A 115,343-nucleotide genomic window follows, 5' to 3' on the forward strand; every position below is an offset into this window, starting at 1 on the left:
CCCCCCCCCGACGCAGTCTCACTCGCCTGAGCTGTTGCAGACAACAGCGTCGCTAATACAGCGATTGCCACGGTTGCAGAAGCACGTTTTTTGTGTGATTTAGTCAGTTCAGATACAGCTACCCATGCACCCAGCGCATGATTAAATACTACTTTATAAACTCGGTTCATAATTATCCTACTTAACTATAAATTTTGAATTTCGTAACTGTAACACATTAGTAAGAAACAAGAAATTATGTCCATTACATTAATTTAATTTACCTATCATACCATTTACCCAAGCCGTGAATAAAAGCCTTACAAAAAATGCCCTCTGAAACGGAGTCCGTTTCAGACGGCATTTTTTGCAAGGTGCGACAATCCGTCGTTCCGCTAGCATTTCCTTTTTCCCCTCATATCACGGTTTAATATAAATCTTTATAACTAGATAACTATATATATTTTAACAACAGTCAAACTAATCCTAAATAATATTTACACTAACTAGTATAATTACAACATTTTGCTAAAATCCCGCCGCTAAACCACTAAAAGGAAAAATCATGCGTACCCCACACCCTTCACGCACTGCGCTTGCCGTATCATCCGCACTCATGCTGTTATGCGCCACGCACGCCTCCGCCGCAGACCTTGCCTCCCTTCCGGAAATACACGTCAAAGAACTGGGCAAACAAACGGCTTCCAACTACACCATCCCCGCCTCATCTGCAGCCACAGGCATCAAGCTGACCCAGCGTGAAACACCGCAATCCCTGTCTGTCATAACGGCGAAACAAATCGAAGACCAAGGCTTGGACAGCCTGCAGGACGTATTGAAACAAACACCGGGCGTGTTCCACAGCAAAATGGGCAACAACGTCTCCGGCCACAGCCAATTTATTTCGCGCAGTCAGGCGATTGACAGCATTTCCGTGGACGGCGCGCCCAAATTCCTTTACGAGGGTAAAGCCATCCGCCGCAGTACCAACAATCTGGACAGCACGTTGTATGACCAAGTCGTCGTCGTGCGCGGCGCAAGCGGTTTGTCCAACGGCGGTATGGGCGAACCGGGCGGTACGGTTGCTTTGGAACGCAAAAAACCGACTGCCAAACCTGCCGTCAGCGTCGAAGCCGGTGTCGGTTCGTGGAAGCACTACCGCTTCGTCCTTGATGCCAATCAGCCTTTGAATGCAGACAATACCTTGCGCGGCCGCACTATTTTGGTCAGCGACCACGGCGGCGATTACCTGCCGAACACTTCGCGCCACAACCACACGTTCTACGGCATTCTCTCCTACGACATTGCCCCTCAGACTCAGTGGAATATCGGTACGGAAATACACCGTTTCCGCAATAAGGGCAGCTCGCCTTTCAGCTATCTGACCGTAGCAGGAGACCCCGACAACAATCAACCTTTCGAACCGTTTGCAGCCTCACCGCGCAGCAATGCCTCGGCAAAATGGGCTTACGGTAAAGAAAACAGTGCGGAAATCTTCACCTCTGTCAATCATGAGTTTGAAAACGGTTGGGCTCTGAACGGCAACTACAGCCATACTTATGGAAAAAGTGATGCAGTTTCCGGCATGGCTGGTCCTTTTACCATTTATCCGAACTATTCCGCTGTATTTGTTGCCGAACGCGACCAAGCCAAGTACACCGACCAAGATTTTTCTCTGAGTTTGGACGGCGATTACCCGCTTTTGGGACGCAAACATGAATTCAATGTCGGCATCAGCTATCAGTACAATAAGGAAACTCCTTCATATTACAAAGAAAATGAAGATGAGATTGTCCCTGATTTGCGCCTTTTTGACGGAAATTTCACAAAACCGGCCATACCCTACCTTCGCGACGGCTTTGCCCATATGAAAAACCTCTCTGTTTACGGTTCGACCCGTTTCAAACTGACCGACAGGCTGGCATTGATAGGCGGCGGACGGTTTGTCGATTGGCAATACCGCTACAGCTCCGATCGCAACAATTTTGCCGACAGCAGGCATAAAAACAAGGTGTTTATCCCCTATTTGGGCGCAAGTTATGATTTAAACGACAATCTGACAGCCTACACCTCCTATACCACTATATTCCGCCCGCAAGTGCGCTATTTGGATCGAAACGGCAAACCGCTCGAACCGCAACGCGGCAAAACATATGAACTCGGCTTAAAAGCCTCGTGGTTTGAAGGCCGTCTGAATGCTTCTGCGTCTGTGTTTATGAACAAACGCGACCATTTGGGCGTGGTTGCAGGCAAATTCGCGAATGGTAAGAAATACTACCGTGCAGCCGACAACACTACAACAAAAGGCGTGGAACTCTCCGTCGGCGGACGCTTGAGCGACAAATGGCTGCTCAATGCTTCTTATGCGTACTCCAAACTCAAAAACGATTCGGGCAATGTGGTCAACCCTTCTTATCCTACCCACCTTTTCAAACTCTTTACTGCGTATGACGTTACCGATCGCCTAAACTTGGGTGCAAACGTCAACTGGCAAAGCGGCACAAACGCCTATGATGAATATCAGCCCTTTACCGCTGCCGGTAAAGAAGCACTGACCCAACGCCCCTACGCCACGCTGGACTTGACTGCGCATTACAAAATCGGCAAATCCACCCGCATCGGTTTGGACTTTGAAAACGTGTTCAACAAACGCTACCGCCCCATGCCGGACATCCATGTTTACGGCACGCCGCGCAGCCTGACCGCAACCGTCAAACATACCTTCTAAACGGATACGGCCTGCCGTCTTGAAAGGCAGGCAGGTACCGGAAACCGTTTTAAAGAAAGAAATGCCGTCTGAAACCTTATCGTTTCAGACGGCATTTGATTGCCCTGCCGGTTATTTGTCGGTTTGGGTATCCCGTTTCAATCCGCCGCCGAGCGCCTTGTACAAATCGGCAAGGTTTTCAGCGCGGGTCAGTTGTGCCGACAAAGCCGCACCCTCCGCCGAATAGCTGCTGCGTTCCGCATCGAGCAAGTCGAGCGCGCCGGATACGCCGTGTTTGTAACGCAGGCCGACCAAGCGCAACGCTTCTTTAGAGGCACGGCTTTGTTTGCTTAAAGCGGCATAGGCTTTATCCAACTGCTCGCGCGCCGCCAATGCGTTTGCCACATCTTGAAATGCGGATTGGACGGCGGCTTCATAGGCAACGATTTGTGCCTGTTGGCGCAGCTTGGCTGCATCAAGGTTGGCTTTGTTCGTACCCCAGGTAAAAATCGGCAGGGCAATAGACGGCGCAAACGACCAAACGCCCGTGCCGCTTTTGAACAGCCCGCCCAATTCGGCAGAACCCGTACCGACGCTTCCGGTCAGGCGGATGGATGGGAAAAAGGCGGCGCGTGCCGCACCGATATTGGCGTTTGCCTGTTTGAGCGCGTGTTCGGCGGCACGGATGTCGGGACGGTCGAGCAATACTTCGGAACTCAAACCGGCCGGCAGTTTTTCAACAAGAAACTGCTTGTCCAGCGGCAAACCGGCGGGCAGGTCTTCGGGTATCGGTTGGTTAATCAGGGTTGCCAAGGCATTGCGCGCCTGTTCGCGGCTGCGCGCGGCATGGGCATAATCGGCTTTGGCGGATTCGATTAGGGCTTCCTGCTGACGTAGGGCGACGGCGGAAATCACACCTGCCTTGTAACGCAATTCGGACAGCTTGTAGGTTGCTTCACGCGTTTTCAAAACGCGCTGCGCCAAAGACATCGCTTCTTCGGCATAACGCTCGTTAAAATAGGCTTTGGCAACGGTGGCAATCAGGCTCAAATGTGCCGCATCGCGGTTGGCGACACTTGCAAAATAGCCTTGCAGTGCCGCCTCGCTGCTGCTGCGAACGCGTCCGAACAGGTCGAGTTCGTAAGATGCCGCACCCAGTCCGACATTGTAGCTGCTGCTGACATTGCCGCCGCTCAAGCTGCCTTGGCGCGAGCCGTTCGCATTGGCGGCAAGCGTGGGCAAAAGGTTGTTGCGTTCAATCATGTATTGTTTGCGGTAGATTTCGCTGTTCAATACGGCGGTACGCAGACTGGTATTGCGCTCGAGTGCGATGTCGATCAACTTTTGCAGGCGCGGGTCGGCAAAATAGTCGTGCCAACCCAAATCGACCGCACGGATGCCGCTGTCGGCGGTATCGTTTTTGAACGTTTCGGCAACTTCGACTTTGGGCTGCTCGTATTGGGGAATCATCGTGCAGGCAGACAATGCGAAGGCTGCCGCAACAGAAGTTAAGGTGGTTTTCAATGTAGTATCCATAAAAAAGTCCCGATGCCGTCTGAAGCCCCGGGGCGTTCAGACGGCATTTTGCTTAATATTGTTTATCGTCCGAACCGGTGATGCCCGCTTCAACGGCGTGTTTTACCGCCATTTCGTGTTCGTGTGCAGTTTCTTTGAAGAATTTGCGCACCACCACATAGAAAAGCGGAACAAGGAACACGGACAAGAGCGTGCCGATGAGCATCCCCCAGAATACGGTCGTACCGATGGCGCGCTGGCTGGCAGAACTCGCACCACCGGCAATATACAGGGGAACCACACCCAAAATAAAGGCGAACGAGGTCATGATAATCGGACGGAAACGCAGGCGGGCCGCTTCCAAAGCAGCTTCGACCGCGCTTTTCCCTTGCGCTTGAAGGTCTTTGGCAAATTCGATAATCAAAATCGCGTTTTTCGCACTCAACCCCATCACGGTAACGAAACCGACTTGGAAGTAGATGTCGTTGGCAAACGAGGGAACGCTGCCCAACAGTCCTTCAAACAAATTGCGCCCGGTTACGCCCGCAGCCGCACCGATCAAACCCAACGGAATCACAAGGATGACCGCCAGCGGAATCGACCAGCTTTCATAAAGCGCGGCAAGTACCAAAAATACGGCTGCAACCGCCAAACCGTACAAAATCAGGGTTTGCGAACCGCCTTTTGCCTCTTCGCGCGACTGTCCGCCCCACTCCAGGCTGTAACCGCCGCCCAATTCGTCAACCATTTTTTGAACCGCCGCCATGGCCTGACCGGTGGAAACGCCGGTTGCGGGCGAAGCGGACAGCTCCATCGAGGGATAACCGTTGAAACGGACGCTCTGTTCCGTACCGTTTTCCCAAGAAACAGTGGCAATGGTGGAAAGCGGCACAGACATACCGGATTTGTTCGGCACGGTCAGGTTCAAAATATCGGCAGGCTGCATACGGGCATCCCCGTCTGCCTGCACCATCACGCGCTGCAGACGGCCTTGGTTCGGGAAGTCGCTGACATAAGACGAACTCAGCGCGCTTGCCAATGCGGTGCGGATGTCGGCAAACGAAACGCCTTGCGCCGCCGCTGCGGCACGGTTGATGTCGATTTTCAACTGCGGCGCATCTTCCAAACCGCCGGCACGGACGGTGCTCGGGTTAAACAAACCGCTGGTACGCATTTTTTGAATCAGCTCGTTGCGTTTCGCCAGCAATGCGGTATGACCGGTATTGTTGCGGTCTTGCAGGTTGATGGTCAGACCCGAACCGTTGCCCAACTCCATAATCGGAGGCGGAACGATGGCGATGCCGAAACCGTCTTTAAGCGTCCCCATCATCATACCCGTCAGCTTGCCGGCAACCGCAACGGCATCGCTGCCGGGGGTTTTACGTTCGTCCCAATCCTTAAGCATCGCAAAACCCATCGCCATATTCTGGCCGCTGCCCGAAAAGCTGAAGCCGGAAACGGTAATGATGTTTTCAATTTCGGGAATGCTTTTTGCCAACTGTGTTACTTGCGCCAAAGTCGCATCGGTGCGCTCTTTGGTCGCACCCGCAGGCAGTTGCACGCTGACCATGACGAAGCCTTGGTCTTCGGTCGGCAAGAAAGAAGTCGGCAGGCGCGTAAACAGGAATACGCCGACAACCGCCAAACCAACGTAAACAACCATCATGCGCAAAGTCTTGCGCAATACTTTGGCAACCCAGCCTTCGTAGCCGTGTGTCCAGTTGTCGAATTTTTTGTTAAACCAACCGAAGAAACCTTTTTTCTCTTCGTGATGCCCTTTCGGGATGGTCTTCAACATCGTGGCACACAAAGCAGGTGTGAGTGTCAGCGCAAGGAAGGCGGAGAAGGCTATCGATGCCGCCATCGTCAGGGCGAACTGTTTATAAATATTGCCCGTCGCCCCGCTGAACATAGCCAGAGGAACGAATACAGACATCAAAACAGCAGTAATACCGATTACCGCACCGGAAATCTGACCCATTGCTTTTTTGGTTGCAGCCTTAGGCGGCAGGCCTTCACCCGCCATAATGCGCTCGACGTTTTCAACCACCACAATCGCATCATCGACCACGATGCCGATGACCAAAACCATCGCAAACATGGTCAGTACGTTAATCGACATCCCCATATAAGAGATGAAGGCGAAACCGCCCAACAGGGAAATCGGTACGACGATGGTCGGAATCAGCGTATAACGGATGTTTTGCAGGAAGAGGTACATTACGACAAACACCAGCACCATCGCTTCGATTAAAGTGTGAATCACTTTTTCAATCGAAATTTCGACGAATTTGGAAGTATCGTAAGGGGTTTTCCAGCTCATACCTTGAGGAAAGTATTTTTCCAACGTCGCCATGCGTTCTTTAACCGCCTTTGCCGTCGCCATCGCATTACCGCTGTTGGACAGCATCACCGCCATACCGGTGGTATTTACACCGTTCAGACGGGTTGAGGAAGAATAGTCTTCCATACCCAATCCGACTTTCGCCACATCCTTCAGGTAAACATTAGAACCATCAGTATTGGCGCGGAGGATGACGTTGCCGAATTCTTCGGCCGTACTCAACTGCCCTTGCGCCGTTACGGTAGCCGTAACCGTCTGTCCGCGAACGGCGGGAAGCGAACCGATGGAACCTGCGGAAATCTGGATATTCTGCGCCGACAGCGCGCTGCCGATATCGGCAAACGACAAATTGTAGTTCTGCAGTTTCTTAGGATCGACCCAAATCCGCATCGCGCGTTGCGCGCCGAACAGGCGTACCTGCCCCACGCCTTCGATACGTTGCAGTTCGGGAACGATATTACGCTGTGCGTAGTCGTTCATCTCCTCGGTTGACTGTACGTCTGACGACAGCATCACAATCATCAAGAAATTGGAACGCGCTTTGGATACGGTAACGCCGTACTGTTGAACGGTTGCTGGCAACATGCTCAATACTTCGGAAAGCTTGTTTTGCACCTCCACCTGAGCCAAATCTTCGTCGGTTTCAGGCGTAAAGGTCAGGCTCACGCTGCCGCTGCCGCTCGAATCGGCGGAAGTAGTCATATAGTCCAAACCTTCCACGCCGTTCATATTCCGCTCGATCACGGAAAGTACGCTGTCTTCCATCACTTGTGCGGACGCGCCCGGATAAGTGGCGCGCAAAGTAATGGTCGGTGCGGCAACAGACGGATATTGCGAAACAGGCAGGCTTTTAATGCCGAAAATACCCGCCGCAATAATGAAAATCGAAATAACCCACGCAAAAATGGGGCGATCGATAAAGAATTTAGCCATCGATGCCTTCCTTATTTCGCTTCAGAAGCAGGTTTGGCTTCAGATGCCGTCTGAACGCCGGCTTGAGGCGCGGCGGCTTGGTTTTCAGACGGCATCCATTCTTTGGGCGTTACTTTTTTTGCCCCCGTCATACCGGCGATACTGATGCCTTCCACAACCACCTTGTCCCCGTCCTTCAGACCCGACGTAACAATCCAATTCGTACCCTGCTGTTGCGCGACCGTTACCTCGCGGGGTTCCATACCGCCTTGGGCGTTCACAATCATCACGGTATCTTTCGCACCGCGCGTTACCGCCTGCTGCGGCACAACAAATGCGTTATCCGCCGCCACTTGATCCATCAGCACGCGCACATACAGGCCTGCCATCAGGATGTTCTGATCGTTCGGTACGGCGGCACGCAGGGTAATCTGACCGGTCGATTCGTTGACGGTCGGATCAGCAAACAGCAGGCGGCCTTTTTCAGGATAAACCGTGCCGTCGTCAAATTTGATGCCGACCGCAATCGCACCGTCTGCCGCCAGCAGCTTGCCTTCGGCTATCTGACGGCGCAGTTTCATCACTTCGGATGCAGACTGGGTAACGTTCACATACATTGGATTGGTTTGGCGGATGGTCGCCAGTACGGTCGTATCACCCGCATTCAACAGCGTACCTTCGGAAACTTTGGACTGGCCGATAAAGCCCGAAATCGGCGCGGTAATGCGCGAACGGTTCAGGCTGATGCCGGCGGATTTGATTGCCGCCTGCGCCGCTTTAACGCCTGCTTCAGCAGAACGTTTCGCCGTTACCGCCGCATCGTATTCCTGCCGGCTGACGGCTTCGGCGGCAACCAAAGGCTTGTATCGCGCCAAATCCGCATCCGCTTTGGCAAGCGTTGCCTGTGCCGTTGCCAGTTGCGCGCGCGCGCTTTCCAGACCTGCTTCATAAGTGGAACTGTCAATCTGATACAGCGGCTGTCCGGCACGGACATAGCTGCCTTCTTGGAACAGGCGTTTTTGGATGATGCCGCCGACTTGGGCGCGGACATCGGCGGTACGCAGCGATTCCAAACGCCCCGGCAACTCGACGGTCAATGCGACGGTTTGCGGATGGACGGTTACGACACCGACGACAGGGGCAGGGGCTTCCCGACCCGCAGGCTGCCCGCCCTGTGCCGCTTCATCTGCTTTGCCGCAAGATGACAGTGCCAACGCGACAGAGGCAGCCAACGCAGCCGCACGCATCGCCTTAGAAGCATAAAAAGCCATTATTTATCCTATCTGTATGATTTTATTAAAGGATTTTAGATTTAACAGAAATTCCCGTTTCAAAATACAAAACCGCCTGCTTCGGCATCCCTGTATTCAAACGGGTTGCAAAGCAGGTGGGTTCGGCACTTCGGCACTGGGAAACTGTCTCAATTTCAGGGGTGTTATTATACATACACGATTGCACGGATACAAAGTCTTTTTTATAATCCCAACCGTCAAACCGAGCCGGAACGAAACCGCCATTATGAGAAAAACCAAAACCGAAGCCTTAAAAACCAAAGAACACCTGATGCTTGCCGCCTTGGAAACCTTTTACCGCAAAGGGATTGCCCGCACCTCGCTCAACGAAATCGCCCAAGCCGCCGGCGTAACGCGCGGCGCGCTCTATTGGCATTTCAAAAATAAAGAAGACTTGTTCGACGCGCTGTTCCAACGTATCTGCGACGACATCGAAAACTGCATCGCGCAAGATGCCGCAAATGCCGAAGGAGAATCTTGGACGGTATTCCGCCACACGCTGCTGCACTTTTTCGAGCGGCTGCAAAGCAACGACATCCACTACAAATTCCACAACATCCTGTTTTTAAAATGCGAACACACGGAGCAAAACGCCGCCGTTATCGCCATTGCCCGCAAGCATCAGGCAATCTGGCGCGAAAAAATTACCGCCGTTTTGACCGAAGCGGTGGAAAATCAGGATTTGACAGACGATTTGGACAAAGAAACGGCGGTCATCTTCATCAAGTCGACCTTGGACGGGCTGATTTGGCGTTGGTTCTCTTCCGGTGAAAATTTCGATTTGGGCAAAACCGCCCCACGCATCATCGGGATAATGATGGACAACTTGGAAAACCATCCCTGCCTGCGCCGGAAATAATCAAGCCTTGGTAAAAATGCCGTCTGAAAACCTTTTTGCTGTTTTCAGACGGCATTTGTCTTTCTATCCTGTTATGCTTTTTCTATGCTGCTCCGGCCTCTTCCTTTTTTTCCGCTGCGGCAAGCGTGTCGGCAAGCAGGCGGACGAGGTTTTCAAACAGGGGCTGTTCGAGCGGGTTTTGGCTTGCGTTGCCGAACACGAGGGCGACTTCGGTATAGTCTTTCTGCCCTTTGCTGACTTTGCTACCGTAATAGGCGGTTTGGGCTTTTTTCAGGGCAGCTTCCCAATCTTGTTTTTGGGTAAACGCTTCGGCGGCGGCAAGCGAGGTTTTGGCAAAAAACGGCAGCGGGCGGTTTTGCCCGATATTGAAAAATGCCATCCATTCCGACAACAGCCGCAATGCCCTGTCTTGCGCGATTTCCGCCAATACTTCGGTTTCTCCGGATCTGACGATAAAGGTTTGCCGCGTTTCGGCTTCAGACGGCATAACGGCGCAAAATATCAGGTGTTCCAACAAAAAAGCCACACGTTGCGGCGCGTTGGGTTTGCCGTAGGCGTAAAACACTTGTCCGCATTGGTATAAATTGCTCAAACTGCCTTTCAGGATTTGCCCGTCCGACGGTACGGCGTATGAAAGCGGTGGCAGTTTGGGGCTGTTTAAAACCGCCGTGTCGATTTGTTTGGCAGCGGTTTGGAAGTCCTGCTGCCAAAGTCTGCCCAACTCTCCCGACGGCAGCAGGCTTTCTGCCCCGATACGGGCGGCGGTTTGGGCAAAATCCCGTCCTTCGCGTCGTGCTTCGATGTAGGTTTCGGCGATTTGCTCCGCGTGTTGCGGCTCGAAGGGTTCGGCAGGCTCCCAGGCTTCGCCGATATGGGGTTCGCTCCACGCAAGCTGCTGCTGAAGCCATACTTTGACGGGGTTGCGCCAGAAGCGGATAAATTCGTCCTGTCCGATTTCGGCAACAGGTTCGGCGTTTTCTACGGATTGGTCGAAAAAGGGTTGTGGCGGTTCGGGCGTTTGTCCGAGCGCGGCGGCGTAGTCGGTACGCGTGCCGAATATGCCGTCTGAACGGGAACCGGTCTGGAAATAGCGATGTGAGAAGGGTTGCAACGGATGCTGTTCTATCCAGTTTTCTGCAAGTTGCCGGCTGCCGATTCCGGTCATGGCGGCAACGGTATCGATGAGTTCGCCCAACAGGGAAGACGGAGCCAGTTCTTCGTCTTTGCGGATGTCGCGCCCGATGTAAGACAGGTACAGGATTTCACGCGCGCTGATGAGGGCTTCGAGGAACAGGTAGCGGTCGTCATCGCGTCGGGCGCGGTCGCCTTTGGCGGGATGTTTGGCAATCAGATCGAATACGGCGGCTTTGGTATTACGGGGAAAATCTCCGTCGTTCAAACCCAACAGACAGATGACTTTAAAGGGCAGGCTGCGCATCGGCACCATACTGCAAAAAGTGATGCCGCTGCGTAAAAAGCCCGCCTCGCTTTCACTGTCAAGGAAACGGCGGATATGGCGGATGACGGTTTGTTGTGGCAACTGTCCGACGAACCCAGCCAAAGTGCTCTCTTCCTGCCATTTGACCCATTCGTTTTCGAGATTTTGGACTGCCTTTTGGTCATCGGCTTCGGCTTGGAACAATGTTTTAAGCAAACCTCGGCAACGTCCCACCCATTCATCAACCGTCGCAGCTTGCCGCCATATCCGTACAATATCCGACAGGGACTCGATAAAGGCGGCAAAACGTCCGAACATGGCGGTTTGATTCACGTCGGCATACCACGCGCTGACATCCTGCCACATCGGATTGCCGCCTTCGGGCAGCATCCAGCCCAATATCATGCGTTCTACCGCCTGCTTCCAGGTGAACAGCTGATCCGTGCCGCCACGCATTTCTCCGTCCAAACCCCAGCGGACGTTCAAATCGGCAACCATGTCGTGCAAAAGCGGCAAATCGTCCTCAGTCAGTCCGAAACGGCGCAACACGGGCGCGGTTTCTAAAAGCACAAGCACTTTATCGACTTCAAATCGGCTTTCCAACAAGTCGAACAGGCATGACAAAGCATGAAACAGCGGTTGTCGGCGGCTGATTTTCACATCCGAAACGGAATACGGCAATGCCTGCGCACCGGGCTGCGCCTGTCCGAACACGGCTTCGATAAAAGGCGTATAGGATTCGATATTCGGGGTTAATACGACTATATCATGCGGCTGCCAATCGGGATGTTCATGCAGAATTTTCAACAGTTTGTCTTTGAGTATCTGCAATTCGCGCAAAGGGCTGTGCGCGGAGACGATGCGTATCGATCCGTCGTCCGTATTAATATTTCCCGCTTTTTCAGACGGCATATCCAAGTTTTGGATATCGGTTTGCAGGGCGTGCAAAAGCGTATCGCGGCTGCCTTCTTCGAACACCGGCGTTTCTTCTTCTATTTCCATTTCGTTCAAAAAGTCGAAAAAGTCCCGCCCCTGCTTGCCCAATGAGGCGAGCAGCGGATGCCCTGCCTGAGTTAAATCGGGATCGCCGCCGCCTTTGAGGATTTGCACCGCTTCAATGACATTGCCCCAATGCATCCCGCTCGGATTGAGTGCGAACACGAACACATCACAATGTTCGGACAGCTTGTGCAAAAGCTGCAGATACATCGGCGCCATAGTAGAAATGCCGAACACGAAATAACGCTCGGGCAGCTTATCACTGCTCAAAGATTCCAACAGCTTTTCCCACAAAGCAACACGGTGCGGCGCGCTTTGCCTGCCGTCGTCGAGGTAACGCCACAGTTTGGACTGCCAGATTTCATCGTCGCCCAAACTGAGCAGCCTGCCCTGCTGCCAAGCGTCTATCCACTGGGGACGATATACGAGGTATTGGTCGAATATGTCTGCAAGCTGGCCAGCAAGCTGATAATCTGCCGATTCGCCGCTGCCCAGATAGTCTTGCAGCACATTCCTCACATCTTCAAATTCTGCCGTATTCCGGAATGCTTCACTGCGGAACAAATCCAGCAGCCGCCAGCGCATGACTTCGGGGGCAAACGGGCTGAGTTCCGGAATACCGGGAATCAGTTTTTTCATCAACTTCCACGTCAGGCCGGCGGGCAGGCTGAACGCCAAATTCGCCGCCACGCCCAAATCGCGGGCGAGGCAGGTATTGAGGTAGCGGCGCATCCCCTGACTCTGCACAATAATCTGTTCGGGCTGTAAAGCCGATTTCAGCGGTTTGAATTTTTGAATGTGGGCAAACAGTGCCGCCAGCGTTTCAAGACGATTGGATTGATACAAATAAAACATGATTTCAAACAGAAGCTGTGGTCAAGTATTCGGGATTATATAGCCTTTCCCCCGTCCGCCTTCAAACAAAATGCCGTCTGAACCTTTCAGACGGCATTTTGTCATTTAAACCATTTCCTCAAAACAGGAATCCGCGACAGAAGCAACGTATCCAACAGCCAAATAACGGCAATGGCAACCAGTGCGGTCGGGAAGAGCAATGCGATTGCCAATAGCGGCAATGCCATCATCCACCAAACCGGCAGCTTGACTTTCTGTGCCGGCGGAACCATACCCACCGCTCCGGTCGGACGGCGTTTCCACCACATCACGCAGCCGCTGATACTGATAAAAATGACGGCAAGGCAAAACAAGACGTTTGCCAATACGCTCCACCAGCCCAGCGTACCCATATGCAGCGCAATGCTTGCCGCCATGAATTTACCGAACGGGTTGTAATCGGCAAAACGGATATCGGCAAGAATCTTGCCGCTGTATTGGTCGATATGTACCGTACGGTCGGCAAACGGACTAATCATATCGTAACTCATGGAATCCTGAGACAAAGTCCATACTCCCTCCTCGCCTTTGGGCAAATTCAGCTGATAACGCCCTTTGAAACCGATTTCCCGCGCAAAACGGTCGACGGTTTCCAATGTCATCGGCTCGCTGGGGTTAATGCCGTTTTCACCCACAGTCGTCCCTGAGACAGGCATAGGCGTAAGCTCCAAAATCCACGGTACTTCTTTAACCTTGCCGTCATTCAATACCTCACCGTGGGTCGGTACAACTGAAACAGGATTCGGTTCGACTCCCCATTTGCCAGCCGGGAACTGACTCCAAGCCTGTACGAACTTGCCGCCCCAAATACCCGACCACGCAATTCCGGACAGGCAGAACAACAGCAAAATCAACGACACCCAAGTTCCAAACGCGCCGTGCAGATTCCGCCACCAAGAACGCGCCCTGCCTTTTGGCGGCAGCAGCATCGCTTTAATGCCGCGCTGTTTCGCCCACCAAAGGTACAAGCCGCTGACAACCATAATAATAGTCAGTGAAGCCGCCGTTTCCAAAAGATAATCGCCTGCCGCACCGAGCATCATATCGCCGTGGATTTCATCCATAGTGTGATACCAACCCTGATTGCGCGGCATGGTGTTGACCACTTTTGCCGTATAAGGATCGACCGCAACCATGGTTGCCTTACCTTCATTGTTGACACGGAACACAGCAACCATATCATCAGCACGCGGTGCAATATATTGGACGACGGACGAAGTCTCCGGATTAACGGCACTGCGTGCCGCTTCCGCCTGAACAGACAGAGGTTGTACCGTTGCCTGCGACACAACATGAATCCGCTCACCCTCCTTGCCGGTAATATTGGCAAACAACAGCATACCCAAACCCGTAACGGCAAGCAGGGTAAGAAAGGGCATAACCAGCAAACCGGCATAAAAATGCCACCTCCAAACGGTCAGATAACGCCGGTTATTCTGCTGACCGGCTTCAGTTTTGATTTGTGTATCCATTAATCGTCCTTTTGAAATTAGGGCTATCGTGATGATGCGCGATTATAAACAATAAAGACTAATTCTTTATGACTAAAATCAATATTTTTTGCAACATATGAAAAAAGATTCAATTTTGAAGAAACAAATCCATATACCGTCTGAAAGCATCAAAATCCCCACTTTCAGACGGCATAAATCAAAAACAGGATTTCCATTCAAAATAAAAAATCCGGATTCGATATGAATCCGGATTTCTAGATCTGACAAAGTCGGGAAACAGAGATTAGAACTTACCGCCAGACTGGTTGACCATATAGTCAACCGCAGCTTTGACCTCATCATCGCTCAAATCGCCGCGACCGCCTTTTGCGGGCATCGTATTGAAACCTTCGATCGCGTGTTTGTGCAATGTGTCTTTACCTTTTTTGATGCGGTCGGCCCAATCGGCTTTCGTGCCGACGTGGGGAATCCCCGGAATCGCATTGCCATGGCAGGCGGCACAAACGGTTTCATAAACCTGTTTGCCGTCCACTTTGGCAGCAGGTGCGGCTTTTTCCTCGGCTTTAGGTTCTGCTGCGGCAGGTTTGGCTTCAGAAGCGGCTTGTACTGCTTCTGCAGGAGCAGATGCTGCGGGTTCTGCCGCCGGTGCAGGAGTCGGTGCAGGCTCGGCTTTTTTCACCGGAGCTTTACCGTCTTTATTGGAAAGACCCCATACATAAGCAGTCATGATATGCAGTTTGTCTTTATCCAAGAAATGTCCCCACGCAGGCATTTGGCTGCTGCGGCCGTTGGTAATGGTTTCAATAATGGATTTTTGCGTACCGCCCCACAACCACACGTCATCAGTCAGGTTCGGACCCAAACCTTGGATACCTTGTCCCTTATCGCCGTGGCAAGTGAAACAGTTGGCAGGCGGACCGCTGAACAAGGCTTGTCCGCGTGCGGCACGTTCCTCATCATACTGGCCTTTGGGTTTTGAAAGAGACATCACATAATGCGCAACGTCTTTTACGCCTTCCTCACCCAAAGCAGGACCCCATGCAGGCATGGTAGCAACACGGCCTTTTTCAATGGTCTCGTGGATTTTATCGGGATCGCCGCCCCACAACCAATCGCTGTCGGTCAGATTCGGAAAACCTTTAGAACCTTTGGCATCAGAGCCGTGACACTGGATACAGTAGGTATTGAACAGGTTTTGGGCGATTTGCTTGGCCTGTGGATCTTTTGCCACTTTTTCAATCGGCATATCCGCAAACTTGGCATACAGTTTACCGTATTGCTCATCGGCTTTTTTGACCTCTTTTTCATATTGGTTGTGGCTAGTCCATTTCAGCAGGCCTTTGTAGTCGCCGACACCCGGATACATAACCAGATAACCGATACCAAACAGCCATGTCAAAACATACAGCCAAAACCACCAGCGCGGCAGCGGGTTGTCGTATTCGGCAATGCCGTCCCACTCGTGACCCGTAGTTTGTACTTCTTCGCCCTTCTTCGGACGTTTGACAACATTTTGAGACAGCAGCAGCCAAGCCAAAGCGATAAAGCTCAGTAAGACAATAACTGCAATATATATATTCCAGAAGTTACTGGTAAATTGGGATGTTGTGTTCATTGTTTTGCTCCGTTATCACAATATTAACGGTTTTCGCTTTTCTTATCTTGCGCATCTTGGTTTTCATCAAAAATGCTGTTTGCGGCATCATCGTAATTTTTCTTATTCCGCCTGTTGAAGACGATATAGAGTACCAACAGGAAACAGATAAAGATCCATACCGTGAAAAGAGCGCGAATACCGTTAATATCCATGATGTTACCTTACGTTTTTCAAAGCCAGACCCAATCCTTGCAGATAGGCGACTACAGCATCCAGCTCGGATTTGTTTGCCAAAGCCTCAGGTGCTTTCGCAATTTCCTCATCACTGTAAGGAGTACCTACTTTACGCAAAGCCTTCATGTTGGCAACGGTTGCATCGACATCGACTTTATTGCGTGCAAGCCATGGGAATGCCGGCATATTGGACTCAGGCACGACATCACGGGGATTCAGCAGGTGGATACGGTGCCATTCGTCGGAATAGCGACCACCCACACGTGCCAAATCAGGACCGGTACGTTTGGAACCCCATTGGAAAGGATGGTCGTAAACCGACTCTCCGGCAACAGAGTAATGACCGTAACGCTCGGTTTCCGCACGGAACGGACGAATCATTTGCGAGTGGCAGTTGTAACAGCCCTCACGGATGTAAATATCGCGTCCGGCAACCTGCAAGGCATTGTAAGGCTTCACGCCCGGCGCCGGCTGTGTTGCCACCTTAGTAAAGGCTAAGGGCACAACTTCAATCAACAGACCGACACTGACTACAAGCAGGATAAACACAATCAGGATGCCGATTTTTTCTTCGGCCAATTGTTGTAATTTCATTTTGGTAGCCTATCTTCCTTAGTATTTTAGTGGTGCTGTGTTTGGGGAACCGCAGGGATTTCAGCATCGACTGCTTTACCACCGATGGCTGTGCGGTACACGTTGTACGCCATAATGCACATACCACTCAGATACAATAAACCACCTGCAAAACGGATCATATAGTAAGGCATAGTGCGTTTTACGGATTCGACAAACGAGTAGGTCAGCGTACCGTCATCGTTCAAAGAACCCCACATCAAACCCTGCATCACACCGGCAATCCACATCGCGGCGATATACAGTACCACGCCGATGGTCGCAATCCAAAAATGCGCTTCTACCAGCTTGGTGCTGTGCATCTGTTCTTTGCCGAAGAGGCGGGGAATCATGTAATAGACAGAACCGATGGTTACGAAGCCTACCCAGCCCAACGCACCCGCATGAACGTGCGCAACGGTCCAGTCTGTATAGTGGCTCAATGCGTTGACCGTTTTAATTGACATCATCGGACCTTCAAAGGTAGACATACCGTAGAAGGACAGGGAAACAATCAGGAATTTCAGAATCGGGTCAGTACGCAGTTTGTCCCACGCGCCGGACAAGGTCATAATGCCGTTAATCATACCGCCCCAAGAGGGTGCGAACAGAATCAAGGACAGAACCATACCCAAAGATTGCGTCCAGTCAGGCAGCGCAGTGTAGTGAAGATGGTGAGGACCCGCCCACATATAGGTGAAAATCAACGCCCAGAAGTGAACGACAGACAAGCGGTAGGAATAAACAGGGCGGCCTGCTTGTTTGGGTACGAAATAGTACATCATACCCAAGAAGCCGGCAGTCAGGAAGAAGCCCACGGCGTTATGCCCGTACCACCATTGAACCATAGCATCAATCGCACCGGAATAGACGGGATACGACTTCATCAAACCTGCCGGGATGCTGATGTTATTGACGATATGCAAAAGTGCGACCGCCAAAATAAAGCCGCCATAGAACCAGTTGGCAACATAGATATGTTTGATTTTACGTTTGGCAATCGTACCGAAGAATACGATGGCGTATGCCACCCAAACCAAAGTAATCAGGATATCGATCGGCCATTCGAGCTCGGCATATTCTTTACCTTGAGTCCAACCCATAGGGAAGCTGACAGCGGCGGCAACGATTACCGCCTGCCAGCCCCAAAAGGTAAATGCAGGCAGCCAGCCGCCAAACAGGCGGGTATTACAAGTACGTTGGACAACGTAGTATGATGTGCCGATCAGGCCGCAGCCTCCGAATGCGAAAATAACCGCATTGGTGTGCAGCGGACGCAGACGACCGAAGTGAAACCAAGGACCGATGTCCGATAAATCAAGGGCGGGAGCAAACAGTTGGGCAGCTACGATAACGCCGACCAACATACCCACGATACCCCAAACTACAGTCATGATGGCGAACTGGCGCACCACTTTGTAGTTGTAAGTTTGTGTGTCCATGAGAGTCTCCATGAATTATGGGAATAAAAATTTTTTATCCTACCCACCTTTGCGACCTCTTAAGGTACAACTTGGGCAAGCGTAATTTTTTCTAAATTTAACATATCTGCCTTATTACGCCAAGCGGAATTACATTCCCACCGCCGGAGTGCCTATTTCTTAATTTGTTTTTTATTATATATAAATCATATTGTTATAATAAATTGCAACCAGTTTGACATTGCTTTGTTTTTCAAGCCTCCTTTTTTGTAACACTTTATTGATGTAGATTAAGCTGCATTTTAAAGACATTTTATCAATAATATTTAACGATATATTTAATAGACATGATTAATTATGAAATTGCCCCCTCCCCTCTAGACCATGAGTGGCACATCCTGCTGACATTCACACAAGATAATGATTTTCCTATAGAAATAAGCCTGCCAAACTGGGTTCCGGGCAGCTATCTGATTCGGGATTTTTCCCGCCACATTACATCTATCGATGCATCCTGCAACGGTATACCCGTCCGACTCGACCAAATTGCAAAAAACTGTTGGCGTGCCGCCTCCATACGCGGCGAGTGGCAAATCTGCTACACCGTATATGCATTCGATTTGTCGGTTCGAGGTTCTTTCCTGACGACAGAACGCGGTTTTTTTGACGGATCGTGCCTGTTTTTGAAAGTCGAAGGAACGGAAACGCTGCCGCACCGCTTGGAATTGACAGGCATTCCACCCGAATGGCGTATTGCCACAACGCTGCCGGAAACAGGAAGGTTTGTCTTTCAGACGGCATCTTATGCCGAATTGATTGACCGACCTGTGGAGATGGGCTTGATTGAATTTTTAGATTTTGAGGCGGCAGGCATTCCGCACACGATTGCCTTAAGCGGCATATATCCCGATTTCGACCGCAACAAGCTGGTTTCGGACATCAAAGAAATCTGCGAAACAGAACTGGCGATGTTTTCCTCCCCTGCCCCATTTGAGAAATATTTGTTCCTGCTCCACGTCGGCGACCATATTTACGGCGGTTTGGAACACGCCGACAGCACCGCCCTGCTCGCCGACCGCCACAGCCTTCCGCCGTACAGGATGACCGATGCCGACGATGCCTACACCACATTGCTCGGACTTTTCTCCCACGAATATTTTCACGCGTGGAACGTCAAATCCATCAAACCTGCCGCGTTCGCCCCTTATGACCTCGACAAAGAAAACTATACCGAACAACTATGGGCATTCGAAGGCATTACATCCTATTACGACGATTTGTTTTTGGCACGCAGCCACACTATCTCGCCCGAATCTTATTTAAACCTGCTGGCACAAGGTATTACGCGCGTACAACAAACCCGCGGCCGTTTGAGGCAGACCTTGGCGGAATCGAGTTTTACCGCGTGGAACAAATTTTACAAACCGGATGAAAACAGCCCCAACGCCATCGTCAGCTACTACCAAAAAGGCGCGCTTGCCGCATTGTGCCTTGACCTGATAATACGGAACCGGAGCAACGGCAGTCATTCTCTCGATACGGTAATGGACAAACTTTATCGGGAGTGGGCGGATACGCGCGCGGGCATTCCGGAAAAACACTGGCAAATCCGCTGTCAGGAAATAACCGGCTTGGATTTAGAAGATTTTTTCCAAAAAGCGTTATACAGCACCGAAGATTTGCCGCTTGCCGAATGCCTGGCAACCGCAGGCGTGGGACTGACCTTCCTACCACTTCCCCGACAACACGGCGGCGGATACGCGGAACACATCTGCCCCGTCCCGCCGACAGGCGATTTCGGCGCACGTTTCAAACAAAACGCCGACCACATCGTCCTGACCCATGTCTTCAACGGCGGCAGCGCGGAATCTGCGGCACTGTGCCCGCAAGACAAAATCATTGCTTTAGACGGTTATGCCTGCACCGACTTTGCCGCACAATGGGCCCGATACCACGTCAATGCAAGAATCAATATCCACTTCTTCCGTGCCGGCATATTGCGTCAAACCGTCTTGACGGTTCAGGCAGCGGCGGCGGATACTGCCATCCTACATATCACAGACCGGAATCTGTTGGAAAACTGGTTGTTCGGTTAAACTTTCAGACGGCATTGCACACAAAATGCCGTCTGAAAACCAACCGCAAAGCAAAGGAAATAAAATGGCGATTCTAAAACTTGACGAACATCTCTACATCTCCCCACAACTGACGAAAGCCGATGCGGAACAAATCTCGCTACTGGGTATCAAAACCGTCATCTGCAACCGCCCCGACTGCGAAGAAGAATCGCAGCCCGACTTCGCCCAAATCAAACAGTGGCTGGAACAAGCAGGCGTTACCGGATTCCATCACCAACCCGTTATCGCCCGCGACATCCAAAACCATGATGTCGAAGCCTTCCGACAACTCATCGGACAAGCCGAATATCCCGTCCTTGCCTATTGCCGAACCGGTACGCGCTGCTCCCTCCTGTGGGGCCTCCGCAGAGCGGCAGAAGGTATGCCGGTTGACGAAATCATCCGCCGCGCAGAAGCGGCAGGTGTGAATCTGGAAAACTTCAGAACCCGTTTGGAAGATGCAGCAGTCAAACCATAAAACCGACCGATACAAAAATGCCGTCTGAACAGATTTCAGACGGCATTCGTTCAAACGTCAAACTTTATTGGGCCTTAGTTTCCGTTACAAAACCGATTTTGGTAATCCCTGCCTGACGGGCGGCCTCCAACGCTTTGTTTACATAATCGTATTCCACCGCCTTGTCTGCCGCAATTGCCACAATCACGTTTTCATTCTGCTCCTTGGCGGCTTTCAGACGGCTTTCCACTTCCCCGATTTCCACTTTGCTTGCAGAATCTCCGCCGACATAATAACCACCGTTTGCATCAATCGTCAGGCGCAAGGGATCTTTAGGCTGTTTATCCTGCTTGTTTGCCTGCTCGGACGCGGTCGGCAATTCCAAAGGAATGGAATGCGTCAGCACCGGCATGGTAATCATAAATACAATCAGCAAAACCAGCATCACGTCCACCAACGGCGTAACGTTGATGTCGGACATCGGCGAGTCATCGCCGGAATTCATCGAACCGAATGCCATTTCATTAATCCTTTTGGTTCAACAGGCGGACATGCAAATCATGCGCCATCGCATCCAAATCCTGAGTCAGCGTCTTCGCACCGCGGTTGAGGAAGTTGTACGCCAACACAGCAGGAATCGCCACAAACAGACCCGCCGCAGTAGAAACCAATGCCTCGCCGATCGGGCCGGCAACCGCCGCAATACTCATCTGTCCGCTTTGTCCAATATTGATCAGAGCATGGTAAATCCCCCAGACCGTACCAAACAGACCGATAAACGGTGCGGTTGCACCGATGGAGGCAAGCGCGGTCATACCGTAATCAAAGCGACGCATAATCTGTGCCATACTGTTGCGGATTTGAATGACCAAATACTCGTTCAACGGCAGCACCTGAGCCAATTTGGAAGCTTCACTTTGGCGGTAGTTGCGGTACGACTGCAATGCCTCTTGCACCAGTTTGGACAGGGGAGCGTCAACGGCACGCACTTTTTCAAGCGCATCGTTCAAAGACAAAGTATTGCTCATATGCTGCTTAACAACCATATTGCCTTTGCGAGCCTGATACAGCTTAATGCTGCGTAAAACAATCAGACACCATGTTACGATACTCATCAGCAACATCAACACAAACACACCGATCAGGACGACATCGCCTGATTCAAACACTAATTTCAAATCCATAATGATTCCAAAACTGATAAAAACAAATCAAAAATCCAAGCTGCCGCAAACTACCTCGGCAACGGCCTAATTCAATTCAAATTTAACGGGGACTTTAAACTCCGTCCAGGCATCCGCATGAAAATACCCGTTTTGCGCCGCCTTGCGTGCCGCATTGTCCAAACGGGAAAAACCGCTGCTTTTCACCACTTTGACGGACTCGACATGACCGCCCGGAGACACCATCACACTCAGGACAACCGTACCCTGTTCATCGTTTTCCATAGAAAGCGTAGGATAAGGCGGTCGCGGAATACTGCCGTTGGCACGCAGGGGATTGCCTTTGCTGCTGCCGGCACCTGTTCCACCGCCGCTGCCGCCGGTTCCTTCCCCATGCTCGCCTTTGGCTCCGCCGCTGCCTTTACCGCTGCCTTCTCCGCGCCCCGTTCCGTCACCTTTGGTACCGGTTCCCTTACCTTCTCCCCCGCCGTGCTCGCTGCCGGCTTTGGCGGAAGTATTGCCGGGATGTTCAGCAGGTTTTTCAGACGGCTTCTCTACCGTTTTCTCAACCGGTTTGGGAGTCGGCTTCACTTCCGGCTTAGGCTCTGGTTTCGGTTTTTCTTCGGGTTTCGGCTTTTCCTTGGGCTGCTGAATATCTGCATCCGCCTTTTTTGTAACCACCGGCTTCAAAACCGGTTTGGGCGGCTCGACAGGTTTGGGCTGCTCAGGCTCGGGTTGCGGTTCGGGCGCGGCAGGCGCACCTGCGCCTTCGGGTGCGCCGTCCCCTCCGCCAAAGTCGCCCAAATCGACAAATTCAATGACATTTCCTGACTCTATCACGGGCAGCTTGTGCGCCTGCCAGAGCGATGCCACCATTGCCAAATGCAGCAGTGCGACGGAAAACACGACTGCGGGGGTTAAAATTCGTTCTTTATCCATAATTCGGGCATAATAATAGCAACAATTCCTATTTGCAACCTATTTTTATCATTCGCCTTTATATGAATACTGTAGTTTTGGTTTTGCTCTTTGCCGGCGGATTTAAAGCCGAAACCGGCTTCGACGGGCAGCAGGGTGGCGCCAAAAATTATCTGCGTTAAAGTTCATTTTCATAGTAAGGTGTTAAAAAAATATTCTCCTCTTCCCAAGGAGAAGATACGCCATTTTGATTCATAAATATTTCATAATTATAAAAATCTTTATCATAATCTCCATATGTAATTTTCATTCCTTTTAACCACATGGCATCACATTCGTCACATAGAATAATTTCTTTCAAAATGTATTTTGATTTAAAAATATACAATATTCCTTGGTTGCAGCGCGGACATATTTTTGGATTCATAATGTATCTCTAATCTATTTTATTACAGGTTTTATATTCACAAAATCCATATTGAAACAATATATTATGATAAATTCTCAGATGCCTGCGGACAAATGGAGCGGCTCTGCCTGTTTTCCCGTTCCAACAAAATCGGGTTAAATGATATATTGCCGCCTTTATCCGGCAGCCGGTTGCGGCTGTGTATCAACCTTTATAAAGGAAAATTATGTTTCGGAACTTTGACTTGGGCGTGTTCCTGCTTGCCGTCCTGCCCGTACTGCTTGCCATTACTGTCAGGGAGGTGGTACGCGGCTATACGGCGCGCTACTGGGGAGACAACACTGCCGAACAATACGGCAGGCTGACACTGAACCCCCTGCCCCATATCGATCCGGTCGGCACAATCATCGTGCCGCTGCTTACTTTGATGTTCACACCGTTTCTATTTGGTTGGGCGCGTCCGATTCCCATCGATTCGCGCAACTTCCGCAATCCGCGCCTTGCCTGGCGTTGCGTTGCCGCGTCCGGCCTGCTGTCGAATCTGGCGATGGCGGTTCTGTGGGGCGTGGTTTTGGTGCTGACTCCGTATGTCGGCGGGGCGTATCAGATGCCGCTGGCTCAAATGGCAAACTACGGTATTCTGATCAATGCGATTCTGTTCGCGCTCAATATCATCCCCATCCTGCCTTCGGACGGCGGCATTTTTATCGATACCTTCCTGCCGGCGAAATATTCGCAAGCGTTCCGCAAAATCGAACCCTATGGGACGTGGATTATCCTGCTGCTGATGCTGACGGGCGTATTGGGTGCGTTTATTGCACAGATTGTGCGGCTGGTGATTGCGTTTGTGCAGATGTTCGTCTGACTGGTTTTCAGACGGCATAAACGTTCCAAAAAACGCGGCAGGACATATTGCCCTGCCGCGTTTTCCTGTTTTACAACGCCCTGTCAAAATAAAGCGGCACGCCTGATTTTTCACTCATCGTCATCAAATAACCCATCACCTTTTGGGGCCATTCGATGCCGCGCACCACGGTCAGATTCCTCAAAACGGGGAAAACCAAAATATCCTCCATGCCGATTCCGCCGTTGATGCCGTCTGAAGTACCGTCCATCAAATTCTCCAACTCTTGCAAATCTGCGTTTATCCGTTCGAGGTATTGGGCGGTTTTATTCAAATTGGCGGAAAAGCTGCCGATGCTTTTCTCTTTTTTGTCTGTAAAATATTTAACCGCTTCGGCAGTAGCGAACTCGGGCAGACCGATTTTAACAGTACGCGGCTGAACCAGTTTATTGTTGTAACTGCCGACTTTGTCCAGCCATGCCTGTATCTCGGGGCGGACTTCGTCTTTCAGACGGCCTTCGCGGTCGAAATGCCGCACAATGTCCAAACTCTCGCCCATAAACGAACCGTCCTCTTTTTGCAGGATGGGCACTTGTTTCGCGCCAATCATACCGATCGGCGTTGCCTCGTCGTCGTTTGCCAGCACGGCTTCTTCAACGTCCGCGCCAAACAGCCCGGCAGCCATCCGCGCACGCACGCAAAACGGGCAATGGTCGTAAATATACAGTTTCATCAAAATATTCCTCGTCAACCTGTCGGTACCGGCTACCTTAACACCCCGCGCCGCCCGAAACAAGTTTATCTTCCCGCCTATGCACCGTAAATAAATAAGCTGTTACAATAAACTCGTTTTTATCGGAACGGAAGACCCCATCATGACCGCCATCAGCCCGATTCAAGACACGCAAAGCGCGACCCCGCAAGAGTTGCACGAATGGTTCGACAGCTACTGCGCCGCGCTGCCGGACAACGATAAAAAACTTGTCTTAGCCGCCCGTTCGCTGGCGGAAGCACATTACCCCGCCGATGCCGCCACACCGTACGGCGAGCCGCTGCCCGACCACTTCCTCGGCGCGGCGCAGATGGTTAACGAACTCGACCTGCTCCCCGATGCCGTCGCCGCCACCCTGCTTGCTGACATCGGACGCTACGTCCCCGACTGGAATCTATTGGTTTCCGAACGCTGCAACAGCACCGTCGCCGAGCTGGTCAAAGGTGTGGACGAAGTGCAGAAGCTCACCCACTTCGCCCGGGTGGACAGCCTCGCCACGCCGGAAGAACGCACCCGGCAAGCCGAAATTATGCGGAAAATGCTGCTGGCGATGGTTACCGACATCCGCGTCGTGTTGATCAAACTGGCGATGCGTACGCGCACCCTGCAATTTTTAAGCAACGTTCCCGACAGTCCCGAAAAACGCGCCGTCGCCAAAGAAACCCTCGACATCTTCGCCCCGCTCGCCAACCGCTTGGGCGTGTGGCAGCTCAAATGGCAGCTCGAAGACCTCGGCTTCCGCCATCAAGAACCCGAAAAATACCGCGAAATCGCGCTGCTTTTGGACGAAAAACGCACCGAACGCCTCGAATACATCGAAAACTTCCTCAATATCCTGCGTACGGAACTGAAAAAATACAATATCCACTTCGAAGTCGCCGGCCGTCCGAAACACATCTACTCCATTTACAAAAAAATGGTGAAGAAAAAACTCAGCTTCGACGGGTTGTTCGACATCCGCGCCGTGCGGATTCTGGTTGATACCGTCCCCGAGTGTTACACCACACTGGGTATCGTCCACAGCCTCTGGCAGCCCATCCCCGGCGAGTTCGACGACTATATCGCCAACCCCAAAGGCAACGGCTATAAAAGTTTGCACACCGTCATTGTCGGCCCGGAAGACAAAGGCGTGGAAGTACAAATCCGCACCTTCGATATGCACCAATTCAACGAATTCGGTGTCGCCGCCCACTGGCGTTATAAAGAGGGCGGCAAAGGCGATTCAGCCTACGAACAAAAAATCGCCTGGTTGCGCCAACTCCTGGATTGGCGTGAAAACATGGCGGAAAGCGGCAAGGAAGACCTCGCCGCCGCCTTCAAAACCGAGCTTTTCAACGACACGATTTACGTCCTGACCCCGCACGGCAAAGTCCTCTCCCTGCCCACGGGCGCGACCCCCATCGACTTCGCCTACGCCTTACACAGCAGCATCGGCGACCGTTGCCGCGGCGCGAAAGTCGAAGGGCAAATCGTGCCGCTGTCCACCCAGCTTGAAAACGGACAGCGCGTCGAAATCATTACCGCCAAAGAAGGGCACCCTTCTGTCAACTGGCTCTACGAAGGCTGGGTCAAATCCAGCAAGGCAATCGGCAAAATCCGCGCCTACATCCGCCAGCAAAACGCCGACACCGTGCGCGAAGAAGGCCGCGTCCAACTCGACAAACAGCTTGCCAAACTCACGCCCAAACCCAACCTGCAAGAGCTTGCCGAAAACCTCGGCTACAAAAAACTCGACGACCTCTACACCGCCGTCGGACAGGGCGAAATTTCCAATCGCGCCATCCAAAAAGCCTGCGGTACGCTGAACGAACCGCCGCCCGTGCCCGTCAGCGAAACCACCATTGTCAAACAGTCTAAAATCAAAAAAGGCGGCAAAACCGGCGTGCTCATCGACGGCGAAGACGGACTGATGACTACCCTTGCCAAATGCTGCAAACCCGCGCCGCCCGACGATATTGTCGGCTTCGTTACCCGCGAGCGCGGCATTTCCGTCCACCGCAAAACCTGCCCCTCTTTCCGACATCTCGCCGAACACTCGCCCGAAAAAGTGCTGGACGCAAGCTGGGCGGCGTTGCAGGAAGGACAAGTGTTCGCCGTCGATGTCGAAATTCGCGCCCAAGACCGCTCAGGGCTTTTGCGCGACGTATCCGACGCACTCGCCCGCCACAAACTCAACGTTACCGCCGTGCAAACCCAGTCCCGCGACTTGGAAGCCAGCATGAGGTTCACGCTCGAAGTCAAACAAGTCAACGACCTCCCGCGCGTCCTCGCCAGCCTCGGCGACGTCAAAGGTGTATTGAGCGTTACTCGGCTTTAAATACAAAAATGCCGTCTGAAAGCCGGATAACGCTTCAGACGGCATTTTGATGAAAGATTTAGTTCTCAGGCAGTCCACCCCATTGGTTATCTTCGTTTACAGAAGCTTGACAACACAAAACAATCAACCAAATCGGACCAATAAGCGGAACAAGTACAATCAAGAACCACCATCCTGATTTACCGATATCATGGAGTCGGCGTACACCGACTGATAGGTGCGGGATAACTAAAGCAATAACAAAAAGCCAATATAAAAGACCGAAAATACTACCAAGGCTTTCATTGATTTCAAACATTATCCCAGCGACAAATAAAATAGCTACCTCTACAACTGCACTAAACAGTGCAAACCCCCAAAATTCTCTTTTAGAAGCACGACCTGAAAATTGGGCATACCGTTTGGTCAATGTTTCCAAGAACAAAGCAAAGAGAGAAAGCTGTCCATTTTCATTGCGAGTTTGGGAGGCATTTTGCAGAACGGTTGCAACCCCTCCGGTCGAACTTGCGCCCAAAGCTTTATAAACAGCTACCGCCTGCCCATCTTCATCAACATCAAAATCGACTTTCATCCCTCGTGTTGGTACGCCCTGTTCTTTCCATTCTTCGTTTTTAAATGGATAGCGTTTACCATCCTCACTGCTAATCAAACCGCCAGCTTGAATCGAAAAATCTAAAATTTGACCTTTCATCGCTTTGAATTCCTTTAGTTATTTACTTCCACGATGTATTCTTTGTTTTCTTTGTTCTGCCACCTGATGGAATAAGTAATGTCCTTACTGATTCTCGTCGTGGTCAGCGTAGCAGAACACACCCTGATTCCTGCTTCATTATTAGCGGCAGTTTCCTCTACATCATCTAATGAAACAAACTGACCGATAAAGAACGATTTCTGATTAACAATCTTCTTCACCAAACCTTCCGCCTCGCTGGAATCACATGAAGGCAAACCATCCATACAACCCGTCAATAACATTGCCGGGAGAACTCCGGCAAAAATACCATTTCTGATTTTCATTTCCTATCCAAAAATAAGTGAGGTTTAAAAATAAAGTACAGTAAAACTGTATTAAGTATTGCATTAAAATATTTTTTAGTAAATAAATACATTAATACAATTTAAAAAGAGTCTGCCTGTCTCTAAGATTCATTTCATGAACATTAGCCACGCAATCAGATTCTTAAGGAAACAAAAGGGATGGACTCAGCAGCAGCTTGCTGATTTTGCCAATACCTCAAAAAGTAATATTTCCAATCTTGAAAACGGCAACCAAGGATATAGCGAATCTATCCTAAAATATCTGTCAGAAGCCTTGGACTGTCCCGTTTCATCTATTTTTCTATTGGCAGAAAGTTTAGAAAGACAGCAAAACAATACCGCAACAAATATGGAAGATATGCCCATCGAACTTATCTTCATGCAACTCCCCAAGCCTTTGCAGCAGTCGTTCAAATCCCTCATGATTCAGACACTGAAACAGACTTCTCAATAAAAGAATCAATTGCCCAATATTTCAAAATACAAAAATGCCGTCTGAAAAGCGCAAGAGCTTTCAGACGGCATTGTTTTTCTGTTTGACGGCCTCAATCCAAAATCTTGCCGACGATTTCGCCCACGTCTTTCGACAATCCTTCCTGCGCCCGAATGCGCTGCAATTCTTGTTTCACCAAGTTTTTGCGGTGCGGTTCGAGCTTGTTGCAGAGGTTGAACGCCTGCACCAGGCGAGCGGCGACCTGCGGGTTAAAGCGGTCGATTTCGATGACTTTGTCGGCGATGAAACGGTAGCCGCTGCCGTCTTCTGCGTGGAAATGCGGGACGTTGCGGCTGAAGCTGCCGATAAGCGAGCGGGCTTTGTTGGGGTTTTCAAGACTGAATTTCGGATGCTGCAAGGCGGTTTGAACCTGTTGCAGGGCGTCGCTGCGGCGGCTTGAGCCGACGAGGGTGAAATATTTGTCCATCACCAGCGCGTCGTCTGAAAACTTGTCGGCAAACTGCGCCAGCAGGCGGTTGCGCGTATCGCTTTCGTTGCCGTTGACGGCGGACAGGATGCCCCATTCGTGGGTCATGTTTTGCGCCATTTCGCCGTATTTTTCGGCAACGGTTTCGATGTGCGCGGGGTCGGCGCGCAGAACGAAGGTGCGGCAGACATTGCGCAGCGTGCGCCAACCGGCGGCTTCGGGGCTGTATCCGTAGCTTTGGTTTTCCTGCTTCGCCGCCTGACGGTTCAATTCGTGCCATTTCTGCAGGAAGTGGACGGCAAGTGTATCCAACAAGGCTTCGCGCGCCTGATGGTAGCGCAACGGGTCGATGTTTTCCGTGCCGTCCCACAGTTCGGCTTCAGACGGAACGCCCAAAAGCAGGGCTTTGAAGGCGTTGTCCAAGAGGTCGTCTGAAATGACTTTTTCGACGGCGGCAAGCAGTTTTTCGTGTTTCGGCAACCCGATGCCGTCTGAAAGCGCGGCAAGGTTGGTGGCGACGGCGCGGCGGTAGAGCGTTTGGGCGGCTTCCCAGCGCGTGAAGGCGTCGCTGTCGTGGGCGAGCAGGAGCAGCAGGTCGTCGTCGCTGTACGGATAGTTCAGATGTACCGGCGCGCTGAACCCGCGCAGCAGTGAGGGAACGACGGCTTCGGTTACGCCTTCGAGCGGGAAGGTCTGTTCGGCTTCGGTCAGCAGCAATACGGCTTCGGTTGCGCGTTTGCCCTGATAATCGAATGCCACCGCTTCGCCGTTGCGGTTCAGCAGCCCGACTTTGACGGGAATCATCATCGGCTGCTTGTCCGCCATATCAGGCGTGGGCGGCACGGTTTGTTTGATGGTTAACTCGAAAATATTATTTTTCAGACGACCTTCCGCTTCCAAAACGGGCGTGCCCGCCTGGCTGTACCACAAGGCGAACTGGTCGAGATTGATGCCGTTCGCGTCCGCCATCGCCGCGCGGAAATCGTCGCAGGTCACTGCCTGCCCGTCGTGGCGTTGGAAATAGAGCTTCATGCCTTTCTGGAAGCCCTCTTCGCCGAGCAGGGTGTGATACATCCGCACCACTTCCGCGCCTTTTTCATAAACGGTCATGGTGTAGAAATTGTTCATCTCCTCATAGCTGGCGGGGCGCACCGGATGCGCGGTCGGGCCTGCGTCTTCGGGGAACTGGTGCTGGCGCAAAAGGCGGATGTTTTCGATGCGGCGCACGGCGCGGCTGGCGCGGTCGCCGGAAAATTCTTGGTCGCGGAACACGGTCAGCCCTTCTTTCAGCGAAAGCTGGAACCAGTCGCGGCAGGTTACGCGGTTGCCCGTCCAGTTGTGGAAATATTCGTGTCCGACCACGGATTCGATGCCTTCGAAATCGGTATCGGTGGCGGTGCGGCTGTCGGCAAGGACGAACTTGGTATTAAAAATGTTCAGCCCCTTGTTTTCCATCGCGCCCATATTGAAATCGCCCACGGCGACGACCATGAAAATATCCAAGTCGTATTCCAAACCGAAGCGCGTTTCGTCCCACTTCATCGCGTTTTTCAAGGATTCCACGGCAAAGCCGACCTTGGGCTTGTCCGCCTCGGTGGTGTAAAACTCGATTTTGACGTTTCTGCCGCTCATGGTGGTGAAACGGTCTTCCGTGACCGCCAAATCGCCCGCGACCAAAGCAAACAGATAACTCGGTTTGGCAAACGGGTCTTCCCATTTCACCCAATGGCGGCCGTCTGAAAACCCGCCGCCGTCGATTTTGTTGCCGTTGGAAAGCAAAACGGGATAGCGTTTTTTGTCCGCGACGATGGTGGTCGTGAACTTGGACATCACATCAGGACGGTCGATGTAAAACGTGATTTTGCGGAAGCCCTCCGGCTCGCACTGGGTAAACAGATTGCCTCCGGAAGCATACAGCCCCATCAGCGATTTGTTTTCCGCCGGCAGGATTTCGGTTTCCACTTCGACGGTGAAGCGTTCGGACGGCACGTCTGCAATCGTCAGCGTTTCGCCTTCCAACACATAATCCGCCGCCGCCCCGTTGATTTTGACGGACAAGAGTTTCGCCGAACCGTCCAACACCAGCGGCTCTCCTATCCTCTGTGGCTCGACCGTCAAACGGGATTTCACGACGGTTTGCGGTTCGGCAATATCGAAATGCAGGTCGGTTTCGAGAATGCGGTAGGCAGGCGTTTGGTAATCTTTCAGATAACGGACGGTTTTGCTCATTTTTTTCTTTCAATATTGTTTGGTTTGACTGGAAAAGGCTTCAGACGGCATGGGCGCATCCCGCGTATACCGTCTGAAGCCGCAACGGCGGCACGGGCGTACCGCCGAACAACCGGTTTGAATTTCAATCTTTATTCCCACGCGCGGACAAACTCTTCCCAATGCGGCTTTTCCCCGACTTGTGCGGACAGGTAATTCCGCATCCGTTTGATTTCCATTTCGTATTCGTCCGCATCCAGCCTGCCGCTGACCAGGCAGAAACGCAGGTACATCAGATAAGTGTTTGCCGCGTCGGTTTCACAATAATTGCGGATTTCCTTCAGCCTGCCCGTATGGAATGCCTCCCAAACCTTGCTGCCGTCCATACCCAGCTTGCCCGGAAAACCGCACAGTTTCGCCATATCGTCCAGCGGCACGTTTGCCCTCGGCTGATAAAGCGCGAGCAAATCCATCAAATCGCAATGACGTTGGTGGTAGCGGCTGATGTAGTTGTTCCACTTGAAATCGCGGCTGTCGCCGAAATCGCCGTCGCCCATATCCCAATAGCGCGCGGCGTTGATGCCGTATATCAGGGAGCGGTAATGCAGTACGGGCAGGTCGAAACCGCCGCCGTTCCAACTGACCAGTTGCGGCGTATGTTTTTCCACCAACTCGAAAAATTTGGCGATAACCACTTCCTCGCCGTCGTCCGCCTCGCCGATTGTGCCGATATGGATTTTGTCCTGCCCCCAACGCATGCAGCACGAAATCGCCACAACCTGATGAAGATGATGCTGCATAAAATCGCCGCCCGTTTGGGCGCGGCGTTTCTGCTGGGCAAACAGCACCACTTCGTCGTCCGGCAGGGAAGACGGCAAGTCATACAGCGTACGGATACCCTGCACATCGGGTACGGTTTCAATATCGAAAGCCAAAATCGTATTCATGGCAGTACCTTGCATTCAAAAACAGACTTGCGCCTATTGTGTCATTAAAAGGCGGATAAAAAAAGAGGCAACCCCCCACAGGATTGCCCCAATACCTCAAATCAGAGATTTACGCTTCACAAACAATACAGGCTTCCGCCTGCGGCTTTGCCCGCGTAGCTCAACTCTACGCCGACAAACTTTCGTTTCACCATTTCCGATGAAACGCCAACCAGTCATAAAACTGACCGGCACATCCTTTCAGACGGCATTTCTTGGCTACGTCTGTAATTTCATGTAGCGGAATGTACGCCATTTTTTACAGCTTGCCAAGCATTTTTTACAAAACAGATATAGAAGCGTTTATTTTATAAAATAGTGAATTTTTTGATTTTTTAGATTAAAATTCTAATAATTTATTTAAATTGATACTTAATTTTATAATATCTATATATTTGGCAATATATTTCTCAAACTGGCACCGAGCAAAATAACGGTTATTGAAAGGTAATTTGCAACATTTTGTTTTTAAAGGAAATTAATTTTAATATATTAACCATATCAATAGAATATATTCATTGATTTATCATGTATTCTCCAAATTTTCTTTGGAATCTATTTTTAAAATCAAAAAATATTATTTTTTAGATACTTAAAATAACAGCAATTATTAAATACTTCTGTTTATATAATTCAATTTTTCGCATTTAAAAAAACAATCGTAAAACTCAATTTTCCCTTAATAGTCCACTATGTAGTTTCGTGTAATTTGTAAAAATCCTGTACACCTTCCGGACGGGTTTTAAAACGCTTGTGCAGCCAAAAATATTGTTCCGGATGTTCGCGCACCCTGTCTTCGATAAAACGGTTCATGCGCTGCGCGTCGGCCTGCGCATCTTCACTCGGAAAGGATTCCCAAGCAGGGTAGAAATGCAATGTAACCGTATTGTCCGCCTCCCTGACGGGAATGGCGGGAATCACTTTGGCATTTGCAAGCGCGGCAATGCGGCTCAAGCCGGTAATCGTTGCCGTCTGAATCCCGAAAAAATCCACAAAAACCGAATCGTTGCGTCCGAAATCCTGATCGGGCAGATACAGAAACGGCGCGCTGCTTTTGCGGAACTGTTTGACGAGGGCACGTAGCCCTTCAGTGCGCCCGATGAGGAAAACGTTGTGATAGCGGTTTCGGCCTTTCAAAATCTGTTCGTCCAATATCTTGTTTTTTTGATGGGAATACATACTGATCAGCGGGATATCCTGATTAAGCGCGTACACCGCCATCTCGAACGCGGTAAAGTGCGGGTACAGGATGATGACTTTTTCCCCCGCCGCCAGCGCGTCGTCCAAATAATGCTTATTGCGGTAGCGCACCAGCGATTTCAAACGCCCGGCAGGCGCGTACCAATATAAACCGTATTCCAACATCAACTTCGCCATGTGTTTGAAATGCTGTTTCAACACGGTTTTACGCTTTTCCTCACTCCATTCGGGAAAACATTTTGCCAAATTGATTTCGCCGATACGGCGGCGCGGTTTGACCAGAAGGTAGGCAAGCAAACCCGTCAGGTCGGCAATCTTGTGCAGCAGCGCAAACGGCAGAAACTGCAAAACATACAGTACAAAAAATATAAATTTCATCTCGATACACATTTTCTTTTCAGGCGGCAAAATACAAATGCCGTCTGAAACTATTGAAACCTGCCGCGCTTGACCTGCATCCCCGAAGGATTGAGTTTGGCGGCAAGCCCGTGGTTGCGTAAGGCGTGGGTCAGCGCGACGGCAAGACCGTCCGCCGCATCCGCCTGCGGTGTTCCCGAAAGCCCCAGCATCTGCACCACCATATGCTGCACCTGTTCTTTTGCCGCCTTGCCCTTGCCGACCACCGCCTGTTTGACCTGCAAGGCGGTGTATTCCGAAACGGGCAGCCTATGGCTGACCAATGCCGCCAATGCCGCGCCCCGCGCCTGCCCGAGCATCAGCGTCGATGCCGGATTGACGTTGACGAACACCTGTTCCACCGCCGCCTGCTGCGGCTTGTAAACGGCAACGACTTCGCCGATGTGCCGCACAATCACGGCAATCCTGTCTGCCAGAGGCGCATCGGCAGGCGTTTTGATGCAGCCTGAGGCAACGTAAAAATGATCGCGCCCCCTGACATCGATGATGCCGAAACCCGTTACGCGGCTGCCCGGGTCGATGCCTAAGATACGGACGGTTGCAGCCATATTCACAACAAACCGTGTTGAATCAGTTTTTTACGCAAGGTATTACGGTTCAGTCCCAACATGACGGAGGCTTTGGACTGATTACCGCCGCATTGCTCCATCACGCACACCAGCAGCGGTTTTTCCACCTGATGCAGCACCATATCGTACACGCCGCAAGGTTCGGTACCGTTCAGGTCTTTGAAATATTGTTCTAAATTTTGTCTGATGCATTGAGAAATATCGGGAAGGGTATGGGGCATGATTGCACTTTCAAAGAATAATCAAGTGTTCAGAAGGCATTTGGGCGGTAGGCGCACGCCCAACGGTCGGTTTCTTCGGCAAGTCTTTCAAGATAACCTGCAAGCATGTCGTATTGCGCCGCCGCACTGTCCAAGTAGTTGATTTCACGACGTGTCTGTTCGCCGTCGGGCATTTCGTCGATGTACCAACCTATGTGTTTGCGTGCGATGCGCACACCGGCGGTGTCGCCGTAAAACGCGTGCATGGCGCGGATGTGGTTCAAAATAGTGGCGGTGCATTCTGCCAAACTCAAAGCAGGCGGCAAAACACCGTGTTCGGCATAATGTTTCAAATCACGGAAGAACCACGGCCTGCCTTGCGCACCGCGCCCTATCATGATGCCGTCTGCGGCGGTTTGTTTAAGGACGGCTTGGGCTTTTTGCGGCGAAGTAATGTCGCCATTGACCCAGACCGGGATGTTCAGACGGCATTTGGTTTCGGCAATCAGGTCGTAAGCCGCTTCGCCTTTGTACATTTGCGTGCGCGTGCGTCCGTGGACGGCAAGGGCGGCAATGCCGCAATCTTCGGCGATGCGGGCGACGGCAGGCAGGTTTTTGTGGTCGTCGTGCCAGCCCAAACGGGTTTTGAGGGTAACGGGAACGTCCACCGCACGGACGACGGCTTCCAAAATGGCGGCAACCAGCGGCTCGTCCTGCATCAGCGCGCTACCGGCTTGGACATTGCAGACTTTTTTAGCGGGACAGCCCATGTTGATGTCGATAACCTGCGCCCCAAGGCTGACGTTGTAACGCGCGGCATCCGCCATCTGCTGCGGATCACTGCCGACAATCTGCACGGCAACGATGCCGCCTTCATCGGTAAAATCACTGCGGTGCAGGGTCTTTTTGGTATTTCTAAGCGTCGGGTCGCTGGTCAGCATTTCGCACACCGCCCAACCTGCGCCGAAATCGCGGCAAAGGCGGCGGAAGGGTTTGTCGGTAATGCCCGCCATCGGCGCAAGTGCGATGGGGTTGTCGATAAAATAGCCGCCGATGTGCATAATGGGCCCGCGTTTCAAAAAAGTACGCCATTGTACATTTTTTAAGCAGGATTTCCAATCTCCGGACGCGCCCGCGATTGGGGCAGGCACCGTTTTATGGCATAATCCGCACACAGATTCCCTGCCCCGCCACTCACAGGAGGGCAGTTTATAGTGGATTAACAAAAACCAGTACGGCGTTGCCTCGCCTTAGCTCAAAGAGAACGATTCTCTAAGGTGCTGAAGCACCAAGTGAATCGGTTCCGTACTATTTGTACTGTCTGCGGCTTCGTCGCCTTGTCCTGATTTTTGTTAATCCACTATACTTTCCCCATCCTATCAGTTTCCCGTTTCAGACGGCATAAGGTCTGAAAGAAAGACTACAATCATGAGTAATCCATTTTCCTCTTTAGGTTTGGGTACGGAACTAGTTTCCGCACTGACCGCGCAAGGTTACGAAAACCCGACGCCCATCCAAGCCGCCGCCATTCCCAAAGCACTCGCCGGTCATGATTTACTAGCCGCCGCGCAAACCGGCACGGGCAAAACCGCCGCCTTTATGCTGCCCTCGCTCGAACGCCTCAAACGTTACGCCACCGCCAGCACCTCGCCCGCGATGCACCCCGTGCGTATGCTCGTCCTCACCCCAACGCGCGAACTTGCCGACCAAATCGACCAAAACGTGCAGTCCTACATCAAAAACCTGCCGCTTCGCCACACCGTCTTGTTCGGCGGTATGAATATGGACAAACAGACCGCCGATTTGCGCGCCGGCTGCGAAATCGTCGTCGCCACCGTCGGGCGGCTGCTCGACCACGTCAAACAAAAAAACATCAGTTTGAACAAAGTCGAAATCGTCGTTTTGGACGAAGCCGACCGTATGTTAGATATGGGGTTTATCGACGACATCCGCAAAATCATGCAGATGCTGCCCCGCCAACGCCAAACCCTGCTCTTTTCCGCCACCTTCTCCGCCCCGATACGCAAACTGGCGCAAGACTTCATGAACGCGCCCGAAACCGTCGAAGTCGCCGCGCAAAACACCACCAACGCCAACGTCGAACAACACATCATCGCCGTCGATACCTTCCAAAAGCGCAACCTGCTCGAACGGCTGATTGTCGATCTGCATATGAACCAGGTCATCGTGTTCTGCAAAACCAAACAAAGCGTCGACCGCGTAACGCGCGAACTGGTGCGCCGCAACCTGTCCGCACAGGCGATACACGGAGACCGTTCCCAACAAAGCCGGCTCGAAACACTCAACGCCTTCAAAGACGGCAGCCTGCGCGTCCTCGTCGCCACCGACATCGCCGCGCGTGGGCTGGACATTGCCGAACTGCCCTTCGTCATCAATTACGAAATGCCCGCCCAGCCCGAAGACTACGTCCACCGCATCGGGCGCACGGGGCGCGCGGGCGCGGACGGCGTGGCGATTTCCCTGATGGATGAATCCGAACAGAAAATGTTTGAATCCATTAAAGAGCTGACCGGCAACAAGCTGCTCATCGAGCGCATCGAGGGCTTCGAGCCGCAATGGTGGGAACAGGGCGGCGCAAAACCGGAAAAAACCGAAACAGGCGAACCGAAACAACGCAACCGCTACGAATCCGCCAAAGCGCAACGCGAAAAAAACACCCGGCCGGAAAATGCGGCAAACGATGCGGGCGCGGCCTGTGGAAAAATTGCCGGACGCAGCCGCCGAAGCCGCCGGGAACACCGGACGTGCGCCCTGCTCCAACCGCGTTACGGCGTAAAATAACCCTGAAAATCAAATGCCGTCTGAACATTTCCCGTTTCAGACGGCATTTTTCAAACCGGACTGACGCATTAGGCGCAACCGCCCACACCGGATAAATTTCTGCCGCAAACAGTTTCAGACGGCATTTGCCGCCTGTACAATATTATTTCCTTTTCCACTCAAACCATCAGGATTTCCCAATGTCCACCCAATTCGATGTCGCCGTAATCGGCGCAGGTCCGGCAGGCTCGGTCGCATCCGCCCTGCTCCGCAAAAAAGGTTATCAAGTCTGCGTGTTGGAAAAACAGCACTTTCCGCGCTTCGTCATCGGCGAAAGCCTGCTGCCGCACTGTATGGAAATGCTGGAAGAAGCCGGATTTGCCGATGCCGTGCGCGCCGAGCCCGGCTTTCAGTTGAAAAACGGCGCGGCGTTTTCGTGGGGCAGCCGTTATACGGAATTTGATTTCACCGATAAATTTTCAGACGGCCCCGGCACGACTTATCAAGTGCGCCGCGCCGTGTTCGATAAAATCCTGATTGGCGAAGCCGCCAAACAAGGCGTTGAAGTACGTTTCGGGCACGGCGTAACCGCGTTCGACAACAGCGGCGATTTTGCCCGCTTGAACATCGAAACCGACACGGGCAAGCGCTATGAACTGACCGCGAAATTCGTCTTGGACGCAAGCGGCTACGGACGCGTGCTGCCACGCCTGCTGGATTTGGAAACGCCCTCACACCTGCCGCCGCGCCAAGCGCATTTCACGCACATCGACGACAACATCGCCCACCCGAAATTCGACCGCAACAAAATCCTGATTACCACCCACCCGCAACACCGCGACGTGTGGATTTGGCTGATTCCCTTCGGCGACAACCGCTGTTCCGTCGGCGTGGTCGGCACGCCCGACAAACTTGTCGGCGAATCGGAAACGGTGTTGAAAAAATTTGTTTACGAATGCCCGATGCTGAACGAAATTTTGGACAAAGCCGTCTGGGAAAACGATTTTCCGTTCCGCTCCATCCAAGGCTATTCCGCCAACGTCAAATCGCTGCACGGCAGGCATTTCGCGCTATTGGGCAATGCCGCCGAGTTCCTCGATCCCGTGTTCTCGTCGGGCGTAACCATCGCGCTGCACTCCGCCAAACTGGCTGCCGATTTATTGGCGAAGCAGCTTGAAGGCGGCACGGCGGATTGGGATACTGAGTTTGCCGAACCCTTGATGATCGGCGTGGACACATTCCGCACCTATGTGGACGGCTGGTATGATTTCCGCTTCCAAAACGTCGTGTACGCGCCCGACCGCAGCCCGGAAATCAGCCGTATGCTTTCTTCGATTTTGGCAGGCTACGCGTGGGATACCGAAAACCCATTCGTGGCGAAATCCGAACAACGCCTGACTGCCTTGTCCGAATGGATCGGTCAGTTGGAAACCGAATAAATCCGTACCGCCATACAAAATGCCGTCTGAATCCAATCGGGTTCAGACGGCATTTCTATTTCAACTGTTTTTATGATTACTCAGGACGCATCTGCGGGAACAGAATCACGTCGCGGATGGTTTGCGAATCGGTCAGCAGCATTACCAGGCGGTCGATGCCGATGCCGCAACCGCCTGTCGGCGGCAGACCGAATTCCATCGCGCGGATGTAGTCGGCATCGTAGTGCATCGCTTCGTCGTCGCCCGCGTCTTTTTGCGCCACTTGCGCTTTGAAGCGTTCGGCTTGGTCTTCGGGGTCGTTCAACTCGGAATAGCCGTTTGCCAGTTCGCGCCCGACAACGAAAAGCTCGAAGCGTTCAGTCAAGCCCGGTTTGCTGTCGGATGCGCGCGCCAACGGGGAAACTTCGACCGGGTAATCGACAATAAAGGTCGGGTTCCACAGCTTGCCCTCGGCGCAACCTTCAAACAGGGCGAGTTGCAGGCTGCCGATGCCCGGGGACGGCGGCAGGCTTTCGCCGTGTTTGACGATTTCTTTTTTCAGCCATTCCGCATCGTTCAACTGCTCGTCGGTGTAGTGCGGATTGTATTTTTTGATGGCTTCGAGAATGGTTAGGCGTTCAAACGGGCTTTCCAAATCGACTTCTTTGCCGTTGTAAGTGATGTTCGCCGTACCGTTTACCGTGCGCGATGCGTTGCGGATGATGTCTTCCGCCATCTGCATCATACGTTCGTAATCGGAGAAGGCTTCGTAAAATTCAATCATCGTAAATTCGGGGTTGTGGCGCACGGACATACCTTCGTTGCGGAAGCTGCGGTTGATCTCGAACACGCGTTCCAAACCGCCGACAACCAAGCGTTTCAGATACAGCTCGGGCGCGATACGCAGGTAGAGCGGGATGTCCAAAGCATTGTGATGGGTCACGAACGGTTTCGCCGTCGCGCCGCCGGGAATCGGGTGCATCATCGGGGTTTCGACTTCGAGATAATGCTCGCCCACCATAAAATTACGCACGGATTGGATGATTTGGCTGCGTTTGATGAAGGTATTGCGCGATTCTTCATTGGCAATCAAATCGACGTAGCGTTGGCGGTATTTGGTTTCCTGATCGCTCAAGCCTTTGTGTTTGTCGGGCAGCGGGCGCAGGGATTTGGACAGCAGGCGGATGTCGGACACGCGCACGGTCAATTCGCCGTGGTTGGTTTTAAACAAAGTACCTTCCGCACCGACGATGTCGCCCAAGTCCCAATGGTTGAAATCGTCCAAAACTTCCTGACTCACGCCTTTGTTGTTCAGATAAAGCTGGATTTGGCCGGTCACGTCTTGAATGGTGGCGAAGCTGGCCTTGCCCATTTGACGTTTGAGCATCATGCGGCCGGCAATTTTGACGGGAATGCCTTGCGGGTCGAGTTCTTCTTTGCTGATTTCACCGTATTGGGTATGTAGGTCGGCGGCAAAGCTGTCGCGTTTGAAATCGTTAGGGTAGGCGTTGCGCTGTTGGCGGATGTTGTGCAGTTTTTCGCGGCGCAGGGCGATGATTTGGTTTTCGTCCAACTGCGGCTCGATTTGCGGATGGTTTTGTTCGCTCATGGTATTTTCCGAAAAAATAAATCAGGCGCAATCTGTTTCAGACGACCTGATTGAATCACAAAATTTGCGCATATTTTACGCGATGTCGGTGTTTTTTTCTAGGAAAGGGCAATGCCGTCTGAAAATATTACAGACGGCATTCAGATTTTGAAACCTATGCCAAAAGTCCGCTAAGGTTCAACAGGAACAAAACGGCAAATCCGGTCAGGTAGAGCAAGCCGACAATGGCAAGAAAATTCATACCGGCGGTAAGCTTGTGCCGTTTGTCTCCTTTGACCAGGCGGTAGTTGAGCCAGGCAAACACAGGGGCGGACACAAAGGCGGCAATCATCGCAAATTTGAGCAGATTCGCCATTACGCCGTCAAACCAGAAAATCACCGCCAAACCGCTGCCTGCAACCCAAATATTCCAGGCAAAGAGTTCGGCGTTGCCCGTTTTGTCTTTTCCGCGCAGCAGGCGCACGGGTTCGGCAATGGCGCGGGCGTAGCCGTCCACAACGGTAATCGTCGTGCCGTACATGCAGGCAAAAGCGATAAACGCCACCAGCGGACGCGACCAGTCGCCGATGGTTACCGCATACATATTGATCAGTTGTCCGATATATTTGCCGCCCGCCATCTGCACTTCTTCACCGTTACCGTATTGCACGTACGCACCCAGGGCAAGGAAGACGACGGCAAGCACGGCACTGGTGATGTAACCGACGTTGAAATCAAAAATCCCGTCATGATAAGAGGAAGGTTGGAGACGCTGTTTCTCCGTAACCCACAAAGAATTGATGGCGGAAATTTCAATCGGCGCAGGCATCCAGCCCATCAGCGCGATCAGGAAGCCCAAACCGGCAAGCGTCCACGGTGTCGGCTCGATAAAATCGGGTTTCATCTGCATACCGCGCGACATGGCGATACCGGCGGCGGCAACCGTGGCAACCGTCAGGCTGACGATGATGATTTTGGAAACATTGTCCAAAGCCTTGTAGCGTCCGCTCGCCAGGATAATCAGGCAGGAAGCCATAATCAGCGCGGAGATTGCGCCGATACCCAGTGTCAGCGAGGGAATCGCCATTTTGACGATGGCGGCGGTTACAATGGCAACCGCACCCGCATTAATCGTCGCGGCAGCAATACACAAAATCAAAAAGACCCACAGGTAGATGCGGCTTTTCTCCGCATAACCTTCAATCAGGCTTTTACCCGTATCCAGCGTGTAATGCGCGCTGAAGCGGAAAAACGGGTATTTGAAGAGGTTGGTCAGGACGATAATCAACGCGAGCTGCCAGCCGTAAAGCGCACCTGCCTGTGTGGAGGCAATCAGGTGCGAACCGCCGACTGCCGCCGATGCCATCATAATACCCGGCCCCAATGCATTGATTTTACTTTTCCAAGTCGAAATATGTTGTTCGGACATGATTTTTCCGTATTGCTGATATAAAAATGCGTATTTTAACGTAATCTAAATACACGCCAAACCGGCTTATTGAAACTTTACACCCTAATATTCCTGATTTTTCCCAATTATTTTCAGAAAAACATGCAATATGGCATTTTATGCCTGAAAGTTTACAACAAATAGCCTTGCATCGCTTTTTACCGTACAAAATATACTTTCAAACCCCTGAACGCGTTTTGCAGTCGGCAAACGATTTGATAAGATGGTTACATTTCCCCAGCCGGTACGCCGCCATGCCGTCTGAAACCTTACACTTTCTCTGGAGAATCCGTTCATGAATACCGTATCGAATTACCTGTCCGCATTGCGCGAAGCCATGAAGGCGCAAGGCTTGGACGCACTCGTCATCCCTTCCGCCGACCCCCACCTGTCCGAATACCTGCCCGAGCATTGGCAGGCGCGGCGCGAATTGTCGGGCTTTACCGGCTCGGTCGGCACATTCGTCGTTACCGCCGACGAAGCGGGCGTATGGGTGGACAGCCGCTATTGGGAACAAGCCGCCAAACAACTTGCGGGCAGCGGCATTGAGCTGCAAAAAAGCGGTCAAGTGCCGCCGTACAACGAATGGCTCGCGGCAAATCTGCCCGAAAACGCCGCCGTCGGCATCCCTTCCGATATGGTGTCGCTCACCGGCAAACGCACTTTGGCGCAATCCCTGACCGCCAAAAACATCCGCATCGAACACCCCGACGATCTGCTTGACCAAGTGTGGACAAGCCGTCCTGCTATCCCCGCCGAAACCGTGTTCATCCACGACCCCGACTATGTTTCTGAAAACGCCGCCGAGAAACTCGCCCGCGTGCGCGCCGTGATGGCGGAAAAAGGCGCGGATTACCACTTGGTTTCCTCGCTTGACGACATCGCTTGGCTGACCAACCTGCGCGGCAGCGACGTGCCTTTCAACCCTGTTTTCGTGTCCTTCCTGCTGATTGGCAAAGACAACGCCGTCCTGTTTACCGAACAATGCCGTCTGAACGCCGAAGCCGCCGCCGCGCTGCAAACCGCCGGCATCACGGTCGAGCCTTACGCCCAAGTTGCCGGCAAACTCGCGCAAATCGGCGGCGCGCTGCTCATCGAGCCGAACAAAACCGCCGTCAGCACCCTCGTGCGCCTGCCCGAAAGCGTGCGCCTGATTGAAGGCACCAACCCGTCCACCTTTTTCAAATCCGTCAAATCCGAAGCCGACATTGCCCGCATCCGCGAAGCGATGGAACACGACGGCGCGGCGTTGTGCGGTTTCTTCGCCGAGTTTGAAGACATCATCGACAAGGGCGGCAGCCTAACCGAAATCGACGTGGACACCATGCTTTACCGCCACCGCAGCGCGCGCCCGGGCTTCATTTCATTGAGTTTCGACACCATCGCGGGCTTCAACGCCAACGGTGCCCTGCCGCATTACAGCGCGACACCCGAAAGCCACAGCACCATCAGCGGCAACGGGCTGCTGCTCATCGACTCCGGCGCGCAATACAAAGGCGGCACGACCGACATCACCCGCGTCGTCCCCGTCGGCACGCCCACAGCAGAACAAAAACGCGACAACACGCTCGTTCTCAAAGCCCATATCGCGCTTGCCGAAGCCGTGTTCCCCGAAAACATCCCCTCACCGCTGATAGACGCGATTTGTCGCAAACCCCTGTGGCAGGCGCAATGCGACTACGGCCACGGCACAGGCCACGGCGTAGGCTATTTCCTCAACGTCCACGAAGGCCCGCAACGCATCGCCTTCGCCGCCCCTGCCACGCCCGAAACCGCCATGAAAAAAGGCATGGTTACCTCCATCGAACCCGGACTCTACCGCCCGGGAAAATGGGGCATCCGCATTGAAAACCTCGCCGCCAACCAAGCCGTCGCCAAACCGCAGGAAACCGAGTTCGGCAGCTTCCTCTACTTCGAAACCCTGACCCTCTGCCCCATCGACACCCGCCTAATGGACACCGCCCTGATGACCGACGGCGAAATCGAGTGGGTCAACCGCTACCACGCCGAAGTCCGCCGCCGCCTCGAGCCGCTGACCGAAGGTGCGGCAAAAGCGTGGCTGATTAAACGCACCGAACCGCTGGCGCGTTAAACAGCCCGATACAAAAAATGCCGTCTGAATCGGACTGACCTAAAAACTTGAGCAGTTCGATCAAACGGCTTTCAAGGGCTGTTTCCTGTCCGGGACAGAATCAGCCCTTTCAATTTCAAGCTGTTCCGCTCGTGGTTGTCATAGCGGATATATTCGTGCAATGCCGCCCATCCGGCAAAAGTACTGCTTCCTCTACACCCAACCTTGTTGAAAAAGTGTGGGCGAATGTCAAAAAGCATCGGCGGATTTGGATTTGTTTGAATGCTTGCCGTAAAAAACTGCACCCTGCAAGTCGGAAATAGTGTCCGACTTGCAGGGTGCAGTTCAAACATCGGGTTTCAGACGGCATTGCGCCATGCGGATTATTTTTTCAGTTCGGACAAAATGTCATCCACGGTTTTCTTCGCATCTCCGAAACACATCACGCTGTTTTCGTTGAAGAACAGTGGGTTTTGTACACCTGCGTAGCCGGTATTCATCGAGCGTTTGAAGACGACGACTTCTTTTGCCTTCCACACTTCCAACACGGGCATACCCGCAATCGGGCTGTTCGGGTCGGTTTGGGCGGCAGGATTGACGGTATCGTTCGCACCAATCACCAAGACCACATCGGTTTCGGGGAAGTCGTCGTTGATTTCGTCCATTTCCAAAACGATGTCGTAGGGGACTTTGGCTTCGGCGAGCAGTACGTTCATATGACCGGGCAGGCGGCCGGCGACGGGGTGGATGCCGAAGCGTACTTCGGTGCCGTTTTTACGTAAAAGCTCGGTGATTTCGGCAACGGGGTATTGCGCTTGTGCGACTGCCATGCCGTAGCCCGGGGTGATAATGACACTGTTTGCGCCTTTCAGCATTTCGGCAACATCGGCAGCTTTGACTTCTCGGTATTCCCCTATCTCTTGGCTGCCGGAAGATGATGTGCCGCTGTCGCTGCCGAAACCGCCGGCAATCACGGAAACAAACGACCGGTTCATGGCTTTGCACATAATGTAGGACAGAATTGCGCCGCTTGAGCCGACCAACGCGCCGGTAACGATGAGCAGGTCGTTGGAGAGCATAAAGCCTGCCGCTGCGGCCGCCCAGCCGGAGTAGGAGTTGAGCATGGACACGACCACGGGCATATCTGCGCCGCCGATGGAGGCAACCAAGTGCCAGCCGAATGCGAGGGCAATCAGGGTCATAATCAGCAGGATGAAGCCGCTGCCGTTAATGCCGACGAATACGAGCAGCAACACAAACGATACGGCAAGTGCCAGTGCGTTGAGCTTGTGTTTGGCGGGCAGTTGCAGCGGGCTGCTGCTGATTTTGCCGTTGAGCTTGCCGAATGCGACCAGCGAGCCGGTAAAGGTTACCGCGCCGATGAAAATGCCCAAATAGACTTCGATCAGATGGATGGTGTGCATATCGTGTGCGACGTTGCCCGGCGCGATATAGCTGTTGAAGCCGACCAAAACCGCCGCCAAGCCCACGAAGCTGTGCAAGAGCGCAATCAGTTCGGGCATTTCGGTCATTTCTACTTTTTTGGCTTTGTAGATGCCGATTGCCGCGCCGATGAGCATAGCGATGATAATCCAGCCCAGTCCATGGGTATTGTCGGAAAAGACCGTTACGAAGAGGGCGACCGCCATACCGGCGATACCGGAATAGCAGCCCTGCTTGGCGGTTTCCTGCTTGGACAGCCCCGCCAGCGAGAAGATAAATAAAATTGCGGCAACGATATACGCCGCTGTTACGAGTCCTGAAGACATAGAAATTCTCCGATTTTCGATGATTTGTTTTTGATGCCGTCTGAACTGTTCAGACGGCATCTGTTTTAAGCAGCCGCGACAAACAGCCCGACGGTGCAGGCAAATCCGCCCGCCCACATCAGCGAGCGCAATGCTGCTTTGTCGGCGATATAGCACCAGATAAAGGCGAGGCGGAACAGGATGAACAGACCGGCAAGCGTGTTGATGGTCGATTGCTCCGCATTGCCGGTTGCGTGTGCCGTCAAAACGGCGGCGGCAAACGGTGCAAATGCTTCAAAACCGTTTTGCTGCGCGGCGTGGGCACGGGCGGCTGCGCCTTGCGTGTGTGCCAGAAAATCGCGCGGATTGTGGTTGTCTTTAAACCGGAATCCGCCCGCTTTTTTGGCATACGCCGCACAAAAAAGCGGCAATAAGCAGGCAATCAAGATGCACCAATAGGCAAAAGTCATGTTTTATCCTTTCCTAAACATATTCAACATCCGGCGCGTGACGAAGAAGCCGCCGAAGATATTGATGCCGGCAATCAGGATGGCGATGAAGGCAAGCAGGGTAACGAAGCCGTTGCCTTGGCTGATTTGCAGCAGCGCGCCGACGACGATGATGCCGGAAATGGCGTTGGTTACCGACATCAGCGGGGTATGCAGCGAGTGGCTGACGTTCCAGACGACGTAATAGCCGATGACGCAGGCGAGGACGAACACGATAAAGTGGTTCAGGAATGCTGCGGGTGCGACCGCGCCGACCCACAGCACCAATATGGCGGCAATGACGGCAGGCGCGAGCTTTTTCCACAGGGGAACGGGTTTCGGCTCGGGCTTGGCGGCAGGCGCGGCTTTTTCAGACGGCGTTTGCTGCGGCTGGGCGGAAACTTGAATCGGCGGAGGCGGGAAGGTGATTTCGCCGTCGCGGGTAACGGTCATATTGCGGATAATCACGTCTTCAAAATCCAGCGTGATTTCGCCGTCTTTGTTCGGGCTTAACAGCTTGGTCAGGTTCACCAAGTTGGTGGCGTAAAGCTGGGACGACTGTCCGGCAAGGCGGTTTGCCATATCGGTGTAGCCGATGATTTTCACGCCGTTGCCGGTTACGGACAATTCGCCTGGGCGGGTGAGTTCGCAGTTGCCGCCCGTCGCCGCCGCCAAATCGACGATGACGGAGCCGGATTTCATGCTTTCCACCATTTCTTTGGTAATCAGCTTGGGCGCGGGTTTGCCCGGAATGGCGGCGGTGGTGATGATGATGTCCACTTCTTTCGCCTGCTCGGCAAAGAGTTTCATCTCGGCGGCGATAAATTCGTCGCTCATCACTTTGGCGTAGCCGTCGCCGCTGCCGCCCGATTCTTGCGGGAAGTCGAGTTTCAGGAACTTACCGCCCATAGATTCGATTTGTTCCGCCACTTCCAAGCGGGTATCGAACGCGCGCACCACTGCGCCGAGCGAGTTTGCCGTACCGATCGCCGCCAAACCTGCCACACCTGCACCAATCACCAAAACCTGCGCGGGCGGCACTTTGCCTGCGGCAGTAATTTGACCGGTGAAGAAACGCCCGAAGGCGTTGGCGGCTTCAATCACGGCGCGGTAGCCGCTGATGTTTGCCATCGAAGACAAAGCGTCCAAAGCCTGCGCGCGCGAAATGCGGGGCACCATGTCCATCGCCAGCGCGTTCACTTTCTTGGCGCGCAAGGCTTCGACCAAAGCCTCGTTTTGGCGCGGCCACAGGAAGCTGACGATGGTCTGTCCTTCTTTGAGCAGTGGTAGCTCGTCTTCGGACGGAGCGTTGACCTTATAAATTAAAGGGCAGGCCCAAACCGTTGCTTTGTCGGCAACGGTCGCGCCTGCTGTTTGGTAAGCGGCATCGTCCAAACTTGCCGCCCAACCTGCACCGCTTTCGACAACGGTTTCAAAGCCCAGTTTGCCCAGCAGGGCGACGGTGGCGGGCGTGCAGGCGACGCGGGTTTCGCCGGATAATGACTCGCGTGGGATACCGATTTTCATCTCTGAATCCTTTTTCGGGTTGTTTATATGTATCGTGGGTTAAATTTAAATCGTGGCAGGGCGGAGCAACGCCGTACCGGTTTAAAACCGATTCACTTCAAATGTTAATATATTTTAGATAATCCCCTTATAACGAATTTTCATCAGGCTGGCAATAGTTGCGGCATTTTCCCGTGTTATCCGACACATACTGCCGTTTGCGTTTGAAGTCATTTTCCGATTGCAGTCCCGCCCGCCGTAACATTCTTTGCCGTTTCACTATATAATCCGCATTTTTTGAGCCGCCGTTATGCCGCACGCCCTCGTCCTCCAATTTCTCTCCGCCGAAGCCCTGCCTTCCGACTTCCCCTCCCGCCTGCCCGAACCTGATTACGCCGATGAAAAGCGTATGCGTTTTCTTGTTGAAGAAGGGTTTTCTTTAAGCGAAAAAGACGCGGCGTTGCTTGGCAGCCGTCAAATCGACCACGCCGTGTTGCCGGATATGGATTTCGGCGAACTCGGTTTGATTGTCAGCGATATGGATTCGACGCTGATTACCATCGAATGCGTCGATGAAATTGCGGCAGGCGTGGGTTTAAAAGACAAGGTAGCGGAAATTACCGGGCGTTCGATGCGCGGCGAACTCGATTTCGAACAGTCTTTACGCAGCCGCGTTGCGCTGTTGGCGGGATTGGACGAACAGATTTTGGCGGACGTTTATGAAAACGTTTTGAAGCTCTCGCCCGGTGCGGAATTTTTGTTGGACGAATGCAAAAGGCATGATGTGAAATTCTTGCTGGTGTCGGGCGGCTTCACGTTTTTTACCGAACGTCTGCAACAACGCCTCGGCTTCGAATACCAGCACGCCAATGTTTTGGAAATTGAAAACGGCAGGCTGACCGGACGTTTGAAAGGCAGAATCATCGACGCGCAGGCAAAGGCAGATTTGTTGCTCGAATACCGCAGCCGCCTCGGATTGCAGCCGCATCAAGTGTTGGCGGTGGGCGACGGTGCGAACGATATTCCGATGCTCAAAGAAGCGGGCATAGGCGTGGCTTACCGCGCCAAACCGAAAGCGCAGGCAGCCGCCGATGCCTGTATCAACTTCGGCGGTTTGGAGCGTGTACGCGGCCTGTTCGGATAGGCGGATAGGAAACGGATGCCGTCTGAAAAACGTGTTCAGACGGCATTTGAACGGCAGGAACGACAGTGGGACGCAGAAAACTTTGGTTTGCTCTGGCAGCAGCAGGCGTTATCGGCGGTTTGGTCGGCATTGTGCTGACGGAACTGATGCACTTCATACAACACACAGCATACGGTTATGGCGCGGACGGCGTGTACACTTCGTTCCGCGAAGGCGTGGCACAGGCTTCCGGTATGCGGCGCGTTGCCGTGCTGACGCTATGCGGCGCGATCGCAGGCGGCGGCTGGTGGCTGCTCAAACGTTTCGGCAAGCCGCAAATCGAAATCAAAGCCGCCTTGAAGCAGCCATTGCAGGGGCTGCCGTTTCTGACGACGGTTTTCCATGTTCTGCTGCAAATCATAACGGTCGGACTCGGTTCACCGCTCGGACGGGAAGTAGCGCCGCGCGAAATGACTGCCGCGTTTGCTTCGGCAGGCGGCAGGCGGTTGGGTTTGGACGAAGGCGAAATGCGCCTCTTGATTGCCTGTGCGTCCGGCGCGGGTTTGGCAGCCGTGTATAATGTGCCGCTCGCCTCCACACTTTTCATCCTCGAAGCCATGCTGGGCGTGTGGACGCAGCAGGCGGTTGCCGCCGCGTTGCTGACTTCCGTCATTGCCACCGCCGTGGCGCGTATCGGCTTAGGCGACGTACAGCAGTATCATCCCGCCAACCTTGCCGTAAATACTTCATTGCTTTGGTTTTCCGCCGTCATCGGCCCGATATTGGGCGCAGCCGCCGTCTTTTTCCAGCGTACCGCCCAAAAATTCCCCTTCATCAAGCGCGACAACATCAAAATCATTCCCTTGGCAGTCTGCATGTTTGCGCTCATCGGCGCGATTGCTGTTTGGTTTCCCGAAGTTTTGGGCAACGGCAAAGCAGGCAACCAACTGACTTTTGGCGGTTTGACCGACTGGCAACACAGCCTTGAGTTGACCGCCGTCAAATGGCTGGTCGTCTTGATGGCGTTGGCGGCAGGCGCATACGGCGGCCTGATTACACCGTCCATGATGCTCGGCAGCACCATCGCCTTTGCCGCCGCAGCCGCGTGGAACAGCGTTTTCCCAGAAATGCCGTCTGAAAGCGCGGCAATCGTCGGAGCGGCGGTGTTTCTCGGCGTATCGCTCAAAATGCCGCTGACCGCCATTGTGTTCGTATTGGAACTGACCTACGCGCCGCTGTCCCTGCTGCTGCCTTTGTGCATCGGCATGGTGGGGGCATTGGGAACATCGGGAAAAATGGGGTTCAAATGAATGCCGACAAATGCCATCTGAAAGGTTTTCAGACGGCATTTCTTTGTAAATTGTCAACAATATCTGCAAAAACCTACTGCCAAAAAACTGAAAATAGCGGATAATACCGCCCCGAAAAAGTTCCCCTTTCCCCATCCAACTGTCAGAAAAGGAAGCCCCAATGTCCGTCATCAAACGCGCCCTGATCAGCCTGTCCGACAAGACAGGCGCAGTCGAATTTGCCCAAACCTTGACCAAGCTCGGTGTCGAAATCCTCTCTACCGGCGGCACGGCGAAACTGCTTGCCGATGCGGGCGTTCCCGTGATTGAAGTCGCCGACTACACCGGTTTTCCCGAAATGCTCGACGGCCGCGTGAAAACCCTGCATCCGAAAATCCACGGCGGTATTTTGGGCCGGCGCGATTTGGACGAACACGTCGCCAAGATGGAAGAACACGACATCGGCAACATCGACCTTGTGTGTGTCAATCTTTACCCCTTCGCCGCCACCATCGCCAAACCAAACTGCACACTGGAAGACGCGATTGAAAACATCGACATCGGCGGCCCAACCATGGTGCGCTCTGCCGCGAAAAACTGGAAACACGTCGCCATCGTTACCGATACCGCCGACTTCCCCGTCATCGCCGCCGAAATGGAAGCCAACGGCGGTGCGTTGAGCGACAAAACCCGCTTCAACCTGTCGCGCAAAGCGTTCAGCCACACCGCCCAATACGACGGCATGATTTCCAACTACTTAACCTCGCTTTCAGACGACGTCTTGAGCGGCACGCCTGAAATCGGCGAGTTCCCCAGCCAGTTCAACCAAAGCTGGATCAAAGTGCAAGACATGCGCTACGGCGAAAACCCGCACCAACGCGCCGCGTTCTACCGCGATATTGACCCCGCCGCAGGCAGCCTTTCCGCTTATAAACAGCTTCAAGGCAAAGAATTGTCTTACAACAACATCGCCGATGCCGATGCCGCTTGGGAAGCCGTCAAATCCTTTGATGAGCCGGCCTGCGTGATCGTGAAACACGCCAATCCATGCGGCGTAGCCGTTGCAGCCGATACCTTGACCGCCTACAAACTCGCCTACGCCACCGACACCACCAGCGCGTTCGGCGGCATCATCGCTTTCAACCGCGAAGTGGACGGCGAAACCGTCAAACAAATTACCGACAACCAATTTATGGAAGTCCTGATGGCGCCGAAGTTCACCGCCGAAGCCCTCGAAATCGCCGCCGCCAAGAAAAACGTGCGCGTATTGGAAGTGCCGCTTGAGGCAGCCGCAAACCGCTTCGAACTCAAACGCGTCGGCGGCGGACTGTTGGTACAAACCCCTGATATTCACCGCCTCAGCCGCGCCGATTTGAAAGTCGTCTCCAAACGCCAACCGACCGAGCAGGAATGGAACGATTTGCTGTTCGTCTGGAACGTCGCAAAATACGTCAAATCCAACGCCATCGTCTTCGGCAAAGGCGGTCAAACCTACGGCATCGGCGCAGGCCAAATGAGCCGCGTGGACAGCACCCGCATCGCCGCCCGCAAAGCGCAGGACGCAGGTTTGGACTTAAACGGCGCATGTGCCGCTTCCGATGCCTTCTTCCCATTCCGCGACGGCGTGGACGTGATTGCCGAACAGGGCATTAAAGCCATCATCCATCCGGCAGGTTCGATGCGCGATCAAGAAGTCTTTGACGCGGCAGACGAACACGGCATCGCAATGGTCGTAACGGGCGTGCGCCATTTCAGGCATTAACGCAGATAAACAAGGCAATGCCGTCTGAAGGGCTTTCAGACGGCATTTTGTTTGATGTTCCGAACAGACAATCCGCCTGAAACAAAATGTGCGGCGGCATTTCGAACTTCCGTAAACGGCAAAACACCCGATACGTTCGGACGGCTGATGCTTCAGACGGCATCGGTTTCCCTACAAACCGAACACCGCCGTATCGCCGCAACCTTGGCGCACCAATTCCGTACCGTCGGTCATGTCGATGACGGTAGTCGGATCGGTTCCGCACCAGCCGCCGTCAATCACCAAATCGACGGCGTGTTCCAGCCGGTCGCGGATTTCATAAGGGTCGGTCAGCGGTTCGCCGTCTTCGGGCAGCATCAGGGTGCAGCTTAAAAGCGGTTCGCCCAATTCCCCCAGCAGGGCTTGTGCAATGGCATTATCGGGAATACGCAGCCCGATGGTTTTGCGTTTCGGGTGCAGCGTGCGCGCCGGCACTTCCTTCGTCGCCTGCAAGATAAAGGTATAAGGTCCGGGCGTGGCGGCCTTAAGCTGACGAAACTGTACGTTGTCGATTTTGGCGTATGTGCCCAACTCGCTCAAATCGGCACAGACCAGTGTCAGATGGTGTTTCTGATCGATTTTGCGGATGGAGAGTATGCGTTCCATCGCCGCCTTATCGCCGAGTTTGCAACCCAAGGCGTAACACGAATCGGTCGGATAGACGACCACGCCGCCTTTATTGACGATTTCAACCGCCTGCTTGATGAGGCGTTCTTGGGGATTGTCGGGATGAACGGCGAAAAACTGTGCCATAGTTTGTGTCCTTATCGTCATGTTTTCCGTATTGTACGCCCAAAATCCAAACAAAATGCCGTCTGAAAATTTCAGACGGCATTTGATGCTTCCAACCATCAACCCAAATACCAGAATTTTAGTGCCCACAATACGGCAACAATCCATACCATAGGCGGAACATCCTCGGTTCGGCGACACAAAAGTTTGACTACGGCATAGCTGATGAAGCCGAAGGCGATGCCGTCTGCAATCGAATAGGTAAGCGGCATGAAGACAATGGTCAGGAATGCGGGCGCGGCTTCCGTCATATCGTCCCAATCAATATCCCGGGCACTGCGGAGCATTTGTGTGCCGACATAAAGCAGGGCAGGTGCAGTAGCAAAAGCGGGAACACTTTTCGCCAATGGGGAGAACATCAGACACGCCAGCATCAATACGCCGACGGTAACCGCCGTCAGACCTGTCCGCCCGCCTGCCGATACGCCCGCCGCACTTTCCACATAGGGCGTCGTCGAAGAAGTACCCAAAGCCGCACCTGCCACAATGGCGGTAGAGTCTGCAAGCAGTGCGCGTTTCAGGCGGGGCAGCTTACCGTCCACCAGAAGCCCGGCACGATGCGAGACACCGACCAGTGTTCCGGTACTGTCGAACAGATCGACCAGGAAAAAGACGAAAATCACGCTGACCATGCTGACGGTAAACAACCCTTTAAAATCCATCTGCATAAAAGTCGGCGCAATGCTCGGCACTTCGCCGATGATGCCGTAAAACTCGTTCAAACCCATCAGGCTGGCAATGACGGTAATGGTCAAGATGGTAATGATGATTGCACCTTGAATGCGGAAGTATCCCAAAACAACCACCATGGCAAAACCGAACAGTGCCAACAACGCAGACGGTTGATGAATATCGCCCAAACCGACCAAGGTTGCCGGATTGGCAACGATAATGCCTGCGCCTTTCAGGGAAATCAGTGCCAAGAACAGACCTATACCGGCAGCAATCGACATTTTCAAACCCATAGGCAGTGCGTTGACCAGCATTTCCCTGACTTTAAAAAAGCTGAACAGGATGAAAATCAGACCAGAGATGAACACCGCACCCAACGCAACCTGCCAAGGCACGCCCATACCCTTAACGACGGCAAAGGTGAAATAGGCATTCAGTCCCATCCCCGGTGCGAGTGCAATCGGATAGTTGCCGACAAAACCCATAACAAAACAGCCGATGGCGGATGCGATACAGGTGGCAACGAATACCGCCCCCATATCCATGCCGGTTTCACCCAAAATCAACGGGTTGACGATAACGATGTAGCACATCGTCAAAAAAGTCGTCAAACCCGCCATCAATTCGGTGCGGACCGTCGTACCGTTTGCCCGAAGATTGAAAATCCTGTCCAACAGTGTTTGTTTTGAAGTGTCCATATCTGAAAGTCTGTATCAAGTGGAAAAATCTGAATCCGCCGACCGCAAACCGTACGGAATTGCAACATCTTGAAAAACATACCTCCCAAACCGGACAAACCGATTCGGGAGGCAGCAGGTTTACGGCAAACAGCACATTATTTGTCTGAATTGTGTTGACGACGCAAAATCGCAGGGATTTCAAAGTCGTCAAGTACGGACTGATTGTCGAAATCCGCAGCTGTCAGATTCATGGTGCGGATACCGCGATTGGTGCGGATCATACCTTCGACATTGTGGCTTTGCTCCTGTTTGGACGGGGCAACCGCTTCTACCTCCCTTGCCGGAGTAGGATCGACCGCGCCTTTTTCTTTCAGACCGGTAGCGATAATGGTAATCCGGATGGCATCTTCGCTCATGGTCTCGTCTTCAGCAGCACCGAATTTGCATTCCAAATCGGGATGCGCGCTTTGGTTGACGATTTTCATGACTTCAGACAACTCGGACATTTTCAGGCAACCCGGAGCAGTCGTAATATTGACCAGCACACCGCGTGCTCCGTCCAAGGTTACATCATCCAACAGAGGGCTGGAAATGGCCTGATCGGTTGCCATACGCGCACGGTCGATACCTTGTGCATAACCCGAACCCATCATAGCGATACCGCGGTTGCTCATCACGGTTTTCACGTCGGCAAAGTCGAGATTGATGATTTCGCTCGGGCAAGTTACCACTTCGGAAATGCCTGCGACCGCATCGCGCAATACATTGTCGGCAGCGCGGAAGGCTTCGCGCATCGTTACGTCTTCACCCAAGGCGGTCATCAGTTTGTCGTTCGGGATGATGATCAGCGAATCGACGTGTTCTTTCAACTGTTCCAACCCTGCCTGTGCCACATGGACGCGTTTGCCTTCATATGCGAACGGGCGGGTAACCACGGCAACGGTCAGAATGCCCAAAGACTTGGCAATCTCAGCAACAACCGGCGCCGAACCGGTACCGGTACCGCCGCCCATACCTGTCGTGATAAACAGCATATTCGCACCGCGGATGGCTTCTTCAATGGCTTCCCGGTCTTCCTGGGCTGCTGCACGACCGATATCAGGATTCGCGCCCGCGCCCAAACCGCGTGTCAGATTCGTACCCAACTGGATTCTCTTCGCCGCATGGTTTTTTGCCAGAGACTGCGCATCCGTATTGGCACTGATAAACTCCACACCGCGCACATTGTTGGCAACCATATTATTGATTGCATTGCAACCGCCGCCGCCCAAGCCGATTACTTTAATTACCGCAGGGCTGACTGCCGATTCTGCCACGTCGTAAACAAATTCCATTCAAAAACTCCTGCTCGCCCCTTTCAGAGGACGGTTTAAATAAATTATTATTTATTATATAAGAAGTATCTTGCTGCTGGCAAAATACTTCTCACCTGTCAAACGGTAATCCACCTGTTCAAAGGTTGTTTTCAATCCACCGCTTCAATCTTGCCAACAAACCGCCGCCCTCTTCCCTCTCTTGCACTGTACCGTTTTCCGGCTGCGGCAAGTTTCCTTCCAACTTGCATGCTGCATGAAGCAGCCCGATAGCGGTAGAAAAGCGCGGTGTGCGGACGCGGTCGGACAAACCGCCCATTTCTTGGGGTGCACCGGTGCGTACAGGCAGATCGAAGATTTTTTCGGCAAATTCCACAATCCCGGTCATCATGGACACACCGCCGGTCAGAACGATACCCGCATTCAGCACTTCTTTGGGGAAACCCGATTTTTGCAGCTCACCCAGCACTACGCCAAAAATCTCCTGAATACGTGCGCTGATGATTGCTGCCAAAACCTTACTGGAAACCTGACGCGATGTCCGATCACCCACGCCCGGAACTTCAATCATCTCACCCAAGCCTTCCGTATCGCATGATGCCACGCCATAATGGATTTTAATGTACTCGGCGGCATCGAGAGGTGTTCTCAACGATTTGGACAAATCTTTGGTAATCAGATTACCACCGGCCGGAATGACGGACGTATGGCGGATGGCGCCGTTCATATAAACGGCAATATCGGTCGTTCCGCCACCAATGTCGATGACGCATACGCCGAGGTCTTTTTCATCTTCAGTCAGCACCGCCTGCCCGCTTGCCAACGGCTGAAGCATGATCTGATCGCTTTTCAAGCCGCACTGCTCGATACATTTTTGGACATTCTGCACTGCCGTACTTGCACCGGTAATGATGTGCACCCGCGTATCCAAACGCACACCGCTCATACCGATGGGCTCCCTCACGCCAAGTTGGGTGTCAATAATGTAGTCTTGAACCACGGCATCGAGAATTTTTTGATCGGGCGGGATATTGATTGCCTTTGCCGTTTCAATGGCGCGATCGATGTCTGCCTGCGTGACTTCCCCGTCTTTAATTTTAACCACACCTTGCGAATTAAGACTGCGGATGTGGTTGCCTGCGATACCTGTGGTAACGTGGGTAATTTTGGTATCCGCCATCAGCTCGGCATCATTGACCGCCTGCCTGATGGCTTGGACGGTGGCATCGATATTGGTTACCATGCCCGCGCGCAAGCCCCGTGAAGGAGCCTGCCCCAAACCGACGATGTTGATTTTGTCGTCATCTTGAACTTCCCCGATCAGTGCGAGGACTTTAGACGTACCGATATCCAGTACGTTGATGTATCTTTTCTGCTGTTCCATTGTTCGTCTGCTCTTAAAACTGATTGAAATTTGCGTCGCACCATTTCAGACGGCACGGCCGTAATCTGTCCGATACCTGTTCCCACTATTCTTCGGATTCTTTTTCGGGTAAACCGTCAGAAGCATAGCGGACTGAAAATCCGTCCTTATACCTCATATCCACATAGGATAACCGATTTTTATTTTTACGCAACAGATGTTGCCACGCCTCGGTAAAAAGCCGGAGACGTTTTATATCGTTTTCCCGACCGAGCCTGACGGTGATGCCGTTGTCCAAAACGACATTCCACGCCGAACGTGCCGTATAGGTCATCTCTTTGATGCCCAGACCCTGTTTTGCCAAAACAGTCGAAAATTCGTCATAACGGCGGAGCATTTCGGCAGACGTTCCTTCCGCGCCCCTGAATACCGGCAGGCTTGGCCTGTTTAAATGTGCCTTAAAGACATTTCCCTCGCCATCCACCAAGGCATGATCGCCCCAACGTGCAATCGGCTTGCGCTCGGTCAGGACGACCTCAACCGTATCGGGAAAACGGCGGCGCACCATGACCGACGCAATCCATGGATACCGGCGGTAGGCCTCCTGTGCGCCATTGATGTCCGTCCTCAAAATATTCCCATGGATGTATTCTTTCGCCAAACTGCCCAATGCCTTCTTATCGGAATAAACCAGGTTGCCCTTCAGCGACACCTGCTTGACGGGCAGATGATTCGAATTGTAAAACCAAACCAGCCCGGACGCAGCAAGCAGCATCGCCATCATGACAAGCAGCCAGCGCGTCAGCCGTTCCATCGCTTCGGCATTATCCCACATGTGCGGTCTTCAAAATTTCAATACATAAATCGGCAAAACCCACGCCCGTAACGGCAGCGGATTTCGGTACTAAACTATGGCTCGTCATACCGGGCAGGGTGTTGATTTCCAACAGATAGAGTTTGCCGTCGGTATCTTTGAGGAAATCGACGCGCACACAGCCTTCCGCACCGATTGCCTGCGCGCCGCGAACCGCCAGTTCGCGCATCAGGCTTTCTTCGGCTTCGGTCAGATCTTCCGAAGGACATTGATAAATGGTGTCGTCTCGGTTGTACTTGGCTTCGTAGTCGTAAAACTCGGTTGCGGGAATGATGTGTATGCCGGGCAGCCCTTTGCCGTTCAGGACGGGGCAGGAATATTCGCCGCCGCCGATAAAACGTTCGGCAATGATTTCGCCCTGAAGGTGTTTCAATTCTTCGTACACGCTTTTCAGACGGCCTTTTTCTTTGACTTTCACCACGCCGACGCTGCTGCCTTCGGCTGCCGGTTTAACGAACATGGGCAAACCGAGCTGCTGCTCGACAGCATCAAAATCGGAGTCTTCGTGCAGGACGGCGAACTCGGGAACGGGCAGTCCCAATGCCTGCCAAATCAGTTTGCAGCGGTATTTGTCCATGCCGATGGCGGATGCGGCGACACCGCTGCCGGTATAGGGAATGCCCAACAGCTCCAATGCACCCTGAACAGCTCCGTCTTCGCCGTAAGTACCGTGAAGGATGTTGAATGCTGTCTGAAAGCCCCGCTCCTTCAGTTCGGATAACGGCGTTTCTTTAGGATCGAAGGCGTGTGCGTCTATGCCTTTGCTTTTTAAGGCGTTCAAAATGGCGGTGCCGCTGTCCAGCGAGATTTCTCGTTCGCTGGAAAAACCGCCCATCAATACGGCCACTTTGCCAAAATTCTGCATTGTTTTTTGTTCTTTCCTGATTGCTTTATGCTTGTTGCCAGAGGTCGTCTGAAACCTGATTTGCGGTTTCAGACGACCTTTATATGATGTTCCGTCTGTCAGGCGGGTGTGCCTCAAATCTGTTTCGACAATTCCAGTAGCGCGGCGGGGACGCGGTTGATGCTTCCCGCGCCCATATTCAACACAACATCGCCGTCCTGCAAAACATTCAGCAGCATTTGCGGCAGGTCGGCAACATTTTCGCAGTAAATCGGCTCAAGTTTGCCCAATACGCGGATGGCGCGTGCAAGGGCGCGGGAGTCGGCGGCGGCAATCGGCTCTTCGCCGGCGGCATAAACTTCGGTCAGCACCAGCGCGTCAACGGTATTGAGTACTTTGGTAAAGTCTTCAAACAAATCGCGCGTGCGGGTATAACGGTGCGGTTGGAAGGCGAGCACCAGGCGTTTGTCGGGATACGCGCCGCGTGCGGCGGCGAGGGTTGCCGCCATTTCGACGGGGTGGTGTCCGTAGTCGTCCACCAAGAGCGCGGTTCCGCCGTTTGGCAACTTGATGTCGCCGTATTTTTGGAAGCGGCGGCCGACACCTTCAAAGCCGAGCAAGCCTTTTTGGATCGCTTCAACCGATGCGCCGACTTCCAGCGCCACGCCGATGGCTGCCAATGCGTTCAGCACGTTGTGTCTGCCGGGCATATTCAAAACAACTTCAAACGACTCCTGCTCATGTCCTTTCATTTGAACATGGACGGTGAATTTCATTTGCGCGCCGACGTTTTCGATGTCGGTGGCGTAGATGTCGGCGGTATCGTCCAAACCGTAGGTGGCGTAGGGTTTGCTCACTTTGGGCAAAATCGCGCGGACGTGTTCGCTGTCGATACACAAAAACGCTTTGCCGTAGAACGGCATACGGTGGATAAAATCAACAAACGCCTGATGCAGTTTTTCAACGCTGTGTCCGTAGGTATCCATATGGTCTTCGTCGATATTGGTGACGACGGACATAATCGGGGTTAGATGTAGGAAAGAGGCATCGGATTCGTCGGCTTCGGCGACGATGTATTCGCCTTTGCCCAAACGGGCGTTGGTACCTGCGGCATTGAGTTTACCGCCGATAACGAAAGTGGGGTCGAGTCCTGCCGCGCCGAGGATAGAAGCGGTCAGGCTGGTGGTCGTAGTTTTGCCGTGCGTACCAGCGATGGCGATGCCGTCACGGAAGCGCATCAGTTCCGCCAGCATCAAGGCGCGCGGAATGACGGGGATTTGCTGCTCCAGCGCAGCGACAACTTCGGGATTTTCTTTTTTGACGGCGGTAGAGGTAACGACAACATCCGCACCGTTAACGTGTTCTGCGGTATGGCCGGGATAAACTTGAATGCCTAGGCTGCTCAAATGCTCGGTAGCGGCATTTCGCGCCTGATCCGAACCGGAAACTTTAAAGCCCAAATTGTGCAAGACTTCGGCGATACCGCTCATGCCGACGCCGCCGATACCGACAAAATGGATGTTGGTCACTCGATTTTTCATCATAATGTTGCGTTCCGGTGGATTTCGATGCGTAAAGGCGTTATTTTAAAGGGCTATCCGCTTCTACGCCATAGTTTTCTTGTAAATTACAGATGTTTCGGCATACAGGATTTCATATCGATGGCAATATAGTTAAAAATAAGGCTGCACCCAGCGGCAAACCCTGCTTTCCTGCCCATTTTCAAACTCGATTTCATATACCGAAACACCAGAAAAAACAAAATATAAGGCCGTCTGAAACCGGTTTCGTGGTTTTCAGACGGCATCTGTTTCGTTTATCGCATCATGTCATCATGCCGTACACTCGATAGCGGCTTCCGCCACGTCGTCCGCACTGTGCGGCAGCGCCAACGTACGGGCGTTTTCTGCCCATTTGAGGCATTTTTCGCGGTTTAAGCCGCCGAGAATCTCGGCGAGTTTTTCCGCCGTCAACTGGGTTTGCGGCAACAGCAATCCCGCCTCCGCCTGCACCATAAAACGCGCGTTGGCGGTTTGATGGTCATCAACGGCGTGAGGATACGGCACTAACAACGCACCCAATCCCGCCGCCGTCAACTCGGCAATCGTCAGCGCGCCAGCACGGCAAATCACCAAATCGGCATCGCGGTAGGCGGACACCATATCGGTAATAAATTCCACGCATTCGGCTTTCACGCCCAGCGCGTCGTAATCCGCCTGCAAGCTGCCCAGCTTGTTGCGCCCCGATTGGTGGTACATCTGCGGACGCGCATTGTCGGGCAGCAAAGCCAATGCCTGCGGTACGGTTTTGTTCAAAACGTCTGCACCCAAACTGCCGCCGACCACTAAAATTTTCAGATGGCCTTCACGCCCTTGGAAGCGTTCGGCAGGCACGGGCAGGTTGGCAATATCGGCACGGACGGGGTTACCGACCAAACCGCCTTCGTGGTTAAACGCTTTAGGGAAGGCGTACAGCACGCGTTTCGCCCAGCGCGACAGGTGGCGGTTGGACAATCCTGCCACGGCGTTTTGCTCGTGAATCACAATCGGCACGCCCAATAGCTTCGCCGCCAAACCGCCGGGAAAGGTAACGAAGCCGCCAAAACCGATAACGCACTCGACACGGTGTTTGCGGATAATCCGCTGCGCCTCGCGGACGGTTTGATACAAAGTAAACGGCAGCATCAGCTTGCGTTTGATGCCGTTGCCGCGTACGCCCTTAATCGCCAGCGTTTCAAGCGGAATATCGTATTGCGGCACGATACGCTCTTCCATCGAATCCTTACTGCCCAGCCAAATCACATGATGGCCGCGCGCGCGCAACGAATCCGCCACCGCCAGCGCAGGGAAAATATGACCGCCGGTACCGCCCGCCATCAGCATGAAGGTTTTACCGCCCATGATTTACTCCTCTTGGTAACCGCGCATTTTCCGGCGGTTTTCATAATCGATGCGCAACAGCAGCATAATACTGAAAAACATTACCCCCACTGCCGAACCGCCGTAAGAAATCAGCGGCAGCGTCAGACCTTTGGTCGGCAACGCGCCGATATTCACGCCGATATTGAAGAAACTTTGGATACCGATCCAAATACCGATACCCGAAGCGATATAGGCATTGAAGGTCAACCCCAAATCACGCGCCTGTTTGCCGATGGAAAACGCGCGTATAACCAGCCAGCCGTAACAGAACACCAGCACGCACATACCGAAGAAACCGAATTCTTCGGCAATAATGGCGAAAATAAAATCGGTATGCGCTTCCGGCAGAAACCCGCGTTTGCTCAAACTTGCCCCCAAACCCATACCGAACCAGTCGCCTCGCCCGATCGCCATCAGCGACTGGGTAAGCTGATAGCCTGTGTTCTGTTTGTCCTGCCAAGGGTCGAGAAAGGTCAGCACCCGTTGCATACGGTAAGGGGCGGCGGCAATCATCAGCGCCATCCCGGTCAAAACACTGCCCACCAGAATGAAAAAATATTTCCACGGCAAACCCGCAAGGAACAGCAACCCAACAGTAATGACGGTAATCACGACAAACGAACCGAAATCCGGCTGAAACATCACCAGCGTCAAACCGAACGCCACCAGCATGATAGGCAGGATAATCGATCGGAAGCGGTTATACATTTCTTTGGTTTCGCGGCGCGCCTGCAAATTGGTGAAGGACATCGCCAGATTGGCCGTCCCCCGCCAAATCGACCGCCAGCCGAGGTGTTCCATACTGCGCAACACTTCTTCGCGGCGGGTAAACAGGCTGGCCAGATACAAGATGACCGCCAACTTAAATAACTCGGTCGGTTGGAAATTGACTATCACCAAGGGAATCCAACGTTTCGCACCATTGACTTCATTGCCGACAAGCAGCACGGCGACCAACAATATAACCGAACTGGCGAATATCCACGGCACCAGCCACCGCCACGTTTTCATCTTACAAAAACTAAGTAAACTGCATATACAGGCAAAGAAAGCGACAAATCCCGCCTGTTTGCCGACATAGCCGAATTGGCTGCCGCCTTCGCGTACCGCCGAATCCACCGAAGCCGAATAAATCATCAGCAGGCTGAATACCGTCATCAACACCAACATCCACAAAAGCGGCGTGTCGAATTTCCTGCCGTCGCGCACAATCTGCCTGTCGAGCAGCACGGTGTGGATACCGCTCCCCACCTTTACCAATATGTCCGAAATCTTCAAAAAAACCACCTGTCATTCTGTTTGCATCTGCCGCAAAGGGCAAAAATTTCAGACGGCAGATAATGCCGTCCGAACATGCGATACATCCCCAATCAATATTTTAAATCTTTACTTCCCGCCCAACAATGACGGCGTTTGCGTTTCAGACGGCATCACAAAGCCTTAAACGCTTCGATAAACACCTCCGAACGGTGCGCGTAGCCTTTAAACATATCGAAACTCGCGCAGGCGGGGCTGAGCAGCACGATATCGCCCGCTTCGGCTTGGGCGTATGCCGTCTGAACCGCTTCTTCCAAAGTGGCGCAGTCGGTCATATTCAGACCGCAGCCGTCCAAATCTCGGCGGATTTGCGGTGCATCGACACCAATCAGGAACACGCCTTTTGCCTTGCCGGCAAGCGCGTCGCGCAGGGGCGTGAAATCCTGCCCTTTGCCCATGCCGCCCAAAATCACGAAGAGCGGGTTTTGCAAACCGGCAATCGCGGCGGCGGTCGCACCGACGTTCGTGCCTTTGCTGTCATCGATAAACACCACGCCGTTTTTCTCGCCGATTTTTTCCACGCGGTGCGGCAGGCCTTGGAAGGTTTTGACGTGTTCGAGCAATTCATTTCGCGGCAAACCGATAGCCTCACACAAAGCCACGGCAGCCATCACGTTGGCAGCGTTGTGCAAGCCTTGCAGCGGAATGTCTTGCGTGGCAATCAAATCTTCATTGCCTTGTTTCAGAGTGCGAAGCCCGCCCGTGGTGCGACCTTCCTTATCCAACCAAAAATCAGCTTCGTGTTCCAATGAAAACCATTTTACCTCGCGCCCGGCGCGCTTCATCGCACGACAGAACGCATCGTCCGCATTCAAAACCTGTACGCCATTGCCTCGGAAAATCTTATCCTTGGTATGCGCATAGTCGAGCAAGTCGTCGTAGCGGTCGAGATGGTCTTCGGAAATGTTCAGCACCGTCGCCGCGGTCGGGCGCAGGCTTTCGGTGTTTTCCAGTTGGAAACTGGAAAGCTCCAACACCCACACGTCCGCCTTTTTGCCTTCGCGCTGCAATTCCGCCTCCAAAACCGGCGTGCCGATATTGCCCGCGATAACGGTATCCAGCCCGCACTTGATGCAGAGATAGCCGACCAGGCTCGTTACCGTGGTTTTACCGTTGCTGCCGGTAATCGCAATCACCTTGTCGCCGCGACGGTTCACAATGTCCGCCAGTAATTCGATGTCGCCCAACACGCGCCCGCCGTTTTGCTTGAACGCCTCGATATCCGGCTGACGCTCACTGATGCCGGGACTAAGCGCCAGAATATCGAAACCATTATCCAACGCATCTTTCAGACGACCCGTGTAAAACACCAGCCCATCAAACATCTTCCCGATTTGCGACACGCGCTCGGCTTTCAGCTCCGCATCATACGCGGCAACCTCCGCGCCGTTTTTGCGCAGGTAGGCAATCATGGAAATACCCGTGCCGCCAAGTCCGGCAACGAGGATTTTTTTATTTTGAAAAGTCATTTTGGTTTTGTCCTAAAACAAATCATATTGAGCAGGAAGATGTCCGCTCCTACTCAAGCCGCTTTCAGACGGCATCGCGGGCTGTTCAATAACCCGCCTTCAGGCGTTGGTAATTGTCGCAGCCGTCTTGGTTTCCGTTATCGCAAGCCTTACCGTACCATTCTTGGGCAAGGGCGAGGTCTTGGAGCACGCCTTGCCCTTGTTCATACATCACACCCAAATTATTTTGGGCATCGGCATACTCTTGTTCTGCAGCCTTGCGATACCACTGCACTGCCTGTGCATCGTCTTGACGGACGCCTCGCCCATTGTCATACATCACACCCAAATTGAATTGGGCTCTGGCAAGCCCTTGTTCTGCAGCCTTGCGATACCACTGCACTGCCTGTGCATAATCTTGACGAACTCCATGCCCGTTAACATACATCAGACCCAAATTATTTTGAGCATCGGCATACCCTTGTTCTGCAGCCCTACGATACCACTGTACTGCCTGTGCATAGTCTTGACGGACGCCTTCGCCTTCGTAATACATCACACCCAAACCGAATTGGGCTCTGGCAAGCCCTTGTTCTGCAGCCTTGCGAAACCACTGCGCTGCCTGTGCATCGTCTTGACGGACTCCTTGCCCGTTGGCATACATCAAACCCAAATTAAATTGGGCTTTAGCATTCCCTTGCTCTGCAGACTTGCGAAACCACTGCGTTGCCTGTGCATCGTCTTGACGGACTCCTTGCCCGTTGGCATACATCCAACCCAAATTTAATTGGGCTTGAGCATTCCCTTGCTCCGCAGCTTGGAGCGTTTCCTGAAAATCCGATACGTCATCGTCATCCGCCCATACCGCTTGGTTCAAGCCCAAGGCAATCAGGGCGGCGGCAAGCCATTTGACTGTCTGTTTCATGTTTTCTCTCCTATTTCGGTATGGGGCGGTTTTTCAGCCGCCGTTAACGATAAGACGGGACAGATTACCGCCGCAGGTTTGCACGTTCAAATGCCGTCTGAAAGGTGTTCAGACGGCATAGGTTCAGCGAATTTTGAGGGTACTCAAACCGACCAATACCAAGACGATGGTAATAATCCAAAAGCGGACGACGACTTGGGTTTCTTTCCAGCCTTTTTGTTCGTAGTGGTGGTGGATGGGTGCCATCAGGAAGATGCGTTTTTTGGTTTTCTTGTACCAGCCGACCTGAAGCATAACGGATACGGCTTCGACGACAAATAATCCGCCCATAATAACGAGGACGAACTCTTGACGGACGATGACGGCGACGGTACCGAGCGCGGCACCCAATGCCAGCGCGCCGACATCGCCCATAAAGACTTGCGCGGGATAGGCGTTGAACCACAAAAATCCGAGGCACGCGCCGCACATGGCGGTGCAGAATATAGCGACTTCGTTCGCGCCGGCGACATAGGGAAGCTGGAGGTATTGGGAAAATTGGTAGTGTCCGCTGACGTAGGCGAAAATGGCGAGTCCGGCGGCAACGAGGACGACGGGGAAGGCGGCAAGGCCGTCCAAGCCGTCGGTGAGGTTGACGGCGTTGGATGTGCCGACGATGGTCAGGTAAGACAACACCAAAAAGCCGACCACGCCCAGCGGCAGGGCGATTTGTTTGAAGAACGGGACAATCAAAATATTGTTGGCGGAATTGGCGGCAAGGTAAAACAATGCCAAACCGGCGATAATGGCAACGCTTGACTGCCACACCATTTTGAATTTGGCAGACACGCCGTTGGGGTCTTTATAAACGACTTTGCGCCAGTCGTCGTAAAAACCGAGCGCGCCGGTGGCAAGCAGTACGCCCAAGAGAATCCAGATGTACGGGTTCGCCCAGTTGCCCCACAACAGGGTGGACACGGTAATGGCGGTCAGAATCAGCGAACCGCCCATCGTCGGCGTGCCGTTTTTGACGAGGTGGGTTTGCGGGCCGTCGGTACGCACTGCCTGCCCGCATTTGAGCGCGGTCAGCCTGCGTATCGTCCACGGGCCGAACATCAGGGAAAACGCCAAGGCGGTCAACGCCGCCATGACGGCGCGGAATGTGGTGTATTGAAAAATATTCAGGCCGGTTAACCAGTTGCTGAAATGTGCGAGCCATAAAAACATGGGGCTTCCTTTTTTTGTTTTTGTCGTTACATGGGCTTGCGCCCGTTTAAGGTTGGCTTGCCGTCCGACAAGGTTTCGGACGGCTTTTGCAGATTAACGTGCAGGGACTTTCTCAATCACGCAAATCGGGTAACTCCCCGGATTTTTGCCACCGCCCAAGTCTAAACATAAATCTTCATAAAGATAGGCCTGCGTCCGCATTCCGGCATAAAACGCACCGACCAGTGCGGCAATCAGCAATAAGGCTTTTAAAAAACGTCGGTTTTTCATTTTCACTTATCCTCCAATGCCTCGACCACTTCTTCCATCTGCATAAAGCGCGAACCTTTCACCAACACGGTGGCGCGTTCGGGCAAATCGTGGCGCAACACTTGAATCAACGGGTCTTTGGCGGCGAACCACAAACCGTCTGCGCCAAATGTTTCCGCCGCTTCGACGCTGTTGTCGCCGACAAAATAAGCCGCTTCGATGCCTTGGTCGCGGGCGTACGCGCCGACTTCTGCGTGCATGGCGGCGGCTTCGTCCTCGCCCAGTTCGCCCATATCGCCCATCACGAAAATACGCGGCGCAGGCATACGCGCCAACACGTTAATTGCTGCCCTCATGCTGTCGGGGTTCGCATTATAAGTATCGTCAATCAGGGTCGCACCTTTGATGCCGGACTTGACGTTCAGACGGCCTTTGATGTTGCTGAAGCCTTTTAAGCCTTCCGCCACATCGTTCAAACTCAAACCCGCAGCCAAAGCCAGCGCGGCGGCAGCAGCGGCGTTGTGAACATTGTGACGGCCGGGAACAGGCAGCACCACGGCTGCGCGCTCGTTGCCGCACACCAAATCAAATTCGCACGACAAAGGTTTCAGCACGATGTTTTCCGCGTGGACATCGCCGCTATCGACGCCGAAAGTGCGCGTATTCAAATTAAGCGTTGCCGTTTTGAAGACAGCCATATTGGCATCTTCTTGAGGAATCAGTGCCATGCCGTCTGAACATAAGCCTTGATAAATCTCGCTTTTCGCTTTGGCAATATCGCCCACTCCGTCGAAACCGCAGCCGACATGGGCGCGCATGGCGTTGTTAACCAATGCGGCATCAGGTTTGGCAATTTGCGTCAAAACCGCCAGTTCGCCGAAATGGTTCATGCCCATTTCGATGACGGCATAGCGGTGTTTTTCGTTTAATTTCAATAAAGTCAGCGGCAATCCAATATGGTTGTTGAAGTTGCCTGCCGTCGCCAACACGGCATCATCGCCGAAACGGCGGCGCAATACCGCAGCCAGCATCTCCTTCACCGTCGTCTTGCCACCCGAACCGGTAATGCCGAACACAAACGGGTTCACATTATCGCGCCACGCCTTCGCCAGCGTTTGCAATGCGGCAAGCGTGTCATCGACTTTCAACGCGCCATCCAGAACAGCGCAGTCTTCGCGCGAAACCACAACCGCCGCCGCACCAGCAGCCAATACGTCTTCAACAAAATCATGCGCGTCAAACCGCCCGCCCGCCAATGCGAAAAACACATCGCCTGCGCGGATGTCGCGGCTGTCGGTTACGATGCGCGACACGGATTTGTTTTCAGACGGCATTGCAAGGTCGAGGGCTTGGCAGATGAAATTTAGATCCAGTGGTTTCATGATTTCTTCCGTTTGTTTTTTCAGACGGCCTCACATAACCATCTGTAAATGTTTCATCATAGATTTAGGTGTAACAAAAGTTAAACCGTACATACTGCCTAATGCTACTGCCTGGCTTTCCTCTAAATCGGCAGCCAATATCACAAAACGGTCATCCGGCAAATTCAATCGTTTTTTCAAGCGTACATATTTTTCAATGTCTCGTCTGAATTCCCCTGATTTACATTCCACCACAATCGGCTCTTTACCCATCGGTAAAAATACGACATCCAACTCATGTTTATCTTCATTGTCGAATTCGATTTTTATATTTCTAGCGCAAGAAAAAGCATAATCCTTGCCTTTTTGTTTTGCTTCTTCAAGCATTTTGCACAACGCAAACCATTCAAGCCAACCACCACAAAAAAAGTGCTTGATGGCAGTGGCACGTTGCAGGTTCAAGCGGACAATTTTTTCCTGTTTCTGATAAAAATACTTAGAAAACAAAGTATGGCTATAAAATTGCCGGCATAGGTTATTCATTGTCTGCCCGTCTTTTTGAGACATTTTGCCGATATCCAAACTAATGCTTGTGTGGTTGTGGCCGTATGCCCGAATAATCTGGCCCAACATATTTTTAGTAATCTGATAATTACCGCCCAATTTAGCGGCAGCCTCATCAAAAAAACCGCTCATATTGACCGCCTGTAAGTTAAACATCGGCACAATATTGGCCCGGGCAAACCATTGCCGTATCGGTTCATGCTGTTTTTCAGTAGCCAAAATGTCGGTTTCCGATAAATTAACGCCTGTCAGCAGATTATAATTTTGGTTTTCCGAACCGGTATCTTGTTGTGCATTTTCCTCACCGCCGTCTTCCTGTTGCTTCAAAGCCTGCAATTCCCGGTTTACCGAGAAATAACGTTCCAACAATTTACTGACAAAAAATAAAGTGTCGTAAACCCTAACCGGAGCCGTGCATTTTGGACAAGCAATTTCACTCATTCCGGATTCGTAGTAATGCTCATTCATGCAACCGCATTTATTGCAACGGTAAATACCCATTCTTTTTCCTTAGATTCGGATTATATAAATCAAGATTCATAATGTTTCAGACGACCTCTTGCCGGTCAGGTCGTCTGAAAACTTTGTACCTCCTATTTTAGCCCCGCCCTGCCAACGCTTTTTCCGCAACTTCAAAATCGGAAAAATGGTGCTTCACGCCTTGTACATCCTGATAGTTTTCGTGTCCTTTGCCGGCAATCAGAATGATATCGCTTGCGGCGGCGCGTTCGACTGCATAACGGATGGCGGCGGCGCGGTCGGCTTCGACGCGCTCAGGATTAGGTACAGCAGGCAAAATATCGTTGATGATGTCTTGCGGATTTTCCAAACGCGGGTTGTCGCCGGTAACGACGACTTTATCCGCGCCCTGTACGGCTGCCGCGCCCATCAGCGGGCGTTTGCCGCGATCGCGGTTGCCGCCGCAACCGAATACGCACCACAAAGCCGCACCCTGCGGTTTGATTTCCTGCAAGGTGGCGAGTGCTTTTTCCAATGCGTCGGGCGTGTGGGCGTAATCGACGACGACCAAGGGCTTGCCGCTGTTCATGATGCAATCCATGCGACCTGAAGCGGGACGGATTTTTGCTAACACATCCAATACTTTATCAAGCGGATAACCGTTGGCACAAAGCAAGGCGATGCAGGCGGCGAGGTTTTGCGCGTTGAACCGTCCGAGCAGGCGCGTGCGGCATTTCCCTTCACCCCACGGGGTTTGGAATACGGCCTCTATGCCGTCTGAAGAGGCGGTGAAATCGGTAATGCGGATGTCGGCTTGCTCGCTGAAGCCGTAACTGTAAACGACCAAATCGGGACAGTCTTTTTTCAGACGACCTACGAGTTCCGCGCCGTATTCATCATCTACATTGATAACGGCGTGTTGCAGGCCGTGCCAGTAAAACAGGCGCGACTTGATAGCGCCGTAGGCTTCCATCGTGCCGTGGTAGTCAAGGTGGTCGCGTGTGAGATTGGTAAAGATTGCGCTGCAAAACGGCACACCGTTGACGCGCGACTGGTCAAGCCCGTGGCTGGAAACTTCCATCGCGGCGGCGGTTGCGCCCTGTTGGCGGAAACGGTAGAGCAGGGTTTGGACATCGACGGGCGCGGGGGTGGTGTGCGTGGTTTCTTCCAATGCGCCCCAAAAGCCGTTGCCGACTGTGCCGATAATGGCGGTTTTTTCGCCCAATAAATCGGCAGCCTGCGCCAGCCATTGTGTGATGGAGGTTTTGCCGTTGGTTCCGGTTACGCCCCAGACTTTGAGGCCGTCTGAAACGTTGCCGTAAACCTGTGCCGCCAAGATACCGGCACGGTGTTTCAAATCTCTGATGCCTTGATTGGGGACTTTCCATTCGGGATTCCACGCGAATTTGCCATCGTCGTCCCAAAAAACAAAAGCCGCGCCGTTGGCAACGGCGGCGGGGATATAACTGCGGCCGTCGGCATATTCGCCCGGACAGGCAACGAAAATATCGCCTTGTTTGATTTGGCGGCTGTCTGAATGCAACAAACGCCCTGCCGCGTTTGCACACGGCAGGGGCAGAATGCCGGTTTCAGCCAAAGGGGTTAACTTGCTGAACATAAAACAATCTCGTTGATACTTGGATTAAGACGGTGTTTTGACGGCTGCGGCGGTCAGGGGCTTGGTCGGGGAAACGCCCAAGATGTTCAGGCTGCCGCCCATAATTTTTTTGAAGGGCGACCCTGCCACTACGCCGCCGTAATAACCGTTGGCGGTCGGTTCATCGATGGTAACGGCCACAATCACGCGTGGATTTTTAGCCGGGGCAAAACCGATGAAAGTGGCAACGTGTTTGTTATCGACGTAACGACCGTTAACCAACTTACGCGCCGTACCGGTTTTTGCGCCGACATCGAAACCATCTACTGCCCCGGCAGTACCTGTACCACCTGGTTCGGTTACAGAAACCATCAACTCACGCACCTGACGTGCGGTCGATGTTTTAAATATACGTTTGCCTTGCGGCGCAACCGCCTGTTTTTCAAAGCTGACCGGCAGCAAAACGCCGTCGTGCGTCAGCGCGGTATAGGTGCGTGCCAATTGCAGCATGCTCAATTGCAGGCCGTAACCGAAAGACATCGTCGCCTGTTCGATAGGCCGCCATTTCCGCCAATCGCGCAACACGCCCGCGCTTTCCCCCGGAAAGCCGGAATGCATACGCACACCGATACCCAAGCTGTGGTACAAGTCATACATTTCTTCCGAACTGAACCTCGCAGACAGCTTGCTTGTACCGACATTGGAAGATTTCTGCATAATGCCGCGCACATCCAAAGAAGGGTAAACATGGGTATCGCGCACCGGTGCCGAGCCGATTTTATAAGGCTGCGTATTCAATCTCTCGTTCAAATCGGTTTTGCCCGCATCCAATGCTTTTGCAATGACGAACGGCTTTATCGCCGAACCGGGCTCGATCATATCGGTAACGGCACGGTTGCGCCTCTGTTCGCTGTCTGCCTGACCGGGTTTGTTGGGCTCGTAGGCAGGCGTATTGGCCAAGGCGAGGATTTCCCCCGTGCGGGCATCCAAAACCACCACCGTTCCGGCTTTTGCCTGATGGTATTCGACCGCCTTATTCAACTCTTCATAAGCCAAAGTCTGAATCCTCTGATCCAGAGAAAGAATAATGTCTTTGCCGTTTTGCGGGGCTTTATTGCGCGGGGAGTCCAAGCTATCCACAATATTGCCCTGCCGGTCCCGCAAAACGACTTCCGCGCCGTCTTCGCCATGCAGGCTGTCTTCAAGCGAAAGTTCCAAACCTTCCTGACCTTTGCCGTCAATATCGGTAAATCCGATGACGTGTGCAAACAGGTTGCCCATCGGGTAATGGCGTTTTAATTCTTTTTCAAATACAAAGTTTTCCAAACCCAAGGCTTTAACCTCTTCGGCAACCTTGGGATCGAGCTGCCGCTTAATCCAGATAAACGACTTGCCTTTCTGTTCGAGCTTGTTCCTCAAAACATCAACCGGCACATCGACAAGCTCGGACAGGCGTTCCAATTGTGCGGCAGACGGCATTTCCTTCATATCTTTAGGCACGGCAAACAGGGACTCCGTCGGCGCACTCAACGCCAAAACCGCACCGTTCCGGTCCGAAACCGTACCGCGTGTAGCCGGCAATGTTTGAGTCCGCACAATCCGGTTGTCGCCCTGTTCTTTCAAAAATTCATACGTTACCGTCTGCAGATACAGTCCGCGGGCAATCAAACCGGCAAACAAGACCGCCATTGCCATCAGGACGAAGCTGATCCGTCCGTTACTGGTCATCGGCTTTTTGACCTGCTCTTCTTTGGGCAGCATCCGGGGCTTATATTCGCTCTTAATCAACATTTTTACTTCTCGTTATTATTATCCTGACGCAGGAATCCGATTCCGGCACACAGGCTGCTTCTATCTTTGATGTTCCACCATAAAGGTATTGCCCGAAACCGGCGGATGGAGGTTTTGTTTTTCTGCCGCCGCCCTGATCGCTTCGTGGTTCGCCAAACGCGCCTGTTGCAGCCTCATTTGCGCATAATCCTGCTCCAAGGCGATTTCCTGTTTTTTCGCCTTGTCCAAAGCTGTGAAGTTGAGCCTGTACTGGTTTTGCTGCATCACAACGGAAAAAGCGGAAACACACACCGCAAGCAGCAGAAGGAAATTCAATTTGTTCATTGCCGTTCAGACGTTTTTCTCTGTTATTGTTCCGGTATCGGACCGGCAGTCCGCTCCGCCACACGCAAAACCGCACTTCTCGCCCTCGGATTGGCGGCAATTTCCGCCTCACCCGGCTTTAATGCCCTGCCCACGATTTTCAGGGGCGGCTCGGGCAAATCCGCTTCCCTGACCGCCGCCCAGCGCGGTAGGGGCGCGTGTTGCGAATATTTTTTGACAAACTGCTTCACAATGCGGTCTTCCAACGAATGGAAAGCAATGACCGCCAAACGTCCGCCCTGTTTCAGACGACACATGACCTGCGGCAATACTGCCCCTACTTCTTCAAGCTCGCGGTTAATAAAGATGCGGACCGCCTGGAAAGTACGTGTTGCAGGATCTTGCCCCCGCTCACGAGTACGGACGTTTTGTGCCACGATCTGCGCCAGCTTGCGGGTTGTATCGATTGGACTTTCCGCCCGTTGCGCAACAATGGCGCGCGCAATCTGGCGGCTAAACCGCTCTTCACCATAATTCTTGATTACCTCGTGCAAATCCTGTTCCGACGCAACCGCTATCCACTCTGCGGCAGACATACCGCGCGTCGTATCCATACGCATATCCAAAGGGGCATCGAAACGGAAGCTGAAACCGCGGCTGCCGTCATCGATTTGCGGAGACGAAATCCCCAAATCAAACAACGCACCGTCCACCTTGCCGATACCCAAATCATCCAATGCCGTCTGAAACGAAACAAAACCACCATGCACGACACCGACCCGTTTGTCCGAACGCGCCAGCTCTTCTGCCACAGCAATCGCCTGCGGGTCTTTATCGAAAACAATCAGCCGCCCCGCATCGCCCAAACGCGACAAAATCAGCCGGGAATGCCCTCCCCTGCCGAACGTACCGTCCACATAGATACCGTCTTCGCGCACGGCAAGCGCATCCACCGCCTCATTCAGCAAGACCGTGATATGCCGGTAACTTTCTGCTCCAATCACAATTGCAAATCCGTCTGACTCAACTGGAAGGCAAGTTCGTCAGGATCGTCATCCAAAGCCTGAACCATCTCAGCCTCCCACTGCTCGCGACCCCAAAGCTCCAAACGGTTGGCACGACCGACCAAAACGACTTTACGGTCGAAATCCACCCTCTTCCTCAGTCCGGCAGGAACCAGCACCCGACCGGCGCTGTCCCATTCCAAAATTTCCGCGTTATGCAGCAGAAGATTTTGAAACCGCCGTAAAACAGGGTTATCCGCCACTTTTAAATTTAAAAGTTGCGCCGCAACCTTTTCCCACTCCGCAACAGGGTACATCAACAGCTTATGTTTCGACTCGAGCGTTACCACTACGGCAGGCGTATAGAGGCGCGACAGAATGTCGCGGAATTTGGCAGGAACAGCCAACCGCCCCTTACTGTCGATGCTTAATTCGTGTGCGCCGCCGAACATGACATGTCCCAAGCCGAAATCAAAATCACAAGGGTAAAAGAGACACTTTGCCCCACAATTCCCCACCAATCGACACTATAAGAAATTTTAAACACTCGGTCAAATACGGACGGAAAATTTCATTAATATATCAAGTTTTTTTAAATTCCTTTAAAAACAACAAAATAGAAAAATCCAATTGCAGGCAGCCAATCACAAGGCATAGTAATAAAGGTGAATAATTACCATATATACTATTTATTTTAAATAAAAATCAATATATAGTATTAAAATAAAGCCATGACAGCATCTGTACCAACGTGTAATATATCGGGAAATCCAATAAATTTACACAAGATAACATTTATCATGCCCCTCCCCCTCCCCCTCCCCTCCCCTGCCGCGCAACAATCCTCAGCCAACCTTCAAACCCTCCTTGCCAAAGAAATCAAAAAGCATAGAAATTGGATTCCATTTTCACGTTTTATGGAATTGGTTTTATACACTCCGCAATACGGCTACTACACCGGCGGCAGCCATAAAATCGGCAATAACGGGGATTTTATTACCGCACCGACCCTCACCCCTCTGTTTGCACAGACACTGGCACGCCAACTTCAAGAACTTCTACCCCAAACGGCGGGCAATATCTATGAATTCGGCGCGGGAACCGGTCAGCTTGCCGCCGATTTGTTGGGCAGCATTTCGGACGGCATCAACCGTTACTATATTATTGAAATATCGCCGGAACTAGCAGCTCGCCAGAAAGACCTGATTCAGACCCTCGCACCTCAAGCCGCCCAAAAAATTGTCCACTTATCTGCGCTTCCGGAAACATTTGACGGCATCATCATCGGTAACGAAGTACTCGATGCCATGCCTGTCGAAATCATCCGTAAAAATGAAGGCGGCTCATTCGAGCATGTCGGCGTTTGTTTAGACAACGGTCGTTTCGCCTATTCTGCAAAACCCTTGCACGATCCGTCGCTTTCCACCTCGGCTTCCCTCTATTTTCCTCAAACAGATTATCCCTACACCAGCGAACTGCACCCGCAACAATATGCCTTTATCCGCACCCTTGCCTCAAGGCTCAAACGCGGCGGCATGATATTCATCGACTACGGTTTTGATGTGGCGCAGTATTACCACCCGCAACGCAATCAAGGCACATTGATCGGACACTACCGACACCACGTTATCCACAATCCTTTCGACTTCATCGGATTGGCAGACCTGACCGCCCACGTCAACTTTACCGACATCGCCCAAGCCGGTACGGATGCAGGACTGGATTTGACAGGCTATCTGCCCCAGTCCCATTTTCTGCTGAATCTGGGCATAATCGAACTGTTGACACAAGTGGGAAAAACAGACTCGCCCGCCTACATCCGTGAAGCTGCTGCCGTTCAGAAACTGATTGACCAGCACGAAATGGGCGAACTATTTAAAGTCATCGCATTCGGAAAAAATATCGGCATCGACTGGGCAGGATTCCGCTTCGGCGACATCTGCCACAAACTCTAACCCTCATGCCATCTGAATCCGCTTCAGACGGCATAAACTTTTTAACATTTAAAAACAGGAAACTAATTCAAAATTAAAAAATACGGCTTGTCAAAAAAACAAAAAAACATATAATAGCGACTTCACGAAACGGCGAATTAGCTCAGTCGGTTAGAGCAGAGGAATCATAATCCTTGTGTCCGGGGTTCGAGTCCCTGATTCGCCACCAGATTTTCGGGGGTATAGCTCAGTTGGTAGAGCGCTTGCATGGCATGCAAGAGGTCAGCGGTTCGATCCCGCTTACCTCCACCAGATAAAAAAGCACAGACCGTAAAAAGGCATGTGCTTTTTTATTGCCTGATTGCCGGAAAATAAAGAACAAACCACTGACTTCAAAACAGGCAATCGACTTTAAACCTATTGCCCCGCCTGTCCTGATTTTATCAGCCCGCCAGACAAACCCGACCCGAATAATGTCTTCAGGTCGGGTTTATGGTTTCATTCCCAACTTATCCAGCCCGACAACCACAATATTATGATGACGATGCCGAAAACAATGCGGTAATAGGCAAACGGGATATAGTTTTTCTTGGAAACAAACTTCAGCAGTGCTTTGACCGCTACTAAACCGGAAACAAAAGCGGCAATAAAGCCTATCAGAATCAAACCGACATCATGCAGGGTGAAAAACCGGTAATGTTTCAGGACATCATAAGCCGTTGCTGCAACCATCATCGGAACGGCCAAGAAAAATGAAAACTCCGTTGCCGTTTTCCGCTCGATTCCCCAAAGCATCCCGCCCATAATCGTACTACCCGAACGGGACGTACCCGGAACCAGTGCAAACACTTGGGCAACGCCGATCATCAACGCATCAATCGGACGCAATGCATCAACATCGGCAATTTTAGGCTCTGCTCGGCTTTGGCGTTTCTCCACCCACAAAATAAAAAAACCGCCCAAAACCAGCATGACTGCAACACTCAAGGGGTTAAACAGATACTCTTTGATTTGTTTGCCGAACAACAGCCCCATCACGGCGGCAGGTATAAAAGCAATGGCAAGATTAAGGACAAAACGGTTGGCTTTCCGGTCTTTTCCCAAGCCATGCAACACATTGCTGAAACGCTGCCGGTATTCAAACACTACCGCCAAAACCGCACCGAGCTGGATGGTAATTTCAAAAACCTTGTGATTGCTGTGAAAACCAATCAGATTGCCGAACACAATCAAATGTCCGGTACTGGAAATAGGCAGGAATTCGGTAAAACCTTCTACCAAACCCATCATCAGGGCTTTCAGGACAATCATAAAATCCATTGCTTGGTTTCTTTCAGGTGTATGATGGATAAGGTTATTTTTGCGTAGAACGGTTTGACAGTTTGCGTTCTTCCCTGACTTTGGCAACCAATTCTTTAATCGTATGAACGCCGCCGTCAAAGCCATTATTGAAGATAACGCGGTATTTTCCGCCGACAATAACGGTCGGCGTGCTGTCAATACCGTATTGTTCCGTCAGTTTCTGCATTTTTAATGCTGCGGCGGCGGCCTCGGGAGAATCATAGGCGCGCATCAGTTTTTTGCCGTCAAAGCCTTTTTGAGACAAAGCCCATTTTCTGGCAACCGACCTGTTTTCCAAGCGGATTTTTTGTTCGTAAACTGCTTTAAACACGGCAGGGTTTGCCTGATATTTCAAACCCGACAAATTGACGGCGGCCGCCATCCTGGCCAGACCGAGCATTTCAGGCTGCCAGACCACGTGCTCCGTCCTTAAATAGGCATCAGACGGCAATGCCTTGCCCAATTTCAATAACAAAGGATCGAAATGATGGCAATGTACGCAGAAATAGCCGAAAAATTCCAAAACCTCAATTTTGCCCGACTGTTCTTGAGGAATGGGTTTATCCAACACAAGATAGTCTTCCCCTTCCGTCAGGGCATATGCCTGCGCGGACAACACTGCCGACAGCAGCAGCGGCAACAGATGTTTGAACTTCATAATTATTTGCCTTCAATCGCACGGATCAGGCTGGCGACCCCGTGCTTTTTCAACTCGTCCTGCATTTTTTTCACCGCATCGGCAGACATATTGCCGCTTTGCACACGGTAAAGCGTTTTATGTCCCGCCTGATAACCGACCACCTTGGAAGATATGCCCAAGATTGCCAGTTTGGCACGCTGCCCTTCCGCGCTCTGACGGTCGGCATACGCGCCCATTTGCAGATAATGCGTTGCTTCCGCCTTGTCGGGCGTTTTCATTTTCTGTACTTCTTTGGCAGCGGCACTGCGCGCTTTTTCGATGCTGCCGCTGTTGAGGATTTGTTCCGGGGTCGGTTTGGGTGCAACTTTTTCCTTTGCCGCCTTTTTCTCTTCTTTTGGAGCTTTTTTCTCTGTTTCTTTAGACAGTTTTACCGCTTGTTTTTTAACCGTTTCGGCATCTTTCTTCTGCGCTTTTTCCCCAACGGTTTGTTCACGCTCTTCCGTCAGCGCTTTCTTACGCACTGCCTGTCCGTCCAGCTCTTCCCGTTCCGGCTCGCCCGCTTTTTCTTCAACCTCGTCGGCTTTATCGGCAACGGGCTGCTTGTCGGCAGCTTTTTCCGCATCCGACTGCTCTGCCTCTTTCGCAGCATCCGGTTCGGACAAGGCGTTTTGATCGACCGGTTCAGGTTGGATGTCTTCCTTTGGCTGGTTTTTCGGTTTCAGGATTTCCGTTTCTGCAGGCTGCTTCGACAGAGCCGGGATTTTGAACGCATTTTGACCTGTTTGATTCAGATAAAACAAAATACCGGCAATAATGACCGTCGCCAGTATCAAACCGAAGAAAAAACCGGACAGACCTTTTCCGGATTGGGAAAATTTGTTCATAAACATACCTTAATGTGTTTCAGACGGCATTAACGCCGTTTGCTTACGGGCGGATATTCTAACAATATCGCCATATTTGGGCAAAACCTGCTTCCATTCCCGTTCCTATAAAGCACGGCGGAAACCTATGGCTTTCATGACGTGGCTTCTGCCGACTTCTTCGTCGCCCGACAGGTCTGCCAGCGTCCGTGCAACACGCATGATGCGGTGGAAACTGCGGGCGGAGAGGGAGAGTTTTTCCAGCAGGCTGCCCAATGCTTCCTGCGCTTCTTTTTGGATGCGGGCTTGGGAATCGAGTTCGCTGACGCTCAAAGCGGCATTCACTTTGCCTTGCCGTGCGTATTGTTTGTCTCTGGCGGCGATAACGCGTTCCAAAACGGACGCGCTGCTTTCCCCTGCTTCCTGCTGCATCAGTTCGGCGGCGGACAGGCTCGGGACTTCGATGGTCAAATCGATGCGGTCAAGCAACGGGCCGGAAATTTTGCTGCGGTAACGCGCGACGCTTTCGGGTGTGCAGCGGCAGGGTTTGACGGGATGCCCGAGATAGCCGCACGGGCAGGGGTTCATGGCGGCGACGAGTTGGAATTTGGCAGGATAGACGGCTTGGCGCGCCGCGCGGGAAATGTGGATTTCGCCGTTTTCCAAAGGTTCGCGCAACACTTCCAAAACTTTGCGGTCGAACTCGGGCAATTCGTCCAAAAACAAAACGCCGTGATGCGCCAATGAAATCTCGCCCGGACGCGGGTCCGAACCGCCTCCGACCATAGCCGCCGCGCTGGCGCTGTGGTGCGGACTGCGGAAAGGACGGTTGCTGTCGAGTTGTTGCTGGTGGTTGGGAAGGAGCGAACGCAATGCCCAAACTTCGACCAATTCGTCTTCGGTCAGCGGCGGCAGGATGCCGGGCAGCCGTTGGGAGAGCATAGACTTGCCCGTTCCCGGCGGACCCATCATCAAAAGGCTGTGTCCGCCTGCGGCAGCGATTTCCAAAGCAAGGCGGGCAGTGTGCTGACCTTTCACATCACACAAATCAGGTTGTCCGCCATGTTCAGACGGCATTTGCGGTATGGAACATTCGGTTTGCGCCAAAGGTTCGATGCCGTTCAAATGAGCGGCGACTTCGCCCAAAGAGCGCGCGCCGTAAACGGTAATGCCGCGCATCACGGCGGCTTGTCCTGCGTTTTCTTCAGGCAAAACAAATGCACGTTTTGCCTGCATACCCTGCCACGCCATCGCCAACGCGCCGCGCACGGGGCGCAACAGCCCCGACAGTGCCAATTCCCCCGCAAACTCGTATTCCGCCAGTTTTTCGGGCGCAACCTGCCCCGATGCAGCAAGGATGCCGATTGCAATCGGCAAATCGAAACGCCCCGACTCTTTGGGCAGGTCGGCGGGGGCGAGGTTGACGGTAATTTTTTTGGTGGGGAATTCAAAACCGCTTTGAATAATGGCGGCACGGACGCGGTCGCGACTTTCTTTGACTTCCGTATCGGGCAGTCCGACGATGTTGAAATGCGGCAGGCCGTTGGCAAGGTGGGCTTCCACTTCGACCAACGGCGCATTCATACCGCTCAAGGCGCGGCTGTAAACCAAGGCAAGCGACATATTTTCAGACGACCTTATTCGCCGGCTGCGGTTTGCTGCCTGATTTCGGCGACGGCTTCTTCGGCAGCGGCTTCAGCCGCTTCCAATGCTGCCCGTTCGGGATTTTGCGCGGCTTCGAGTTTCGCCAAACGCGCTTCCAAAGCCGCCAGTTTGGTACGGGTTTTGATTAAAACCTGCTGCTGGATGTCGAATTCTTCGCGCGTAACCAAATCCATACGGTTGAACGCGCCGCCCAGCATCGCCTTAATATTTTTTTCCACATCTTTGGCAGGGCTGTTGGCGATGGTTTCGCTGATTTTCGAGCCGACTTCTTCAAAAAGCTGCTTGCCGAACATAATCTGTATCCTTCCTGAACATATTAAATTCAAACGGCTATTGTATAAGGAAAAATGCCGTCTGAAAACGGGCGACCGGGCATCTGCACAAAATGTTCCGCCCCACTTCCGTTGCTAAACTACACTTCAAAACATAAGCAGGCGGAAAGCCGGTTTCACAACACCATCCCTTTTCAATTACAAGCAACTACAAAATAATATGTTGTTTTAGATAGATTTTATGTTAATAATCTGCTTTTCCCCGCCTTTTTTGGACGGCAAGTGCTTTGCAAACAAAAAAATTTGGGTTATGCTGAACCAAATTATTTACAATTTCACGTGATTTCATTACATATCTTATTGTGATTGAAGATAATTTATCCGAATCCCCTTTCGGGTGTCCGGATTTTCCGTTGTACTTTTATTAGAAAAACATTTCAGGCATGAGTTGCTTGCAATTTCAAAGCCTGTAATTCTGAAGTTTTAGACGAGGAATAGCACATGAATCCCATGTACATCACTTTTGCAATCTATCTGGTTGCAGTCCTTCTCATCGGGCTTGCCGCTTATTTTTCCACGCGCAATTTCGACGATTATATTTTGGGCGGTCGCAGCCTGGGCCCGTTTGTTACGGCGATGTCGGCAGGCGCGTCCGATATGTCCGGCTGGCTGCTGATGGGTCTGCCGGGCGCGATTTATTTGAGCGGTTTGAATGAGGCTTGGATTGCCATCGGCCTCTTGGTCGGCGCGTATTTCAACTGGCTCTTGGTGGCGGGCCGCCTGCGCGTGCATACCGAATACGCCAACAATGCGCTGACGCTGCCGGATTATTTCTTCCACCGCTTCGGCGCGGGCGGACACTTGATGAAAGTGGTTTCCGCACTGATTATCCTGTTTTTCTTCACGATTTATTGCGCCTCGGGCATTGTGGCGGGCGCAACCCTGTTCCAAAGCCTGTTTGAAGGTATGACTTACAATCAGGCAATGTGGCTGGGCGCGGGCGCGACCATCGCCTATACCTTCTTGGGCGGCTTCTTGGCGGTAAGTTGGACGGATACGTTGCAGGCCTCTTTGATGATTTTCGCGCTGATTTTAACGCCTGTGATGGTCTATCTGGGCTTGGGCGGCGCGGAACAGATGTCTGCCGCGATTCAAAGCGTCGCCGCAGGCACGGGCAAAGAATACGGCAGCCTGTTTGCCGGTACGACCGTCATCGGCATCATTTCCACCGCCGCATGGGGCTTGGGCTATTTCGGACAGCCGCACATTTTGGCGCGCTTTATGGCGGCCGAAAGCGCGAAATCGCTGGTATCCGCACGCCGCATCGGTATGACTTGGATGGCGTTGTGCCTTGCGGGCGCGGTAGCGGTCGGTTATTTCGGCATTGCGTATTTCGGTGCAAATCCCGACAAAGTTTCTTCTATGAGCGGCAACCACGAACGCATCTTCATCGCGCTTTCCACCCTGCTGTTCAACCCTTGGATCGCCGGCATTATTTTGAGCGCGATTTTGGCGGCGGTGATGTCCACCCTGTCCTGCCAGCTTTTGGTTTGCTCCAGCGCGATTACCGAAGACTTCTACAAAGGCTTTTTGCGTAAAAACGCGCAACAGTCGGAACTGGTATGGGTCGGCCGCCTGATGGTCTTGGCGATTGCCGTGATTTCCATCCTGATTGCTTCCGATCCGAACAGCAAAGTATTGGGACTGGTGTCTTATGCGTGGGCAGGTTTCGGTGCGGCATTCGGCCCGATTGTGATTCTGTCCGTATTGTGGAAACGCATCACTGCCTACGGCGCGTTGTCGGGTATGGTTGCAGGTGCCTTAACCGTAGTCGTATGGGCGGAATGGGTAAAAAAACCGGCTCAAGCGGTAGGCGAAAACGGCTTGTTGACGATGTACGAAATCGTCCCGGGCTTTATTGTTTGCTTGATCGTTGCCGTGTTGGTTTCCCTGTTCAACAAAGAACCTTCGCGCGAAATCCAAGAACGCTTTGAAAAAGCCGACGCAGATTACCGCGCCACCCGATAAACCCCTTTCAGACGGCACGGCATCCCGGTTCGTGCCGTCTGAACCCGTTTCCGGGTCAAACACAAATAAACCTTGCCTGCATACAGGCCTTATTTGTGTTTTACCCGTTTCATTTTCAAAGAAACGGAAGCACCTACCCTGCCCGCATTTGAAGCCTTGTATTTCATCTGCGGATTTATTACGATATTACCGTATTCAGGCCGCACCGATGCCGCCTGCCCCCCGAAAAACTTTGGAGAATCCAAAAAATGTTTCATTTTGCATTTCCGGCACAAACTGCCCTGCGCCAAGCGATAACCGATGCCTACCGCCGTAATGAAATCGAAGCCGTACAGGATATGTTGCAACGTGCACAGATGAGTGACGAAGAGCGCAACGCCGCCTCCGAGCTTGCCCGCCGTTTGGTTACCCAAGTCCGCGCCGGCCGCACTAAAGCCGGCGGCGTGGATGCGCTGATGCACGAGTTTTCACTCTCCAGCGAAGAAGGCATCGCGCTGATGTGTCTGGCGGAAGCCCTGCTGCGCATTCCCGACAACGCCACGCGCGACCGCCTGATTGCCGACAAGATTTCAGACGGCAACTGGAAAAGCCATTTGAACAACAGCCCTTCCCTCTTCGTCAATGCTGCCGCCTGGGGCCTGCTGATTACCGGCAAACTGACCGCCACAAACGACAAACAAATGAGTTCCGCACTCGGCCGCCTGATCGGCAAAGGCGGCGCACCGCTCATCCGCCAAGGCGTAAATTACGCCATGCGGCTTCTGGGCAAACAGTTCGTCACCGGACAGACCATTGAAGAAGCCCTGCAAAACGGCAAAGAACGCGAAAAAATGGGCTACCGCTTCTCCTTCGATATGTTGGGCGAAGCCGCCTACACCCAAGCCGATGCCGACCGCTACTACCGCGACTATGTCGAAGCCATCCACGCCATCGGCAAAGATGCGGCAGGACAAGGCGTTTACGAAGGCAACGGCATTTCCGTCAAACTCTCCGCCATCCACCCTCGCTACTCGCGCGCCCAACACGGACGCGTAATGGGCGAACTGTTGCCGCGCCTGAAAGAATTGTTCCTTTTGGGTAAAAAATACGATATCGGTATCAACATCGATGCCGAAGAAGCCAACCGTCTGGAGCTGTCTTTGGATTTGATGGAGGCACTCGTTTCCGATCCCGATTTGGCAGGCTACAAAGGCATCGGTTTCGTTGTTCAAGCCTACCAAAAACGTTGTCCGTTCGTTATCGACTACCTGATCGACCTTGCCCGCCGCAACAACCAAAAACTAATGATCCGCCTCGTCAAAGGCGCGTATTGGGACAGCGAAATCAAATGGGCGCAAGTGGACGGCTTGAACGGCTATCCGACCTACACCCGCAAAGTCCACACCGACATCTCCTACCTCGCCTGCGCGCGCAAACTGCTTTCCGCGCAAGACGCGGTATTCCCGCAATTTGCCACGCACAACGCCTACACCTTGGGCGCAATCTACCAAATGGGCAAAGGCAAAGATTTTGAACACCAATGTCTGCACGGCATGGGCGAAACCCTGTACGACCAAGTGGTCGGCCCGCAAAACTTAGGCCGCCGCGTGCGCGTGTACGCCCCGGTCGGTACGCACGAAACCCTGCTCGCCTACTTGGTGCGCCGCCTGTTGGAAAACGGCGCGAACTCGTCTTTCGTCAACCAAATCGTCGATGAAAACATCAGTATCGACCGCCTGATTAAGAGCCCGTTCGACACCATCGCCGAACAAGGCATCCATCTGCATAACGCCTTGCCGCTGCCGCGCGATTTGTACGGCAAATGCCGTCTGAACTCGCAAGGCGTGGACTTGAGCAACGAAAACGTATTGCAGCAGCTTCAAGAACAGATGAACAAAGCCGCCGCGCAAGACTTCCATGCCGCGTCCATTGTCAATGGCAAAGCCCGCGATGTCGGCGAAACGCAACCGATTAAAAACCCCGCCGACCACGACGACATCGTCGGCACAGTCAGCTTTGCCGATGCCGCGCTTGCCCAAGAAGCAGTTGGCGCAGCCGTTGCCGCGTTCCCCGAATGGAGTGCGACACCTGCCGCCGAACGCGCCGCCTGCCTGCGCCGTTTCGCCGACCTGCTCGAACAGCACACCCCCGCGCTGATGATGCTTGCCGTGCGCGAAGCAGGCAAAACGCTGAACAACGCCATTGCCGAAGTGCGCGAAGCCGTCGATTTCTGCCGCTACTACGCAAACGAAGCCGAACACACCCTGCCCAAAGATGCCGAAGCCGTCGGCGCGATTGTCGCCATCAGCCCGTGGAACTTCCCGCTCGCCATCTTTACCGGCGAAGTCGTTTCCGCATTGGCGGCAGGCAACACCGTTATTGCCAAACCCGCCGAACAAACCAGCCTGATTGCCGGTTATGCCGTTTCCCTCATGCACGAAGCCGGCATCCCGACTTCCGCCCTGCAACTCGTCCTCGGCGCAGGCGACGTGGGTGCGGCATTGACCAACGATGCCCGCATCGGCGGCGTGATTTTCACAGGCTCGACCGAAGTGGCGCGCCTGATCAACAAAGCCCTTGCCAAACGCAACGACAATCCCGTCCTGATTGCCGAAACCGGCGGACAAAACGCCATGATTGTCGATTCCACCGCACTTGCCGAACAAGTCTGCGCCGACGTATTGAACTCCGCTTTCGACAGCGCGGGACAACGCTGCTCCGCCCTGCGTATCTTGTGCGTCCAAGAAGACGTTGCCGACCGTATGCTCGACATGATCAAAGGCGCGATGGACGAACTCGTCGTCGGCAAACCGATTCAGCTCACTACCGATGTCGGCCCCGTCATCGATGCCGAAGCGCAGCAAAACCTGTTGAACCACATCAACAAAATGAAAGGTGTTGCCAAGTCCTACCACGAAGTCAAAACCGCCGCCGATGTCGATTCCGAAAAATCCACGTTCGTTCGCCCCATCCTGTTTGAATTGAACAACCTCAACGAACTGCAACGCGAAGTCTTCGGCCCCGTCCTGCACGTCGTCCGCTACCGCGCCGACGAACTCGACAGCGTCATCGACCAAATCAACAGCAAAGGCTACGCCCTGACCCACGGCGTACACAGCCGCATCGAAGGCACGGTACGCCACATCCGCAGCCGCATCGAAGCCGGCAACGTTTACGTCAACCGCAACATCGTCGGCGCAGTCGTCGGCGTACAGCCCTTCGGCGGACACGGTCTGTCCGGCACAGGTCCCAAAGCAGGCGGTTCGTTCTACCTGCAAAAACTGACCCGCATCCCCGAATGGGTTGCCCCGACCCTGAGCCAAATCGGACAGGCAGACGAAGCCGCGCTCAAACGCCTCGAAGCACTGGTTCACAAACTGCCGTTCAATGCCGAAGAGAAAAAAGCCGCAGCGGCCGCTTTGGGACACGCCCGCATCCGCACCCTGCGCCGTGCCGAAACCGTCCTTACCGGCCCGACCGGCGAGCGCAACAGCATCTCATGGCACGCGCCAAAACGCGTCTGGGTACACGGCGGCAGCCTCCTGCAAGCCTTCTGCGCCCTAACCGAACTTGCCGCCTCCGGCGTACAGGCAGTGGTCGAACCCAACAGCCCCTTGGCTTCCTACACTGCCGACTTGGAAGGTCTGCTGCTGATCAACGGCAAACCCGAAACCGCCGGCATCAGCCACGTTGCCGCCCTGTCGCCTTTGGACAGCGCGCGCAAACAGGAACTTGCCGCCCACGACGGCGCACTCATCCGCATCCTCCCTTCGGAAAACGGACTCGACATCCTGCAAGTGTTTGAAGAAATCTCTTGCAGCGTCAACACCACAGCCGCCGGCGGCAACGCCAGCCTGATGGCGGTTGCCGACTGATTTTGCCAAAACCGCCCGAGCGCGGTCCGTGAACCAATGCCGTCTGAAAACCTTTCAGACGGCATTTTTGATGCACTTACCGTTTACAGGCGCAGGGCGGGCGTAAGGAAATACCCGAACCGTCATTCCTGATAACACCGTCATCTTGAAACTCGTCATTCCCGCGCAGGCGGGAATCTAGGTCTGTCGGTGCAGGAGCTTATCGGATAAAACGGTTTCTCCAACCCTGCGTTCTAGATTCCCACTTTCGTGGGAATGACGGAATGTAGGTTCATGGGAATGACGCGGTGCAGGTTTCCGTGCGGATGGATTCGTCATTCCCGCGCAGGCGGGAATCTAGGTCTGTCAGTGCAGGAACTTATCGGATAAAACGGTTTCTCCAACCCTGCGTTCTGGATTCCCACTTTCGTGGGAATGACGGGATGTAGGTTCGTGGGAATGACAGAATGTAGGTTCGTAGGAATGACGCGGTGCAGGTTTCCGTGCGGATGGATTCGTCATTCCCGCGCAGGCGGGAATCTAGACCTGTCGGCACAGAAACTTATCGGATGCAACGGTTTCTTGAGATTCCGCATCCTAGATTCCCACTTTCGTGGGAATGACGGAATGTAGGTTCGTGGGAATGACGGGATGCAGGTTCGTGGGAATGACACGGTGCAGGTTTCCGTACGGATGAATTCGTCATTCCCGCGCAGGCGGGAATCTAGGTCTGTCGGTGCGGAAACTTATCGGATAAAACGGTTTCTTGAGATTTTGCGTCCTGGATTCCCACTTTCGTGGGAATGACGGGATGTAGGTTCGTGGGAATGACGGGATGCAGGTTCGTGGGAATGACACGGTGCAGGTTTCCGTACGGATGAATTCGTCATTCCCGCGCAGGCGGGAATCTAGGTCTGTCGGTGCGGAAACTTATCGGATAAAACGGTTTCTTGAGATTTTGCGTCCTGGATTCCCACTTTCGTGGGAATGACGGAATGTAGGTTCGTGGGAATGACGCGGTGCAGGTTTCCGTGCGGATGTGTTCGGATTCCCGCCTGCGCGGGAATGACGGGATGCAGGTTTCTGTGCAGACAAATGCCTGCGCGGGAATGACGGCATATTTTTGCATTTGATAAAAAAGACCGTTTAAAATTTTTTCAGCGGACGCAAAGTGTTGCATAAAGTATTGCGTAAAATGCTGCTTAAAGGAACGCAAAGCAGACGTAGGATGTGCAGCGTGGGCGCAGGGCGGGCTGTATGGCAGACTGTAGAATGGGTCGTAGGGTGGGCTTCAGCCCACCATTCCCACCAATCACTCCAATATTACCAAACCCACCAATTCCAACGATTCCGTCAAATCCATCAATGCCGCCGAAAACCGAAACCGCCGAATCACGCCTATTCCCCAAAAACCTTTGATGCGGTGAAATTGGTGGGATTGGTGGGCTGAAGCCCACCCTACGGCTCACTAAAAACAGAAAACAGAAAAAAGCCTGTCTGACGACAGGCTTTTTGTTGATACCAATCTTTGCAGATTAAAATTTGTGGCGCAGACCGACAGTACTGGCAGTCGATACGGTTTTGTTTGCGCCTTTGCCTTCTTGCAACCAGCCGGCAGAAACCAAGGCAGAAGTGCGTTTGGAGAAGTCGTATTCCGCACCGACGATAACTTGGTCGTAACGGTTGTCGCCGTCTGCTTTAGCAACAGTGCCTTTGAAGCCGTGGGCGTAAGAAACGCGGGGCGTTACGTTGCCGAAGCGGTATGCCACGGTAGCGGCAACTTCGGTTTGAGAGTTGTGCGAATTGGAAGCATCAGCCAATTTCGCATCTTGTTGCTGTACGGCTACGGAAGCGTACAGGGCATCATTGTCGTAACCGCCGACCAAACGGTGAACTTGCAGTTTTTCAACAGGCTGACCAACTTTTTCTGCGCTAGTGCCTTCACCGTGTCTTTGGAACAAGCCGGCGTATTGTGCGAAGAAGCCGCTGTTTTGGTAGTTCAAACCAACGTGGTAAGATTCGCCGTTTTTACCTGAATTGTCTTTAGGCGCGTATTGTACGCTGCCGCTGAAGCCGGCAAATTCGGGAGAATCGTAACGTACGGATGCGTAGCGGTGTTCCGGAGCGGAAATTTTGCTGACTTGCAGCACATTTTCAATTCCAGTATCCTTGGTAGAACCGGAATCCCAAGCGTTGACGTTGCCGCCGCTGTCTTTCAGGATGCTGTTCAGGTTACCGGCGCGGACGGTACCGAAGCCGCCTTTCAAGCCGATGAAGGATTGGCGGTTACCCCAGCCGCTGTCAGTACCGGCGATGGAGGCTTTTTGTTCCAACTGCCAAATGGCTTTCATGCCGTTGCCGAAGTCTTCTTGACCTCTGAAACCGATTTTAGAACCGAAGTCGGCGATTTCGCTGCCGGTTTTCACTTCAGTTACTTTGCCTTCTGCATGTTTTACAGTGCGGTAAGTTTCTACGCCGGCTTTGATGGTGCCGTACAGGGTAACATCAGCCATTGCTGCAACAGGAAGGGCTGCCAAAGTCAGGGCAATCAGGGATTTTTTCATTGCTGTATTCCTTTTTTGGTTAAGAAATTTAAGCGGACCGGGCTTTCCAAGCCGCTTAGCTTTGCATTTACCGCCGAGGGGTTCGGCGATTCCATGTCTGAAACTATAAATGTTCCTGTCTGAAAAAACAAACTTCTGCCTGTTTTTGTGTGGAATCCGATGTGTATTTTGAAGGTCGGATAGAGATATTATGAGTATTTTTTGTTTTATAACATATAGTTATTTTAAATTTTTAAGATTTGCATTTTTACAACACTTGCTCGGGAAGGCATTGGAGGGCATTGCAAACCGGGGGTTATAGTGGATTAACAAAAACCAGTACAGCGTTGCCTCGCCTTAGCTCAAAGAGAACGACTCTCTAAGGTGCTGAAGCACCAAGTGAATCGGTTCCGTACTATTTGTACTGTCTGCGGCTTCGTCGCCTTGTCCTGATTTTTGTTAATCCACTATAGTGTCAACATTGAAAAAGATTGCCTGACAGTTTGTCCGATTTCAAAATCTCCGCGACAAGAATGTTTTAAAGCCATTCGGGGATTTGGGGGCGGATGATGCCGTATGCCTCGGGATAGTCGACGCCGGTCAGGTAGAGTCCGTCGGGCATGAAGGTCGGTGGGGCTTTGAGGCGGCTGCGTTCTTGAATCAGTGCGGCGAAGCCTTCGACGCTGAGCCTGCCGCTGCCGACATAAACGAGCGCGCCCATGATGTTGCGTACCATATGGTGCAAAAAGGCGTTGCCGTGCAAATCGAGGCGGACGAGTCCTGCACTTTGGGTAAGGTCGGCGCGGTAGATGGTTTTGACGGGAGATTTTGCCTGGCACTCGGCGGCGCGGAAACTGGAAAAGTCTTGTTCGCCGATCAATAAGGCGGCAGCCCGGCGCATCGGTTCGATATCAAGTTTGAGATGCGTCCAACCTACCCTGTGCTTCAACAGCGGCGAACGGACGGGGGAAGATTCAAGCAGATAGCGGTAGTGCCGTCCGTATGCGTCAAATCGTGCATGAAATTCGGGTGCGGTCTGTTGGGCGTGCAAAACGGCTATGCCTTCGGGCAGGTGGGCATTTACGCCGCGCACCCATGCCTGTTGGGGACGGACGGAAGTTGTGTCGAAGTGGACGACTTGGGCGGTGGCATGCACGCCGGTGTCGGTTCTGCCGGCAACAATGGTGGAAACCGCTTCCCCTGCGATTTGGGCGAGTGCGGTTTCCAATGCCGTCTGAACGGTCGGTACGCCGCCAGCCTGTTTCTGCCATCCGTAAAAACGGCTGCCGTCATAGGATAGTGTCAGTGCCCAGCGTTGTTTTTGTGCGGTATCCATCGGGTTGGGATTCGGATAAATGTTCAGACGGCATTGTATCGCAGATTTTGCAGGGAAACGGCAAATGCCCGAGGCACGCGGCGTTGTTTGGGGAGATGTTCGAGAGGGGGTGGATACAGGGTGCGCCGCAGGGTGTTGCGTAGCAACTGCATTTTTCACCCCGTCGGGCAAAAATACAGTTGCTACGGTTTGCCGAATCATCAGAAATACCTGCATCGTTATTCCCGCGCAGGCGGGAATCTAGACCTGTCGGCGCAGAAACTTATCGGGTGCAACGGTTTCTTGAGATTTTACGTCCTAGATTCCCGCCTGCGCGGGAATGACGGCATATCGGCAGGCGCAGGGTGTTTTGCATTTGATAAAAATGCCGTCTGAAAGCTTCAGACGGCATTTCTGCGGCAACCGGATTATTTCCAAACCAAAAGCGCGTGGTTGCGTTTGCCGCGCCGGAGGATGGTGTATTTGCCGAAACGTTTGTGTTCGCCTGTCAACAGATAGGCATCGTCGGGGCGTTCGGCGGCGTGGTTGGGGTTGTTGGCTTCGGCCGGTTTGCCGTTGAGCAAAACCGCTTTGCTGTTCACAAAGCCGCGCGCTTCTTTATTGGAGGATGCCAAGCCGGTTTTGACCAAGGCTTCAACGGCGTTGATGCCGTCTGAAACTTCAAATGCGGGCAGGCCGTCGAGGGCAAGTTGCTCGAAGTCGCTTTCGGTAAGCCGGCTTTGGTCTTCAGCAAACAGGCTTTCGGAAATGCGTTGCGCGGCGGCAAGGGCTTCTTCGCCGTGAATCAGGCGGGTCATTTCTTCGGCGAGGATGCGTTGCGCTTCGGGCTTGCTGCCGCTTGCCTTGTCTTTGGCTTCGACGGCATCGATTTCTTCGATGGACAGGAAGGTAAAGTATTTCAGGAATTTATACACATCGGCATCGGCCACTTTCAGCCAGAATTGGTAGAACTGATAGGGCGAGGTTTTTTTCGCGTTCAGCCACACCGCGCCGCCTTCGGTTTTGCCGAATTTGGTGCCGTCTGATTTGGTAACCAAAGGCAGGGTCAGTCCGAACACTTGTTTTTGGTGCAGGCGGCGTGTCAGGTCGATGCCGGCGGTGATGTTGCCCCATTGGTCGGAGCCGCCGATTTCCAAAACCGCGCCGTGGCGTTTGTTCAACTCGGCGAAGTCGTAACCTTGCAGCAGGGAGTAGGCGAACTCGGTGAAGGAAATGCCTGCGCCGTCGCGGTCGATGCGCTGTTTGACGGATTCTTTGTTCAGCATGGCGTTGACGGAGAAATGTTTGCCGATGTCGCGCAGGAAGTCGAGACAGTTCATTTTGCCGAACCAGTCAGCGTTGTTCGCCATAACGGCGGCGTTTCCGCCTTCAAAGCTCAAGAAAGGGGTTAATTGGTTGCGGATACTTTCCACCCAGCCGGCAACAGTTTCGGCGGAATTCAAGCTGCGTTCGGCGGCTTTGAAGCTGGGGTCGCCGATCATACCGGTCGCGCCGCCCACCAAAGCAATCGGCGTATGCCCCGCCTGTTGGAAACGGCGCAATGCCAATACGGGCAGCAGGTGTCCGATGTGCAGGCTGTCGGCGGTCGGGTCGAAGCCGCAATAGAGGGCGATTTTTTGTTCGTTCAGCAAAGCGTCTAAGGCTTCGATGTCGGTGGTTTGCGCGATTAGGCCGCGCGATTGCAGGTCTTGAATGACGCTCATCGGTCTCTTTCAAAAAAATTAGCGGTTTTGCAAACCGCCGATTGTAACAAATTTAAGCGAATCAATGGTTATGGCGCGTATCGAGAAACCGTTGTTTTTCGGAAAAACGCTTTGCCAATTCTGTGCCGCCGTAAGGGTTGATGTGGTCTTTGTCCGAGTAAACCGGCAATCCGCCGATTTGGAAATCTGCGGGGATATAGGCGGCGGCATCAATAATATAGACGTTGGGGTATTTGGCTGCCAATTCCCTGATGCGGGCATTGGCTTTCAGGGTGCTTTCGTCGTCCGGATGCAGGGTTTGGCGGTAGCCCGGTATGCGTGAAGACAATATATAGGCGCGCTGGACATTGTAAGACGAGGCAAGGTTGTCCGCCATCAGGTAAACGGCTTGTTTTTCGGATGAGAGCTTGTGCAGCATACGGTCGAATTTTTTGAAAAAATCAGCATCGTAGGCAAGGGAGCGGCTGTTTTCGGGCATCTGGCTGCCCCAGCGCATCGCCAAAACCACTTTTGAATACCGGGGCAGGTGTTCTTCGGCATAGCGGTAAACGGCGCGGCAGGCGGCCCAGTTTTGGAATACGCGGGACGCGTAGCCTTCCACATAGGCGCAAGCGTCGGCGGAAACCATAGTGGCGGACCATTTTTCTTTTTTGCCCACGGCATCGAAGAATGTTTTGTAATGGTCGGCGTGGGAGTCGCCCAAAATGAGCAGTTCCGGCTGTTTTTCTGTATCCCCCCATAGGCATTGTTTGCCGATATTGTTGTGGCAGGAGGTGTTGGAACGCGTCAGCCCCAAGCGGTCGTATTGCGTCATAAACGGCAGCCTCATCGCAAAAAACGAGCCCGCGCCCAAAATGAGCATAGGCAAGGCATAAATCCATAAAACGGATTGTGCGAACGAACCTTTCCATTTTTTAAACGGCTTTTCGATGCAGTGATAAGAAAACAGGGAAAGCAGCAATATCAGGACGACAGCCGCCGCCGGCGAATAAGGCGGCAGGTTGTCCGGACCGATATAGCGCATAAAGGCCAATATCGGCCAATGCCACAGATAAAGCGAATAGGAAATCAAACCGGCGGCAACGGTGATTTTCGATTGGAAAAATTTTTTAAGCGGGTGTTCGTAATGATTGAAATAAATCAGCGCGGCAACAGCCAGACAGGGAATCAAAGCGGCGGGTCCCGGGAAATAGGCGGTTTGTTCCGAATAGGAAAACAGGCAGGCGGACAGTATGCACACGGCAAACAATACGCCGGCGGCGGCACAGCGTCTGCCGACGGCGAGATTCCGCTGTTGCCGGTACCGCATCCACACGGCGGTCAGCGATCCGACCAGCATTTCGCAGGCGCGCAGGTGGGGCAGGTAATATTTATCGAACGCGGAAGGCATAAAGGAAGCGGCAAGGCTTAAGGCGCACAATGCGGCGAGGAAGCCGAACTGTACGCGCGGGCTTTTGCGGGCGACAAGCAGCAGCAATATCGGAAAGACAAAGTAAAATTGTTCTTCGACCGACAAAGACCAAATGTGCAGCAAGGGCTTTTCTTCCTGCGCGGGATCGAAATAATCCTTTCCCCTTGCAAAATACAGGTTGGAGGCGAAACCCAAGGCGGTCAGCGCGGATTTCCACAAAAGAAAGAAATCATCTTTGGTGAATAAAAAGAAGCCGCCTGCCAGCGTTGCCGCCAATACGGCGAAAAATGCGGGCAAAATCCGTTTGATGCGGCGGATATAAAATGCCTTCAGGGAAACCCCCCCCCCCGACATTTCGCGGTGAAGAATCGCCGTCATCAAAAAGCCTGAAATCACAAAGAATATATCGACACCGAGAAACCCGCCCGGCAGCCAATTTTTTTCGATATGGAACACGATGACGGACAAAACGGCGGCGGCGCGCAATGTGTCGATGTCCGGGCGGTAGGGTAAGGCTTGGCTCATAATGTTTTTATAGCGGATTAACAAAAACCAGTACGGCGTTGCCTCGCCTTAGCTCAAAGAGAACGATTCTCTAAGGTGCTCAAGCACCAAGTGAATCGGTTCCGTACTATCTGTACTGTCTGCGGCTTCGTCGCCTTGTCCTGATTTGAATTGAATCCACTATACTTGAAACGCGGCGGCGCAAATGCCGTCTGAAAGGTTGTTCCGTATCGGGGATCGGGATATTCGGAATGCCGGACGGCTTCCCGTAACGGCGGGGCAGGCGGTTTGTTTTGCAGAAATCGGGGAGGGCAAATCGGAAATGCAGGCGGGATTTTATTTTGATGCAGCCGCATTCCGGCGGTATGGAAACGCCGAAAGCCACCAAAACCGACTTCAGACGGCATTTTCGGCAAAGCCGTCTGAAAACCTGCCGCATTTGGGTTACACGTTAAACAAAAAGTGCATCACATCCCCATCCTGCACGACGTATTCCTTGCCTTCCACGCGCATTTTGCCGGCTTCTTTGGTTTTGGCTTCGCCGCCGAGCGAGACAAAATCATCGTAGGCAATCACTTGGGCGCGGATGAAGCCGCGTTCAAAATCCGTATGAATCACGCCGGCGGCTTGCGGGGCGGTGTCGCCTTTGTGGATGGTCCAGGCGCGGACTTCTTTGACACCGGCGGTGAAGTAGGTTTGCAGGCCCAAGAGGTCGTAGCCGGCACGAATCAGGCGGTTCAGGCCGGGTTCTTCCAAGCCCATTTCGGCGAGAAACTCGGCTTTTTCGTCGTCTTCCAATTCGGCAATTTCGCTTTCCATCGCGGCGCAAACGGCAACGACGGGGGCGTTTTCTTTTGCTGCCAATTCTTTCAGGCGGTCGAGGTGCGGATTGTTTTCAAAACCGTCTTCGGCAACGTTGCCCACATACATCGCAGGTTTGGCGGTCAGCAGGAACAGCGGTTTGAGCATCGCGCGTTCTTCCGCGTCCAAACCGAAGGAACGCACGGGTTTGCCTTCGTCCAGATGCGGCAGCAGTTTTTTACACAGTTCGACCAGTTTTTGCGCGTCTTTGTCGCCTGAGCGGGCGCGTTTTTCTTCGCGGACGATGGCTTTTTCGACGCTGGCGAGGTCGGCAAGCGCCAACTCGGTGCCAATGGTTTCGATGTCGGCAATCGGATCGACTTTGCCGGAAACGTGGACGATGTTGTCGTCGTCAAAGCAGCGCACGACGTTGACGATGGCATCGGTTTCGCGGATGTTGGCAAGGAACTGGTTACCCAGACCTTCGCCTTTGCTCGCGCCTGCAACCAAACCGGCGATATCGACGAACTCGACGATGGCGGGCTGCATTTTTTGCGGATTGACGATTTTCGCCAGCTCCGCCATGCGCGGGTCGGGCACTTCAACGATGCCGACGTTGGGTTCGATGGTACAGAAAGGATAGTTTGCCGCTTCGATACCCGACTGGGTCAGCGCGTTAAAGAGGGTGGATTTGCCGACGTTGGGCAAACCGACGATGCCGCATTTCAAACTCATGTTTTTTCCTGAAAATAGAGAAATTTAACGGCGGATTATAGCATACCGCCGCCCGCGTTCCGAAAAAATGCCGTCTGAAACGGCTTCAGACGGCATCCGGTTTCAAAAACCGCTCAGAACAAGCCGTGAATCACGCCTTCTGCGTCCACGTCGATTTTCTCGGCGGCCGGAACTTTGGGCAGGCCCGGCATTTTCATCATATTGCCGCACAGGGCGACGATGAAGCCCGCGCCGGAAGAAACGGTAATGCCGCGCACGGTAATGCGGAAGCCTTCGGGGCAGCCCAAGAGTTTGGCGTTGTCGCTCAAAGAATATTGGGTTTTCGCCATACAGACGGGCATTTTGTCCAAGCCCAGTTTTTCCAGCGAGGCGATTTCGGCAGACGCTTCCGCGCTGAAATCGACATCTTCCGCGCCGTACACTTTTTGTGCAATCGCACGGATTTTGTCTTTAATGCTCAATTCGACATCGTAGGCGAAGCGGAATTCGTTGGATTGGTTTTCGATGGCGTTAACGACTTTGTGCGCCAAATCTGCGCCGCCCGCGCCGCCTTTGCCCCACACTTCGGTCAGGGAAACTTCAACGCCGTGTTCGGCGCAGGCTTTTTCAATCATCGCCAACTCGGCATCGGAATCGGACACGAAGCGGTTGATAGCGACGACGACGGGCAGCCCGAATACATTTTTCAGGTTGGAAATGTGTTTCAAAAGATTGGGCAGACCTTTTGCCAAAGCGTCTAAATTTTCTTCGCCGAGGTTGGCGCGTTCCACGCCGCCGTTGTATTTCAAGGCGCGGACGGTGGCGACGACAACGGCTGCGTCGGGTTTCAAACCGGCAAGGCGGCATTTGATATCGCAGAATTTTTCCGCACCCAAATCCGCGCCGAAGCCTGCTTCTGTTACGGCATAATCGGCAAGGTGTTTCGCCAAACGGGTGGCCGTTACAGAGTTGCAGCCGTGGGCGATGTTGGCGAACGGGCCGCCGTGTACAAATGCCGGAGTGCCTTCGATGGTTTGTACCAAGTTGGGCTTAATCGCATCTTTGAGCAATGCCGCCATCGCGCCGTGTGCTTTCAAATCTTTGGCGTAAACAGGACTGCCGTCTTTGGCATAGGCGACGAGGATGTTGCCCAAACGCTCTTTCAAATCGCTGATATCTTTGGCAAGGCAGAATACCGCCATCACTTCGGAGGCAACGGTAATATCAAAACCGTCAGGACGCATCACGCCGTCAACAGGTTTGCCCATACCGTCGATGATGTTGCGTAACTGGCGGTCGTTCATATCGACCACGCGCCGCCACAGGACGCGTTTCGGATCGATATTCAACTCGTTGCCTTGGTAGATATGGTTGTCGAGCATGGCGGCGAGCAGGTTATTCGCCGCACCGATGGCATGGAAGTCGCCGGTGAAGTGCAGGTTGATGTCTTCCATCGGCAAAACTTGGGCATAGCCGCCGCCTGCCGCGCCGCCTTTCACACCAAACACCGGACCCAAAGAAGGCTCGCGCAAAGCAATCACAGAGTCTTTGCCGATATGGCGCAATGCATCCGCCAAACCGATGGTTACAGTGGTTTTGCCCTCGCCCGCCGGAGTCGGATTAATGGCGGTAACCAAAATCAGACGGCCTTGTTTTTGCGGCAGTTTAAACGCTTCGGCAGGATTGATTTTGGCTTTGTAATGGCCATAGGGCTCGATGTTGTCAACGTTCAAACCCAGCTTGGCGGCAATTTCACCAATCGGGCGCATGGTGGAGGATTGGGCGATTTCGGCATCGGTTTTGAAGCTCATGATTTTCCTTTATTGAGAGAGGGAAAGGCCGTCTGAAACAATACACTAAAGACGGCTGGAAGAAAAAGAATATTCGTTCTATTATAACGTTTTCCAAAGACAAACCGCAGTGAAAATTTTGATATTTCATCAACAAGCGGATTCATATTGTCAACAATTTGAAACAAAGGAAAAAACATGGGCAGCAACGCATGGCTGTTTTGGGCATTGGCATCGGCAGGCTTCGCCTCGCTGACCGCCATTTTCGCCAAAATGGGTTTGCAGGGCATCGATTCGGATTTCGCCACCTTTATCCGCACCTTGGTAATCCTCGCCGCTTTGGTACTGTTTTTGACCTACACCGGCAAATGGCAGGGCGTAAACGGGTTTACAGGAAAAAACTGGACATTCTTAATTCTGTCGGGTTTGGCGACCGGCGCATCCTGGCTCGCCTACTTCAAAGCCCTGCAACTGGGCAACGCCTCGCAAGTCGCGCCCGTCGACAAATTCAGCCTGGTCCTGGTCGCGCTGATGGCGGTGGTTTTCTTGGACGAACGCCCCAGTACGCAGGAATGGATAGGCTTGGGGCTGGTAACGGCGGGCGTGTTGACGTTGGCACTGAAACGGTAAAGCAACAAGAAATAAATGAAATGCCGTCTGAAAAACTGTTTTCAGACGGCATTTCCGTTTCTATCCATCCTCAGCACTCGACCACGCGCACGGATACGGGGACGGCTTTTTCCGGAGCGTGGCAGCGAGTCCGGCAAGCGCGGCTTCGTTTGCCAACACGACTTCGGAGATGTCGAGCCGGTTCAGACGGCATTGGGCAAGCAACTCGGCGCAACTGGTATAGGGATAGGGAACGGCTTTTTCTGTTTCCGCCTGCCGCTCGAAATCTTCTTCGGTAACGACAAAACCGCCGCCGACCGAATAATAAACCTGTTCCTTCAATACCGTGCCGTCTGAAGCATAGGCGGTAAAACGCAGGCCGTTGGGGTGTTTGGGCAGCACTTGATTGCCGAGTATGTTCAGGTCGCGGTCGGGGATGAAGCAGATTTCTTGCCCGTTGAGGCAGAGGATGTGCTGCGTGCGGATGCGTCCGAGGCGTTCGGGAATGCCGGCAAGCGGGATGTCGTGCGGCAGGCTGCCTTCCAAACCGAGCATCAGCGCGTCAAATGTGCCATGTCCGTATCCGGTCAGGGCAAGCGAGCCGTAAATGTCGATGGCGATGCGGGCGGTTTGCGCGTCCAAGCCTGCGGCAAAGGCGGCGGCGGCCTTCATCGGGCCAACGGTATGCGAACTAGAAGGGCCGATACCGATTTTGAAAATATAGTGGATTAAATTTAAACCAGTACAGCGTTGCCTCGCCTTAGCTCAAAGAGAACGATTCTCTAAGGTGCTCAAGCACCAAGTGAATCGGTTCCGTACTATTTGTACTGTCTGCGGCTTCGTCGCCTTGTCCTGATTTAAATTTAATCCACTATATCAAAAATGCTGATCATGGTTTTGCTCCGAAAGGCGGTTTCAGACGGCATGGCTTCCGTTTGACAAACCAAAAGGAGACGCGGCAAGCTGCCCGTCTCCTTTTTAAAACGGCACTTATGCGTCGATATTTTGGGCAATCAGCGCATTGTTTTCGATGAAGGCGCGACGCGGTTCGACTTCGTCGCCCATCAGGGTAACGAACACTTCATCGGCGGCGATGGCGTCTTCGATGCGCACTTTCAACAGACGGCGCACGGCGGGATCCATCGTGGTTTCCCAAAGCTGTTCGGGGTTCATCTCGCCCAAACCTTTGTATCGCTGAATGGACATGCCTTTTTGGGCGTTTTGGAGCAGGATGTTCAGCGCGGTTTCAAAGCTGTCCACGTCGTACTCGTTCTCGCCTTTGTAGAGCTTGGCGCCCTCGCCAACCAAGCCTTTGAGCGCGGCGGCGGTTTGGGTGAGGGTTTGGTAGGCTTTGCTGTTGAGGAACTTGGGTTCGATGTAGCTGACCATGACGTTGCCGTGCAGTTTGCGGGTGATTTTGATGAAGCGGTTGCCTTCGTGTCCTTCGATGCGTTCGAGGGCGACTTCTTTTTCGTCGAGCAAACCGGAAAGTTCGGCAACGGCTTTGTCGGCGTTTTCAGACGACGTCAAATCAATAGGCGACGCGTGCAGCATGGCGCGTAGGACGAGTTCGTCCACGAAGCGGCTTTCCTGTTCGATGACGGTTTTCGCCAACAGGAATTGTTTGGCGGTGTCGGTAAGCTCTGCGCCTTCGATGGTGCGGCCGTCTGAAACGATTTTGGCTTTTTCCAAGGCGAGGCCGAGCAGCCATTGGTCTTTTTCCAGTTCGTCTTTGAGGTAACGCTCCTGCTTGCCGTATTTGGCTTTGTAGAGCGGCGGCTGGGCGATGTAGATGTAGCCGCGCTCGACCAGTTCGGGCATTTGGCGGTAGAAGAAGGTCAGGAGCAGGGTGCGGATGTGTGCACCGTCCACGTCGGCATCGGTCATGATGATGATGCGGTGGTAACGCAGTTTTTCGGGGTTGAACTCTTCTTTGCCGATGCCTGCGCCCAGCGCGGTAATCAGGGTGGCGACCTCTTGGCTGGCGAGCATTTTTTCAAAGCGGGCTTTTTCGACGTTCAAGATTTTGCCTTTGAGCGGCAAAATGGCTTGGAACTTACGGTCGCGGCCTTGTTTGGCGGAGCCACCTGCGGAATCGCCCTCGACCAGATAAAGCTCTGACAAGGCAGGGTCTTTTTCTTGGCAGTCGGCGAGTTTGCCGGGCAGTCCCAAGCCGTCCATCACGCCTTTGCGGCGGGTAATTTCGCGGGCTTTGCGGGCGGCTTCGCGCGCGCGGGCGGCATCGACGATTTTGCCGGTGATGATTTTGGCTTCGGCAGGGTTTTCTTCGAGGAAGTCGGTCAAGGCTTGGCTGATGACTTCGTTGACGACGGGGCCGATTTCGCCGGAAACCAGTTTGTCTTTGGTTTGGGATGAGAATTTGGGGTCGGGCAGTTTGACGGACAACACGCAGGTCAAACCTTCGCGCATATCGTCGCCGGCGGTTTCAACTTTGGCTTTTTTGGCGACTTCGTTGGCTTCGATGTAGCTGTTGATGGTGCGCGTCATCACTTGGCGCAATGCGGTCAAGTGCGTACCGCCGTCGCGCTGAGGGATGTTGTTGGTGAAGCACTGCACGCTTTCCTGATAGCTGTCGTTCCACTGCATCGCGCATTCGACGCTCATGCCGTCTTTCTCGCCGAACGCGTAGAAGATTTTTTCGTGCAACGGCGTTTTTTTGCGGTTCATGTATTGCACAAAACCCGCCACGCCGCCGGAAAGGGCGAAGCTTTCGTGTTTACCGTCGCGTTCGTCGGTCAATTCGATGTCCACGCCGTTGTTCAGGAAAGAAAGTTCACGGATGCGTTTGGCAAGGATGTCGAAGCTGTATTCGACGTTGCCGAAGGTTTCCGTACTGGCGAGGAAGCGCACGGTCGTGCCTTTTTTATCGGAATCGCCGACAACCTTCAACGGCTCTTCGGTTTCGCCGCGTACGAAGCGGACGAAGTGTTCTTTGCCGTCGCGGTAGATGGTCAGCGTTACCCAGTCGGACAGTGCGTTGACGACGGATACGCCCACGCCGTGCAGGCCGCCGGAGATTTTGTAGCTGTTGTTGTCGAATTTGCCGCCTGCGTGCAATACGGTCATGATGACTTCGGCGGCGGAACGCCCTTCTTTCGGGTGGATGCCGGTAGGCATACCGCGCCCGTTGTCGGCGACGCTGACGGAATGGTCGGCGTGGATGGTAACGGTGATTTTGTCGCAATGTCCGGCGAGTGCTTCGTCGATGGCGTTGTCCAATACTTCGAACACCATATGGTGCAGGCCGCTGCCGTCCTGCGTGTCGCCGATGTACATACCGGGGCGTTTGCGTACCGCTTCCAAGCCTTCGAGCACCTGGATGCTGTCGGCGCCGTATTCTTCGTGTTTTTGTTCAGTCATATTTTTTGCCGGATTTTGAAAAGATTTTGCGATGCCGCCAAAACAGTCCGCGCCTTGTGGAAAAAGCGGGCGGGACGGCGTATATAATTGTGTATTATAGCCGATTTCACCGCCTGATTCAGCGTTATCCGCATCCGGATGCCGTCTGAAAGGGCGGGCGGCGCATTGGCGGCCGGTACGGGCGCGGGATTTGCCGGCAAAGTGGCAAAAGCGTTTTTTTGCCACTAAAATCTACACCCTATACTTTTCGGACAGGGGCGCGGAAATGGAAATATGGAATATGTTGGACACTTGGCTCGATGCCGTCCCGATACGTGCGGAGGCGGCCGAATCCGTGGCGGCGGTCGCGGCTTTGCTGCTGGCGCGCGCCCTTCTGTTGAACATCCACTTCAGACGGCATCCGGATTTCGGCATCGAAAGCAAGCGGCGGTTTTTGGTTGCCAGCCGCAATGTAACGCTGCTTTTGGTGCTGTTTTCGCTGGCATTTATCTGGTCGGCTCAAATTCAAACGCTAGCTTTGTCGATGTTTGCGGTGGCGGCGGCGGTCGTCGTGGCAACGAAAGAACTGATTATGTGTCTGTCGGGCAGTATTTTAAGGTCTGCCACCCAGCAATACTCGGTCGGCGACTATATCGAAATCAACGGCCTGCGCGGGCGCGTGGTCGACATCAACCTGTTGAACACGCTAATGATGCAGGTCGGTCCGAACCCCCTGGTCGGACAGCTTGCGGGAACCACCGTTTCTTTCCCCAACAGCCTGTTGTTGAGCCACCCCGTGCGCCGCGACAATATTTTGGGCGACTATGTCATCCATACGGTCGAAATCCCCGTTCCCATCCATTTGGATTCGGATGAAGCCGTATGCCGTCTGAAAGCCGTACTCGAGCCCTTGTGCGCGCCCTACATCCCCGCCATCCAACGGCATTTGGAAAACGTGCAGGCGGAAAAACTGTTTATCACGCCCGCCGCCAGACCGCGCGTTACCCGCGTGCCGTACGACGACAAGGCATACCGCATCATCGTCCGCTTCGCCTCCCCCGTTTCAAAGCGGCTGGAAATCCAACAGGCGGTTATGGACGAATTTTTGCGCGTACAATACCGCCTGTTAAACCATCCCGCCGACTCCGAAACACTTTAACTTTCCCCGGCCGGCCCCATTTCCGGCTTCAGACGGCGTGCCGCCGATATGCCGTCTGAAGCACAACACACAAAGGAAACCCATCTTATGACCGATAACGCACTGCTCCACTTGGGCGAAGAACCCCGTTTCGACCAAATCAAAACCGAAGACATCAAACCCGCCGTCCAAACCGCCATCGCCGAAGCGCGCGAACAAATCGCCGCCATCAAAGCCCAAACGCACACCGGCTGGGCGAACACCGTCGAGCGTCTGACCGGCATCACCGAACGCGTCGGCAGGATTTGGGGCGTGGTGTCGCATCTCAACTCCGTTGTCGACACGCCCGAACTGCGCGCCGTTTACAATGAATTAATGCCTGAAATCACCGTCTTCTTCACCGAAATCGGACAAGATATCGAGCTGTACAACCGCTTCAAAACCATCAAAAACTCCCCCGAGTTCGACACCCTCTCCCCCGCGCAAAAAACCAAGCTCAACCACGACCTGCGCGATTTCGTATTGAGCGGCGCGGAACTGCCGCCCGAACAGCAGGCAGAACTAGCAAAACTGCAAACCGAAGGCGCGCAACTCTCCGCCAAATTCTCGCAAAACGTCCTAGACGCGACCGACGCGTTCGGCATTTACTTTGACGATGCCGCACCGCTTGCCGGCATTCCCGAAGACTCGCTCGCCATGTTTGCCGCCGCCGCGCAAAGCGAAGGCAAAACAGGCTACAAAATCGGTTTGCAGATTCCGCACTACCTCGCCGTCATCCAATACGCCGACAACCGCGAACTGCGCGAACAAATCTACCGCGCCTACGTTACCCGCGCCAGCGAACTTTCAGACGACGGCAAATTCGACAACACCGCCAACATCGACCGCACGCTCGAAAACGCATTGAAAACCGCCAAACTGCTCGGCTTCAAAAACTACGCCGAATTGTCGCTGGCAACCAAAATGGCGGACACCCCCGAACAAGTTTTAAACTTCCTGCACGACCTCGCCCGCCGCGCCAAACCCTACGCCGAAAAAGACCTCGCCGAAGTCAAAGCCTTCGCCCGCGAAAGCCTGAACCTCGCCGACCCGCAACCGTGGGACTTGGGCTACGCCGGCGAAAAACTGCGCGAAGCCAAATACGCATTCAGCGAAACCGAAGTCAAAAAATACTTCCCCGTCGGCAAAGTTCTGGCAGGCCTGTTCGCCCAAATCAAAAAACTCTACGGTATCGGATTCGCCGAAAAAACCGTTCCCGTCTGGCACAAAGACGTGCGCTACTTCGAGCTGGAACAAGACGGCAAAACTATAGGCGGCGTTTATATGGATTTGTACGCACGCGAAGGCAAACGCGGCGGCGCGTGGATGAACGACTACAAAGGCCGCCGCCGCTTCGCCGACGGCACGCTGCAACTGCCCACCGCCTACCTCGTCTGCAACTTCACCCCGCCCGTCGGCGGCAAAGAAGCCCGCTTGAGCCACGACGAAATCCTCACACTCTTCCACGAAACCGGACACGGGCTGCACCACCTGCTTACCCAAGTGGACGAACTGGGCGTATCCGGCATCAACGGCGTAGAATGGGACGCAGTCGAACTGCCCAGCCAGTTTATGGAAAATTTCGTTTGGGAATACAATGTCTTGGCACAAATGTCCGCCCACGAAGAAACCGGCGTTCCCCTGCCGAAAGAACTCTTCGACAAAATGCTCGCCGCCAAAAACTTCCAGCGCGGTATGTTCCTCGTCCGCCAAATGGAGTTCGCCCTCTTCGACATGACTATTTACAGCGAAAACGACGAAGGCCGTCTGAAAAACTGGCAACAGGTTTTAGACAGCGTGCGCAAAGAAGTCGCCGTCATCCAACCGCCCGAATACAACCGCTTCGCCTTGAGCTTCGGCCATATCTTCGCCGGCGGCTATTCCGCAGGCTATTACAGCTACGCATGGGCGGAAGTATTGAGCGCGGACGCCTACGCCGCCTTTGAAGAAAGCGACGACGTCGCCGCCACAGGCAAACGCTTCTGGCAGGAAATCCTCGCCGTCGGCGGCTCCCGCAGCGCGGCAGAGTCCTTCAAAGCCTTCCGCGGACGCGAACCGAGCATAGACGCACTGCTGCGCCACAGCGGCTTCGACAACGCGGCTTGACGGCAAGGTTGAAGTAAAAAATATGGCGGATTCGATATAAAAACATCCGAACCGTCATTCCCGCGCAGGCGGGAATCTAGCCCATTGAGTTTCAGCCGTTTCCAACAAATTGCCGCAGAGTTAAGTTTCCAGTGGGCGTAGGGTGGGCTTTAGCCCACCCTACATCCCACTCTACATCCCACCTTACGGATTCGCCCTACGCCCAAAAAATAAAAAATGCCGTCTGAAACGGTCAAACAACGCTTCAGACAGCATTTTTTGGCAGTCCTTACCCGATCAGCCCCAAGTGCGACAAGAGTGTCCAAGTGCCGATGGCGATCAGCACCAGCCCGCCGGCAAACTCCGCACGTTTCCCAAACAGCCCGCCCAACGCCCCGCCCGCCGCCAGCCCGACCGCCACCATCACCGTCGTCACCATACCGATGATTGCGGCGGCAAAGGCAATGTTTACCTCCATAAACGCCAAGCCCACCCCGACTATCATGGAATCAATACTGGTTCCAAAAGCAGTCAAAACCGTCAACCACCAGCTTTCCCGTTTGGTTTCCCGCGCGTCCTCCGCCTCGCCGGACAACCCTTCGTGCATCATTTTCAGACCCAGCCCGCCCAGCAGGACGAAAGCCGCCCAATGGTCCCATTCGCTGATAAACGGCTTGGCATAAAAACCGCCTACCCAGCCTGCCAGCGGCGTGAGCGCTTCAACCGTGCCGAACACCAAAGCCGTTGCTGCAATTTTGCGCGGAGGCATTCTGACCGCCGCACCCTTTGCCAGCGCGACGGCAAACGCATCCATCGACATCCCCAGCGCAATCAAGAGCAAAGCGTAAAGACTCATACCGCACCCGTCCTTAAAAAGGGCGGATTATAGCAAAACAGCAAAGCGCGAAAAACGCCGCACGAAAACCCGCATCCCGTCATTCCCGCAAAAACAAAAAATCAAAAACAGAAATATCATCATTCCCACGCAGGCGGGAATCCAGAAACTCAAAGTTGCAAGAATTTATTAGAAATAGCTGAAACTCAACGAACCTGGATTCCCACTTTCGCGGGAATGACGGAGGAGAGGTTGCTGTTTTTCCGATAAATGCCCGCAATCTCGAATCCCGTCATTCCTCAAAAACAAAAAATCAAAAACAGAAATTTCGTCATTCCCGCGCAGGCGGGAATCCAGAAACTCAAAGTTGCAAGAATTTATTAGAAATAGCTGAAACTCAACGAACCTAGATTCCCACTTTCGTGGGAATGACGAGATATAGGTTTCCGTGCGGACGGGTCCGTCATTCCCGCGCAGGCGGGAATCTAGTTTTGTCGGTGCGGAAACTTATCGGATAAAACGGTTTCTCCAACCCCGAGTTCCAGATTCCCGCTTTCGCGGGAATGACGCGGAAAAGTTTCCGTGCCGGTTTGAGCCGGCGGGGATGGCGTGGGAATGACGGGATATTTTGCGTTTAATAAAAAACGCCCGCCAAAACGGCAAAGGCGGACGGAGGATGCCGTCTGAAGCGGCGGAAGGGGAATAGGAAATGCCGCCCGGGCGGTTCGGGCGGCATTTGTTTTCACGGCGGGTTCAAACCCGGTCATTGTCCTTATTTGGTGCGGCAGGAAGACGGCAGGAATTTGTCGTCCACAGTACCTTTTTTACATTCCCAAGAGAACGAGCCGGAGTTTTGTTGACCTACCAAAGTCAAAGTTTTACCTTTGATGTCGGCATTCACACCGGAAGATTTCATGGTAGAGGTAATTTGGGCACCAGACGTACCTACTTGACTAACTTCTACTTTAGCCACATATTTACCTGTAATTGTAGAAGCAGTAGCAATACCTGCAGAGGCATTGTTGGCAGGGAATACTCCGTTGTCGGAAAAATACTCGACCACTGCGGCTTTTTGACCTTCAGCCAAAGTCAGGGCTTCGGACATTTGGGCGCGCGCGGTGTAGTCTTGGTATGCGGGCAGGGCGACGGCTGCCAAGATACCGACGATGGCGATGACGATCATCAGCTCGATCAGGGTGAAACCTTTTTGGATTGCTTTCATTTGGATGACTCCTGTTTGAAAATGTTTAAGTTTGATTGGAAATTTGCGGCATCCGCCGCAAACGTAAACCCGTAATGTATTTGACCGTGGTCTTTTTTGCTTCGGTTCGCCTTCTTACTAGCAAGTGGCGTGCCAAAACCGGGTTCGGCTCGGCATTTTACAGAATATTTTTTTATTTGTCTGTTTGGTATGGGTATTTTTTATATCAACGCGGCGCGGCTTGCGGCGGAATAATGCGGCGGGCTGACGTTTTTTGTCAGTTGTAACAATTTTTGTCAGTTTCGGGCTGACGTTTTTTGTCAGATTTTGTCAGATTGGGTTTTTTGGATTTTTTTTTGGGGGGTGTGAGGCAGGGTGGGGTTGGTGTGATGACGAAATATAAGTTTCCCGTCATTCCCACGAAAGTGGGAATCTAGAAACTCAAAGCTGCAAGAATTTATCAGAAATGACTGAAACTCAACGGACCCGGATTCCCGCTTTCGCGGGAATGACGCGGAAAAGTTGCTGTGATTTCGGATAAATTTTCGCAACGCTTAATTTCCGTTTTACCCGATAAATGCCCGCAATCTCAAATCCCGTCATTCCCGCAAAAACAAAAAATCAAAAACAGAAATCCCGTCATTCCCGCGCAGGCGGGAATCCAGAGCTGTCGGTGCGGAAACTTATCGGATAAAACGGTTTCTTTAGATTTTACGTTCTAGATTCCCACTTTCGTGGGAATGACGGGATATTTTGCGTTTAATAAAAAACGCCCGCTGAAACGGCGGGGCGGGATGGGGGAATGCCGTCTGAAGCGGTCAAACGATGTTTCAGACGGCATTTTTATGCCCAGTTATTTCCGGTAGCGGACGGCGCGGGACAGGATTTCTTCAATTTCCATCCACATGGGTTGTTCCTTTCAAATTACAGCAAACTGGGCTGGCCGAGTGCGGGATCGGTCGCACGGGCGGCTTGGGCATCTTCGACAGTCAGTCCAAGGGCTTTGGCCACGCCTTCACCGTATGCCGGATCGCAACGGTAGCAGTTGCGGATATGGCGGTATTTGATGAAGTCGGGCGCATCGCCCATGGCTGCGGCGGTGTTGCCGAACAAAGCCTGTTTCTGCGTATCGTTCATCAGATTGAACAAGGCGCGCGGTTGGCTGAAGTAGTCGTCATCGTCTTGGCGGTAGTCCCAGTGTGCCGCGTCGCCGTTGATTTTCAAAGGCGGTTCGGCGAAGTCGGGTTGTTGCTGCCATTGACCGAAGCTGTTGGGTTCGTAGTGCGGCAGGCTGCCGTAGTTGCCGTCGGCGCGGCCTTGTCCGTCGCGCTGGTTGCTGTGAACAGGGCAACGCGGACGGTTGACGGGGATTTGGCGGAAGTTTACGCCCAAGCGGTAGCGTTGCGCGTCGGCGTAATTGAACAAACGCGCCTGCAACATTTTGTCGGGGCTCGCGCCGATACCGGGAACGAGGTTGCTCGGTGCGAAGGCGGATTGTTCCACATCGGCGAAGAAGTTTTCGGGATTGCGGTTCAACTCGAATTCGCCCACTTCAATCAGCGGATAGTCTTTTTTCGGCCAAACTTTGGTCAGGTCGAACGGATGATACGGCACTTTTTCGGCATCGGCTTCGGGCATCACTTGGATGTACATCGTCCATTTCGGGAAGTCGCCGCGCTCGATGGCTTCGTACAGGTCGCGCTGGTGGCTTTCGCGGTCTTCGGCGATGATTTTGGCGGCTTCTTCGTTGGTCAGGTTTTTAATGCCTTGTTGTGTGCGGAAATGGAATTTCACCCAAAAACGCTCGCCTGCTTCGTTCCAGAAGCTGTAAGTATGCGAACCGAAGCCGTGCATATGGCGGTAGCCGGCAGGGATGCCGCGGTCGCTCATCACGATGGTAACTTGGTGCAATGCTTCAGGCAGCAGCGTCCAGAAGTCCCAGTTGTTTGTGGCGGAACGCATATTGGTGCGCGGATCGCGTTTGACGGCTTTGTTCAGGTCGGGGAACTTACGCGGATCGCGCAGGAAGAACACGGGCGTGTTGTTGCCGACCACATCCCAGTTGCCTTCTTCGGTATAGAACTTCAGTGCAAAGCCGCGGATGTCGCGTTCCGCATCGGCTGCGCCGCGTTCGCCTGCCACGGTGGTAAAACGGGCGAACATCTCGGTTTTTTTACCGACTTCGCTGAAGATTTTGGCGCGGGTGTATTTGGTGATGTCGTGCGTTACGGTAAACGTACCGAATGCGCCCGAACCTTTGGCGTGCATACGGCGTTCGGGAATGACTTCGCGCACGAAGTCGGCGAGTTTTTCATTCAGCCACAAATCCTGCGCCAGCAGGGGGCCGCGCGGGCCGGCGGTCAGGCTGTTTTGATTGTCGGCAACAGGCGCGCCGTTGTTCATGGTCAGATGGGTGACGGGGCATTTGGAGGTAGTCATCGCTCTTGTTCCTTTTCTCAGGTTGGTCAAATGGGGGGAAACGGCTTACAGTACGATTTGGCGGAAAGCGTATTCGTAACCGGTTTCTTGATTGCAATAAATTTCTTGAATCGACATTTTGTTTTCCTTTTGTAAAAACTATGGATGCGACTATACGCCAAGATTTTCGCTATTAAAACTATGAAATCGATTTAATATTGTTATAAGCAATCGGTTTTTGATTTTCGTTTGTTTTTTGTTATCGAACGGAATCCGAACCCGCTCATTAAAACCATTTATAATGCAATGACGCTTTGCGGCATTTTTTGCGCCGACAGACTGAAAATAACAATTTCCCCCACATTATCATGACCTTACTCGGAATAAAGCTCAAACAGACCCAGCAGCTCAACCAGCGGCTGCAACAATCTTTGCGCGTATTGCAGATGTCGGGTATCGAACTTGAACGCGAGGTCGAAAACTGGCTGTCGGACAACCCCCTGCTCGAACGCAAAGACACGGATGAATTTTCCGATGCCGAGTTCAGCCATTACACTGCGCCTGCCCGTCAAATCGGCGGAGACGAAGGCGAAGATATGCTGTCCAACATCGCCGGTGAGCAGGATTTCAAGCAATACCTGCACGCGCAAGTGTGCGAACACCCGCTTTCCGACCAAGAAGCCGCCTGTGTCCACATCCTTATCGATTTCCTTGACGAGCAGGGTTATCTGACCGACAGCATCGAAGACATCCTCGACCATACGCCCTTGGAGTGGATGTTGGATGAAGCAATGCTGCAACACGCGCTGACCGCATTGAAAAAATTCGACCCGGCAGGCGTGGCCGCCGCCGATTTGACCGAATCGCTGATACTGCAGATAGAAAGATTGGGCGAATGTGCTGCCAAACCCGCCGCCCTGCATATCGTCCGAAACGCCCTCGACAGCATTGACGGCAACCGCAGCCAAACCCTCGCGCGAATAAAGAAACGCCTGCCCCAAACCGACAGCGGCACACTCGAAGCCGCACTCGACCTCATTGCTTCGCTCAATCCCTTTCCCGCCGCCGGTTTTGCCTCGTCCACGCCCACGCCGTATATCCGCCCGGATGTCTGGATTGAGGAAAGTAAGGACGGCTGGACGGTCAGTTTCAACGAAGACTCCCTGCCTCCTCTGCAAATGAACAGCGAATATTGCGAACTGATGCCGTCTGAAGGCCTCTCACCCGAATGGAAGGAAAAAATCAGCGAAGCCAGACAACGTATCGATTCGCTCGAATTGAGAAAGGCAACCGTCGTTCTCCTTGCCGAATACATCGTTAAACATCAGGCAGACTTTTTCACTTTTGGCGAAATCGGACTCGTCCCCCTGCTGATGAAAGATGCCGCCGCCGAATTGGGTGTGGCAGAAAGTACCGTTTCACGAGCCGCCAACCAAAAATATTTGTCTTGCCCGCGCGGAGTGTTTGCGCTACGCTATTTCTTCACGCAGGCAGTTCAAATGGAAGAAGGTAAAGAAGCCGTCAGCCAACACGCCGTTAAAGCCGCACTCTCCCAGCTTGTCGGCAGCGAAGACAAACGCAAGCCCTATTCTGACGAGGCACTCGCCAACCTGCTGGCTTTCCGCGGCATGGAGGTTTCCCGCCGCACAGTCGCCAAATACAGAGAATCCCTTGAGATTCCGGCAGCACACAAACGCAAAACCGCAGAATAATTTTTCAACACAATGCTACAACCCGTTTTTCCGTTCCGTCGCCGACGGACAGAACCCACCGAAGGAGCTGTATCATGAATCTGAAAATCACCGGTCTGCATTTCGACATCACCGAAGCCATCAAAAACCACGTTTCCAAGAAACTGGAACGCATCAACCGCCACGCTTCGGACATCATTTCTCTAACTGTAACGCTGTCTGTGGAAAAAGCCGGCCATAAGGCCGAGGCAGACGTACACCTTGCCGGTAAAGACCTGCACGTCGAGTCCGACGGTCAGGACATGTATGCCGCCATCGACACCCTGACAGACAAACTTGACCGCGCCGTATTGAAACACAAAGAAAAAATCGGAGAAGTCCGCAACTGACCGAATCGGTAAAATGCCGTCTGAAACGGATTTCCGTTTCAGACGGCATTGTTTATTCTGCATAACCAAACATGAAACAAATCCGCCTTATCTTGAACCGGTTTTGATGCTCAACACATACCTCCGCACAACCTGTTCCGAAAACCCTTTAAAGATGCAATGCATCAGTTAAGACGGCTGCAATAAGAAAACGGGATGCAAATCCGCATCCCGTTCCGTTTACTTCCAAGCCCCTGCAACGGCTTGCGCTTCCTTCAGACGGCATACCGTGCCGACATCCAGCCACAAACCCGTATGCTTCTGACCGCTCACGCGGTTTTGCCGCATTTCGTTCCGCAATACGGGCGCGAGTTTCGCCACACTGCCCGCTTCGATACCTCCGAACATTTCGGTGCGGTAAATGCCCACGCCGCTGAATGTCAATCCGTTGCCGCCGGATACTTCCGGCCGCACGCTGCCGTCGGGCAGCAACAAAAAATCACCGTCGGGATGGTGTGGGGGATTTTCCACCAGCCACAGATGGGCGGAAATATGCTCGGGCAGGGACGATGCCGTCTGAAACGCGGCGGTAAAATCGATGTCGGTCAACACGTCGCCATTGACGACCAAAAACGGGGCATCGCCCAACAGCGGCAATGCCCGTGCAATACCGCCTGCGGTTTCCAAGCCGCCTTCAGGTTCGGGCGAATAGGCGATGTTCACACCATATGACGAGCCGTCGCCCAAAGCCTCTTCTATCTGCCGTCCCAACCACGCATGGTTAATGACGATTTCGGTAAACCCTGCCTGCTTCAGACGGCATAGGTGCCAACCGATTAGAGGCTTACCCGCCACATCGAGCAACGGCTTCGGAGTGGTATCGGTCAAAGGGCGCATACGCTCGCCGCGTCCTGCCGCCAGTATCATCGCTTTCATATATATCTGTCCGAATATCAGTCTAAAGATCTAAACTGCCGTCTGAAATAAAGCAGCGCGGGACGTTTGCCCACGCAATTTTTAATTTCGTCGAGCCTGACGTAAAACACAAAATGCGTGCCGATTTCATGTTGGCCGACAATATGCCCGTGCAGGTGCGCCAACGCTCCTTCTATTTCAGGTTGTCCGGTTTTACCGTGATGCCAAATATGATAGGCAAAACGTTCTTCGGGTGAAAGATTGGTCAATCCGGCAAAATGTTCAGCCACATCCTGATGTTCGTCTGCCAACGTATTGATGCACAGGCTGCCGTTTTCCGACAGTATCGGGATGATACGGGCTTTACGGTTGATACACAGCATCACGGTTGGAGGCTCATCCGTAACCGGTGTAACCGCAGTCATCGTGATGCCGTAACGCCCTGCCGCACCGTCTGTCGTGATGACATGAACGCCTGCCGCACAGGATGCCATCGCATCACGGAACAAAGTTTGAAAAGTTTTCTGCAAATCCGCCATTTTTCCCCTTTAAACTGTCCCCTATATAAGAATGCTGCACACAAGGCATCCCCCATGTGCAGCAGTTCTGATTCAAAAAGCCGTCGGTCGGACGTTTCCGCGCGTTACGGCGTATTACGAGTTCAACGCATCCTCGATTTTGGCAAGTTCTGCCAACAGGTCTTTAAGCAGCAGCATTTTCTCGCGGCCCAGCACTTCCTCGATAGCGTCGTAACGCTCGTCCACTTCTTCGCCGATTTCCTCATACAGCTTCTCGCCCTCGGCAGTCAGCTTCAGAAAAACACGGCGTTGGTCGTTGGAAGGTTTCAGGCGGACAACCAAACCCGCTTTTTCAAGGCGGGTCAGGATACCGGTCAGGCTGGGGCGCAAAATGCACGCCTGATTCGCCAAATCTTGAAAGTCCAGCGTGCCGTTTTCCGCCAAAAGACGGATAATCCGCCATTGCTGATCGGTAATATTCGCCTGGTTCAGAATAGGCCTGAATTGGGTCATCAGGGCTTCCCTTGCCTGTATCAGACCGATATTGATAGACGCATGTTTTGATTGGGTAGGCATTGTTCAAGTCTCCAAGTTATCGAAAATCAAACTTTCAAACCGTCGGGAAAGCCTGTGGGCGTAAATTTTGATGCAACCGTTATATAACAAAACGAACATATAGCAACAATACGCTATAAACCTCATCGGACGACTGGGTATAAAAGACTTTAATTCCGATAATCCTATCTAAAAATATTTTAATAGTTATATCTTAATCTATTTTTCCCACAATCACAACAAGGGATTACATCGGCAGGCGCGCCGGCTCTTTCCCAAAAAATAAAAGCCGCCGCATCCGCCGCGCAAGGCATATGCCGTTTGACTCTCTACATAGCGGAAAATTTAATAAAAACAAAGGTTAATCGAAAACATCCGCCTGAAAAATTCGTGCGCGCAAGCCCCAATAACTGCTGATTCCCGTCGTATGGCGAACCATTTTCCCATTTTTGACCAAAACGACAGTCGGCGTTGCCACAATCCGCCAAGCCCCTGACAGGCTGCCGTCTTCATCGTTGACCGTCGGAAAGCCCAAGCCGCGTTTTTCCATATACGCCGCCACTTCGGACGCGCTGCCGGAACGTACCGCCACGCCGACGACCGGAACGCCGTCCGCCGCCAAATCATCGATTATCGGCGACTGATAACGGCACACGCCGCACCAGCTTCCCCAAAAATACACCAAAACCGCCTTATCCCGGCTAAACTGTCCCAAAGTCAGCCGCTGCCCCGACAGCAGGGTCAAAGGCCGCCCTGCCGCGCCGGCCGGCTCTTCGGGCTTGCGTACCCAATCCAAAAACAGCGACACCAATAAAAATACCAATGCCGTCTGAACGGCAAATTTGATGCCCGAAAGCAATTTCTTTTTCATACGCCCCCTCAAACGGTACGCCCGCGCAACCGGCAGGCAAACAAAAAAGCCAAGTCTTAAAACTTGGCTTCCGGTTATCTGGTGGGTCGTGAGCGATTCGAACGCTCGACCAACGGATTAAAAGTCCGCTGCTCTACCAGCTGAGCTAACGACCCGATGAGCCGCGTATTATACAGCCCCGTTCCCCGCCGTCAAGCAAATTTTACAGGCTTAATTGCAGACCACTGTTTGCACGGGATATTTTGACAACAGATTTTCACAATCCGCCGCATACCGTGTAAAAGTTCGCACAAGGAAAGGCAAACCGCCCGAAATCAATGTACACTTTCCGCCCGTTTCCCAAACTGCACACAGAAACACACATTATGAACATACAAAACATCCGCACCCTCCTCGACACCGTCGTCGTTCCGAATACGGCACGCACGCTCGGCAGCGAAAAGGCCGTCCGCTCGGTCGAACAGCGTTCAGACGGCATCCATATCGCCCTGCATTTCGGTTTCCCTGTCGCGCACATTGCCTCAGAAACAGCCGACCGCATACAGGAAATCCTGATGCCGCTGACAGGCGACACACACATCCATCTGTCCATAGACACCGAAATCGGCACACACAAAGTCCAGCCCGGCGTTACCACCATCAAAGGCGTGAAAAACATCATCGCCGTCGCATCGGGAAAAGGCGGCGTGGGCAAATCGACAACCACCGCCAACCTTGCCGCCGCAATGGCGCGGATGGGCGCGCGCGTCGGCGTACTCGATGCCGACCTTTACGGCCCGAGCCAGCCCACGATGCTGGGCGTACACGACCGCAAACCCGATCAAAAAAACCAAAAACTCATTCCCGTCGAATCTTCAGACGGCATACAGGTCATGTCCATCGGCTTTCTCGTCGATACCGACCAAGCCGTCGTCTGGCGCGGGCCGATGGTCAGCCAAGCCTTGCAGCAGCTGATGTTCCAAAGCGAGTGGGACGAAGTGGACTATCTTTTCATCGACCTACCCCCCGGCACGGGCGACATCCAACTCACGCTGTCCCAACGCATCCCCGTAACCGGTTCCGTCATCGTAACCACGCCGCAGGACATCGCGCTGATAGACGCACGCAAAGCCGTGGATATGTTCCGCAAGGTCAACATTCCGATTTTAGGCGTATTGGAAAATATGTCCGTCCACATCTGCACCAACTGCGGACACAGCGAAGCCCTGTTCGGCACGGACGGCGGCAAAGACTTGGCGGCACGCCTCAACGTCCCCCTGCTCGGACAGCTTCCCCTAAGCCTGCCCGTGCGCGAAGCAATGGATGGTGGCACGACGGCACAACTGTTCGACAAGCACCCCGCCATCGCCCGAATCTACACCGATGCCGCATTCCAAATCGCCCTGGGCATTGCCGACAAAGGCAAAGACTTCAGCAGCCGCTTCCCCAAAATCGTCGTCGAATAAAGCCCCGCCCCCGAAACCGCAATGCCGTCTGAAACCCCGCGCCTGCCGACATACCGTCATTCCTACGCAACGAGCCGTAGGGTGAGATGTAGGGTGGACCGTAGGGTGGGCTTCAGCCCACCGATTCCACCAATTCCACCGATGCCGCCAATCCCACCAATTTCACCGCATCAAAGGTT

The 115,343-nt window shown here is 53.0% G+C and carries 96 protein-coding genes, 3 tRNA genes and 1 pseudogene (1 of these 100 running past the window's edge); 27 read left to right on the forward strand and 73 right to left on the reverse strand.

Annotation, left to right across the window (positions count from 1 at the left end):
• The coding region (locus tag RDY34_RS04050; RefSeq protein ID WP_308184475.1) for an ESPR domain-containing protein at positions 1 to 170 on the reverse strand (170 nt) is incomplete at its 3' end.
• 374 nt (positions 171 to 544) lie between these two features.
• Here RDY34_RS04050 and RDY34_RS04055 point away from each other — a divergent pair.
• Positions 545 to 2,707: a TonB-dependent siderophore receptor gene (locus tag RDY34_RS04055; protein WP_308184469.1), complete on the forward strand. Its 2,163-nt coding sequence runs from the start codon at positions 545 to 547 to the stop codon at positions 2,705 to 2,707.
• 111 nt (positions 2,708 to 2,818) lie between these two features.
• On the opposite strand, the gene mtrE is transcribed toward RDY34_RS04055, so the two are convergent.
• From mtrE to mtrC, 3 genes are read right to left on the reverse strand one after another with little or no spacing between them, the layout of a single operon-like run.
• The gene (mtrE, locus tag RDY34_RS04060; RefSeq protein ID WP_308184470.1) at positions 2,819 to 4,222 is read right to left on the reverse strand and encodes a multidrug efflux transporter outer membrane subunit MtrE; all 1,404 of its coding nucleotides are present in this window, start codon (positions 4,220 to 4,222) and stop codon (positions 2,819 to 2,821) included.
• Positions 4,223 to 4,274: 52 nt separating this feature from the next.
• Positions 4,275 to 7,478, reverse strand: a complete 3,204-nt coding sequence (gene mtrD, locus RDY34_RS04065; protein ID WP_308184471.1) for a multidrug efflux RND transporter permease subunit MtrD — start codon at positions 7,476 to 7,478, stop codon at positions 4,275 to 4,277.
• Positions 7,479 to 7,489: 11 nt separating this feature from the next.
• Positions 7,490 to 8,728 (reverse strand): multidrug efflux RND transporter periplasmic adaptor subunit MtrC, encoded by a 1,239-nt coding sequence (gene mtrC / locus RDY34_RS04070; protein ID WP_308184472.1) that lies wholly within the window; start codon positions 8,726 to 8,728, stop codon positions 7,490 to 7,492.
• Positions 8,729 to 8,975: 247 nt separating this feature from the next.
• Between mtrC and mtrR the strand changes: the two genes are divergently transcribed.
• Entirely contained in the window at positions 8,976 to 9,608 is a 633-nt protein-coding gene (gene mtrR / locus RDY34_RS04075) for a multidrug efflux system transcriptional repressor MtrR (RefSeq protein ID WP_308072995.1), read from the forward strand.
• Between the two features lie 82 nt (positions 9,609 to 9,690).
• Here the strand turns inward: mtrR and recC are convergent, their stop codons facing one another.
• The 6 genes from recC to ccoN form a co-directional block, all read right to left on the reverse strand.
• Positions 9,691 to 12,900 (reverse strand): exodeoxyribonuclease V subunit gamma, encoded by a 3,210-nt coding sequence (gene recC / locus RDY34_RS04080; protein ID WP_308074088.1) that lies wholly within the window; start codon positions 12,898 to 12,900, stop codon positions 9,691 to 9,693.
• A gap of 101 nt (positions 12,901 to 13,001) precedes the next feature.
• Positions 13,002 to 14,411 (reverse strand): PepSY-associated TM helix domain-containing protein, encoded by a 1,410-nt coding sequence (locus tag RDY34_RS04085; RefSeq protein WP_308074089.1) that lies wholly within the window; start codon positions 14,409 to 14,411, stop codon positions 13,002 to 13,004.
• A 265-nt stretch (positions 14,412 to 14,676) separates the two neighbouring features.
• Complete coding sequence (gene ccoP / locus RDY34_RS04090; RefSeq protein ID WP_003752304.1) at positions 14,677 to 16,008, reverse strand: cytochrome-c oxidase, cbb3-type subunit III; 1,332 nt, start codon at positions 16,006 to 16,008, stop codon at positions 14,677 to 14,679.
• Between the two features lie 23 nt (positions 16,009 to 16,031).
• Positions 16,032 to 16,202, reverse strand: a complete 171-nt coding sequence (locus RDY34_RS04095; protein WP_003752303.1) for a CcoQ/FixQ family Cbb3-type cytochrome c oxidase assembly chaperone — start codon at positions 16,200 to 16,202, stop codon at positions 16,032 to 16,034.
• 4 nt (positions 16,203 to 16,206) lie between these two features.
• The gene (gene ccoO / locus RDY34_RS04100) at positions 16,207 to 16,818 is read right to left on the reverse strand and encodes a cytochrome-c oxidase, cbb3-type subunit II (protein ID WP_003752300.1); all 612 of its coding nucleotides are present in this window, start codon (positions 16,816 to 16,818) and stop codon (positions 16,207 to 16,209) included.
• 26 nt (positions 16,819 to 16,844) lie between these two features.
• Positions 16,845 to 18,278, reverse strand: a complete 1,434-nt coding sequence (gene ccoN, locus RDY34_RS04105; protein WP_025456791.1) for a cytochrome-c oxidase, cbb3-type subunit I — start codon at positions 18,276 to 18,278, stop codon at positions 16,845 to 16,847.
• A gap of 326 nt (positions 18,279 to 18,604) precedes the next feature.
• On the opposite strand from ccoN, the gene RDY34_RS04110 reads away from it, so the two are divergent.
• Both RDY34_RS04110 and RDY34_RS04115 read left to right on the forward strand, forming a co-directional pair.
• The gene (locus RDY34_RS04110; protein WP_308072992.1) at positions 18,605 to 20,353 is read left to right on the forward strand and encodes a M61 family metallopeptidase; all 1,749 of its coding nucleotides are present in this window, start codon (positions 18,605 to 18,607) and stop codon (positions 20,351 to 20,353) included.
• A gap of 64 nt (positions 20,354 to 20,417) precedes the next feature.
• Positions 20,418 to 20,852, forward strand: coding sequence for a TIGR01244 family sulfur transferase (locus tag RDY34_RS04115; protein ID WP_308074139.1), 435 nt, complete (start codon positions 20,418 to 20,420; stop codon positions 20,850 to 20,852).
• A 64-nt stretch (positions 20,853 to 20,916) separates the two neighbouring features.
• Here RDY34_RS04115 and RDY34_RS04120 read toward each other — a convergent pair whose 3' ends face one another.
• From RDY34_RS04120 to RDY34_RS04135, 4 genes are all read right to left on the reverse strand, one after another.
• A complete protein-coding gene (locus tag RDY34_RS04120; RefSeq protein WP_003706998.1) occupies positions 20,917 to 21,351 on the reverse strand; it encodes an ExbD/TolR family protein in 435 nt (144 codons plus the stop codon).
• Between the two features lie 4 nt (positions 21,352 to 21,355).
• Positions 21,356 to 22,015, reverse strand: a complete 660-nt coding sequence (locus RDY34_RS04125; protein WP_308074090.1) for a MotA/TolQ/ExbB proton channel family protein — start codon at positions 22,013 to 22,015, stop codon at positions 21,356 to 21,358.
• A gap of 66 nt (positions 22,016 to 22,081) precedes the next feature.
• Positions 22,082 to 22,933, reverse strand: coding sequence for an energy transducer TonB (locus tag RDY34_RS04130; RefSeq protein WP_308074091.1), 852 nt, complete (start codon positions 22,931 to 22,933; stop codon positions 22,082 to 22,084).
• Between the two features lie 157 nt (positions 22,934 to 23,090).
• Positions 23,091 to 23,339 carry a hypothetical protein gene (locus RDY34_RS04135; protein WP_003680115.1) on the reverse strand — a complete coding sequence of 83 codons (249 nt, stop codon included), beginning with the start codon at positions 23,337 to 23,339 and terminating at the stop codon, positions 23,091 to 23,093.
• A gap of 208 nt (positions 23,340 to 23,547) precedes the next feature.
• Here RDY34_RS04135 and RDY34_RS04140 point away from each other — a divergent pair, with 208 nt between their 5' ends.
• Positions 23,548 to 24,186, forward strand: coding sequence for a site-2 protease family protein (locus RDY34_RS04140; RefSeq protein WP_003752285.1), 639 nt, complete (start codon positions 23,548 to 23,550; stop codon positions 24,184 to 24,186).
• Positions 24,187 to 24,256: 70 nt separating this feature from the next.
• Here RDY34_RS04140 and RDY34_RS04145 read toward each other — a convergent pair whose 3' ends face one another.
• Positions 24,257 to 24,898 (reverse strand): GrxB family glutaredoxin, encoded by a 642-nt coding sequence (locus RDY34_RS04145; RefSeq protein ID WP_025456789.1) that lies wholly within the window; start codon positions 24,896 to 24,898, stop codon positions 24,257 to 24,259.
• A 142-nt stretch (positions 24,899 to 25,040) separates the two neighbouring features.
• On the opposite strand from RDY34_RS04145, the gene RDY34_RS04150 reads away from it, so the two are divergent.
• On the forward strand, positions 25,041 to 27,254 hold the full coding sequence (locus RDY34_RS04150; protein WP_003752281.1) for a RelA/SpoT family protein: 2,214 nt from the start codon (positions 25,041 to 25,043) through the stop codon (positions 27,252 to 27,254).
• A 58-nt stretch (positions 27,255 to 27,312) separates the two neighbouring features.
• On the opposite strand, the gene RDY34_RS04155 is transcribed toward RDY34_RS04150, so the two are convergent.
• Together RDY34_RS04155 and RDY34_RS04160 are read right to left on the reverse strand one after the other, a co-directional pair.
• Entirely contained in the window at positions 27,313 to 27,945 is a 633-nt protein-coding gene (locus RDY34_RS04155; RefSeq protein ID WP_003752279.1) for a DUF805 domain-containing protein, read from the reverse strand.
• Positions 27,946 to 27,959: 14 nt separating this feature from the next.
• A complete protein-coding gene (locus tag RDY34_RS04160; protein WP_003752278.1) occupies positions 27,960 to 28,271 on the reverse strand; it encodes a hypothetical protein in 312 nt (103 codons plus the stop codon).
• A gap of 136 nt (positions 28,272 to 28,407) precedes the next feature.
• Here RDY34_RS04160 and RDY34_RS04165 point away from each other — a divergent pair, with 136 nt between their 5' ends.
• Positions 28,408 to 28,746, forward strand: coding sequence for a helix-turn-helix domain-containing protein (locus RDY34_RS04165; protein WP_003752276.1), 339 nt, complete (start codon positions 28,408 to 28,410; stop codon positions 28,744 to 28,746).
• Between the two features lie 91 nt (positions 28,747 to 28,837).
• Here RDY34_RS04165 and pepN read toward each other — a convergent pair whose 3' ends face one another.
• The 6 genes from pepN to dusB form a co-directional block, all read right to left on the reverse strand.
• Positions 28,838 to 31,441 carry an aminopeptidase N gene (gene pepN / locus RDY34_RS04170; RefSeq protein ID WP_308074092.1) on the reverse strand — a complete coding sequence of 868 codons (2,604 nt, stop codon included), beginning with the start codon at positions 31,439 to 31,441 and terminating at the stop codon, positions 28,838 to 28,840.
• A gap of 131 nt (positions 31,442 to 31,572) precedes the next feature.
• Positions 31,573 to 32,367: a 3'-5' exonuclease gene (locus RDY34_RS04175; protein WP_308074093.1), complete on the reverse strand. Its 795-nt coding sequence runs from the start codon at positions 32,365 to 32,367 to the stop codon at positions 31,573 to 31,575.
• 729 nt (positions 32,368 to 33,096) lie between these two features.
• A complete protein-coding gene (locus RDY34_RS04180; protein WP_308074094.1) occupies positions 33,097 to 33,984 on the reverse strand; it encodes a lipid A biosynthesis lauroyl acyltransferase in 888 nt (295 codons plus the stop codon).
• Between the two features lie 50 nt (positions 33,985 to 34,034).
• Positions 34,035 to 34,571 (reverse strand): crossover junction endodeoxyribonuclease RuvC, encoded by a 537-nt coding sequence (gene ruvC / locus RDY34_RS04185; protein WP_308074095.1) that lies wholly within the window; start codon positions 34,569 to 34,571, stop codon positions 34,035 to 34,037.
• Positions 34,572 to 34,573: 2 nt separating this feature from the next.
• Positions 34,574 to 34,813: a Fis family transcriptional regulator gene (locus tag RDY34_RS04190; RefSeq protein ID WP_002213092.1), complete on the reverse strand. Its 240-nt coding sequence runs from the start codon at positions 34,811 to 34,813 to the stop codon at positions 34,574 to 34,576.
• A gap of 29 nt (positions 34,814 to 34,842) precedes the next feature.
• Positions 34,843 to 35,853, reverse strand: a complete 1,011-nt coding sequence (gene dusB, locus RDY34_RS04195) for a tRNA dihydrouridine synthase DusB (protein WP_308074140.1) — start codon at positions 35,851 to 35,853, stop codon at positions 34,843 to 34,845.
• 367 nt (positions 35,854 to 36,220) lie between these two features.
• On the opposite strand from dusB, the gene RDY34_RS04200 reads away from it, so the two are divergent.
• On the forward strand, positions 36,221 to 37,594 hold the full coding sequence (locus RDY34_RS04200) for a DEAD/DEAH box helicase (RefSeq protein WP_308072986.1): 1,374 nt from the start codon (positions 36,221 to 36,223) through the stop codon (positions 37,592 to 37,594).
• Between the two features lie 179 nt (positions 37,595 to 37,773).
• The gene (locus RDY34_RS04205) at positions 37,774 to 39,012 is read left to right on the forward strand and encodes an NAD(P)/FAD-dependent oxidoreductase (protein ID WP_308074096.1); all 1,239 of its coding nucleotides are present in this window, start codon (positions 37,774 to 37,776) and stop codon (positions 39,010 to 39,012) included.
• Positions 39,013 to 39,088: 76 nt separating this feature from the next.
• On the opposite strand, the gene lysS is transcribed toward RDY34_RS04205, so the two are convergent.
• On the reverse strand, positions 39,089 to 40,600 hold the full coding sequence (gene lysS / locus RDY34_RS04210; RefSeq protein WP_308074097.1) for a lysine--tRNA ligase: 1,512 nt from the start codon (positions 40,598 to 40,600) through the stop codon (positions 39,089 to 39,091).
• A 154-nt stretch (positions 40,601 to 40,754) separates the two neighbouring features.
• Entirely contained in the window at positions 40,755 to 42,008 is a 1,254-nt protein-coding gene (locus RDY34_RS04215; RefSeq protein ID WP_308031693.1) for an NRAMP family divalent metal transporter, read from the reverse strand.
• Positions 42,009 to 42,324: 316 nt separating this feature from the next.
• On the opposite strand from RDY34_RS04215, the gene RDY34_RS04220 reads away from it, so the two are divergent.
• Complete coding sequence (locus tag RDY34_RS04220) at positions 42,325 to 44,121, forward strand: aminopeptidase P family protein (RefSeq protein ID WP_308074098.1); 1,797 nt, start codon at positions 42,325 to 42,327, stop codon at positions 44,119 to 44,121.
• 362 nt (positions 44,122 to 44,483) lie between these two features.
• Here the strand turns inward: RDY34_RS04220 and pntB are convergent, their stop codons facing one another.
• The 3 genes from pntB to RDY34_RS04235 all read right to left on the reverse strand — a co-directional run bounded on the left by pntB (position 44,484) and on the right by RDY34_RS04235 (position 47,863).
• Positions 44,484 to 45,869, reverse strand: coding sequence for a Re/Si-specific NAD(P)(+) transhydrogenase subunit beta (gene pntB / locus RDY34_RS04225; protein WP_308073037.1), 1,386 nt, complete (start codon positions 45,867 to 45,869; stop codon positions 44,484 to 44,486).
• 65 nt (positions 45,870 to 45,934) lie between these two features.
• Positions 45,935 to 46,318, reverse strand: a complete 384-nt coding sequence (locus RDY34_RS04230; RefSeq protein WP_118810728.1) for an MAPEG family protein — start codon at positions 46,316 to 46,318, stop codon at positions 45,935 to 45,937.
• A 3-nt stretch (positions 46,319 to 46,321) separates the two neighbouring features.
• Entirely contained in the window at positions 46,322 to 47,863 is a 1,542-nt protein-coding gene (locus RDY34_RS04235; RefSeq protein WP_308074099.1) for a Re/Si-specific NAD(P)(+) transhydrogenase subunit alpha, read from the reverse strand.
• Between the two features lie 289 nt (positions 47,864 to 48,152).
• Here RDY34_RS04235 and serB point away from each other — a divergent pair, with 289 nt between their 5' ends.
• The 4 genes from serB to purH all read left to right on the forward strand — a co-directional run bounded on the left by serB (position 48,153) and on the right by purH (position 52,016).
• A complete protein-coding gene (serB, locus tag RDY34_RS04240) occupies positions 48,153 to 48,986 on the forward strand; it encodes a phosphoserine phosphatase SerB (protein WP_308074100.1) in 834 nt (277 codons plus the stop codon).
• A gap of 15 nt (positions 48,987 to 49,001) precedes the next feature.
• Positions 49,002 to 49,124, forward strand: a complete 123-nt coding sequence (locus RDY34_RS04245; protein WP_301005503.1) for a hypothetical protein — start codon at positions 49,002 to 49,004, stop codon at positions 49,122 to 49,124.
• Entirely contained in the window at positions 49,079 to 50,275 is a 1,197-nt protein-coding gene (locus RDY34_RS04250) for a chloride channel protein (protein ID WP_301005510.1), read from the forward strand. Before RDY34_RS04245 ends, RDY34_RS04250 begins: the two co-directional genes overlap by 46 nt.
• A gap of 160 nt (positions 50,276 to 50,435) precedes the next feature.
• A complete protein-coding gene (purH, locus tag RDY34_RS04255) occupies positions 50,436 to 52,016 on the forward strand; it encodes a bifunctional phosphoribosylaminoimidazolecarboxamide formyltransferase/IMP cyclohydrolase (protein ID WP_003752225.1) in 1,581 nt (526 codons plus the stop codon).
• A gap of 171 nt (positions 52,017 to 52,187) precedes the next feature.
• Here the strand turns inward: purH and RDY34_RS04260 are convergent, their stop codons facing one another.
• The 21 genes from RDY34_RS04260 to mraZ form a co-directional block, all read right to left on the reverse strand.
• Entirely contained in the window at positions 52,188 to 52,808 is a 621-nt protein-coding gene (locus tag RDY34_RS04260; RefSeq protein WP_025456787.1) for an L-threonylcarbamoyladenylate synthase, read from the reverse strand.
• Positions 52,809 to 52,906: 98 nt separating this feature from the next.
• On the reverse strand, positions 52,907 to 54,217 hold the full coding sequence (locus tag RDY34_RS04265) for an NCS2 family permease (protein WP_003752219.1): 1,311 nt from the start codon (positions 54,215 to 54,217) through the stop codon (positions 52,907 to 52,909).
• A 137-nt stretch (positions 54,218 to 54,354) separates the two neighbouring features.
• Positions 54,355 to 55,533 carry a cell division protein FtsZ gene (gene ftsZ / locus RDY34_RS04270; protein ID WP_003752216.1) on the reverse strand — a complete coding sequence of 393 codons (1,179 nt, stop codon included), beginning with the start codon at positions 55,531 to 55,533 and terminating at the stop codon, positions 54,355 to 54,357.
• A gap of 118 nt (positions 55,534 to 55,651) precedes the next feature.
• Positions 55,652 to 56,896: a cell division protein FtsA gene (gene ftsA, locus RDY34_RS04275; RefSeq protein WP_003752214.1), complete on the reverse strand. Its 1,245-nt coding sequence runs from the start codon at positions 56,894 to 56,896 to the stop codon at positions 55,652 to 55,654.
• 85 nt (positions 56,897 to 56,981) lie between these two features.
• On the reverse strand, positions 56,982 to 57,710 hold the full coding sequence (locus tag RDY34_RS04280; protein WP_003752213.1) for a cell division protein FtsQ/DivIB: 729 nt from the start codon (positions 57,708 to 57,710) through the stop codon (positions 56,982 to 56,984).
• On the reverse strand, positions 57,700 to 58,614 hold the full coding sequence (locus RDY34_RS04285) for a D-alanine--D-alanine ligase (protein WP_025456786.1): 915 nt from the start codon (positions 58,612 to 58,614) through the stop codon (positions 57,700 to 57,702). The genes RDY34_RS04280 and RDY34_RS04285 overlap by 11 nt, the downstream gene beginning before the upstream one ends.
• A 113-nt stretch (positions 58,615 to 58,727) precedes the next feature.
• The gene (murC, locus tag RDY34_RS04290; protein ID WP_003752209.1) at positions 58,728 to 60,137 is read right to left on the reverse strand and encodes a UDP-N-acetylmuramate--L-alanine ligase; all 1,410 of its coding nucleotides are present in this window, start codon (positions 60,135 to 60,137) and stop codon (positions 58,728 to 58,730) included.
• Positions 60,138 to 60,220: 83 nt separating this feature from the next.
• Entirely contained in the window at positions 60,221 to 60,400 is a 180-nt protein-coding gene (locus RDY34_RS04295) for a hypothetical protein (RefSeq protein ID WP_003752206.1), read from the reverse strand.
• Positions 60,401 to 60,425: 25 nt separating this feature from the next.
• Positions 60,426 to 61,493 (reverse strand): undecaprenyldiphospho-muramoylpentapeptide beta-N-acetylglucosaminyltransferase, encoded by a 1,068-nt coding sequence (gene murG, locus RDY34_RS04300; RefSeq protein WP_308074101.1) that lies wholly within the window; start codon positions 61,491 to 61,493, stop codon positions 60,426 to 60,428.
• 3 nt (positions 61,494 to 61,496) lie between these two features.
• Entirely contained in the window at positions 61,497 to 62,801 is a 1,305-nt protein-coding gene (locus tag RDY34_RS04305; RefSeq protein WP_308075203.1) for an FtsW/RodA/SpoVE family cell cycle protein, read from the reverse strand.
• Between the two features lie 143 nt (positions 62,802 to 62,944).
• Complete coding sequence (murD, locus tag RDY34_RS04310; RefSeq protein WP_308075202.1) at positions 62,945 to 64,300, reverse strand: UDP-N-acetylmuramoyl-L-alanine--D-glutamate ligase; 1,356 nt, start codon at positions 64,298 to 64,300, stop codon at positions 62,945 to 62,947.
• A gap of 85 nt (positions 64,301 to 64,385) precedes the next feature.
• The gene (locus tag RDY34_RS04315; RefSeq protein WP_308075201.1) at positions 64,386 to 65,204 is read right to left on the reverse strand and encodes a tetratricopeptide repeat protein; all 819 of its coding nucleotides are present in this window, start codon (positions 65,202 to 65,204) and stop codon (positions 64,386 to 64,388) included.
• Between the two features lie 123 nt (positions 65,205 to 65,327).
• The gene (gene mraY, locus RDY34_RS04320; RefSeq protein ID WP_308075200.1) at positions 65,328 to 66,410 is read right to left on the reverse strand and encodes a phospho-N-acetylmuramoyl-pentapeptide-transferase; all 1,083 of its coding nucleotides are present in this window, start codon (positions 66,408 to 66,410) and stop codon (positions 65,328 to 65,330) included.
• Between the two features lie 93 nt (positions 66,411 to 66,503).
• Entirely contained in the window at positions 66,504 to 66,680 is a 177-nt protein-coding gene (locus RDY34_RS04325; protein WP_301817039.1) for a hypothetical protein, read from the reverse strand.
• Between the two features lie 2 nt (positions 66,681 to 66,682).
• Entirely contained in the window at positions 66,683 to 68,041 is a 1,359-nt protein-coding gene (locus RDY34_RS04330; RefSeq protein WP_308075198.1) for a UDP-N-acetylmuramoyl-tripeptide--D-alanyl-D-alanine ligase, read from the reverse strand.
• A 30-nt stretch (positions 68,042 to 68,071) separates the two neighbouring features.
• Positions 68,072 to 69,085: a hypothetical protein gene (locus RDY34_RS04335; RefSeq protein ID WP_308074105.1), complete on the reverse strand. Its 1,014-nt coding sequence runs from the start codon at positions 69,083 to 69,085 to the stop codon at positions 68,072 to 68,074.
• Between the two features lie 97 nt (positions 69,086 to 69,182).
• The gene (locus RDY34_RS04340; protein ID WP_308074106.1) at positions 69,183 to 70,661 is read right to left on the reverse strand and encodes a UDP-N-acetylmuramoyl-L-alanyl-D-glutamate--2,6-diaminopimelate ligase; all 1,479 of its coding nucleotides are present in this window, start codon (positions 70,659 to 70,661) and stop codon (positions 69,183 to 69,185) included.
• A gap of 24 nt (positions 70,662 to 70,685) precedes the next feature.
• Complete coding sequence (gene penA, locus RDY34_RS04345; RefSeq protein ID WP_308074108.1) at positions 70,686 to 72,431, reverse strand: peptidoglycan D,D-transpeptidase PBP2; 1,746 nt, start codon at positions 72,429 to 72,431, stop codon at positions 70,686 to 70,688.
• Between the two features lie 60 nt (positions 72,432 to 72,491).
• Entirely contained in the window at positions 72,492 to 72,755 is a 264-nt protein-coding gene (gene ftsL / locus RDY34_RS04350; RefSeq protein ID WP_002220363.1) for a cell division protein FtsL, read from the reverse strand.
• A gap of 23 nt (positions 72,756 to 72,778) precedes the next feature.
• Positions 72,779 to 73,738 carry a 16S rRNA (cytosine(1402)-N(4))-methyltransferase RsmH gene (gene rsmH, locus RDY34_RS04355; protein WP_003750280.1) on the reverse strand — a complete coding sequence of 320 codons (960 nt, stop codon included), beginning with the start codon at positions 73,736 to 73,738 and terminating at the stop codon, positions 72,779 to 72,781.
• Positions 73,735 to 74,190, reverse strand: a complete 456-nt coding sequence (gene mraZ / locus RDY34_RS04360) for a division/cell wall cluster transcriptional repressor MraZ (RefSeq protein WP_308074109.1) — start codon at positions 74,188 to 74,190, stop codon at positions 73,735 to 73,737. The genes rsmH and mraZ overlap by 4 nt, the downstream gene beginning before the upstream one ends.
• A gap of 348 nt (positions 74,191 to 74,538) precedes the next feature.
• On the opposite strand from mraZ, the gene RDY34_RS04365 reads away from it, so the two are divergent.
• The 3 genes from RDY34_RS04365 to RDY34_RS04375 all read left to right on the forward strand — a co-directional run bounded on the left by RDY34_RS04365 (position 74,539) and on the right by RDY34_RS04375 (position 75,984).
• Positions 74,539 to 75,693 carry a class I SAM-dependent methyltransferase gene (locus RDY34_RS04365; protein WP_308072964.1) on the forward strand — a complete coding sequence of 385 codons (1,155 nt, stop codon included), beginning with the start codon at positions 74,539 to 74,541 and terminating at the stop codon, positions 75,691 to 75,693.
• A 131-nt stretch (positions 75,694 to 75,824) separates the two neighbouring features.
• Positions 75,825 to 75,901: transfer RNA gene (locus tag RDY34_RS04370), tRNA-Met, on the forward strand.
• A 7-nt stretch (positions 75,902 to 75,908) separates the two neighbouring features.
• Positions 75,909 to 75,984 (forward strand) — tRNA-Ala (locus RDY34_RS04375).
• 186 nt (positions 75,985 to 76,170) lie between these two features.
• On the opposite strand, the gene RDY34_RS04380 is transcribed toward RDY34_RS04375, so the two are convergent.
• The 5 genes from RDY34_RS04380 to RDY34_RS04400 all read right to left on the reverse strand — a co-directional run bounded on the left by RDY34_RS04380 (position 76,171) and on the right by RDY34_RS04400 (position 80,474).
• A complete protein-coding gene (locus tag RDY34_RS04380; RefSeq protein WP_003750278.1) occupies positions 76,171 to 76,992 on the reverse strand; it encodes an undecaprenyl-diphosphate phosphatase in 822 nt (273 codons plus the stop codon).
• Positions 76,993 to 77,026: 34 nt separating this feature from the next.
• Positions 77,027 to 77,671 carry a thiol:disulfide interchange protein DsbA/DsbL gene (locus tag RDY34_RS04385; protein WP_308072962.1) on the reverse strand — a complete coding sequence of 215 codons (645 nt, stop codon included), beginning with the start codon at positions 77,669 to 77,671 and terminating at the stop codon, positions 77,027 to 77,029.
• A 2-nt stretch (positions 77,672 to 77,673) separates the two neighbouring features.
• Entirely contained in the window at positions 77,674 to 78,537 is an 864-nt protein-coding gene (gene ftsN / locus RDY34_RS04390; RefSeq protein ID WP_025456631.1) for a cell division protein FtsN, read from the reverse strand.
• Positions 78,538 to 78,642: 105 nt separating this feature from the next.
• A complete protein-coding gene (locus RDY34_RS04395) occupies positions 78,643 to 80,139 on the reverse strand; it encodes a YifB family Mg chelatase-like AAA ATPase (protein WP_003750275.1) in 1,497 nt (498 codons plus the stop codon).
• Between the two features lie 14 nt (positions 80,140 to 80,153).
• A complete protein-coding gene (locus RDY34_RS04400; protein ID WP_003750274.1) occupies positions 80,154 to 80,474 on the reverse strand; it encodes an accessory factor UbiK family protein in 321 nt (106 codons plus the stop codon).
• Positions 80,475 to 80,528: 54 nt separating this feature from the next.
• Between RDY34_RS04400 and RDY34_RS04405 the strand changes: the two genes are divergently transcribed.
• Positions 80,529 to 80,672: a hypothetical protein gene (locus RDY34_RS04405; protein ID WP_155811397.1), complete on the forward strand. Its 144-nt coding sequence runs from the start codon at positions 80,529 to 80,531 to the stop codon at positions 80,670 to 80,672.
• Positions 80,673 to 80,954: 282 nt separating this feature from the next.
• Positions 80,955 to 82,481 carry a sodium/proline symporter PutP gene (gene putP, locus RDY34_RS04410; RefSeq protein WP_003750272.1) on the forward strand — a complete coding sequence of 509 codons (1,527 nt, stop codon included), beginning with the start codon at positions 80,955 to 80,957 and terminating at the stop codon, positions 82,479 to 82,481.
• Between the two features lie 89 nt (positions 82,482 to 82,570).
• On the opposite strand, the gene RDY34_RS04415 is transcribed toward putP, so the two are convergent.
• Positions 82,571 to 82,738 carry a hypothetical protein gene (locus RDY34_RS04415; RefSeq protein ID WP_009346312.1) on the reverse strand — a complete coding sequence of 56 codons (168 nt, stop codon included), beginning with the start codon at positions 82,736 to 82,738 and terminating at the stop codon, positions 82,571 to 82,573.
• On the opposite strand from RDY34_RS04415, the gene putA reads away from it, so the two are divergent.
• Complete coding sequence (gene putA / locus RDY34_RS04420) at positions 82,730 to 86,335, forward strand: bifunctional proline dehydrogenase/L-glutamate gamma-semialdehyde dehydrogenase PutA (RefSeq protein ID WP_003750270.1); 3,606 nt, start codon at positions 82,730 to 82,732, stop codon at positions 86,333 to 86,335. The two genes, RDY34_RS04415 and putA, sit on opposite strands and share 9 nt — an antisense overlap.
• Before the next feature lie 1,150 nt (positions 86,336 to 87,485).
• Entirely contained in the window at positions 87,486 to 87,764 is a 279-nt protein-coding gene (locus RDY34_RS04425) for a hypothetical protein (RefSeq protein ID WP_304669949.1), read from the forward strand.
• A gap of 85 nt (positions 87,765 to 87,849) precedes the next feature.
• Here RDY34_RS04425 and porB read toward each other — a convergent pair whose 3' ends face one another.
• The 6 genes from porB to RDY34_RS04455 form a co-directional block, all read right to left on the reverse strand.
• On the reverse strand, positions 87,850 to 88,878 hold the full coding sequence (gene porB / locus RDY34_RS04430; RefSeq protein ID WP_304685335.1) for a trimeric porin PorB: 1,029 nt from the start codon (positions 88,876 to 88,878) through the stop codon (positions 87,850 to 87,852).
• Positions 88,879 to 89,395: 517 nt separating this feature from the next.
• Positions 89,396 to 90,193, reverse strand: coding sequence for a tRNA pseudouridine(38-40) synthase TruA (gene truA, locus RDY34_RS04435; RefSeq protein WP_308028418.1), 798 nt, complete (start codon positions 90,191 to 90,193; stop codon positions 89,396 to 89,398).
• 407 nt (positions 90,194 to 90,600) lie between these two features.
• The gene (gene tyrS / locus RDY34_RS04440; RefSeq protein WP_308028390.1) at positions 90,601 to 91,896 is read right to left on the reverse strand and encodes a tyrosine--tRNA ligase; all 1,296 of its coding nucleotides are present in this window, start codon (positions 91,894 to 91,896) and stop codon (positions 90,601 to 90,603) included.
• A 61-nt stretch (positions 91,897 to 91,957) separates the two neighbouring features.
• Positions 91,958 to 93,832 (reverse strand): acyltransferase family protein, encoded by a 1,875-nt coding sequence (locus RDY34_RS04445; protein ID WP_308075354.1) that lies wholly within the window; start codon positions 93,830 to 93,832, stop codon positions 91,958 to 91,960.
• A gap of 423 nt (positions 93,833 to 94,255) precedes the next feature.
• Entirely contained in the window at positions 94,256 to 95,347 is a 1,092-nt protein-coding gene (gene ychF / locus RDY34_RS04450) for a redox-regulated ATPase YchF (protein ID WP_308028389.1), read from the reverse strand.
• A gap of 113 nt (positions 95,348 to 95,460) precedes the next feature.
• The gene (locus RDY34_RS04455; protein ID WP_308072959.1) at positions 95,461 to 97,137 is read right to left on the reverse strand and encodes a formate--tetrahydrofolate ligase; all 1,677 of its coding nucleotides are present in this window, start codon (positions 97,135 to 97,137) and stop codon (positions 95,461 to 95,463) included.
• 177 nt (positions 97,138 to 97,314) lie between these two features.
• Between RDY34_RS04455 and RDY34_RS04460 the strand changes: the two genes are divergently transcribed.
• Entirely contained in the window at positions 97,315 to 97,746 is a 432-nt protein-coding gene (locus RDY34_RS04460) for an EamA family transporter (RefSeq protein WP_003754909.1), read from the forward strand.
• A 105-nt stretch (positions 97,747 to 97,851) separates the two neighbouring features.
• Here the strand turns inward: RDY34_RS04460 and RDY34_RS04465 are convergent.
• A pseudogene (locus RDY34_RS04465) lies at positions 97,852 to 98,454 on the reverse strand (serine dehydratase beta chain); the annotation flags it as partial.
• Positions 98,455 to 98,715: 261 nt separating this feature from the next.
• On the reverse strand, positions 98,716 to 101,106 hold the full coding sequence (gene gyrB / locus RDY34_RS04470; RefSeq protein WP_308074110.1) for a DNA topoisomerase (ATP-hydrolyzing) subunit B: 2,391 nt from the start codon (positions 101,104 to 101,106) through the stop codon (positions 98,716 to 98,718).
• A 265-nt stretch (positions 101,107 to 101,371) separates the two neighbouring features.
• Between gyrB and RDY34_RS04475 the strand changes: the two genes are divergently transcribed.
• Both RDY34_RS04475 and RDY34_RS04480 read left to right on the forward strand, forming a co-directional pair.
• Positions 101,372 to 102,244 carry a mechanosensitive ion channel domain-containing protein gene (locus RDY34_RS04475; protein WP_308074111.1) on the forward strand — a complete coding sequence of 291 codons (873 nt, stop codon included), beginning with the start codon at positions 101,372 to 101,374 and terminating at the stop codon, positions 102,242 to 102,244.
• Between the two features lie 87 nt (positions 102,245 to 102,331).
• Entirely contained in the window at positions 102,332 to 104,368 is a 2,037-nt protein-coding gene (locus RDY34_RS04480; RefSeq protein WP_308074112.1) for a M3 family metallopeptidase, read from the forward strand.
• Positions 104,369 to 104,636: 268 nt separating this feature from the next.
• Here the strand turns inward: RDY34_RS04480 and RDY34_RS04485 are convergent, their stop codons facing one another.
• The 4 genes from RDY34_RS04485 to katA all read right to left on the reverse strand — a co-directional run bounded on the left by RDY34_RS04485 (position 104,637) and on the right by katA (position 108,822).
• Positions 104,637 to 105,203: a manganese efflux pump MntP gene (locus RDY34_RS04485; protein WP_308074113.1), complete on the reverse strand. Its 567-nt coding sequence runs from the start codon at positions 105,201 to 105,203 to the stop codon at positions 104,637 to 104,639.
• 751 nt (positions 105,204 to 105,954) lie between these two features.
• Positions 105,955 to 106,404 (reverse strand): pilin, encoded by a 450-nt coding sequence (locus tag RDY34_RS04490; protein ID WP_308184473.1) that lies wholly within the window; start codon positions 106,402 to 106,404, stop codon positions 105,955 to 105,957.
• Between the two features lie 697 nt (positions 106,405 to 107,101).
• Entirely contained in the window at positions 107,102 to 107,224 is a 123-nt protein-coding gene (locus RDY34_RS04495; protein WP_301005505.1) for a hypothetical protein, read from the reverse strand.
• An 83-nt stretch (positions 107,225 to 107,307) separates the two neighbouring features.
• Positions 107,308 to 108,822 carry a catalase KatA gene (gene katA / locus RDY34_RS04500; RefSeq protein ID WP_308072954.1) on the reverse strand — a complete coding sequence of 505 codons (1,515 nt, stop codon included), beginning with the start codon at positions 108,820 to 108,822 and terminating at the stop codon, positions 107,308 to 107,310.
• A 347-nt stretch (positions 108,823 to 109,169) separates the two neighbouring features.
• Here katA and rpoN point away from each other — a divergent pair, with 347 nt between their 5' ends.
• Together rpoN and hpf are read left to right on the forward strand one after the other, a co-directional pair.
• Positions 109,170 to 110,513, forward strand: coding sequence for an RNA polymerase factor sigma-54 (gene rpoN, locus RDY34_RS04505; RefSeq protein ID WP_308074115.1), 1,344 nt, complete (start codon positions 109,170 to 109,172; stop codon positions 110,511 to 110,513).
• Positions 110,514 to 110,587: 74 nt separating this feature from the next.
• Positions 110,588 to 110,881 carry a ribosome hibernation-promoting factor, HPF/YfiA family gene (gene hpf / locus RDY34_RS04510; protein WP_308074117.1) on the forward strand — a complete coding sequence of 98 codons (294 nt, stop codon included), beginning with the start codon at positions 110,588 to 110,590 and terminating at the stop codon, positions 110,879 to 110,881.
• 219 nt (positions 110,882 to 111,100) lie between these two features.
• On the opposite strand, the gene murU is transcribed toward hpf, so the two are convergent.
• The 5 genes from murU to RDY34_RS04535 form a co-directional block, all read right to left on the reverse strand.
• The gene (gene murU, locus RDY34_RS04515) at positions 111,101 to 111,796 is read right to left on the reverse strand and encodes an N-acetylmuramate alpha-1-phosphate uridylyltransferase MurU (protein WP_308074118.1); all 696 of its coding nucleotides are present in this window, start codon (positions 111,794 to 111,796) and stop codon (positions 111,101 to 111,103) included.
• Positions 111,797 to 111,813: 17 nt separating this feature from the next.
• Complete coding sequence (gene hpaC, locus RDY34_RS04520) at positions 111,814 to 112,314, reverse strand: 4-hydroxyphenylacetate 3-monooxygenase, reductase component (RefSeq protein WP_308074119.1); 501 nt, start codon at positions 112,312 to 112,314, stop codon at positions 111,814 to 111,816.
• A 114-nt stretch (positions 112,315 to 112,428) separates the two neighbouring features.
• Positions 112,429 to 112,869 carry a MarR family adhesin repressor NadR gene (gene nadR / locus RDY34_RS04525; protein ID WP_002214596.1) on the reverse strand — a complete coding sequence of 147 codons (441 nt, stop codon included), beginning with the start codon at positions 112,867 to 112,869 and terminating at the stop codon, positions 112,429 to 112,431.
• 340 nt (positions 112,870 to 113,209) lie between these two features.
• A complete protein-coding gene (locus tag RDY34_RS04530) occupies positions 113,210 to 113,719 on the reverse strand; it encodes a protein disulfide oxidoreductase (protein WP_308074121.1) in 510 nt (169 codons plus the stop codon).
• A gap of 79 nt (positions 113,720 to 113,798) precedes the next feature.
• Positions 113,799 to 113,874, reverse strand: a tRNA-Lys gene (locus tag RDY34_RS04535).
• A 210-nt stretch (positions 113,875 to 114,084) separates the two neighbouring features.
• On the opposite strand from RDY34_RS04535, the gene apbC reads away from it, so the two are divergent.
• A complete protein-coding gene (gene apbC, locus RDY34_RS04540) occupies positions 114,085 to 115,164 on the forward strand; it encodes an iron-sulfur cluster carrier protein ApbC (RefSeq protein ID WP_308075275.1) in 1,080 nt (359 codons plus the stop codon).
• Positions 115,165 to 115,334: 170 nt separating this feature from the next.
• On the opposite strand, the gene RDY34_RS04545 is transcribed toward apbC, so the two are convergent.
• Positions 115,335 to 115,343: the final stretch of a hypothetical protein gene (locus RDY34_RS04545; protein WP_114934963.1), read on the reverse strand. 174 nt of this gene lie beyond the right edge of the window; the window shows 9 of its 183 coding nt (coding positions 175-183); its start codon lies beyond the right edge, outside the window — the gene reads right to left on this strand; its stop codon occupies positions 115,335 to 115,337.

It is taken from the genome of Neisseria polysaccharea, assembly GCF_963392925.1.
GTDB classification, from domain to species: Bacteria; Pseudomonadota; Gammaproteobacteria; order Burkholderiales; family Neisseriaceae; genus Neisseria; species Neisseria polysaccharea.

Bases quoted from the DNA above. Each gene is read 5' to 3' on its own strand.
- RDY34_RS04265 (WP_003752219.1), bottom strand. From the start codon at position 54,217: ATGGACACTTCAAAACAAACACTGTTGGACAGGATTTTCAATCTTCGG.
- murU (WP_308074118.1), bottom strand. From the start codon at position 111,796: ATGAAAGCGATGATACTGGCGGCAGGACGCGGCGAGCGTATGCGCCCT.
- pepN (WP_308074092.1), bottom strand. From the start codon at position 31,441: ATGAGCAAAACCGTCCGTTATCTGAAAGATTACCAAACGCCTGCCTAC.
- RDY34_RS04460 (WP_003754909.1), top strand. From the start codon at position 97,315: ATGGGCAGCAACGCATGGCTGTTTTGGGCATTGGCATCGGCAGGCTTC.
- RDY34_RS04165 (WP_003752276.1), top strand. From the start codon at position 28,408: ATGAACATTAGCCACGCAATCAGATTCTTAAGGAAACAAAAGGGATGG.
- mraZ (WP_308074109.1), bottom strand. From the start codon at position 74,190: ATGTTCGGCGGCGCACACGAATTAAGCATCGACAGTAAGGGGCGGTTG.
- gyrB (WP_308074110.1), bottom strand. From the start codon at position 101,106: ATGACTGAACAAAAACACGAAGAATACGGCGCCGACAGCATCCAGGTG.
- RDY34_RS04335 (WP_308074105.1), bottom strand. From the start codon at position 69,085: ATGGGTATTTACCGTTGCAATAAATGCGGTTGCATGAATGAGCATTAC.
- RDY34_RS04095 (WP_003752303.1), bottom strand. From the start codon at position 16,202: ATGGATATTAACGGTATTCGCGCTCTTTTCACGGTATGGATCTTTATC.
- RDY34_RS04150 (WP_003752281.1), top strand. From the start codon at position 25,041: ATGACCGCCATCAGCCCGATTCAAGACACGCAAAGCGCGACCCCGCAA.
- RDY34_RS04385 (WP_308072962.1), bottom strand. From the start codon at position 77,671: ATGAAGTTCAAACATCTGTTGCCGCTGCTGCTGTCGGCAGTGTTGTCC.
- RDY34_RS04380 (WP_003750278.1), bottom strand. From the start codon at position 76,992: ATGGATTTTATGATTGTCCTGAAAGCCCTGATGATGGGTTTGGTAGAA.
- RDY34_RS04480 (WP_308074112.1), top strand. From the start codon at position 102,332: ATGACCGATAACGCACTGCTCCACTTGGGCGAAGAACCCCGTTTCGAC.
- RDY34_RS04475 (WP_308074111.1), top strand. From the start codon at position 101,372: ATGGAAATATGGAATATGTTGGACACTTGGCTCGATGCCGTCCCGATA.
- RDY34_RS04245 (WP_301005503.1), top strand. From the start codon at position 49,002: ATGCCGTCTGAAAAACGTGTTCAGACGGCATTTGAACGGCAGGAACGA.
- RDY34_RS04400 (WP_003750274.1), bottom strand. From the start codon at position 80,474: ATGTTCGGCAAGCAGCTTTTTGAAGAAGTCGGCTCGAAAATCAGCGAA.
- hpaC (WP_308074119.1), bottom strand. From the start codon at position 112,314: ATGGCGGATTTGCAGAAAACTTTTCAAACTTTGTTCCGTGATGCGATG.
- RDY34_RS04190 (WP_002213092.1), bottom strand. From the start codon at position 34,813: ATGCCCCATACCCTTCCCGATATTTCTCAATGCATCAGACAAAATTTA.
- mtrC (WP_308184472.1), bottom strand. From the start codon at position 8,728: ATGGCTTTTTATGCTTCTAAGGCGATGCGTGCGGCTGCGTTGGCTGCC.
- mraY (WP_308075200.1), bottom strand. From the start codon at position 66,410: ATGTTTTTATGGCTCGCACATTTCAGCAACTGGTTAACCGGCCTGAAT.
- nadR (WP_002214596.1), bottom strand. From the start codon at position 112,869: ATGCCTACCCAATCAAAACATGCGTCTATCAATATCGGTCTGATACAG.
- RDY34_RS04220 (WP_308074098.1), top strand. From the start codon at position 42,325: ATGAATACCGTATCGAATTACCTGTCCGCATTGCGCGAAGCCATGAAG.
- ftsL (WP_002220363.1), bottom strand. From the start codon at position 72,755: ATGAACAAATTGAATTTCCTTCTGCTGCTTGCGGTGTGTGTTTCCGCT.
- RDY34_RS04120 (WP_003706998.1), bottom strand. From the start codon at position 21,351: ATGGCATTCGGTTCGATGAATTCCGGCGATGACTCGCCGATGTCCGAC.
- RDY34_RS04365 (WP_308072964.1), top strand. From the start codon at position 74,539: ATGCCCCTCCCCCTCCCCCTCCCCTCCCCTGCCGCGCAACAATCCTCA.
- RDY34_RS04330 (WP_308075198.1), bottom strand. From the start codon at position 68,041: ATGAAACCACTGGATCTAAATTTCATCTGCCAAGCCCTCGACCTTGCA.
- dusB (WP_308074140.1), bottom strand. From the start codon at position 35,853: ATGCACATCGGCGGCTATTTTATCGACAACCCCATCGCACTTGCGCCG.
- RDY34_RS04155 (WP_003752279.1), bottom strand. From the start codon at position 27,945: ATGAAAGGTCAAATTTTAGATTTTTCGATTCAAGCTGGCGGTTTGATT.
- RDY34_RS04055 (WP_308184469.1), top strand. From the start codon at position 545: ATGCGTACCCCACACCCTTCACGCACTGCGCTTGCCGTATCATCCGCA.
- RDY34_RS04110 (WP_308072992.1), top strand. From the start codon at position 18,605: ATGATTAATTATGAAATTGCCCCCTCCCCTCTAGACCATGAGTGGCAC.
- RDY34_RS04160 (WP_003752278.1), bottom strand. From the start codon at position 28,271: ATGAAAATCAGAAATGGTATTTTTGCCGGAGTTCTCCCGGCAATGTTA.
- RDY34_RS04530 (WP_308074121.1), bottom strand. From the start codon at position 113,719: ATGAAAAAGAAATTGCTTTCGGGCATCAAATTTGCCGTTCAGACGGCA.
- ftsA (WP_003752214.1), bottom strand. From the start codon at position 56,896: ATGGAACAGCAGAAAAGATACATCAACGTACTGGATATCGGTACGTCT.
- purH (WP_003752225.1), top strand. From the start codon at position 50,436: ATGTCCGTCATCAAACGCGCCCTGATCAGCCTGTCCGACAAGACAGGC.
- RDY34_RS04395 (WP_003750275.1), bottom strand. From the start codon at position 80,139: ATGTCGCTTGCCTTGGTTTACAGCCGCGCCTTGAGCGGTATGAATGCG.
- RDY34_RS04235 (WP_308074099.1), bottom strand. From the start codon at position 47,863: ATGAAAATCGGTATCCCACGCGAGTCATTATCCGGCGAAACCCGCGTC.
- RDY34_RS04260 (WP_025456787.1), bottom strand. From the start codon at position 52,808: ATGGCACAGTTTTTCGCCGTTCATCCCGACAATCCCCAAGAACGCCTC.
- hpf (WP_308074117.1), top strand. From the start codon at position 110,588: ATGAATCTGAAAATCACCGGTCTGCATTTCGACATCACCGAAGCCATC.
- RDY34_RS04180 (WP_308074094.1), bottom strand. From the start codon at position 33,984: ATGAAATTTATATTTTTTGTACTGTATGTTTTGCAGTTTCTGCCGTTT.
- RDY34_RS04230 (WP_118810728.1), bottom strand. From the start codon at position 46,318: ATGACTTTTGCCTATTGGTGCATCTTGATTGCCTGCTTATTGCCGCTT.
- ccoO (WP_003752300.1), bottom strand. From the start codon at position 16,818: ATGAAATTACAACAATTGGCCGAAGAAAAAATCGGCATCCTGATTGTG.
- ftsN (WP_025456631.1), bottom strand. From the start codon at position 78,537: ATGAACAAATTTTCCCAATCCGGAAAAGGTCTGTCCGGTTTTTTCTTC.
- RDY34_RS04295 (WP_003752206.1), bottom strand. From the start codon at position 60,400: ATGCCGTCTGAAAACCACGAAACCGGTTTCAGACGGCCTTATATTTTG.
- rpoN (WP_308074115.1), top strand. From the start codon at position 109,170: ATGACCTTACTCGGAATAAAGCTCAAACAGACCCAGCAGCTCAACCAG.
- serB (WP_308074100.1), top strand. From the start codon at position 48,153: ATGCCGCACGCCCTCGTCCTCCAATTTCTCTCCGCCGAAGCCCTGCCT.
- RDY34_RS04415 (WP_009346312.1), bottom strand. From the start codon at position 82,738: ATGAAACATTTTTTGGATTCTCCAAAGTTTTTCGGGGGGCAGGCGGCA.
- RDY34_RS04215 (WP_308031693.1), bottom strand. From the start codon at position 42,008: ATGTCCGAACAACATATTTCGACTTGGAAAAGTAAAATCAATGCATTG.
- RDY34_RS04145 (WP_025456789.1), bottom strand. From the start codon at position 24,898: ATGAAACTGTATATTTACGACCATTGCCCGTTTTGCGTGCGTGCGCGG.
- mtrE (WP_308184470.1), bottom strand. From the start codon at position 4,222: ATGGATACTACATTGAAAACCACCTTAACTTCTGTTGCGGCAGCCTTC.
- putA (WP_003750270.1), top strand. From the start codon at position 82,730: ATGTTTCATTTTGCATTTCCGGCACAAACTGCCCTGCGCCAAGCGATA.
- porB (WP_304685335.1), bottom strand. From the start codon at position 88,878: ATGAAAAAATCCCTGATTGCCCTGACTTTGGCAGCCCTTCCTGTTGCA.
- lysS (WP_308074097.1), bottom strand. From the start codon at position 40,600: ATGAGCGAACAAAACCATCCGCAAATCGAGCCGCAGTTGGACGAAAAC.
- RDY34_RS04175 (WP_308074093.1), bottom strand. From the start codon at position 32,367: ATGAATACGATTTTGGCTTTCGATATTGAAACCGTACCCGATGTGCAG.
- RDY34_RS04125 (WP_308074090.1), bottom strand. From the start codon at position 22,015: ATGGATTTGAAATTAGTGTTTGAATCAGGCGATGTCGTCCTGATCGGT.
- tyrS (WP_308028390.1), bottom strand. From the start codon at position 91,896: ATGAGCGTCATTCAAGACCTGCAATCGCGCGGCCTAATCGCGCAAACC.
- RDY34_RS04455 (WP_308072959.1), bottom strand. From the start codon at position 97,137: ATGAGCTTCAAAACCGATGCCGAAATCGCCCAATCCTCCACCATGCGC.
- murD (WP_308075202.1), bottom strand. From the start codon at position 64,300: ATGACTTTTCAAAATAAAAAAATCCTCGTTGCCGGACTTGGCGGCACG.
- ftsZ (WP_003752216.1), bottom strand. From the start codon at position 55,533: ATGGAATTTGTTTACGACGTGGCAGAATCGGCAGTCAGCCCTGCGGTA.
- truA (WP_308028418.1), bottom strand. From the start codon at position 90,193: ATGGATACCGCACAAAAACAACGCTGGGCACTGACACTATCCTATGAC.
- ccoP (WP_003752304.1), bottom strand. From the start codon at position 16,008: ATGAACACAACATCCCAATTTACCAGTAACTTCTGGAATATATATATT.
- RDY34_RS04490 (WP_308184473.1), bottom strand. From the start codon at position 106,404: ATGAAAGCAATCCAAAAAGGTTTCACCCTGATCGAGCTGATGATCGTC.
- RDY34_RS04135 (WP_003680115.1), bottom strand. From the start codon at position 23,339: ATGAATCCAAAAATATGTCCGCGCTGCAACCAAGGAATATTGTATATT.
- murC (WP_003752209.1), bottom strand. From the start codon at position 60,137: ATGATGAAAAATCGAGTGACCAACATCCATTTTGTCGGTATCGGCGGC.
- RDY34_RS04405 (WP_155811397.1), top strand. From the start codon at position 80,529: ATGCCGTCTGAAAACGGGCGACCGGGCATCTGCACAAAATGTTCCGCC.
- RDY34_RS04205 (WP_308074096.1), top strand. From the start codon at position 37,774: ATGTCCACCCAATTCGATGTCGCCGTAATCGGCGCAGGTCCGGCAGGC.
- ychF (WP_308028389.1), bottom strand. From the start codon at position 95,347: ATGAGTTTGAAATGCGGCATCGTCGGTTTGCCCAACGTCGGCAAATCC.
- ruvC (WP_308074095.1), bottom strand. From the start codon at position 34,571: ATGGCTGCAACCGTCCGTATCTTAGGCATCGACCCGGGCAGCCGCGTA.
- putP (WP_003750272.1), top strand. From the start codon at position 80,955: ATGAATCCCATGTACATCACTTTTGCAATCTATCTGGTTGCAGTCCTT.
- recC (WP_308074088.1), bottom strand. From the start codon at position 12,900: ATGTTTTATTTGTATCAATCCAATCGTCTTGAAACGCTGGCGGCACTG.
- RDY34_RS04285 (WP_025456786.1), bottom strand. From the start codon at position 58,614: ATGCAGAATTTTGGCAAAGTGGCCGTATTGATGGGCGGTTTTTCCAGC.
- RDY34_RS04280 (WP_003752213.1), bottom strand. From the start codon at position 57,710: ATGTGGGATAATGCCGAAGCGATGGAACGGCTGACGCGCTGGCTGCTT.
- RDY34_RS04340 (WP_308074106.1), bottom strand. From the start codon at position 70,661: ATGTTCAGCAAGTTAACCCCTTTGGCTGAAACCGGCATTCTGCCCCTG.
- RDY34_RS04130 (WP_308074091.1), bottom strand. From the start codon at position 22,933: ATGGATAAAGAACGAATTTTAACCCCCGCAGTCGTGTTTTCCGTCGCA.
- RDY34_RS04445 (WP_308075354.1), bottom strand. From the start codon at position 93,832: ATGAGCCAAGCCTTACCCTACCGCCCGGACATCGACACATTGCGCGCC.
- RDY34_RS04140 (WP_003752285.1), top strand. From the start codon at position 23,548: ATGTTTCGGAACTTTGACTTGGGCGTGTTCCTGCTTGCCGTCCTGCCC.
- murG (WP_308074101.1), bottom strand. From the start codon at position 61,493: ATGGGCGGTAAAACCTTCATGCTGATGGCGGGCGGTACCGGCGGTCAT.
- mtrR (WP_308072995.1), top strand. From the start codon at position 8,976: ATGAGAAAAACCAAAACCGAAGCCTTAAAAACCAAAGAACACCTGATG.
- katA (WP_308072954.1), bottom strand. From the start codon at position 108,822: ATGACTACCTCCAAATGCCCCGTCACCCATCTGACCATGAACAACGGC.
- RDY34_RS04085 (WP_308074089.1), bottom strand. From the start codon at position 14,411: ATGGATACACAAATCAAAACTGAAGCCGGTCAGCAGAATAACCGGCGT.
- RDY34_RS04315 (WP_308075201.1), bottom strand. From the start codon at position 65,204: ATGAAACAGACAGTCAAATGGCTTGCCGCCGCCCTGATTGCCTTGGGC.
- RDY34_RS04485 (WP_308074113.1), bottom strand. From the start codon at position 105,203: ATGAGTCTTTACGCTTTGCTCTTGATTGCGCTGGGGATGTCGATGGAT.
- RDY34_RS04325 (WP_301817039.1), bottom strand. From the start codon at position 66,680: ATGAAAAACCGACGTTTTTTAAAAGCCTTATTGCTGATTGCCGCACTG.
- pntB (WP_308073037.1), bottom strand. From the start codon at position 45,869: ATGTCTTCAGGACTCGTAACAGCGGCGTATATCGTTGCCGCAATTTTA.
- mtrD (WP_308184471.1), bottom strand. From the start codon at position 7,478: ATGGCTAAATTCTTTATCGATCGCCCCATTTTTGCGTGGGTTATTTCG.
- RDY34_RS04115 (WP_308074139.1), top strand. From the start codon at position 20,418: ATGGCGATTCTAAAACTTGACGAACATCTCTACATCTCCCCACAACTG.
- penA (WP_308074108.1), bottom strand. From the start codon at position 72,431: ATGTTGATTAAGAGCGAATATAAGCCCCGGATGCTGCCCAAAGAAGAG.
- RDY34_RS04495 (WP_301005505.1), bottom strand. From the start codon at position 107,224: ATGCCGTCTGAAACATCGTTTGACCGCTTCAGACGGCATTCCCCCATC.
- RDY34_RS04200 (WP_308072986.1), top strand. From the start codon at position 36,221: ATGAGTAATCCATTTTCCTCTTTAGGTTTGGGTACGGAACTAGTTTCC.
- apbC (WP_308075275.1), top strand. From the start codon at position 114,085: ATGAACATACAAAACATCCGCACCCTCCTCGACACCGTCGTCGTTCCG.
- ccoN (WP_025456791.1), bottom strand. From the start codon at position 18,278: ATGGACACACAAACTTACAACTACAAAGTGGTGCGCCAGTTCGCCATC.